The organism is Mucilaginibacter sp. OK098 (genome assembly GCF_900142915.1).
Taxonomy (GTDB): Bacteria; Bacteroidota; Bacteroidia; order Sphingobacteriales; family Sphingobacteriaceae; genus Mucilaginibacter.
In genome coordinates, this window is record NZ_FRCM01000007.1 from 1 (window position 1) to 115343 (window position 115343).

Here is a 115343-nt window from a genome sequence, read left to right on the forward strand (position 1 = left end):
ACATTGACTGCGGTAAGCGGGCCCGGTTATAAGAATTATACAACAGCCGTACCAAATAGCGAAACCAGCCTGCAGATTATTGCCGTAACGCAGAATGCTGGGGCTACTATAAAAGTAAATGGCATCACAACCGCTTCAAATGTGGCCTCACAATCGATACCACTGAATGTTGGCGCAAATGTTATCACCACGGTTGTAACCGCGCAAGATGGCACAACAACCGATAGTTATATTATTACGGCTAACCGTGCGTCGGGAGCATTATCAACCAATGCGCTGTTAACGTCAATAAAAGCAAGTCCGGTTAGCACATTGACTGCGGTAAGCGGGCCCGGTTATAGGAATTATACAACAGCCGTACCAAATAGCGAAAGCAGCCTGCAGATTATTGCCGTAGTGCAGGATGCTACAGCTACTATAAAAGTAAATGGCGTCACAACAGCGTCAAATGTAGCCTCACAATCAATACCGCTGAATGTTGGCGCAAATGTTATCACCACGGTTGTAACCGCGCAGGATGGCACAACAACCGATAGCTACATTATTACGGCTAACCGTGCAGCACCCGGGATGGCGCTTCAATATGTTGAAAACCCTGCCGATAGTTTGAAAGCAGCAGATGACGGTATTGTGGTACATAAAGGACTTTCTCCAAACGGGGATGGCATTAAAGATGTATTCACTATAGATGGATTAACCACTTACCCGGATAATAAAGTAACTATCATGAACCGTAGCGGCATTATTGTGTTTGAAACAAAAGGTTACGACAATAGTTCAAGAGTATTTGACGGGCATTCAAACATAACCGGTAAATTGCAACAGGCGGGCACCTATTTTTATTCACTGGAATATCGTGTCGGCACAGCCAATAAACATAAAACAGGTTTCATCATACTTAAATACTAATCGGACAATAACGTTTGGATGCGGAGAGAATTACAACTCTCTTTTCCTGATCTTTTTAATTACACAGGTATTATTAGATTTAAAGTATGAGGAAGTTTTTGTACTTAATTTTTCTGATAAGCGCAGCATTTATCATTTCCTCATGGATGGGCATAGCTGTAAATAAAAAAATTAAACATAAATTCCTGGTGACAGGATCAATTATGCAAACAGTAAGTTATTGTAGTGGGGCCCGGCCCGCCCAGAAAATTTTGGATAGTTGTAATACGCCGAAAGGAATTTCATTCGGGAAACTTTTTATCAAATCGGGCGTGATGAATATAGAAGGGGCGCCGGTAATTCACGAGATCAAAGCGGACTCCAATGGGAATTTCTCCACCTATCTTCCCGCCGGAAATTATTGCCTGCTGGAAGAATGGAAAACCAAACCTTTTAAGCTCCCATTAAATAATGTAAATCAAACGGTAGATTCAGCTTGCTTCAGAAATTTATATAATGCTGCTGATTTTAATTTAAAGATCACCAATAAAAGTATCCACCATATGAAATTTGTTTTTCATCGGACTTGTCCCTATAATCAACCTTGCGTTTCTTATCGCGGTTCATTACCACAATAGAAACAAATAAGATTTTATTTACATTTTGGTTATCCCGGCAGTTCGATCCTGCTCTCCTCTACTGGCAGAAAGCCTTCGATAGATCGAAGGCTTTCTTGTTAATTAAGCGAATACAAAGTGTGTAGTGACTGACCATAAGCTAACTGCATTTTCAGGCATATCAAAAACCCCGCATTGTAGATATTAGGCCCCTATCCGTCGATAGCTTTTACTACTTAATTAAATCCTATCTTTATCTACTAAACACTAACGCAATGATTAAAAAAAGAGCCTATCTTTTATTGTTGTTCCTTATTTTACAAAGTTGCACTCAAACTTTTAATAAAGCCAAGTTAGACAGTTTTTTTGTCGCGCTGAGCAAGCATGATGAAAACATGGGTAGTATTGCCATCGCTGCCAATGGTGTGGTGGTTTATCAGAACGCAATCGGTTACAGCCAGGCAAATGACCGGGTAAAGACACCGGCAACAATTAAAACTAAATACCGGATAGGCTCTATCAGTAAGATGTTTACCGCAACTATGATATTTCAGTTGATTGATGAAGGTAAACTTGGCTTTGAAACGCCTTTGGCTAGTTATTTCCCACAACTCCCTAATGCCGGAAAGATTACCATAGGAGAAATGCTTGACCACCGTAGCGGTCTGCATAACTTTACGAATGACTCTCTTTATACCACATATAGGGCCGTCCCTATGTCAGAAGCTGAAATGGTCGCCATTTTTGCCAGGCAGAAACCCGATTTTGAACCGGATGCAAAGGCCGAATACAGCAATACCAATTTCGTGCTGCTGGGTTATATCATTGAAAAACTGACCGGTAAAACCTATGCCGAAGAATTGAAAAAACGTGTCACCTCAAAAATAGGCTTGACAGACACTTATTACGGCACAAAAGCCAACCCAGCCAAAAATGAAGCATACTCCTACAATTATCCAGGGCAATGGACGCAAATGCCCGAAACGGATATGAGTATTCCGGGCGGGGCGGGTGCTGTTGTATCCACGCCGACTGACCTGATTAAATTTATAAATGCGCTTTTTGAAGGAAAACTCATTAGCAGGGCTAGTTTAGAGATGATGAAAACGATGAAGGACAATTACGGTATGGCCATGTTCACGATTCCGTTTGATGATAAAAAGGGTTTGGGACATACCGGGGGCATCGATGGATTTTCCAGCGTGCTTATTTACTTTCCGGAGGATAAGCTGGCTGTAGCTTATACTTCCAATGGTGTTAGGTATTCAACTAATGAGGTTATCATGGGTGCATTAAGTATTTATTTTAACCGACCGTTTGCAATCCCTGAGTTTAAAACGATTACACTAACTACGGCCGACCTTGATAAATATGTTGGTACATATACAAGTACCCAAATGCCACTAAAGATTCGTATCACTAAAAATAACACTTTTCTCTTTGTGCAAGCCACTGGTCAGACGGTATTTCCTTTGGAAGCTAAAGGAGGTAACAAATTTTCTTTTGCTGGCGTTACTTTGCAATTTGAGCCGACTAAAAAAACTTTCACTTTAACCCAGGGAGGAGCTACCTATCTATTTACTAAAACCGACTAATAAGATCAAAGTGCAAATTTTCTTCAAATCCTCTAAGAAATAATTCGAGAATTGTCCAGTTGGGGCTAAGACTTGCGACTAAAGACTGTTGACTTAACACTAGTATTATCAAACTGAAATATATCTTTGTATTGGGTTTAATTCAATAATCATAATCAATGCATGAAAACCTTTTAGACTACATCAAACAACGCGCTACCTCGCCACTTACAAATGATGAAGAAGCGTTAATTGTAGCGGCTTTTCATCCAAAAAAACTCCGGAAAAAGCAATACTTTTTGGAAGAAGGCAATGTGTGTAAATACGTTGGTTTTATTGTAAAAGGCGCTATGCGACAATACAGCGTAGATGACAAAGGTGTGGAGCATGTGGTACAATTATACATTGAAAATTATTGGGCAAGCGACCGTGAGAGTGCTGTCATGCTTACACCATCGAAATATTATATTGATGCCTGGGAAGATACCCACCTACTCGTTGCTACAGTAGCAGACATGCTGGATCTGATAGAAAAAGTGCCTTCATTTGGACAAATGACAAGATTAATGGACCAAAGAAGTTTCATCGTTTCTCAACGAAGATTGAATTCTACCATTAGTAATACAGCAGAAAAACGCTATGAAGAATTTGCCGACAACCACCCTCAATTTATTCAACGATTCCCCCAACATCTCATTGCTTCTTTTTTGGGCATAACTAAAGAAACTTTAAGCAGAATTAGAAAACAAGCAATTAAATAACTTCCTATTTTAATTTTTGATTCTACAAAAGCGTTGATAAATATCAACGCTTTTTTTTATCATTTCTCATCGTTCCGGGGCGTGCTGTTGCTGCAATTTTACATCATAAAACAAACAGATGAAAAAGCAAACAATAGTAGTAATAGGAGCAACCGGCTCACAAGGTAAGGGTGTTGTAGATGCCCTTGTAAATGAAGGCTCTTTTAATGTGAAAGCAATAACACGTAATCCGGAAAAATATACAGGTAAGGCAAATGAAGCAGTTTACGCGGATCTAAAAGATTTGCAATCCTTGAAAGATGCTTTTACAAATGCTTATGGTGTATTTGTGGTAACCAACTTTTGGGAAGGTGCAGACGAAATAACCCAGGGCAAAAATGCCATTGAAGCGGCAAAAGCAGCAGGAGTGCAACATTTTATCTGGTCAACACTCCCGGATGTTGAGCTCATTAGTGAAGCAGGATTTGAAGTACCTCATTTTACTGGCAAAGCTAAGGTAGATGAGCTGGTGAAAAGTGCAGGGTTCAAATATGTAACCTTTGTTCAGCCACCATTTTATTATCAAAATCTTGTTGGAATGTTGGGGCCACAACCAAAACAAGATGGCACAACCGGTTGGACATTACCGATTGACCCAACAAAAAAAGCGATTCACATGTCGGACATTAATGACCTGGGAAAAGTAGTCGCTGGTGCATTTTTGCAACCCGAAAAAGTTGGAAACGGCAATTACCTTGCCCTGGCGACAGGGTTGTACAGTTTTAATGATATTATAGAAGCCTATAAAGCCAATGGCAAAGCGTACACCTTTTCACAGGTGCCGGCCGAAATATTTTCAACCTTTTTTGAAGGGGCAAATGAGCTAGCAGAGATGTTTGGGTACTTTGAAAAACACACTTATATGGGGCCTGATTCAACATCACGAATTGAATTGGCAAAAGAAACTGCCACCCACAAATTTGTGCCGTTCCAGGAATGGCTGAGTAAAAACAATTAAGAAAATGAAACCATCATGAGCTACCACTCAAAAAACAAAATGAGTATAGCTCATGATAGCTTCATCTCCATTTAAAAACAAATTATGTTCTGATGAAAAAGAAAACAAGTTTCTCAACAAAAGGTAATAGTGCTGCCGTAGGCCCGCTATCCATCCAGCGAATGTTACCTAATCGGTACGCTAACAAAGTTGGTCCTTTTGTATTTCTGGATTATGTTCTCCCCGTTGTTAAAGAAACCATAACCCAAAATGGTATGGGAGCTCATCCGCACCGGGGCATTGCAACATTAACTTATATTCTTCAGGGCGAAGTAGAGCATTTTGACAGTGCGGGAAATGAGGCGATAATTCGTTCGGGAGGCGCACAATGGATGAAGGCAGGTACGGGAATAATCCACGATGAAAATTTAAATTACGACTCCCAGACGGGGAGCAAATTTATTCAGGGTTTTCAGTTTTGGATAAATTTACCTGCAAAAAATAAAGCCGAAAAGCCTGCTCATATCGCTGTACAAGCCAACGAAATCCCCAAAAAAGAATTGCCGAATGAAAGTGGTTGGTTAAAGGTTATTGCTGGGAACTATGAAGAATTGAGTTCGAAGATCCCAAATTATTCAAGGCAGTTTTTGTATCATATTCAATTGAAAGCAGGCACACAATTTTCAGTAGCAATTGAAAATGAAACGGAAGTTGCGGCCTTTTTGCCCATGCAAAATGTGAGGCTAAACGACACCGAATTTCAAGTGGGTGAATTTATTGAGTTTGACAAAGTGGCCGGAGAAATTGAAATAAAAAACACTTCTTTAACAACAATCGATGTCCTGTTATTTGGCGGTGAAGAATATACAGAAGCTGTGGTAGCCGAAGGCCCGTTTGTAATGAATTCGCAAGCGGAAATAGCAACTGCCTACCGGGATTTTTATGCAGGAAAATATGGGAAAATAAAACTAACAGCACAAAAATAATTAGCCCGGGATGAATATCATCATAAAGTAATAAATGAATCTTATTATTTTACAAGATCTCGTTGACATTGAGCACACTGAATAGGTAGTTAATTATCGGGAAATGTGTATCGATGCCTTTAGCTCAACCATAATTATGTAAATTATTTATTTATCAGCGTTGAGCACTACCATGTTAATAAATATTGTCATAAATTGGTTACGTAAACCAATACCAATTTATGATACTATGGAAAACAATGAATCTCAGCCCCTGGCAGAACTAAATAAGAGTGCTGCCAAATGCCCTTTTTTGGGCGGAGCTCTAAAACAAAGCGCAGGTAGTGGCACCAGGAACCGCGACTGGTGGCCTAATCAGTTAAAATTGAACATCCTTCGTCAGCACTCATCGCTTTCCAATCCGATGAGTGCGTCGTTCAGCTACGCTGAGGAGTTCAGGAGCCTGGATCTGAATGCGGTAAAAAAAGACATCTTTGATTTGATGACGACGTCGCAAGACTGGTGGCCGGCCGATTACGGGCACTATGGGCCGTTCTTCATCCGGATGGCCTGGCACAGTGCAGGAACCTACCGCATCTCTGACGGCCGCGGTGGCGCGGGCTTTGGCACCCAGCGATTTGCACCGCTCAACAGCTGGCCTGACAATGCTAACCTGGACAAAGCACGCTTATTGCTTTGGCCGATAAAAAAGAAATATGGCAAGAAAATTTCGTGGGCAGACCTGATGATCCTTACCGGCAACTGCGCCCTTGAGTCGATGGGCTTCAAGAGTTTCGGTTTCGCTGGTGGGCGTGCGGATGTTTGGGAACCTGCAGAAGATATTTATTGGGGCGCCGAAAAAGAATGGTTGGGAGACAATCGCTATACGGGCAACCGTGACCTGGAAAATCCGCTTGCGGCTGTTCAAATGGGTCTGATTTATGTGAATCCGGAAGGCCCCAACGGAAACCCCGACCCGCTTGCTTCTGCCCTAGACATCCGGGAGACCTTTGGCCGTATGGCAATGAATGACGAAGAAACCGTTGCGCTGATTGCCGGCGGGCATAGCTTCGGCAAAACCCATGGCGCCGCCGATCCGGGCCAATATGTTGGCAGGGAACCCGCAGGTGCGGGCATTGAGGAGCAAAACCTGGGCTGGAAAAACACATTCGGCAGCGGTAATGCAGGCGATACGATTACAAGCGGTCTCGAAGGCGCATGGACCACCACCCCAACAAAGTGGAGTAATAATTACTTTGAGAACCTGTTTGGCTATGAATGGGAGCTAACCAAGAGTCCGGCGGGCGCTCATCAGTGGAAACCGAAGGACGGAGCAGGCGCCGGTACCATTCCCGATGCGCACGATTCATCAAAACGCCATGCACCCTTTATGCTTACAAGTGATATTGCCCTTCGGGTGGATCCAATATACGAACCAATTTCCCGGCATTTTTATGAAAATCCGGATCAGTTCGCAGATGCTTTTGCCCGGGCGTGGTTTAAGCTAACGCACCGTGATATGGGCCCGCGTGCCCGCTACCTGGGTCCTGAAGTACCTGCGGAAGAGTTGATCTGGCAAGACCCTGTCCCTGCAGTTACGCATGAACTGATTAATGATCAGGATATCGCTACGCTAAAGAGCAAAATCCTGGCTTCCGGACTTTCAGTATCCCAACTGGTATCAACCGCCTGGGCGTCGGCATCAACATTCCGGGGATCCGATAAACGTGGCGGCGCAAATGGTGCACGCATCCGTCTTGCCCCGCAGAAGGATTGGGAAGTGAACAATCCGGCTCAGCTGGCTAAGGTTTTAGAGACGCTTGAGGGCATCAGAAAAGAGTTCAACAGCGCTCAGGCTAACGGCAAGCTGGTTTCGCTGGCGGATCTGATCATTTTGGGTGGATCTGCGGGCATAGAGCAGGCTGCAAAGAATGCCGGCCATAATGTTACAGTACCTTTTGCATCGGGACGTGCAGATGCATCGCAAGAGCAAACAGATGTTGAATCATTCGCCGTACTTGAACCGGGTGCAGATGGGTTCCGCAATTACTTAAGTACCCGGCACACTTCGGCAGCAGAAGCAATGCTGGTAGACAAAGCACAACTGCTGACGCTGACCGCACCTGAGCTGACCGTTTTGGTTGGCGGGATGCGCGTGCTAAACACTAACTTCGATCAGTTTCAACACGGCGTCTTCACCAAACGTCCGGGGGCGCTTACCAATGACTTCTTTGTGAACCTGATTGATTTTGGCACGAAATGGGACGCGATTTCGGACGCCCAGGATGTTTTTGAGGGTCGTGACCGTAAGACGGGTGAGCTCAGGTGGACCGGCACCCGTGTCGATCTCATCTTTGGTTCTAACTCTGAGCTTAGGGCCCTCGCTGAAGTATATGCCTGTGAGGATTCGCAAGGGCAGTTTGTACAGGACTTTGTTGCGGCATGGACCAAGGTGATGAACCTGGACCGTTTCGACCTGGCTTGATTTCAGAATTATATTATTTAGTTTTAAAAGGTGGCCTTGAGACGGGCCACCTTTTTTCATTCAGATCGACTTGCTATTTATGTTTTTTATAAATATGACCATTGGGGTTTTTCATATTTTTATCTATTATATTTATATTATACAATCGATCAGCCAGGTTTGAAAGACAGCACCCGGTGAGGTCTAAGGTAGTTCTTAAATAAAAATGCCATACTAATCAACAGGAAACAGATGAACTATTGTATCTACAAACCACCCCAAATTCTGTCGGATCTTGTTTGTCACTATTGGACCCTGGATGGAAATGTGCCAATTGATCAAACGTACATTCACAGAACATTGGCTAACTTTTGCCCAGAGTTAATTTTCCATTACGGAGGAGTATTTTCGGAATTGGTTGCTAACAACCACATTGAAAAGACCTTTACCACAGGCATCCATGGCCAAACCAACCAAATCAGGCGTTTTACTGCAAAGGAAAATTATGGGATCTTTGGCGTATTACTTCAACCTTATGCCATTCCGATCTTGTTTGGGATCCCGTCAACGGAGTTCAGAAATGAACTGGTTGATCTGACATTATTAGGGCAAGACGGGAAAGATCTAACCGATCAAATGATGTCGGCAAAAGACAATACCCAACGATTGCAATTAATCAACCGCTTTTTAGCGCAACGCATAAAGGAATTTGACAGGCCTGAAATAGTATCTGCTACACAAAGAATTTATAATCGGAACGGGCTTGTAAACATTCAAAACCTAGCAGATCAATCTTCCCTCTCACAAAGACAATTTGAACGAAAATTCAAGGAACATATCGGATTTAGTCCGAAGTCGTTTGCAAGGCTAGTACGGTTCAAATCATTAATTAACACCTATAAAAAGAGGGATTCAACACTTACACAAGTTGCATATGACTTTGGTTATTATGACCAGGCCCATTTTATTCAAGACTTCAAACAGTTTTCGGGCTACAATCCTAACGCTTACTTCTCAGGGGAAGCAAAAGAGGTTTTTTATGCGCCTTGAAAGTGTCGTTTTTTTCCAATTTTGGAGCGTAGGCCCCCTTTTATATTTGTAGAAATAAAAACATACAAATATGGAAACAATAAAATTTGACAACGACATCAAGGTGTTCTATGTAACTGCAAAAACATTTCCAGAGGGCATTCCAGATGCTACCAACAAACTCCATAAATTATTCCCTTTTTCGAAAGAAAGAAAAATCTTCGGCCTGTCCCGTCCGGAAAATAATGATAAGATAGTTTATAGAGCCGCCGCAGAGGAATTAGAACCTGGCGAAGCCGAAAAGTTCAATTGCGAAACACTTATAATAAAAAAAGGAAAATATGTTTGCTTGCCTGTTAATGACTTTAGAAAAGACATTATGAGCATTGACAGGGCATTTAAACAATTACTTAGAGAACCTAATTTAGACCCGGAGGGATATTGTGTTGAATGGTACGCTACAGACAAAGAAGCTGTAAAATGCATGATAAGGCTGAACGAATAAACAACTGTCCGTTCTCTCTGAACTAAAAACAAACCTGCCTTTCTTCATCAGAAAGGCAGGTTTGTTTTTAGATAAAATTTATCGGTAATATCATCCCTTCCGCAATACTTCCCTGCCCTCCTCCTTTTTTGACTACAACAAAAGTAGATTCGGCTACATCGCCCGCTTTGCCGCTCTGCAACTTTGTATCATCAAAAAAATAGAAAATGAAAATTACAATAACAGGTTCGTTAGGACATATCAGTAAGCCACTAACAATGGAGTTGGTGCAAAAAGGACATGCGGTTACCGTTATCAGCCGCAAGCCCGAAAAACAAAAAGACATTGAAGCACTCGGCGCAAAAGCAGCCATTGGCACAATGGAAGACCCGGATTTCCTGGCAGCCACTTTCAGAGGTGCGGATGTGGTTTATTTGATGGAAGCGATGGGCGCAGGTAGTTTCTTCGATCAAAATTTTGACATTATGGCTGCACATACCAAAATAGCCAGCAATTATGCCCAGGCTATCCGGCAGTCGGGGGTAAAGCGCGTGGTGCATCTAAGCAGCATTGGCGCCCACACGGACAAAGGCAATGGCATTCTTGCTTTTCATTACAACGTAGAAAATATTTTGAAACAGTTACCAAACGATGTTGCCATTAAATTTATGCGTCCGGTTGGTTTTTACTACAATATGCTTGCGTTTATACAAACCATAAAAGCACAAGGCGCAATTGTGCAAAACTATGGTGGAGATGAAAAAGAACCCTGGGTTTCTCCTTTGGATATTGCAGCGGCTATTGCCGGAGAAATTGAAAAACCTTTTAACGGCAGAGAAGTTCATTACATAGCAAGCGACGAAGCTTCACCCAATGAAGTGGCAAAAATTTTAGGTGAGGCAATCGGAAAACCTGACCTGAAATGGTCGGTAATTCCTGATGGACAATCATTGAATGGAATGATAGCCGCGGGGTTCAACCCGCAGGTTGCCGAAGGCCTGGTGGAAATGAATGCAAGCAGGCGCGGCGGTGTGTTGTACGAAGATTATTACCATAACAAACCAGTGTTGGGAAAGATAAAATTGAAAGACTTCGCAAAAGAATTTGCGGCTGCCTTTAACCAATAATTAGTACATTGTGACATGGCAAACATCCAGCCCTATCGGATTAAAACGATCAGCGAATATCACCGGATCATGGGGCTTCCCAAGCCGGAGCATCCGTTAATCAGTGTGATAAATTTCGACTCCATTAAACAGTTGCCCTACAATGAATCCATAAGTTTGGTATTTAATTTTTATTCCATTTCACTAAAAAGAGATTTCAATGCCAGGATGAAATACGGGCAGCAGGAATATGATTTTGATGAAGGCATCATGTTTTTTATTTCACCCGGCCAGGTTTTTGGAATTGAGATTGGGAAAGATGAAGCATTAAGGCATTCGGGATGGTTGTTACTCATCCATCCCGATTTTTTATGGAATACGCCCTTAGCCAAAACCATAAAACAATATGAATTTTTTGGTTATTCGGTACATGAAGCCCTCTATCTTTCCGAAAAGGAAGAAGCAACGACTATAGGCCTGATGCAAAACATAGAGCAGGAATATCATGCAAACATTGATAAATTTAGCCAGGACATCATTATTGCTCAACTGGAGCTGTTGTTCAATTATGCCGACCGGTTTTATCACCGGCAATTCATAACCCGGAAAATAACCAACCATCATATCCTGAATCGCCTGGAAGACATCCTTACGGAATATTTTAGCAATGATACCCTGGCAAAAAAAGGATTGCCTACCGTTCAATATATTGCCGAAGCACTGAACATGTCGCCCAATTATTTAAGCGGCTTGCTAAAAGTATTGACAGGCCAAAGCACCCAACAGCATATCCATGATAAACTGATGGAAAAAGCAAAGGAAAAATTGTCCACCACCGGTTTATCAGTAAGTGAAATTGCATACGAATTAGGTTTTGAACATCCACAGTCGTTCAGTAAGCTATTCAAAACAAAAACCAACCTTTCGCCTTTGGAATTCAGGCAGTCGTTCAACTGACAAAATTAACTTCAGTAACATCGCTCCCTCTGCTTCACGGGAAAGCCTGCAACCCTAACTTAAAAATCTCATGGCCGCACCGCCCATGCCAGGCCATCGGCTCCACGGATCTCAATGTGCCCGGTTACTGTGAGGGTTTTAAGGTCAACAACAGCTACATAGTTGTCGGCGGTGCAGCCTATGAACGCGCGGGATCCGTCATCGTCTACCAGGATGCCTGCCGCACCACGGCCAGTATTCAGGCGTTTCACTTCCTTGTGCGATACCGCGTCATAAACAAACAGGTCGCCGGTTCTCAGGCTTGTGATCAGCGCCAGCTTGCCATCAGGTGTAAACTTCAGGCGGTTTGCGCCAAAAACTTTTGCATCAAGTGTAGCAGTTACCTTTTTGGATGCAATATCAATGATAGTAATTGTTCCGTCGTCAGCGCCGGCTGTCCATAATTCCTTGCCATCGGGCGACACGTCAAAGCCTTCTGAACCCTTTCCTACCGGGATAACAGTCTGTACCCAGTCCTGATGCGGTGGAGGCGTAAATCCTCCTCCCGGGTTTGGTGCGGGTTTAAGCAGGCTATCCACCAGGATACTCACCGTTCCCGACGAAACGTTTGTGGTATAGATCTTTTTGGCATCGTTGGTTACATAGATCATATGCGTACGGTCCTGTCCTGTTCCCATGCTCCAGTCGAGTTTATTTGTTGCAGGGTCATACCTGCCAACTGCTTTTGCCCCTTCGGCGCTAAACCACACCTTGCCAGCAGCAAACGTGAGGCCATGCGGACCCATCAGCGGGCGGGTATCAATGTTAAATAGAGGTTTTTGAACCACCAGGTCAATTACATTTAATTCATGCAGACTGCCCCCGCCATAGATAGAAACATAGGCCGTCTTTCCATCGGCTGACGCGATGACCTCATGAGGATCAGACCCTACCGGAACACGTGCAATAACCTTCAGCGAAACCGGATCAATGATTGCCAGGATATGATCGCCTTTTGAAAGTGCAAGCAGCGCACGCGGTGGTGTAGCCTGGCCCGCACATTGAGTTACAGCGCCAATTAAGGCTATCCATAAAAAACCAGCCGCAAACAAGCTGCCCAGGCTGGATCTTATAGCTTTAAAAATCGGGGTATAAATGGCTTTTTTCATATCATTCACCTTATTAAGACCGGTAATATTTGTTTGAAAGTATAAGTATCCCTTGTTATTTATCAATCACCAACACCTTGAAAGTGCCGGGGATCAAAGAAGGCCTGAATTCACCCTGCTTTTTGGGGGCAAAATCGCCGGTTGTTGAATAGATCTTATGGGTTAGCTGGTCAACAGCCATCGTCCTGGCTCCCTTTTTTGTCTTCAATGTTTGAATAACCGCGAACTTTTTTGATGACATTTCTTTAATAACCGTCAACGTTCCTTCGCCATTTGAAGAATAAACCAATTTTAAGGTCTTATCAAATCCCACAGCATCAGATTCATCCCCGATGGGCAGGCTTGCCACTATCTTTCCTGTTAGCGCACTCATTACAATCAGGGTTTTATTATCACAGCCAGCAAAAAGAAGCATGTTTTTCCTATCAATAGCTAAGCCGGAAGCCCCTTTTGCCGGGGCATTTGGCCAGGTATGGATCACCTTGTACGTTACGGCATCAACAACATCAACTTCAGCCTTTTCCGCATTGTTAACGTAGATCTTTCCGGCGCCGTCACTTACAGCGGTTTCGGGCCAGCCGGAGAGTTGGATTGTGGCCACAGGCTGATCAGTTACCGGATCAATCACCGTCATGTTTTTACTTTTGCCGTTACAGCTGATCACTTTTTTTGAAAAATCATCGTAAAAAATACCATCGGAAAACTCACCGGCAGGTACATGCGCCAATACCTTAAAAGTTTTCAGATCAAACACCAGCACGCTGTTTGAAGAGCCATTGGAAATATATCCTTTCCCTAATGCGTGCACCAGGGCAATGCCATGCACATCTTTATCAGTAGAAATAACGGCAATAGAATCGCCGGTAATTTTATTAATTACGTTAACTTTTGTACCGTGCGAAACATATAACCTGTCGGAAGCGGTATCAACGGTGAGGTAGTCATAGCCGCCGCCACTATTGATGTGAAAGATCTTCGAAATGTGAAACAGGGGTTTCTGCTGGGCATAGGCGCCGCAGGTTGAAACGATAAAAGACAAAAAAAGTATTGCTTTACTGATTTTCATGATTATTAGGCTGGTTATAGTGAATGATTAACATATTGATTAATGCAATTACCGAAAGTACACAAACAGATCCAAGGAGTTGTTTTGCTGAAACACATAAAATTTGTTTTTGATGTTCTAAGGTAACCACCAATAATGTCAATCTTTTTAAAAACCGACCAAAGAAGAAAACTAATAGACGTTAGGAAGGTTTTACCCGACCGGGGAAAGTGGAGAACGCCTGGCTAACCACGCGCATATTTACTATTCCGTCCCCGCAGGGTCTCCTGAAAGGGACCCTGCGCCGCCTGCCAGGTATGCGATAGAAAATTTATCCCATGCCAAAATATTCTTCAAACCACAACGCAGGGTCCTCTTTGAGAGACCCTGCTGAGACAGAAGCGTTCCATTTTTGCACCCGGAGCACCCGGAACACCGTGAAACACATTGATTATCAATCACTTTCATTTTTACCACCAATTAATGTATTGACTATCAAATAATTAAGTAGTTTTCAGGGAATTCCTTCCACACATTTAGCAGCCAGATAGTGATGCAAGCCCTTAAAGGGAATACCTCCCGGCAGGCTACACGCCGGCAACGCGTCCTATTTTTGCATGCGCGGAACACCCGGAACACTATGAAACATGCTTATTATCAATCATTTATGTCCATGCAGGGTTTCTTGAAAGGCCCCCGCGTCGCCTGCCAGGTATGTGATAGAAAATTTATCCCACACCAAAAATTCTTCAAACCACAACGCAAGGTCCTCTTTGAAAGACCTGCTGAGACAGAAGTCGGCAAATGCAATGACTAAACCACCAAATAAAATAATCCAAATAAAATGTCCGGAAACGTTAGCCCCAAACGTCTTAGTTATGCCGCGTGAAGGATTCACGTGTAATTTCTCAACATAAAAAAAAAATTATGAATGAATTGAAAAACAAAGTGGCAGTGATCTATGGGGCAGGCGGCGAAATCGGCGGCGCTGTCGCAGGTGCTTTCGCATGCGAAGGAGCCAGGCTTTTTCTTACCGGGCACCGCCTGGCGCCTGTGGAAGCAGTTGCCAGGGATATCGTGTCTGCAGGCGGCGTTGCCGAGGCAGCGGAGGTTGATGCCCTTGATGAGCAGGCTATAGATAAGCATCTGCAGTCTGTAGTGGCTAAGGCAGGCCGTATCGATATTTCGTTCAATGCGGTGGGGAACTCGCCAGCTAAGTACCTGGGGGGATCGCTAGTCGATATGGAGCTTAAACAATTCTCAATGCCGATCACGAGCTATACTACATCATACTTTCTGACTGCGCGTTTAGCGGCAAGACACATGCTCCCGAATAAATCCGGGGTGATCATGACCGTTACTGCGCCTCCCGCTAGAATAGGCACGCCAAACGGAGGTTATGGTCCGTCACAGGCTGCCAAGGAGGCGCTTACCCGATACCTGTCGCTTGAACTCGCGCCTCAGGGCATCCGAGTGGTCGGTCTGCAGCCGCACGGCATGCCGGAGACAGGGACAATAAGGGAAATATTTGAATGGAGGGCAAAAACCGCTGGCTTAACCTGGGAACAGTTCGGAGGTTATCTTGCAGGCATGAACCATCCTAAGCGCTTCCTCACACTCGCAGAGATGGCTAATGTAGCGGCTTTTGTAGCTTCCGATAAGGCAAGCGGGATGATGGGAACCACCGTCAATCTGACCATGGGCGCCCTGGACGACTAGTATCTGCTGACAAAAACTTATATAATATAAACATCAACATAAAGAAAACTATTATGACTGAATTTGTATATCTGTATCGGGGTTATGAACTACCTGCATCTCCTGGGGAAATGCAGAAGAAAACTGCCAAATGGATGGCCTGGCTTAAGGATCTCAGTGACAAAGGCCATTTGAAATCACTCGGAGAGCCTTTGCAACCTGGTGGTAAGGTAGTCAAAGGCACAAAAAAGCAGGTTATTGACGGCCCTTATGCCGAAGCTAAAGACGTGGTCGGAGGTTATAGTATCATTGTTGCCAGGGATATCGAACAGGCTGTGGAGTTTTCCCTGGAATGCCCTATTTTCGAGGATGGTGGTTCTGTAGAGATACGACCAATCGGACAGATAGAATTAGGCGATGGATATTGAGGAACATTTTTTCCGGCATGAATTCGGAAGAATTGTTGCCACGCTTACCCAACTTTTCGGAGTCGGTAACTTCGCATTGGCAGAAGATGTCACTCAGGACGCCTTCTGCCGTGCGATGGAGACGTGGAAGTTACGCGGTCTGCCGAAAAATCCTTCCGCATGGCTGATGGCCACTGCCAGGAACCGTGCCCTGGATATCTTGCGCCGGGAGCACACGGCTATAGTGTCCGAGCCAGAACTAACGCGGTTTCTTGAATCGGAATGGACGCTGGTTCCCACGGTAGAGGAGGCATTTAGTGCGCACGCTGTGAAAGATTCCCAGCTACGTATGATGTTTTCCTGCTGTCATCCCCGCCTCTCTGAAGATGCTCAAATTGCACTTATATTGCACATATTATGCGGATTCAATGTAAAGGAGATTGCACAGGCCTTCGTGAGCAGTCATGCCGCTATTGAAAAACGCATCACCCGGGCAAAGAAAATATTGGCGGGATCCACGAAGCTTTTTAATCTCGCCGATGCGGATTTTCCCTCCAGGCTTTCCTCCGTTCTGCAAGCATTATATTTACTTTTCAATGAAGGGTATCATGGATCTTCACCTGACGCAGTGCGCATAGACCTTTGTCAGGAGGCCATGCTGCTAATGAATTTACTCATCGGGCAACCTGCTTTAGTAACCCCCAAATCATATGCGCTTGCTGCGTTGATGTATCTCAACGCGGCCCGTCTGCCAACTCGTTTAGATGGTTCAGATAATCTTGTTTCACTCTTTGAGCAGGATCGGTCTTTATGGGATCATAACCTCATAGCGGAAGGACAAGCGCTGCTTAACCTTTCTGCCTCTGGAACAGAGCTGACAAAATATCATATTGAAGCGGCTATTGCTTCAATGCATACTGATGCCACTAGTAATGAAGATACCGATTGGAAACAGATAGTATCGCTTTATGATATGCTTATGGCTATCCACCCTTCCCCGGTCATTGCACTTAACCGGGCGATTGCCATCGCACAACTGGATGGCCCGGAACGGGGATTGCAGGAGATCCGCGTCATCCATGACCTTTATCGCCTTTCTTCCTACCCGTTTTATCCGGCTACGCTTGGTGAACTTGAACTCCGTCGGGGAAATTACCCGGTTGCGAAAGCGAACTTCTCCACAGCGCTTTCGTTGGCACGCAATCCTATGGAACGTAATTTCTTGCAACGGCGTATAGATACATGCAAAAAAGCAAACGTTCTTAATGTGATAAACAATTATTCAGAGTAAAAATCATGACTAAAATAATTTCCGATAACCCGTCTTCTTTGATATCCGAAAAGAGAACTAATAATAAACGACTGCTGGATTTTCTTCTTTCTCCAGTGGTATTGATCCGCCTCAGCTCGATTTTATTTTTTATTTTAACGATCGGACATACTTTGGCATACCCCTGGACCACGGACCAGGACCTCCGGGAAAAGCAGCTTGTTGCTTCGATGAAATCTGTTGACCTTGTATTTGTGGGAGAGCGCTCAAGCTATTGGAGCCTTTATTTTGGATGGGGACTCTACGTTGCTGTTCTTCTGCTCACATTGACAATTATCCTCTGGTTTTTGTCGAACGTTGCCAGTCTTGCCCCACGCCGTGTGGGCATCATGATTCGAATCATTTCGGCAAGCTGCCTGGCAGGGGCTTATCTCTCTTTTCGTTTTTTCTATATACCACCGTTTCTATTATTGTCGGTTATCTTCATAATTCTGCAGATGGCGGCAGTGCGGTTGATGAGACAGGCTTAATTCTTATCCCTGACCTGATAGAGAAATGGAAGAAATAGTAAAAGATATAGAGCGTTTTTGGTCCGAAGCGATGCAAAACCTTAAAGAGGTTGTAGAAAAAGGTGCCCGTGAAGTGGTGGACCTGCCTGCTCATGAACTTGGCTTGCCACTGCCCAACGTACCATGTTCGCAGGATGAGGAAAACCATTTCCGTCCTCGCAGGGTCTCCTGAAAGATTTAAGTTAACCCACAAAATTGCGAGCTTGGAAAGCGCAATAGGTGGCACCTACGGAGCCTAATATACTGGTTAACAAATTGCTATAAACAGGTGGCCCCGCTGGAGCTATCTCGCGCTTATATTACAATCGGTAATTACCTTTTGCGCAGCCCGGCCTCAGAGAGGCCCCGTGTTTATAGAAATATTAAACATAGGTTTCGACTCTGTAGGAGTCCCCTGCCGCAGTTAGGTGGCCCGCCTTACAGCATAAATTCGTGTTCATGAAGATTTTATGGGTTAACTTAAACCTGAAAGAGGACCCTGCGCCGCCTGCCAGGTATGTGATAGAAAATTTATCCCACGCCAAAAAACTCCGCAAACCACAACGCAGGGTACTCTTTAAGAGACCCCGCTGAGACACAAGGCCACAAGGGAGATCTTGCCTTATGGCAGGCGGGCTACCTAAACACCGGGCACAAGAACGCCATCTCTTTTGTCCAGGGCTGCATTCCCGCCAGGGGGGGACTTTATAAATTGGGCTATCTTAAAATAGTTACCGAGCCCGACAACGTGTGCTTCTCATCTAATTTAATAAGATAATAATAGGCGCCGGTAGCGAGTTCCTTCCCTTTATAAAGGCCGTCCCATTGTTTTGAGTAGCCTGTTGATTGAAATACCCGCTGGCCGTAACGGCTGAATATTTGCACATTACATTTTGGGAAAGCCATGATGTTCTTTATTTCCCATGTATCGTTTATGCCGTCACCGTTGGGGGTAAATGTGTTTGGCGGGACTATTTCAATTACCGTTGTGATATTTACGATGATCGGGCTTGAGGTCACTGTCGGCTGAGTTGTACAAGGCTGGTTATTTGTTAGCATACAAGTAACAACGTCCCCTTCGGCCAGGGAATTGGTAACGTATTGAAGTGAGTTTGATCCGGCGTTCGCACCGTTTACCAGCCATTGAAAAACCGGGGATACACCACCATCAACCGGCATGGCTGTAAATGTTACCGTTCTACCTTTGTAATATACATCTGTGTTTGATTTTATAGCAATAAACGGTGCATATACCTGATTTACCTTTAGCACAACCACATTACTGTTTGCAGTTGTATTTAACTGGCATATTGCAGCATCGCTCATCATTATACAGGTCACCCTGTCGCCGTCATTAAGTTTATCAGAAACGTAAGTAACACCGGTTCCGCTTGCAATATCGTTTACAAACCATTGATAAGTTGGCGTTGTGCCCCCATTTGTTGGCACTGCCGTAAAGCTAACAGCTGTACTTTGACAAATAGTTGTATTATCGGCAGTAATATTTACAGCGCATATTTCTGCAGGACCGGTTAATGTAATCGCATTGCTTGTTGCCGTTGGCAAGGTTAGGCACGGATAGTTACTTGTTATTAAGCACGTAATCACATCGCCTGGTTTTGCACCCGCGTTCGAAAATGTTGCAGACGTACCATTCACGCCTGAATTTAAACCGTTAATTTGCCATTGATAAAGCGGGGATGTACCGCCATTTACCGGAACTGCCGTAAATACAGGAGTAAATTTATCACATATGATTTCGGTATTTGCAGCTATTGTAACCTGTGGTGTTTCAGATGCGATAACTTCAATAGCGTTTGTTGTAACCTGGCATCCTGTTTTTGAAGTAACAACAGCCGAATAATTGCCCGGCGATGTTGCCGTATAAGTACCGTTTAACGGATTAGTAAATTTAAGCACCTTATTGCCCGCAAAATCGGAAACATACAAGCTGTTATTAATAGCTATTGTTATTCCTGAGGCATTTATGTTACGGGCTAATACGGTGCCGGTGATTGCACCGGCATCCCATTCCATAACCCGGTTATTACTAAAATCAGAAATATATTTATTGCCAAACGCATCAACGCAAATATCAACCGGATAATTCAGTTGGTTAGCAGCGTTGCCCGCACCATGACCACCGGCAGCGGTTACCCCGGTTGTTGCGCCGGGAGACCATTCTTGTATCCGGTTATTATTTTCATCACTTACAAACAAATTGCCGGCATTATCAACAAAAAGGCCGGTTGGAATATCAAGCTGTTTGGCTGTCGATCCCTGGCCATGTCCGCCCGCAACAACGATCCCATTAACCGAACCGGGGGCATATTTCTTCACAACATAACCTAATTCTTCCGCAACATATATATAACCGTTATTATCTACAAAAATCCCGGTTGGAGCACTCAGATTAGTAATTAAAGTCTCGCCCGTTACTGCGCCGGGGGCCCATTTTTGCACGCGATTGTTGTGTTGGTCTGCAATATAAATATTCCCGGCAGCATCAGTGAACACCGCTGACGGATGATCGAGCTGATTGGCAGCATTTCCAGGTCCATTACCTCCCGCAACCGTTACGCCCGCAGTTGCCCCGGGTGCCCATTTTTGCACACGGGCATTATAATAATCAGGTATGTAAACATTATCTGCTGCATCAATCCACAAACGGTCGGGGCCATTTAACTGGTTAGCATTTGAACCCGCCCCATGTCCGCCTGCTACAACTACTGGATTACTGAATTTTCCGGCAGTTTGGGTTTCAACTGTTATTCCGTCCTTTTTCCATTCTATTTTTTCGGGCTGCTGGTTGCCGGCAACGGTCAATACACTGCCTGTACATTTTCCGCCGGATATAGTTGCAGTGAATGTACAAGCTGCGTTATTTTTAAGCACCGAAGATGTAACAACGGGGTGGTTTTTCTTTTTGGCTTTGATTGTATCCGGCACCTTATTGCTTATCACAAGCAGGCTATTCCAGCGTGTGGCGGTCTCTTTATTTTTCAATGCGAATCCCGGTGGGATTATAAGGAATAGTATGCCAAAATATATCAGGAAAAATAGTCTGTAGGTCCTCATTGTGCACCCTGTTTCTGTGACATGTTTGTTGCTAAGCCATGACACAGGGCGGCGTAAAGATAATTATTTTATGCCCTTTTAAGTATCGTCAACAACACCTGGATAAAGCTTTTGCATTTGAGGACCGTCAGCACGCTAAATACTGCAAATGCCTCTCCTCCTCCCCCGCCTGCCCAGGCATTTTGCCTGGGCACACAATAATTTAAGCGTCCCGCTTAAATTAAAAACCATCGCTATTTTTAAAAGTAAAAACTCCTATTTATTTCATGTCACGCAATGCCTCAACCGACGAACTTTATTTTTTAACCTTAACCGTAGTACACTGGGTTAGCTATTTTCACCAGGCGGTTATTGATCAGAAGATCGACTACATTCATGAAAATCCGGTAAGGGAGGAATTTGAGGGTGCGGGGCCTACGATAATAGGCTATTTACACCTATTTTTGCATTTTGAATCCTTGTTACGGTGTCGTAATATTTCGTAACGTCATAGTTTATAAAACCTTTTCCGTCCCTCATTTCTGCCAATACTATAACATCATCAGTTATGATTTCAGGCACTATCAAGAAGAAATGAGCAAACCTGTTCCGTTCATCTTGTGCAAATTGAATATCTTTAAAGACTTCACTATGAGGCCATGAATTACTGCCAGTTTTAACAAATCCTTTACTTTCAGCATATCTATTCATCAATGCCAGCAAAGAATCTTTCTTAGATTGAAACGTAAGTCGATCCAAAATTATAAATCTAAAGTCGACTCTTTTATTGTCATTGTTCGGGGTAAAGTAATCCATCAATAAATGTTCGATTGATTTTTCGAGTAGATTAAAGGTATCTATCAATTTGCCACGGTAGTAATAGGCTTGTTCAATATACTGGTGTCGCCAAAGCGAATATTGCATGCCGTTATCATCATTCATAAATTGTCAGAGTTTCGCTAAAAATAGTAAATATATTCCGTCCCCGCAGGGTCCCGCATCGCGGATCCTGCGATGTATCGCGCTGATGGTGTGTAATAACCCACTGTCAAATCACCAGCCAACTCTTCGAAATATAATGTAATAATTCCTATATTTACACATGACCAGAACCCGGCACGACCTAAAGAAAATATAAAAACGCACAAAGCTCTGTTACCAAAAGAATGGCTGTAAAATAAAGTTAAGATGATCAGAGAACCCGCGTTAATCCTTATTGATGAATTTGGTAATACCCATATTGACTTGTCCAAAGACGGCACGTTCTCTCATTTCATTTATGTGGCGCTAATCATCCCGCTTAAGCACAAGACCGAAGCGCTCAGTATCCGTAAGCAGATTAGTAAAAGTAGTTTTTTTGGAAAGGAGTTAAAATCCAGCAAACTTGGGCCAAAAATGTTCGACCGCAGACTGGCGGCCTTAAAAGAACTCGTCGGTGGGCTTGATTTCACAGTAGATATATTGGTGATTGACAAATCCAAACTTGATGAGGCGGACGGGTTGAAATACAAACAAGTATTTTATAAATATTTTCAAAACCTTTTCGTTGCCAAATACAGCCAGCGTTATGAGTCCTTCGAAATTATTGCCGATAAAGTTGGCGAGGCATTCAAGTATGAACTACAACAGTATGTCAGGGAACATGGCATACAGGCTGATCTTTTCAATCCAAACCGGACATTTCACTTAAAGGACGATTATACAGAAGAACCCTTGCTCCAACTGGCCGACTTGGTTTGCGGTTCAGTCGGCAAGATATTCTGCTCCAGCCATGCCGAAGCCCGGGCCAAAGAGCTTTTCCAGGCGGTCCATACTCGAGCATCGGTCGATTATTTTCCCAGTCAGCAGAAAGTATTTCTGCCGGCCGAAAAGAACCAGCAGGTTGATGAGCAGGTAGGATCGGTTACTATCAACCTTGTACTGGATTTCATGGAGAATAATCCGCTAAGAACCCAGCAGGAATACCTTCGCATGATCGATTACCTGCTGCTACATTACAATATTGACCGGGAAAGGGTTGTTCCCACATACGAACTGCTCCACTACCTAGAGCAATTCGCGCCGGGTACTACTGAAGAAAAAGTCAGGTATATGGTTCGCACGTTGCGATACGAAGGCTTGTTCATTGTAAGCCATGCTGGAAAATCGGGGTATAAGCTGGCCGCCAATTATCACGATATCGAACAATATTTTAACCATTTTCTGAAGTATGTCATCCCTATGCTCCAAAAGGTAAAAATATTGAACGAGTCCATTTCGGCCAGCACCTATAATAAAATAAACCCACTGGAAAAGGATGAGACTTTTCAGCAATTAAAAGAATTATTAAGCGCGCTGTAAAAACAATAGCCTGTTTGACTACCCCCTCTGGCGCAAATCTGATATGCCGGGTTAAGGCCCAAAAGCAACCACCCATCACCCAAAATCCGCCCCCAAAGTAACTCCCTTCCACTTCTCCAACTCCGCCCCCATTGCCACCAGCTTTTCCGAAGCCCTGTTATAAGCATCATTCCCAAGAAACAGGTGCATCGGCGGCTCCGGGCTTTCGGCTAATTCCATAAAGATCTCTGCAGCACGCTCCGGATCACCGGCTTGCTGGCCGTTCATGGACAGGTACCGCTCCTGGGTGTTTTTTACGGCTTCGTAACCGGCTATTTTGGAGGTGGTGAAAGCAAGTGAGTCTTGGGTCAAAAAGCCGGTGCGGAAACCCGATGGTTCGGCTACGGTAACTTTAATTCCAAATTCTTTTACATCCAGCGCAATCACTTCCGAAAAAGCAGCCACCGCAGCTTTGGTAGCCGAATAAACCGACCAGCCCGGCGCACCCACAAAACCCGCCACCGAACCAATATTTATAATATAACCAGATTGCTGGCTGCGCATCACCGGCAGCACGCTCCTTACCACATTAATAGTTGCGAATATATTTACATCAAAAATGTCGCGGATCTTCTGCTCCTCAATTTCTTCCACAGTTCCGGCCATTCCGTAGCCGGCATTATTAACCACCACATCAATCTGTCCGAATGCCGCCAGCGTTTGCTGGATAGATTCGTCAATACAATCCAGGTTATTCAAATCAACAGCCAGCGGGAGAAAACGGTCGCTGTCTATCAAACCAACCGCCTGGCTCAATGAGTGTGCATCTCGGGAAGTTGCGGCAACCCGATAGCCGTGGTCAAGCAGTTTTTTTACGAGGGTGAGTCCCAATCCCCGGGAGGCCCCTGTTACATACCATACTTTTGAAGTGTTCATGGTTTAAAGTTTTTAAATGTTTTTAATTCAGTTATCAAATAATTTTTCTTTTTCACCCGCTGCCGCGAAGCAGAGAGGGTCGCCCATCCGCTGGCTAGCGGAGTCGGCGGGGTGAGTCAAACCGCCATGCATTTGCGTCAATGCATTTGCGTCAATATCGCGCGCAAATTTACCCACCCGTCCGCTAGTCAGCGGATTCGCTCGACCTCCCTCCCTTCCGTAAACGGGAAGGAGGGAAAGAAAATAACATTACCCTATAGCTTTTAAATGATCAAAATGTGCCGTAGTTTCTTCTATGACAGACTTCATCAGTTCCCCGGCTTTTGTGTGTTTCAATACCGGCGCTATCTGGCCGCCCCAAAATAAGATCATATCCCATTTTTCCTGTTCTAAAGCTGCTTTCCTTAAATGCGACATAAACTGTGTTTGCAGCGGGAACGGTAAAAAGTCTTTCTCTTTATGCACCAGGTCCTTTGCAATGCGGCTGGTTATCCCCCTGCCAAGCCGCCCGGTAAATGCCCGCGATAAGGAAGTGTACTTAGCCGCATCTGAAAACAGCATTTGCCGGTGCATGGCTGTAGCGTTTGATTCATCAGTCGCCAGGAAAGCGGTGCCGATCTGCACGGCATCGGCGCCAAGCGTTAATGCTGCGGCAACACCCCTTCCGTTAGCAATACCACCTGCGGCAATAACCGGGGTCTTTACTTTTTCTTTGATCAGCTGCAACAATACAAACGTTCCTGTAGTGGATGATTCCGCAGGTGCCAGGAACGATGGCCGATGCCCTCCGGCCTCGAAACCTGATGCGATGATCAGATCCACACCTGCGTTTTCCAAAACAATTGCCTCATCCAGCGTAGTTGCTGCTCCAACGGTAACAATCCCAAGCCTGCGGCATTGTTCAAGGATCACGGCAGATGGGATGCCAAACATAAAGCTGAACACCGGTGGCCGCTGGTGCAGGATCACTTCCACCTGGTTTTCAAACCGGGATTTGAACGGTGCAGGTTTTTCAGGCAAAGCAATTCCCAGCTCATCAAAATAAGGCTTGAATAATTGTTGCGCCTGTTTAAACTGCCCGTCTGAAACTGTACCATCCACGGCATCCGTATCCGAAACCCACAAGTTAATATTATAAGGCTTATTGGTGGCCACCTTGATCTGCTGATCAACTTCAATGATCTCCTGCGGACTTAACGTATAGGCTCCATAACCCCCAAGCCCCCCGGCGTTTGATACGGTTGATACCAGCTGAACAGATGACAGGTTGCCGCCAAACGGCCCCTGCAGGATGGGATACTCAATGCCCAAAATTCCGGATGCTTTTGTTTTGTACCACATGGCTTTAAAATTTATTCGGCCACATCGCTGATCATCTTATTAACGATCAGCCAGCGGTTATCAATTTTATGGAATGACAGGAACTCGTCATAATTGAAATCGTACATTTTAACATGTACTTTGGCAACAGCTATGGAGTTCACCACATCAATAGAAATGATCGTCCCTTTAAATGGTTTGCCCGAATCTTTCGGACTTTGGCGATTAGCAACACCGTCAAGGTATTGCTCAAGCGTTTTGGCATAAGGCTGCCCCTTCACATCCCCGAACAATAAGGTGCCAGGATGAAAAATGTTGCCCAGGGTATTCACATTACCTTCATAGATCCCTTTGAAATAGTAAGTCTCCAATACCTGGGTGATTGCTAATGAATCTTGCTGATTATTTTCCATTTTGTTTGAATTTTGTGCTTTTGATACCAATACTAAACGTCGGGCCCCGTGCGATTCCCTCCTGTCTCCTTTTTTTACCCTCTTTGCGAAGCAGAGAGGGTCGCCCAGCGAAGCGTCGGCGGGGTGAGTCAAACCGCCGTGCATTTGCGCCAATGCATTTGCGTTAATATCGCTCGCATATTTACCCACCCGGTCGACGCTTCGCTGGACCACCCTCCCTTCCGCAAGCGGGAAGGAGGGAAAAAAAGCTTGATTTAATGACATTGTCCCTTCCCCAGGGAATGAATCGCACCACCCGCTGCTTTTTTTTGATTCTTCTAACATATTTGCTTTTGATACCAACAAAGTGCAGGCCAAAAAAGCAGTTAATAAAAGCGTTTTCATATTAACCCAGATTACGGCCGGCTCCTATACCGCCATCTACGTTGATGATAGCGCCGGTAATAAAGTTACTCTTTGCTACTGCATAAACCATTTCTGCAATGTCTTCCACTTCGCCAACACGGTTCAACAGGTGCAATCCGGCGGTTTGATCGGCATTATCACCATGCATCGGGGTGCGGATAGTGCCGGGCCCAATTGTATTCACCCTGATGTTATCCTTTCCAAACTCGGCTGCCAGCTGTATAGTAAGCGCTTGTATTGCGCCTTTTGACGCCATTTGCGCGGTAATGGGTACTCCCGCAAGAGCATGGTTAACCAGCGGCGTGCCAATATTGATCACTACGCCATCATGCTGCTTAAGCATTTGCGGAATAAAAGCCTGCGTGGTAAAGAAAGTACCCTTCAGGTTGGTATTCAAAAACCGGTCGAGGTAAGCTTCATCCACATCAAGGAATGGCCTGGTTTCAAAAATGCCGGCGTTGTTCACCAATACATCTGCCGAGCCAAATTTTGCTATTGCGGTTGCTACAAGTTGTTCACCTGTTTTTTTATCGCTTATGTCGCCGGCAACCATAGCGAGGTTTTCGCCCCCACCCAGTTCCTGGTAAGCCTGCTCCAATTTTTCAGCAGTTGATGAATTGATCACCACGTTGTCGCCATTTGCTAAAAAGTGGCGGGCTATTTCTTTACCTATCCCCGATGATGCACCGGTAACTATTATTGTTTGCGTTTTCATTTTATTTCTTTCTTTCAGCAGTAATACCTTTTTCTCTCAACACAGATACCTGTTCTCCGGCATGGCCCCAGTCGTCCAGGTCATATTCCTGGATCACTACGAAGGTTAGTTGCGGGTCTTTATTCAGCACATCACTCAACAGGTCGGTTACCCCTTTAATCAGTTTCTGCTTTTGCTCTCTTGTAACACCTTCACGGGTTACTTCTATTTTTACGTATGGCATGGCTTTAATTTTTAAGCTAAAACTGCTTTTTAAGCAGCTTTAGCGGTTACACTTACGTTCAGTTCAAAATCATTGTAGATCAGGGTATCGCCTAAATCCTTAAAGAAATTACCTGAGCGGAATTTCATTTCATATTTGGTACGATCAATTACCAGCTTACCTGTTGCGGTTAATACATCGCTGTTTACATTGATCACTACATCAAAACTAACAGGATGTGTAATGCCTTTGATGGTCAGGTTACCTTCAACCTGGTTACCTGTAACCGAGGCGATTTCCAATATTGCTTCCGGATATTTTTGGATAGAGAAGAAATCATCAGAAGCAAGGTGACCGGCGAATTGTGCGTTGGTTGCGGGGTCAGTCACATCCAGTATTTTGATGGAGGCGGTATCAATAATGAATTTACCGGCGGTAAGTTTACCGTCGTTCAAAATAATTTCACCTTCTTTAACAGCTATGGTGCCATTGTGAGCACCTGTTACTTTTTTGCCTACCCAGTCAATATTGCTTTGGGCGCTTACGATTTTAAATTTTTGATTTTCCATTTTGTTTGTGTTTTTAATTACATAACAAAGTACGGCAGGAAAATTCGGGTACCTGTGTGACCTACATCACATTTGAAACAGGTTATAATTTATGTGATCCAGATCACATCTTAAGCATGGTATAGCCGACTAAGGGTCTCTCTCGAAACACCCAGGTATGCAGCTATCAGGTTTTTAGGGACGATATTATAAAGCTCCGGGTATAGTTTCAAAAGCTCCTCATACCGGTATTTTACATTATTATTCATAAAGGATAGCAGTCTTTTTTGAGCGGCAACATATCCTTTATTGGTTCTCCACCTAAAAAAATGCTCCACATTGTGGAGTTCGTTACAGAGCTTTTCTCTATCGCTATTGCTAATGCAAAGCACTTCTGCATCGGTAATACAGTCTACATTGATGGTAGCTTTGGTATGATTATACAATGCATTGAAATCAGAAGTCCACCAGGTAGGCATTGCAAACTGCAGGATAAACATTTTCAGGTCATCATTGATAAAGAAAGACTTTAAACAGCCTGAAAGCACAAAGTATTCACAGTCCACCATATCCCCGGCTGTTATTATAGACTGCCCTTTTTTAAACGACAGCGGTTTAAAATGAGAAAAAACATAGGAAAGCTCATCATCAGTTAACGAAGCTATTTTGGCGATATGCTGTTTTAAGACTTCTTTGGCTTCCATCTGTAAATAAATTAACGGTCTTAATTAAGATTTTTGAAAGTTAAGAATTCTTATAGAAAAAAGTATAAAGATCGGGGTTGCTTTATAGTCCGAAATTTGCCGGCTAAGGGTACATAGAAAATTCCTTTTTGGAACTTTTTCTTATTTAAAATAAATTATTTATACATTCCACACTTTATAACGTACAACATTTAAAATAATAGTATGAAACACGATGAAGTGGTTGCGGCGCTCAAAATAATTGCAGACAAAGGACTGGCAATAAACTTAAGTAAGGATGATTTGCAAAGCTTAATATCCTATAAACTGATTGAGGTTGCAAAAGGTGAAGAAAATGAAAGATCTCCGGCAAGTACATTAACAAAAAAAGGCAAGGTAATGTTAAAAGCAAACTCGAAGGCGTAGATAGTTACTAATACTAAGCAAATTAAGAGTGTTCCGTTCTTCAAATTAAAAGCGCAGGTAGTTTAAGTAATTAAAACAACAGCATATAGGTTACATGCTTTAATAAGCGCCTTAACTTATCCAAAGCAATGCCAACCTGCCGCTCAACCGTTTTGGGCGAAAGGTTTAACTTAACGGCAATCTCTTTGTATTTCATGTGGTCAAACCTGCTCATCATAAATATCTCGCGGCATTTTTCGGGCAGGCTTTCCAGCGCAATATTTATTTGCCTGGTCATCTCTTTTTCTAAGTATGGGCTTTCGGCAGACAATACAACCTCACTTAAAAGCTGCTCTCTTTCGAGGTAATTAACATACAGGTTTTCAATTTTTTGATGCTTTAAATAATTCAGGCATTTGTTTTTGACAGACTTAAAAAGGTAAGAACCAACTGTTCCTGTGAAATTTATCTCGTGTCCGTTTTCCCAAAGTACAACAAACATATCAGATACTATTTCTTCGGCTGCGTCAATATCATTTAAAAACCGATTGGCAAACAACGTAAGTTTTGAATAATAGATTTTAAACAGGCATTCAAAAGCCCTGGCATCACCCTGAGTTAATTTGGTAACAAATAAATCATTCTCCGAAGCCATTAAGTGTAGTATGTGTTATATCAAATAATGAAAGTTATATTTCAAACAAGGTACTTAAAAAATTAAAAATCGCATAATTAACATTCATATAATAGTAAATTAATAAGTAAGAACAAGAAAATTATAAATAATCTCAGGTTTCTAAAAATTATCAGAAACCAGTATAGGGCAGTTATCTTCCGGCTGTTCGGGGTTACAGCAGTCTTTACATTTCTTCACGCCATTAACAAGTTGATTACGCAGCGCGATAAGACCAAGTATTTTTGCATCCAATAATTCTACTTTCGAAGCTATCATATCGCTTACATTATTACAAGTAGCCTCTTTAATTGCTATCATGCCTACCAGGTCTGCAATTTCATTTAGGGTAAACCCAAAGTTTTTTACCCGCTTAATGGTACGAAGCGTTTCCAATACATCTTCCTGATATTCTTTATAATTATTATCGCGCCTGTCCTTTTTCCCTACTTTAATCAAACCTTGTTTTTCATAAAAGCGGATCGTATCCCTGGAAAGACCTGATTTTGAAGATAATTCGCCTATTAACATAACTATTTCAAATTTTTACTTGACAGTGGAGTATACTCCACTGTTTATCTTTATATCAAAGATAAACGATATGAAACTATTTACGATGTCCTGTTTATTCCTGTTGATGGTTTGCCATCCGCCGGCACAGCAAACTAAACTGCCTGAGCCAAAAAAAGACAGTGTGCTGCATATAAGTGCTGCGCAATACGACAAGAATCAAAACACAATTGCCATGCTAAAATCCGATAAAAAAGCATTTACCTGCAAACTTAGTTCGCCAGAATTGCAAAAAAGAAAAAGCACCGTGATTGCTAAGCTTAAGAACATGATTGTGGAAAAGGTTGAATTAAATAATGGCTTCTCTTACAAGTTCAAAAATTCCGATGCGACAATAGATCTGTTGGCAGACTTCATTAAAACCGAAAGGCAGTGCTGCGACTTTTTCAATTTCAGTATGTTTGTTTCCAGGAACCAATATATCCTGATGGATATTTCAGGACAAAAGGGTATCAAAACATTTATCCACGATGAAATAGGCTTATAAAACATGGCATTGCTTAAATCTCTTAGCGTATTTATATTAGCAGGGCTTTGTGAAATTGGCGGAGGTTACCTGGTCTGGCAATGGCTGAAAGCAGATAAGCCGTTATGGTATGGCATTATTGGCGGGATCATCCTTGCTCTTTACGGTGTGGTTGCAACCTGGCAGATAGCTGATTTTGGCAGGGTATACGCTGCTTACGGTGGTATTTTTATTATCATGGCCCTGGTATGGGCATGGAAGGTTGACGGCTTTCATCCCGATAAATGGGATATTATCGGCGCTTTGGTTGCTATTATTGGCGCCTGCATTATTATTTATATGCCAAGAAAATAGGCATATTCGAGCCGATGAAGTTGCTAAAAATGTCACTTATGACCTTATGATGCACCACTTTTTGTAGCTATTGGTGCACCATTATGACCATAGGTAGAAATAATAATAATCGACAGATGGCAATTTATATTGTCATATATTTATTAACGACACATTGTTTCTGATCTTTTCTTCAAATAAGCCGGTTCGAAAGATTTCTTTAACATTTAATTTATGCAGAAAATCTAAAATAATTTTCTCGCTATATTCTAATACGAATCTTTTCGTATATTCGTTTTTAATTCGTATAACATTTACTAATATGAAAAATGCAATTATCTATGTTACACTATTTTTATTTGGATATGTTGCCTGCTGTCAAAGCAAACCTATTGGTATTGATACAACAGAAATAATTAATATTGGCCGTATAAAACAAGTCTTCAGCATAAAAGGTAAGGACGCTACAAAGCCTGTCTTATTGTATTTGCATGGTGCAGGTGGAAGTAATTATTCTTTAATCGCCAATGCTGATAAATTAACATCAAAACTACAGGAGCATTTTATTGTAGTGCTATGGGACCAACGGGAATATGGCAAAACCTCTCAGTTAAATAAATCGCCCGAACCGCTAACCGTCGGGCTTCTGGTAAATGACACGAAAGAGGTTGTTGACTATTTCCTTAAAAAGTTTAACCGAAAAAAACTCTATATCGCAGGGCATTCTATGGGCTCTGTGATGGGGATTTCCATCGCTCAAAAATATCCTGAACTGTTATTTGCGTTAGTTGAAATGAGTCCGCCTGTAAACGGGATAGCAAGTCAAAAAATTGGGCTGAATATGCTGAAAGCACATTTTAAAAAAATAAATAACGAAAGAGCGGTTAAGGAATTGGCTACTATTAAACTGCCAGCCAGGGATTTTGAATCCCTTTTCATTAAATACGTTTGGCAAACTGAATATGACGGAGAACATATCAGCGACACCTTGAGGGCCCAAATAAAACCTATGATGAAACAATGGATGGGAACCTCTGCCGCATCATTATCCAATGAAGTGTTTGAAATGAACTTTTTTAAACAGTTTCCTTCGCTGGAATGCCCTGTTTATTTTTTTGTTGGCAGAAAAGACTATATGACCAACGCGGCAATCAGCGAGAAATATGAGCAAAAACTATGGGCACCTAAGAAGCAATTGTTTTGGTTTGAAAAATCTGCCCACGGAATTCCCGATACTGAACCCGAATTGATGCAGGAAATAATTATCACAAAGATATTACCTGATACACAATACTAATGCAAACATAAGTATTAAGAAGAACAGGGGTATCAACTTACCACAGTGCTTTAAAAGCTACAAAAAGTGGTGCATCATAACCCCCAAAATAACAAAAAGTGTCTTATTGCCAATTTATTTTCTAACACTTTGGGGGTACGGGGTTATTTAATTGTCTGACAGATATCAGGACAATGGATAACGAAGACATTAAATTATTATTGGTAAGATATATTACCAACCAGGCAAGTGCTGCAGAAGTAAAAGAAGTAAAGCACTGGATAAGTTTACATCCTGAAAATGAGCTTTATTTTGTTGAATTGTATGAAGCCTGGCAAAATATGCTGTATATACAAACTGAAACTATTGACGAGGAAAAAGCCTACCAATTGTTTTTGGCCAAAACAGCACCGCAAAAGCAAACTGTAAACCTGTTAAAATGGGCTAAAGTAGCAGCTGTTTTGCTTTTCTTCATCCTATCATCTGTGTTTATAATATACCGTTACCCATCTCACAACAAAACTAAAAACCAGGTTGTCGCCCAAAATGGTTCTGTAAAAAAACTTGTATTAAATGACGGTACTATAGTATGGCTTAATGCCGGTAGTACCCTCAAATATGATGCTGATTTCGGCAAAACCAACAGAACCGTTTACCTTGAAGGAGAAGCCTTTTTTGATATAGGGCATCCTAAAAAAGCTATCCCCTTCCTTGTAAATACAAAAAACTATACCATCAGGGATATAGGTACCAAATTTAATTTAAAGGCCTATCCGAATGATCCGTTTTTTGAAACAACGGTAATAAAGGGCGAAGTTGCTGTTGAAGGCAATTCAGATACCAATCCGCAGGATGTTAATCGTGTTTATATAAAACCTCACCAGGTGCTTAAAATATACTATCGCCCCGAAAAAGCTGACAGTAAGGAGATTGCCCGGCCACGGGATTCGTACAATGAAGTGCGGGTATTGCAGATCGACTCGGCAAAAATGGAAGTTTATGATGGATGGAAAGATGATCTGCTGGTTTTTGACGGCAGCACATTGGGCGAGATTGCCCGGGTGCTTGAGCGCAGATATGATGTAAAAATTGGCATTGATAGCCGCGAGCTGCAAAACATAAGGTACTCCGGCAGCTTTAAGAATGTGCCCGATATTGACAAAGTTTTACATCTTATAAAACAGAATACCCCCATCAGCTATACCATTGATGGACAAAAGATAACTATTACCAAAACTAATTGATCACTTAAAAAAAGAAACGATATGGCAGAAAACTAACCAACCAATATAAAAATCAAACCCGGGATGCGCTAACACCCCGGGAAATGTATTCAATTAATAGCTAATACCCTAAAGCTTGGGGAAGCACAGTATTAACTAATTAACACACAAATTTATGATATTTTTTTATAGAAGACCTTCTATTGCCATGAGGTCGTGGCAAAAACTGCTCATAATTATGAAACTCGTCATCATTTTGCTTTTTACGGGAATTCTGCAAATACATGCGGCAGCCTATTCGCAAAACACTTATAATTTTAATGAGCAACGCATCTCGGTTAAGCAGATGTTCAAAAAGATAGAAAAAGCGGGAAAATACACCATTTTTTATCGCCTGGACCAGGTAAAGCTGGATCAGAAAGTGCAGATCAATATCAAAGACGCTAGTATTGATGACGTAATGAAACAAGTACTGCAAAACCAGGTATTGGCTTTCCAGGTTATGGGCGACATTATTGTGATCAAACCGCTCCAGGATAAGAATGCTGCTGATCAAACAATCACCGGTACAGTTACCGATGCTTCAAATTTGCCAGTACCCGGTGTAACCGTTAAACTAAAAGGCAGTACTATAGCGGCCAGTACTGATGCACAGGGAAAATACAGCATAACCATTCCAAACGCTAATGCCGTACTTGTTTTTACTTTTTTAGGCTTCACTACGCAAGAAGTATCTGTAAACGGGCAAACAGTAATTAATATTAAGCTGGTTGAAGAATCAAAATCACTTAACGAAGTGGTGATTGTGGGTTATGCAACCCAAAAGAAAAAGGATTTAACAGGCGCCGTAACCGTAGTTAATATGGCCGACCTTGTTAAAACCCCAACCTCATCCATTAATAATCAGTTGCAGGGGCAGGCTGCAGGTGTTTCGGTTATCGGATCAGGTCAGCCGGGGCAGGAACCCCAGGTACATATCCGTGGTTTAAATACTTTCGGTAATAATACGCCGCTATACGTAATTGACGGTGTGCCAACTACTGATGTAAGTACGCTTAACCCTAATGATGTGGAAAACATGCAGGTGCTTAAGGATGCCGGCTCAGCATCAATTTACGGATCAAGGGCATCAAATGGCGTTATCATTATCACTACAAAAAGAGGCAAAGGCAAGGTAAAAATACAATACGATGCTTACTACGGATCTCAAGTGCCAAAAGGCGGTAATGTTTGGCATACGCTTAGCTCGCAGGAAATGGCTAATTTAAAAAGGGAAGCTGAAGTAAACTCGGGTGTAACCGATTTTTCGGACCAGCAATATGGTGATGGGCCTACTTATGTTTTGCCTGATTATATTGCACCGGCTGGTGCGCATAACGGCGACGCCTCTGTTAATCCTTCCCTTTACTACGTAAATCCGTTTTATACCGATCCTAATGATTACAATAATTTTTACAGGATTACAAAAGCAAATAAAACAGGCACCGATTGGTTCCACGAGGTCTTTAAAACGGCACCTATAACCAGTCATAACCTTTCATTAAGCGCTGGCACCGACCAGGGAAGCTATCTTTTCTCGTTAAATTATTATAACCAACAGGGCACGCTTATTAATACATATGAAAAACGTTATACCATGCGCTCAAACAGCCAGTATAATGTGAGCAAGCACATTAGAGTTGGTGAAAATCTGGCTTATTCTGTTATAGACAACCCACAGGTTTCTATCAACAACCCGGATGCTGTTATTGCCCATGCTTTCAGAGAACAACCAATCATCCCGGTGTATGATATTAAAGGCAACTATGCAGGCAGTGATGGCCCTGGCCTTGGAGATTCTGCCAATCCGGTAGCTATTCAGCAACGTACCAAAAATGATAAATCATTAAGTTATCGCTTGTTTGGCAATGCCTTTGCTGAGGCCGACCTTGTTAAATCTTTAACCCTGCGCACTTCATTCGGTGGCGAGCTAAATTCAAGTACGGCTCATTCATTCACTTATCCCACCTATGAAAATGCAGAAAACTCATCATTGAATCAATATAGTGTAAGTTCAACCAGTGGTTATGATTACACCTGGACAAATACGTTATCCTATCATGAGGTTTTCGGCAAAAATGATATAAAAGCGCTTGTTGGTACCGAAGCTAACCGAAACGGTGAAAGTGGTTTAAGTGGAAGCCGTCAAAATTATTATTCGTTCGATCCAAATTATGTAAATCTTTCAACAGGTGCCGCCGCCGGGCAAAGTAACTCCAGTTATCATAACCCGGCGAGGTCATTGTTTTCCTATATAGGAAGAATTGACTACGCATTTGACGATAAATATTTATTAAGTGGTGTAATAAGGCGCGATGGGTCTTCTGCATTTGTAAGTCAGTATGGCTGGTTCCCGGCCATAAGTGCAGGCTGGAGGATCTCCCAGGAAAATTTCATGAAAAATATTTCATGGATCTCTGACCTTAAGCTCCGCGGAGGATATGGTATTTTAGGTAACCAGCTAAATATTACATCAGGTAACCAGTTTACCAATTTTTCAAGTGCAATTGGCCAGTCCTATTACGGTATCGACGGCACAAGCATAATCCCGGGGTATTATGAAAGTGATAAGGGAAACCCTGCTGCTAAATGGGAAAAGGATATAAACAGTAACGTAGGTATTGATGCTACTCTTTTTCATGACATGGTATCTGTTACTATAGATTATTACCGGAAAGACATCCGCGATCTGTTATTTAACCCTACCCTGCCTGGTACCTATGGCGATCCAAACCCGCCTTTTGTAAATATTGCAAAAATGAAAAACACCGGTATTGATGCTTCTATTACTGGTAACTTTAAAATCAGGAACGACTTTAAGATCAATGCCACCTTATCATTAACTACCTACAATAACAAGATCCTTAAAGTAGCAACCGAATCTAATTATTTTGATGATGATTTTGGAAGAAGGGTTGGAACCAACTTAGTACGGAACCAGGTCGGCCATTCAATAGGGGAGTTTTATGGATATAAAGTTGTAGGTTTCTGGAACTCACAGGCTGAAATAGATGCGGCAAATGCTAAAGCTCAAAAGGCAACCGGTGACCCATCGGCAGTTTATGAAACCGATATGGGAGTTGGCCGTTTTAAATATGCCGACGTAAATGGCGACGGCCAGGTAACAGATGCCGACCGTACTTTTCTTGGTAATCCAAATCCCAAATTCAGTACCGGGCTTAACCTGGGCGTGAATTATAAACAATGGGATTTCAGCATCTTTTTATATGGAAACTTTGGCAACAAAGTATGGAACAACGTTAAGTACTGGAGAGATTTTTATTCATCATTCGGAACGGCAAAAAGCCATACGGCACTATATGATTCATGGACTCCAACACACATGAATGCCAGCGCGCCTATCCAGGAATTAGGAGGCTATTTCAGTACCAATGGTGCAGCAAACTCTTATTTTATTGAGAACGGAACGTACCTGAGGGCCAAAAACGCCCAAATAGGCTATACATTTTCATCGGCAGTTTTAAAGAAGATCAGCGTTCAAAAACTAAGGGTGTATTTATCTGCCGCCAACTTATTTACCATTACCAAATATTCAGGGGTTGATCCGGAGCTTCCGGGCACAACAACAGATTTTGGGGTTGATGAAGGTACCTACTCAAGCTCGCGTACATTTTTAATTGGCGTTAATCTTTCATTATGATGAATATTTTAAATATAACCAACATGAAAACATCAAGATATATAATCATACTGATGGCCTTCAGTATGATAACATTAAATTATTCGTGCAAAAAATCGTATTTGGAAACACCCCAGATAGGATCATTAAGCCCTGAATTATTACAAACCAAGGCTGGGGTCGACGGGTTATTGATAGGGGCTTACAGTGCACTACGTGCGGTAAAGGCCGATGGGGCAGCTTTTGGAGGCGCAGACTCGTGGCAGGCATCGCCGGATAACTGGGTTTATGGCGGTGTGGCAGGCGGAGACGCACACAAAGGAAGTAACGCGGGCGATCAGGGCCCCATTGAATCAATTGCAGGTTTTTTTCCAAATGCAAGCAATCCTTTTTTTAATACAAAATGGATAGCTGATTACGAAGGCATTACCCGCTGTAACAATGTAATTATTGCAGCCGGTAAAACGCCGGGGTATTCTGCTGCCGACCTGGCAAATATTATAGGGCAGGCCCGTTTTTTAAGAGGGCATTATTACTTTGATCTGAAAAAGATGTTCAATAATGTGCCTTATATTGATGAAACAACACCAGACCCGGTTCAACCTAATACAACAGACATCTGGTCAAAAATTGAAGCTGATTTTCTATATGCTTACAATAATTTAGCGGCAACACAACCTGACGTTGGCCGTGCCAATAAATGGGCGGCAGGTGCTTACCTGGCAAAAACTTATTTGTATGAGCAAAAATATGCCAATGCAAAAGCAATATTTGATCCAGTTATTACCCAGGGCCAAACAGCGGGTGGCTTAGCTTATGCATTGGTGGCTAAGTTTCATGATAATTTTAATGCACAAACAAAAAACAACTCCGAATCGGTTTTTGCTATCCAGGCTATTGCAAATTCCGATCCGGGAGGCATAACACAGTCAAATGATGGAGACAGGCTTAATTATCCTTACGGAACCAGCAGCCCTTTTAATTGCTGTAGTTTTTATCAGCCAACAGTTGATTTGGTAAACCACTTCCGCACCAACTCAACAACAGGGTTACCATACCTTGATGATTTTAATACCCATGCTATACAAAATGATATGGGGATCCTGTCGGCTGCCGACTTCACTCCTGATGCCGGAACAATTGACCCAAGGCTGGACTGGACTGTAGGCCGGCGCGGCATTCCTTACCTTGATTGGGGCTTACACCCGGGTAACGATTGGATCCGCGACCAGGGCTATGCCGGTCCTTATTCTCCTATAAAACATGTTTATACCCAAGCCGGCCAGAATACCGAAGGCGACCAGCATTCATGGGGACCGGGTACAGCTGTTAATTATAATATTATTCGCTTTGCGGATGTATTATTAATGGCTGCCGAGGCCGAAGCGCAATTGGGTAATTTCTCGAAGGCCCAGGATTATGTTAACATGGTACGTAACCGCGCAGCCAATCCTGACGGCTTTGTGTATAAGTATGCAGATAATAGTAACCCCACTGGTGGATACTCCACCACACCGGCTGCTAATTACCTGGTTAAACCGTACCCCGATGGTAATTTTGCCGGTAATGGTTTAGCTTATTCATTAAAGGCCATATATTATGAACGCCAGGTAGAGCTGGCTATGGAAGGCCATCGCTTTTTTGACATTGTAAGATGGGGAATCGGCGACCAGGCGTTAAATGCTTTTTTTCAATATGAAAGCAAAATTACTACCGATATAACACCAGGGCATTTTACAAAAGGTAAAAGCGAGTATTACCCAATCCCGCAAGTACAAATTGACCTGATGGTGAAAGGCGGAAAAAGCGTACTCAAACAAAACCCGGGGTATAATTAATCATATTCTGAATGCTAAAAATAGTCCTGAAGTTTCTCGCATGGGCTATTTACAGAAAGCCATCTCCGGGTGGCTTTCTGTATTTATTGAGATCGCGTATTTTCCTAAAAAATGAAAAGCTACGATTTTACTGAACGCTTATTTATATTTTCCTTACATCTATAAAAAATGTGAGGTAAATAACTCATTTTGTTATAATTGTGACGTAAGAAATTTATATTTACTGTATTATAAACGTAAGCAACCCGCTTACGCTAGTAATAAGGTTTAGGTAAAACCCCCGAGCAGCAAGTGTAAGGGGGTTTTTATTTTAACAGGAGTGCTGGCTCCCCCATTGTTGGATGTGTTTCCGTAGCTGTTTGGAAGATTATAAAAGGCGCCCTTGTTAAACACTATTAGTTTTGACGTTCCAGGTTAGCGATAAAATTAATCTCCCAGGTCTTGCCCCCGTCATCCGAAAACGCCTGTTCAAAACGGTGCGATGTAGGTGTGATATCAGACCAAACCTGTCGAACCAGGACTGTTCTGCCTTTGAATGGCTCCTGATCAAAAAATTCGCCACGCCCGTTCTTGAATTCACCAATCATGGGCGTACCCATGGTGCCATCATTACTGGCGGCTGCGTTAAGACTCCATTGGTGAGACTGAGGGTTGTATAGAAACAAAAGCAGGTCTTCGATATGACCTGAAGGACCGTCAGCCTCAAGCTCCTCTATTTGTGCGCGTCCATCCCAAACTTTCCGGGCATCCAGCGTACCCTTCATTTCGATCCATGTTGTAGAGCCTGTTAATGGATGCAGGAGGCGTTTTATACTCGACTTCCACTTACCAACATGAAAGTCAAAATCATGCTGGCCATCGCGAAACTCAGGGGATTGTTTAAGATTGGCGGTGGCACTGGCATTGACCAACATAGGTTCCTTCGGCGCAGCCGGCTGGGCTTGAATAAATGGGGTATTTAGCGTGATTAGAATTAATACGCCGATAATTCTCGTGATATCCTTAATTTTTTTCATCTGTTCTGTTGTTTTGTAATTGATAATTCTTTTTCAAATCAAAAATACAGGCAAATTGGCCCTACAAAAAGATCCATTATAATAAAGTTAATAGAGCCAATTTACAAAATGGATTGCACCTCAGCTATTATTAACTTTTATCAGTATCAATAAAAAACTGGGTAAAGTAACCCATGATCAATTGTATAAACAATTAAAGAACGGGATATCTGGAGGTATGCTTTCCTTAAGTCACCTTTATTTCATTTTAGAGATCAGCTCTTTTTTATAAACCTTCCCGATAGGGACAAAGCTTTGGTTGGAAAGGATCAGGTTATCATCCTGGATGCGGTTAACGTACGTTTTATTAACTATGTAAGAGCGGTGTGCCTGTGTAAAGATCAGGGGGTCCAGCCTTTCCAGTATGCCTTTTAGCGTATGGTAAATTATATGTGTTTTATCGTTGGTTATAATCTTAACATAGTCCTTACATCCTTCAATATAAATAATCTCCTGCTGTTTAAGGTTCAGTAAGCCCTCTTTATCTTTAATAATAATTGTGCCCGATACCGCTTCTGCCGGCTTGGTGAGGCAGCCGGTTTTAGCCACGGCCTTTATAAACCTGTCATACGAAAAAGGCTTTAGCAAGTAATCCACCGCGTCCAGCTCAAAGCCTTCAAATGCGTATTGTTTATAGGCTGTTGTAAAAATAGTTTTAGGTGGATTTGGCAGCGCCTTTAAAAAAGTGATCCCGTTTACAAGGGGCATTTCAATATCAAGGAACAGTATATCAGTTTTGTGTTTCCCCAGATATTCAAACGCTTCAACGGCATTCCGGTAACCGGCTGCAAGCACCAGGCCTGGCGTTTCGGCAATATAATGTTCCAACACCTGGTGCGCAAATGGCTCATCATCTAAAATCACGCACTTTATCATAGTTTAATACTTAGTTCAACCATATACCGGCTATTTTCTTCGTTAAAAATAAGCTCATTTTTTCCCGGATAATATAATTCCAGCCGTTTTTTAATATTAACCAGCCCAATCCCCCCAACTTTGTTTTTCATTTGGAAGGGTTGCGCCGGCAGCATATCATTCTGAATGCGGAAGATCAACCTATGATTTTCAATAATAAGCTCGGCTGCTACTGCTGCATCATTTTCAAGTTTATGCCGCCCGTGCTTAAAACTATTTTCAACCAGGGGCAAAAAAAGCAGTGGAGGTATTTTTACTGCGGGCAGCTCATCAGGAACTTTCATTATGATGCTTGCCGCCGGAAATTTCTTTTGCTCAAGCTCAAAATAGCATTTTAAAAAATCAATTTCACTGGTCAGTTCTATCTCGTCGCGGTCGCAATCATATAATATGTACTGCATCATTTGCGAGAGCATCAAAATAAACCTTGAAGTATCCTTTGACCCGGTTAAGCTCATCCCGTACAAGCTGTTTAATGTATTGAATAAAAAATGGGGCTGCAATTGATTCTTCAGCATGTTCAGCTGCAAATGCAGGTGGTCTGTTTCTGCCTTATGCCGCTGCTGTTCGCTCTGATAGGAGAACCGTGAAAATGCGATGCATAGGAAAGCTATCAGATTGGTCATAGTCATATTCCAATCCATAAAAAAACCTGCAGATTGGATCACAAAAAAACGGTGTACAGGTAATCCCCCTGTAAATTGTTTAAAAACCCAGGCGACTGCCACATTATTCCAGGTGCCTATAAATATAAAATAGACGATAGTTAGCAAAATAAGCCAGCCATATTTTTTTAAATAAAGCAACTTAGGCACCCCCCATCTGTAATAGGGGATGAGATATAATGTTGAACAAATGCTATATAAACCTATTTGTGGAAAAGGGAAATTTTGCGGGTAAGCAGGACGAATGCCCGACTGATCCACGTAGTACGAATACTTATACAAACCAACATAAAATACCCAGATCAAGAGTTCAAATACGCCGGGGAAGTTTAATGATGATTTCTTTAGCACGGTTCTAAATTCGCACAAATTATTGAGGATCCCATCAGCTTTTTCGACCAAGGTGCCATTTTACACGACTAAAAAAGGTGCGTTTCTCTAATAACCAATGTTTGTAATGAAGTTATGAGTTTAACCAACCCGACAGTTTTGTTTACTGCTTTACTTCCATTTGGAAGTAAATTTTTTAAAAACTTGTCAAATGATTTGCATTTAACAACCATATGGTATATAATTGTACATTATTACAACCCAATGGTATTAATAAAGAGATTTTATTTAACTTTTACTACATCTTAATTATAAAAAATATGAATGCACAAACGCTTCTTTTAACGCTATTGGTACTGCATCTTACCGGGCTGGTTATTATGGCAGGTACCACATTTGTTGACTTTACCATATTTAAAACCTTTTGGAAGCAATTTGAGCTGGACCAGGAAAAATCACAGGGAATCCTGCAGGCAACCTCAAAATCTTCGAGATGGATAGGCATTGGCGCTGCTTTACTGGTGCTTACGGGCGTAGGGATGATGGCTATAACTCACGGCGCTTTTGGCGAACAAACCTGGTTCAGGATAAAGTTTGCACTGGTTATAATTCTAATTCTGAACGGCATCCTGGTAGGCCGGCGATTAGGGACAAAGCTGAGAAAAACAATTACTGATGGTGATGGAAATATTAGCTTTCAAATAAGCAGCATCCGGACCAACCTGAACCTTTTCTTTTTTTTCCAGTTGCTCCTTTTGCTAACGGTTGTTTTTTTAAGTGTGTTTAAGTTCAATTAACACTTTATTGATCCGGCTGTCGAAAAAAGAATCGAAATATTTTAAATAAAAATCAAAATGGAATTAACCACACCAGTTTATAAACTGTTAATTATAGGAGCAAACGGGGGTATTGGCCGCCAATGTGTTGAATTAGCTTTAAAAGCGGGACATCACGTTACCGCATTATTGCGCAATCCCGCCAAACTGGATCTCCAACATCCAAACCTTGAACTTGTAAAGGGCGATATTACACAACCTGAAACGTTTGAAGATCACCTTGAAAACAAGGATGCGGTAATATCCGCAATAGGTGTAAGCGGAGGATTTGGAGCAGATAAGCCCACGATACTATACTCACAAGGCAACGCTACCCTTTTACAGGCAATGAATAAAAAAGGGATAAAGCGTGCTTTTTTTATTTCCGCATCAGCCATTGAAATAAGCCCGGTATTGCCTTTTTATGTAAGATTTGCAGAAAAGTACATTGTGCAAAAATTATTAAAGCATATGTATGCAGACCTCAGAATAATGGAAGAGCTGATAAAAGAAAGCAATGCCGACTGGACAATTATACGACCGCCGCAACTGTCGGATAAACCCGTTACCGGTAAATACCGTATGGCCATAAATACTTTTCTGAAAAATTGCCTCAAAATTTCACGGGCGGATGTCGCTCATTACATCCTCAACAATATAGACACCAAAGCAACTTATAAGGCGGTTATTGAAATTGGGTATTAAAACTATCACAGACCCAAAGCGAGAAAAACGCCCTGTCTCACTATATACAAAAAGCCACCTGTTAAGTGGCTTTTTGTATTCAAATCAATATATTATAAAACTTAATTAAGCGCCTCGTAAATTTCTGCAGTTAATAACCCGCTCCCCCCGCCATAATGCTGTACAATAATTATATCCGGGTTTAAAGCCCTGAATGCAGCGCATAGCTTGTCTTCACTTTCCTTTTCAATGCCGCCGCCAAGCAATACCAGCTTATAGGCTTGGGTGCTGAAAGCCAGTATAGCCTCATCATCCGTACCTGCACCAGTTGCATTCCATTCCGGGTTATTATTTACTAACCGCACAACGGTTTGTAAGATCTCGGCATGCCTGCCTATTGCTAAAATTTGTATTTTCATATTTTTTTAAAGAGAGGTGAAAGGATAAAGGTAAAAGGCGAAAGGTTTCAGCTGGTTAAAAGATTCCTTCCGCCATTCACATTTCATCTTCCACATTCAAATACCTTTTACCTTTCGCCTTTATCCTTTCACCTCTCTTTAATCCTTTCACCTTACTGCAACATTGGTACTTCCATCAACAAAAACTCTGCATCAGTATCAGCGGTAATGGTAAACTTATCGGTGTCCCAAATACCATAGCCATCGCGGGTGTTTAAAAGCTGGTCGTTTACTTTTACATCGCCGCTTAATACAAATACGTAAACGCCGTTCCCTTTACCTTTTATAGCGTACTCAGTACTGATGCCTTTATCAAATTTGCCCAAATGGAACCATGCATTCTGATGGATCCAAACCCCTTCATCATCCGCATTTGGTGAAAGGATCTGTTGTAACTTATTGTGCCTGTCTTCCAGGTTCAAAGTAATTTGGTCATAACGCGGCTCAACATTCTTTTTATCAGGATATACCCAGATCTGCAAAAACTTTACCCGTTGCTCCCTGTCTTTATTATACTCACTGTGATAAATGCCTGTACCGGCGCTCATAGCCTGGATATCGCCATTTTTTATAACGGCAACATTGTTCATGCTGTCTTTATGTTCAAGATCGCCCTCAAGCGGGATAGAGATGATCTCCATATTATCATGCGGATGTTTCCCAAAACCCATGCCAGCATCAACGGTATCATCGTTCAATACCCTTAACGCGCCAAAGCCCATCCTTTCAGGATTATAATAACTTGAAAAACTAAAACTATGATAACTGTTAAGCCAGCCATGGTTTGCATGTCCACGGGTTCCGGCTTTATGTAATACGGTGTGTGCCATTGTAATTGTTCCTTCTTTATTTTATACAACAAAGGTAAGTCCTTCAAAATCCATGGCACTTGATGTAGGTTAAGAAATGATTGGGTTGATAGTTCATAGTTGATGGTTCATAGCCGGAGATGGGCATGAACGGTTATATGTCAGTAGTCGTTATCTTTTTTTAGACACAGCGCCTTATCAATAGTGAACTTTTTTGCAGCTACTATGAACTATGAACCATCAACTATGAACTCCCAATCAACTCTTTCTCAACAACCCACTCCTCATCCTGCTAAAAAATTCCGGTGTTACGCCTATGTATGATGCTATTTGTTTTTGTGGCAGGTGATCGATAAGCGTGGGATAGCGTTTGCAAAAAATGCTGTACCGTTCTTCGGCAGTGAGGCTCATGTTATCAACTATGCGCTGCTGGTTGGCTACCAGCGAGTTTTCTGTAAGGATGCGGAAAAAGCGCTCGAACTTCGGTACTTCGTGATAGAGCTTTTCCTGGTTTATTTTGGATAGGATGATGGCTTCCGTATCCTCAAGGGCTTCGATGTTAAGGATGCCGGGCTTTTGTGAGATCAGGCTGTACATATCTGCCATCCACCAGCCTGGCGGGGCAAAACTTAACACATGCTCAACGCCGTTTTTATCAACTGTAAATCCACGCAGGCAACCATCTGTTACAAAAATTGAATTTTTACAGATCTCGCCTTCATTAAGGGTAAGCTGTTTCCGTTTGATCTGCTTAGGTTGCAGATGCGAAATAAAGATCTCCCTCTCAGTATCATCAAGGTGAATATATTTTGAAACGTTATTTAGCAGCAAGTCAAATGGCATAGTATGTTTAAAAAGTAAGTTTATGGTATTTAAATGGAATCTTTATTTTACTGAACCAACCCAAACAGAAATTTAATATTAAGCAGCTGCAATTTAACTATATGATAACACAATATTTAACAACCTACAATATTGACAGGGTAAATTTGCAATATAAATTTTAGCAATAATACCCAAAAATGCGTTCAGCAATTTTAAGCGTAAAGTTACTAAAAACAGGATTTTTTGTTTTACTTCTTCTTAGCCCCTTAATTGTCCGCTCCCAGTTAGTTCCCCTACCAAATGCGTTTGCACATAATGATTATTTCCATAAACGCCCACTGTTTGATGCCCTTGAAAATGGATATACCAATATTGAGGCCGACATTTTTTTAGAAGAGGATAATTTAATTGTTGCGCATATTAACCCTTTCTTCAGAAGCGACAAAACCCTAGAAGCGCTTTATTTAAAACCCCTGGCCGAACACATAGCCAAAAACAACGGACAGGTATATAAAGGGTACAATGAGCCGGTTATTTTGATGATAGATATAAAAACCGGGGCCGATAATACCTATGCTAAACTTAAAACATTGCTTAAAAAGTATAGCTCCATATTGTCAAGCTATGATCACGGTGTTGTTTTAAAGGGAGCTGTTACTATTGTGCTATCGGGTCATAAACCTTATAAAATGATAAAAGCCGAAGAAAACCGCCTGGCATTTATTGATGAAGACCTTATAAAAACAAGCCAGGATACCACCTCGACTAACGTTTATAAATTATCAAGCTGCAAATACTCCAAAATTTTGAAATGGGAAGGGCGGGGAGACCTGCCGGATAACGAACGAAGGCGATTATGCACTTATGTGGTTATGGCCCACAGGTTCGGTAAAAAGGTAAGGCTTTGGGCCTCTCCCGAAAACAGTATTGTTTGGGAAGAGCTATTAAAGTGCGGGGTTGATCTGATCACCACTGATAAACTTGTTTCCCTTAAAAACTTTTTACTATCACGTTCTGTAAGTTATGAAAATTCAAGTATCATGATAACCAGCAACGCAAAATAAAAAATCAGGTTTTCAAGGTTTTTTGCTCATTTTGCAGCATAATTAAGGCCTTTTCGGCCCTAACCTTCCGCGTATCTTCCTGTTTTGCCGAGCCTACCCAATCGCAGTAGCCTTGCTTGTATGACCTGGACAGGTTATCAAAAAATGTTTTTGCTTTTGCATCCGTAGCCAATACCGCTTCCAGTTCAGCAGGGGTGCCTTCAATATGTTCGCCTTTTTTGAGCATGGTGTTTTTTAGATTTGAGATAAATATAAAAAGATATCCTGATTATAATTTACACATCCGCTCATACATTAATCCTCGTATCCGCACATTCGCACATCTGCACATCCGATCCTCACAACGTCAACGCCTTCATTTGAGGTTGAGCCCATGGCCCCCAATTTTTCATCAGCTGCTTAAGCGTTGTAACCAGCTCTTTATTGGTAACTACCTTTCCTTTTTTTGGTATTATCATAGCTTTTGGCTCAACAGGCGCATCTGTTACTTTAGTGGCAAACCAGCTTATGTTTTCGTGCGGCAGGGCTAAGCCCAGGATCATGCCGGGTAAGCCCGAAAATGACTCCGGGCCACCGGATACAGGGATCTTATCGGTATAAAAAGCTACTACGTAAACAGAATCCATTACCAGTGCATTTGCTCTGCGGCAAGTATAGCCGGCTATTTCTCGTGTTTCATCGGTAATTTTCCAGGTTATCTTGCGTACGCTATCCTTCACCATAAAAACCTCTTCATACACCTTTTTTTGTGTAACACTGGTTTTGGTATCCAGGTCGGTATAAATAACATTTGGCTGGCCCGACATGGCCAGGTCGCTAAAAATGGTGTTGGCGCTCTCCGACTCAATTGGTGCGTACATTGTTTTATTATCATTAAAAGTTAAAGTGCTTTTAACCTTTGTAAACTGCGATTGTGTTTTTTTGTACGACTCCAGGATAGGCGTAAAAAAGGCCTCGTTATCAGGTGTTATTAATTTCTTTATCAGCGCAAACATGTTTGCACTCTTTTCAAATTCAATAGTGCCGCGGGTTGTAAAGTGTTCATTTTGGGCAAATAGCATGTTGCCACTCAGTAGCAACATGCCTATAATTGTGATGATTTTGGTTTTCATATTTATTATTTTTTTACTGCCGGTCCGCCCATGCTGTTAAAATCCCAGGTTACGGAAAACATAAAATATCTTCTTATTGTTGTGTAGGTGTTTTGGGTGATATAGTTGTTGTTCACGGATCTGTCAAAGCCCTTGTTTTGATCCAACAAATCGTTCCCTGCCAATGTAAACTTTAAATTATCCTCTTTTAAAAATGTTTTGCTTAATGACGCATTTACTAATGTGCGGTGGAAGTCGCTGTTAAAGGTCTGCGTTTTTGCCTTGTACAGGTAATCGGCATCAGATGCGAGCTGAAACTTGCCGGGGAGATATATGGTGAATGATCCGCGCGCACTAAATCCCCGCCCGTTGCTATTAATGTTCGGTTGCAGCGACGATCCGCTAACGGTATAATTAGGTCCGAAAAAAACGTTAAAATCAAATTTCTTTTGGATGTATTCGTAAGCCTGTATACCGCCAGTGTAGGTATTTGATTTAGTAAAGTTAAGCGCGGAGTTTGATAAATTGTAAGAATTATTGCCCGATACATTACCGTTAAGACCGATGTTAAGATCAGTATGCCCTATTTTTCTTCCAACACTGGCATCCAGGTAAAAGCTTGACGGCTGTTTGGTATCCAGGTTTATATACTGGATGGTGCTTTTACCTGCCGAATTGGTTACCTGGTTACTTACAATCGGGTTTGATGTATATGAATAATTACCATATACATAAAAAGACATCCCGCTTAAAACTTTATAGGAGTTGTAATTAAGATTAAAGCTATTTTGAAATGATGGCTTAAGCGCCTGGTTGCCAATAACAATCAGCAAAGGGTCGTTATTTACCGCCACCGGCTGGATCTGATCAATTGTTGGTTGCGTAGGACTGCCGCGATAGCTAAGACCAAAGTACTTTTGCTGTGAAGGCCTGTATTGAAACCTAACCTGCGGGTTCCAGTTCACAAAATTTCTTTTAAACTCATAGTTTGTGGCTTCATCAACCTGGTTAAAGTTAACGGCTGTTACCTTAGTGCCAAAGTTCACCGTGATCTTCTTCTTTTTAAAATTATAAAACGCACCCACCTGGTTTGATAGCTGGTTAAGCTTAAAATTATTACTCAGTGAATCAACCAGCACATTATAATTTCCAGGAGATGACGGGTTAAATGATTTTCGGTCGGATGTACCGTTATCAACCCCAATGCTGTAATTAAAAATCAATGACGATGCTTTTGAAAGTGGTTCGGTATAGGTAATATTACTGGTTATTATATTACTTTTTGTTTTGTTTGTTTTGTACTGATCAATATGCTGCGTGCTGTCTAATTTCCCCTTGTCGTCATAAAAATTTGCATCTGATTTTAAAAAGCCTTTTGAATCCCCCTCGTTATATGATTCGCTTATCAATACAGAAATTGTACGTCCTTTCTTTTTAAACTTTTTAGTGTAAAAAGCGCTGGCATTAAATATCTGGTTGTTACTGTTATTGGTTGTATTGCTGTTGTTATCGTTTAATGCCGATCCATCCCCCCTGGTGCTTTTGGTAACATTACTATTATTGGTTTTACTGTTCTTTAAAGTGCCATCAGTCATTATTTTCAGGTTGGATGTTGTATCAAGCTTTACTTGGTAAGTAGCATCCAGCTTTTGCCTGAAAATATAATTATCATATTTTTGATTCGCATCTGTATTGATGGTGCCTGTTGGTAAATTATTTTGAGATAAGGTATTGTTTGTACCGTTAACCTCTAACGATCCAATCTTATAATTGGCGTTAATTGATTCTTTATCTTTATTAAATTTACTATCGTAATGTACGCCGCCGGTACGGGCAAGCGGGATCCCCTGGCCGCCATACTGACCGCTCCACCCTTCAATAGCATCTTCACCACCACTGCCTGTAAACATAAGCCCGCCGTCATCAGTAACCTCTAAGTTGCTGCCGCCATATTTTTGGCTGTCCTGCCAGCCTAGGCCCGTTTTACCAGTGTTGGCCACTATGGCGTAGGCAGAGAATTTCTCTTTGGCCTTAAATTTATTGTATAAGGCCTGCCCTGAATAATAACCGTCGGTACCAACGCCACCATCCAGCTTACCAAAATAACCATTCTTCTTATCGGCCTTTAGCTGTATGTTGAGCGTTTTGGCTTTTTTACCATCATCAATGCCTGTAAATGCCGCCTGGTCGCTGGCTTTATCATAAAGCTGTACTTTATCAACCATATCAGCCCGCAGGTTTTTAGTTACAAGGGTGGGGTCATCGCCAAAAAACTCCTCGCCGTCAACCAGTACCTTGGTAACGGTTTGGCCCTGGGCTGTAATTTTACCATCCTTATCCACCTGGATCCCCGGAAATTGTTTTAACAGGTCCTCAACCTTGGCATTCGGCTGCACTTTAAATGCTTTGGCGTCAAACTCAGTAGTATCGCCCTTCATTTTCATGGCAGCGCGGCTGCTTTTAACAATAACATCAGCCAATAGCTTTGCTTTAAGTATCATACTTAATCGCCCGAAATCACGCGTACTTTTGGCAGAATCTAACGTAAAGCGTTCAACATAATCGGCATAACCCGGGTAAGTAACCAGTAATATCAGCTTACCCTTTTTTAAGTTAGGGAGTGTAAAAGCACCGGTAGTATTGGCACGTGTAAAACTAACCAGGGTTGAATCTTTGGCATTTAAAACACTTATGGATGTGTTTGACAGCTTTGAACCCGAAGCCGTATCAGCAACCGAACCCTTAACCGAATATAGATTTTGCGCAAATGCCGAAAATGTTAACAGGAAGCAGGAAAGTAAAAGTAAAATTGTGAATTTCATATGTTAGGCTTATTGAAACTAAAGTATTAACTAAATTCTTAGTAATCAAAAACATTAACATTAATTAACAATTCTTATTGTATAGCTAATGCAATTTAATTGCAATTAACTTAATTACAGGTGTTTAATTTATTTAACAAGTAACTTTCTGAATGCCAGGCTATCGCCATTAAACACATTAAAATCAGTTACATGATTAATCCCGCTTACTTTCGCCTTGTCGCTGTGCTGCCAAAAGCTCCATTTTGTAGTACTTTCAATAGCTAGCTGTGGTTGATAGTAGTGTGCTATCCATAAATTATAACCGTCAAAATAACCGTCCAGGTTATCCTGGTAAAATTTTAGTCCTGAATAGATCATCGGTTTAATTTTGGTTTTTGCTTCTACATATTTCAAAAAGGCTTTTAGTTCTTCGCGCATTTTGGCTGGTGCAACCCCATTTAATTCTTCCACATCAACCACCATTGGCAGATCGCCCTTTTCTGTTTTTACGTTTTGCAGAAAGAATATTGCCTGCCATTTACCACTCGTTTTCGGTCTGAAATAATGATAGGCACCACAGATGATCCCGGCTTTGGGACCCTCGCGCCAGTTGCGTTGAAAATACGGATCAACAATAACCACACCTTCTGTAGCCTTTATAAAAGCAAAGCTGATGTGCACCTCGTCTTCGCTCATATTTTTTACCTTATGCCAGTCAATCCTGCCCTGGTAATAGGAAACATCAATGCCATGAATGGTATATTTATCAGGGATGCGGATGTTAAAACTTTTGTAGGTACGGTAATGCGGATCGGTGCCAACATCCCTGATCCAGCGCCAGGTAGATGTAAAGCATTTTATAACATAGCCATAATAAAACGGGGAAAGCAATATCAATAAAAAACCGGCCAAAGCTACTTTCCACTTTACCGGAAAATTGCCGGGCTTTTTCTTTTTAGCTGAAGCTCTCTTTTTTTGGGGAAAGGTTTTACTTACAGGTACTTTTTTTAAAGGGATAGTTTTTTTAACCGGAGTGCTCACGCCTACAAAAGTACAAAAGAGGAAATGAGTTTAATGATTATAAATTGAATGTTGCCGATGCTTTTAACTTAAACTACTTTTATTTTAATTTTCTGTCAGATTAGCTGGCAGTTGCAACGAAGCCCTTAAAATAAACAACTGGCTAACGGGTAACACACCTGGTAATGCAGACATTTCGGGCAAATAGGCTTTTCTTTAACTATTTGAGGATGTTTAAAGTTATTTCCTTATCCAGAAATTTCCTGGTTAAACGGTAACATATATACGTAATTCCCGGGGAAGCTAAAATATCAATAGAATAATGAATATGCTGCACTACTAATAAGCAGGCAACAATGATAGTAGCTATAAAGCCTATTATTTTGTCATTTCTTTTCTCAAGGCATAAAAACATTAAAGTAAGCGTAGCTATATGTCCCGAGAAAAAAAGGTCTTTGGTTATAAGCGCCTGCCCATAAAAAACTCCGGTTAAAGGGTCTGCCAGTGGGATCAACCCAACCGGTGGCGCAAGCGGTACAATGCTAATGGTAATAAAGCGGGTTATGGTTATAGGTATAAGGGCCCAGCAATAAATTATATATATAGAGGGCTTATACAGTGCCCTGTAGAAGGTAAGCAATACCATTCCCCAAATAATGGAAAAAATCAATACAGACACATTATGAGGCGTAATGGCTGCTAAAACGGGGTCGTTTATCAGTGTCCCCTCTCTTTTTTCAATATGACCGAAAAAAAGCGGCATCGTAAACACCACCGACAGCATAATTACGGTGCCTATGATAATTAACCGGCGTTTATAGGCTAATCTCCAGGTTTCTCTCCAAATGTTTCTTATTGACATTGTTGCCATACAGGTGCAGCATAAAACTTTAGCGCCCGCAAAAGTAAGAATAGAAAATTTATTAGGAAACCTTTAAATAATATTAAATTAACATGACTTAAATTATATTATTTAAATGCAATTGTGTTGCATTTATTATTACCTTTGCAAAATGAATCATCCAAAGCACTCTTCAAAGCTCGATAATGTAGGCATGACAGCGTCTATATTATGCGCAGTTCATTGTGCAATTGTACCCTTATTAATCACCAGCCTTCCATTGCTGGGTTTGGGGTTTTTAGCTAATCCATGGGTGGAATGGAGCATGATAACTTTTGCAGTATTTATAGGGTTTTATGCTATCGGGCTTTCTTATGTCCGTTCGCACCACCGGATATTGCCCCTGGTTTTACTTTTTGGCGGATTTTTAGTTATCATAATTGGCCATATATATGTTACCAGCTGGCGAGAGGCTATTATTGTGCCTTTTGGTGGTTTGTTGATTGCTACAGCTCATTTTTTTAATTATAAATACACTTCCATTTGCAGTGCGGATAATACCTTATTCCATTTAAAGCATAGCCATCCGCATAAGCATTAAACATTCTTTGCATTTTGCTCATTATCAAACAGGTTAATACTTTTTGCTGATGTGTGTTTTATTCTTTTTAACTTTGCAATTGTAAATTATTTAATATTTTAATGGTTCACACGCATAATAATAATTTTGAAAGCCTGCTTGAAAAGCATCATTTAAAGAAAACAGGGCCACGCCTTAAGGTGCTCTCCATGTTATCGGCAAAGAATGTGGCAACTTCGCAGCCCGATCTTGAAGGTGTGATGAATGATATTGACCGCGTTACCTTATACCGCATACTAAGCGCATTTGAAGAAAAGGGCATTATTCACAAAGTATTTGATTTAAATGGCACTGCAAACTATGCCATGTGCTCTCCGGCTTGCGATGAAGATCATCACCATGACGAACACCTGCACTTTAATTGCACCAACTGTAAAAATGTATATTGTTTGGACGAGCTTCATTTACCTGAAATAAAACTTCCAAAAGGATTTAAACCCGATGGTTTTACTTTATATGCTAGTGGCCTTTGCCCCAAATGCAGCAAACCAGTGTAAAAATTGATTGAAACAATTTAGTTATTACACGCTTATCTACCTAATGATCAAGGACACTAAACAATTAAAAGTACTCATACTTCTTAGCCTGTTTTTATTTTTTATATTAACATCGTTTACCAACGATGATGATCCGCCTAAATCATCTTTTAAATTTAAAACCGTAGTTATTGATGCCGGACATGGCGGTAAGGACCCCGGTGCCCATGGCTCATACTCATTCGAAAAAAATGTAACATTAGCTATAGCTAAAAAAGTGGAACGCCTGCTTAAAAAAGACATGCAGGATGTAAATGTGGTTATGACCCGCACTACTGATAAATTTGTTGAATTAAATAAACGCGCCGAAATTGCTAACCAGATCAACGCCAACCTGTTTATTTCTATTCACTGTAATTCATCGCCTGAGGGAACCGCTAAAATTGCCCATAAAGAAAAGGGGGTAATGCTGCTGGTTTACGGCTTTCACCGTAAAGAGGAGCAAATAGAAGCCCTGCGTGAAAATTCCGCCATCTACATAGAAAAAGACTATAAAAAGAACTATGCGGGGTACGATGAAAAGGACCCTGCTTCAATGATTATTTTAAATACTTTTATGCAAAAATACCGCAAGCAGAGTGTCCTGTTTGGCGATCTTTTGAATGATCAGTTCAAGAACAACGATGACCGTAAAAGTCGCGGGGTTAAGGAACAGGGGCTTTTGGTTTTGGCTCATAGCGCCATGCCTGCGGTATTGATTGAAACGGGATACATAAATAATGCAAGCGAGGAAAAATACCTGAATTCCGAAGACGGACAAAATGCAATTGCCGCTTCAATTGTGAGGGCTATTAAAATTTACCGCAAAGAGATTAACGCCCGTTGATTTTTATAAAAAATCCTTTTAAATAATGGCAGGCTTTATGTAATTTGTGCAAGGAAAAGCACAACTACTCCCCCATGAAAAAATTAATACTTTCCGCCTTTATCGCCCTGGCTTTTGCCGGAACAGCATCGGCTCAAAAAGCTTTCTCATCGGCAGATTTCACAAAAAACCTTGGCAAAACCGGGACCTTGTGCGATACTGTTTATTCGCTGCACGTAGTGAGCGATACCCTGGCATTATTGAACCTGGGCGGCGTTTACCCCAATCAGAAATATACAGTAGCCGTAAAGGGCAATAAAGTAAACCTGGATTATACCAAGCTAAAAGGCAAGCCACTTTGTGTTACCGGTGTATTTATAATGTTTAAGAATCGCCCCGAAATTGAGGTTACAGAGCCGGAGCAGATCAATAAGAATTAGGAAAGGTAAAGCGGCTTTCCTTTTTATCTTGCATCTTAACTTCTTGATTCTTGTCTCTTTCTTTAGCTCCAATTAAAATCAACCTCTCTCTCGTTCAATTTCCATTTAGTCGGGAATGGGTTTGTCATCCAATCCAGTGGCTCGCCAATGGGCTGTGTTTTGGCTGCTTTGGCAAAGCATTCTTTAATAAAGCCTTTTTGCTCAGCGCCTAATGCTTCGGGCTGTGCCGAGATAAATAAAGGAGCGCTGCTTTCGGCAAGTAACTGCATCCATTGCTTGTTCTTTTCCCAGGAAATGTCTGTGGTTAAGCCAACGCAGTCGCCGTCAACAGCATAAAAAGCATTATGTTGTGGTAACCTGAAGCCCATAGTATTTATACCCATTTTACGGGTGCGAGCCCATTCTTTACCGCTGGTATCGTCCCCAATCCGGTTAAGCTCAAATTGTCCGGCAGACAAATGGCTCATGGTGTTGCAGCCTATTACATAAATATGTTCGCCGGTGGCTTCGCGGATTGATGTATAAAGATGATTAATTACCTCGGCTGTGGTTTTGCTTTTATCATAAAAGCTCCAGCCTGGCGCAGTAAAGCTATCTTTCATCTCAAATCCCCACCTGCCACTTATGTCATTAGTAGTATAATCATGCTTTACCATTTCAAAACCCCACTGTTTATATACATCAAAATAGCCTTTAATGCGTTCAATGTTTTCGGGGATTGTTGGATCTAGCAACGGGCTTTTAGGATCATTCCTGCCGGGGATCTTTGGCAACAGCAGGCTCGCTTTTTCGTCATGCCTGGCACATAACGGGCGAATCCACAAACCAGGGCGCATGCCCAGTTTTTTGATCTCGTCACCCAGTAGGTGCATATCTTTAAACTTATCGTTAGGCTTTGCATAAGTTTCATTCCAACCTCCATCACCAGGCAATAAGGGCGAATACTCAGCCCATCCCGCATCAACTACTGAAAACGGGCGATTGTTGGTATCCGTCACCAGTTCGGCCATTAACGCGGTGGTTTCCTTTATCAGTTTTGCCGAATTGTTGCCGTAAGCATAATACCAGTCGTTTATACCATAAATAGGCTGCTTAGGCAGTCGGGGGTTATCGCACATTATTTTACAAAATCTGCGGGCTGTGGCAAATGCATTTTCTATTACTGTGCTTTCTGTTGTTACAATATCGGCAGCATGCAGTTTGCGTGCGCCAAGTTGAACGCCTGATCCGCCTGAGTGTGTATCAAGGGTTAGTTCAATGCTATCGGGGTTAACTCCCCACCAGCAAATGGTATTCGCCCCGGTTTTAACACCAAAGCAGGCCGTGTGCCTATCATCATTCAATAATACGTACCATGGGTTTTTAACATTGCTATCGGGAGATTTCCATGCCATATCGCCATAGGTACGTTCCCAATGATCACCCAATACTTTTGCTGAAGTATTTGTTTGATGTTTCCATTTAAGGCGAATTCCTGTTAAAGCAGATGTTGGTGATTGAATATATACCCCGCTAGCGTTCCCGTTTGTTTTTATGCTTACTTCAACATCTTTATAAATAAAGCCGCTGCCTGAAGCTTTTAGCTGAAACCAATCGGCGCCTGCCTGGCCCCAAACTTCGTCAGGGGCATTCATTAAAGCGGTATTACCGCTTGCATAAGTGATCCGGCTAAATAATACAGCAGCCATAGTAGTGGCCGAAAGCTTCACAAAATTGCGTCTGAGCATAAAATTTACAACAAAAGAGTATCAGGCTAATTGATTTAACTGTTAGACAAACAGTTGTTACGGGTAAAAGTAGGCTTTTATTGCCTTATTTTCAATTAAATATTGACATGCCAAAACAAGCTGAAATTAATTATGTACGCCTTCAAACTTAACCCCAAACCCATTTGTTACCAAGGCATTTGTAACACTTATATTTTTTTATAGGAAGCCAAAATAGAAATGTTTTTACGAAGCGCCCCCGGCGAATCCGTTGTAAATCTGACCAGTTCGCTTTTTTACATGGGCATAGCGATTCTTTACCAGGTATTTCTGTGGAGGACTTTGTTAGCATAGGGAAATGACTTAAAGTAAAACAAAAAATACTTATCTATCAAGAATTATTTATACTCTTTAGTTAATCAAAGATGCGAATTGTTTACTATACTGGTGCATTTTTTTGAGTTTTATCTTTCAACAACAGTAAAATACAACTGAAGGTTAAACTATTTACCAATGGGGAAGGCAGGTATTATATTATGGCATTGAATTTTATGATATAAAGGCTTTTTTTAACAAAATCAAAGCAGGTTCTACTTATAAACCGAATTGTGCTTTTCACAATTATACATTGTTGTAGTTTTAAATAAATTAATTATTTTACCTATAAAAGCCACCTTTTTACTATATTGATAAAAACGATAAAAAAATAGGTTAATTATAGATATAAACTATAGATTATAAATTCTTTATATAAATTCACTTCCCTAAAACTGCTATATTTGCAATGAAATTTTAAAATCATTATAAATATGCTAACTATAGGTCAAAAATTCCCACAGTTTTCTAAAACAGCTGTTGTAAGTATTGAAAAAGGAAAAGAGTTTGAAACTATCACTTCAGATTTTTTGGTAAATGAAGATAACGTTTGGACAGTAATGTTCTGGTGGCCAAAGGATTTTACTTTTGTATGCCCTACCGAAATTGCTGAATTCAATAAAAGCTACGGTGAGTTCCGCGACCGCGACACCCGCCTGATCGGTGCTTCAACTGATACTGAATTTGTTCATGCTGCATGGAGAAGAGATCACGCTGATCTGCGCGACCTTAAATTTCCAATGCTTGCCGATACTTCAAAATCATTGGCAGAAGAACTTGGCATATTAGAGCCAAATGAAAAAATTGCTTACCGTGCTACTTTCATTATCGATCCAACCGGTATCATCCGTTGGGTATCAGTAAATGATTTAAGCGTAGGCCGTAACGTTAAAGAAGTTTTACGCGTGCTTGATGGTTTACAAACAGATGAGCTTTGCCCTTGCAACTGGGTTAAAGGCGAAGAAACTCTTACTGTTTAATTATTTTAATATTATAGTCCCCGCATTTAACGGATGCGGGGATTTTTTATACAGGAAATTTTAAAAAGATGAACGAATCCACCGAGATAATAAACGAACTGCTGCAAAGCCTGGGCATTGATACCGCATACCGTACCAATAGCCTTACCCTGCTTGAAAACGGCGAGTCGCGCTACCTGCGCGACTTGAAGCTAAACTTTACAAGCACCCTTACCTCCGAACATTTGAGCGCAAAAGAATGTGCCTTGCTTGGCCTTTCAACCGCTATTAATAATAACAACACCTTATTAGCAAACTTCTTCACCAAATACGCTGAAGAACAGGAAGCTACCGCTGCCGAAATTGGCGAAGCTGTGGGTTGTGCATCATTATTGGCATCAAACAATGTATTTTACCGCTTCCGTCATTTTACGCAAAAGGAAAAATATACGCAGATCCCAGCCCGCATCCGTATGCAGCTAATGATGAAGCCTGTAACAGGTAAAGAATTTTTTGAGCTGATGAGCCTTGCCATTTCCGCCGTTAACGGCTGCGAAATGTGTGTAAATGCACATGAAGATTCTCTTATCAAATTAGGTACTACCGAAGAACGGGTCTTTGATGCGGTTAGGATTGCATCATTGGTAACAGCTACCGGGAAAGTTGTTTTTTAATTACCTCCCCCCTACAGGCCTGCGACCTGTGCTGGCGTATCGCGCCCTTTCAGGGCTTTGAATTAGTAAATTAATAATACAGCCCTGAAAGGGCGAAATCCATCAGCGTAGGTCGCAGGCCTACACTATTTTACGATGGTGCTGGCGTATGCCACCCTTTAAGAGCTTTGAATTAATACAATAACCACAGCCCTGAAAGGGCGAAATTTATCAGCGTAGGTCGCAGGCCTACGCTATTTTGCGACCTACACTATTCGGGATATTTTTACATAAATGATAAAGAATTGCCCGGCTTTACCCGCGTAGCCTTAACCGAAGGCACATTTTTCTGAACCCATTTCAGCATAAACTCTGAGCCTTCATCTTCACTGGCTATATGGCCCAGCACTACTAACGAAATTTTATCGCCCTTTGCCCTGGCATCCCGCACATATTCGGCAGTTTCCCATTCCGCAATCTCACCACAGATCAATACGTCAGGTTTTACCCTGCTTATTCCCTGGATCTGGCGCTGACCTCCTGCAGCGCCCGGCATAAATAACACGCGGGCGCATGATTGATCCGGATCGCCAATGTATCTTACCTTTTCAATACCCAGCCTTTCTTTTATATAGCCAACCAGATTTGTTAATGAAGTTGCAGGCATGGTTAGGATATTTGGAATTTTTTGATCGGCATACTTTTGCCATTGCAACTGATCAAGCACACCCATTGTAACACCATCAGGAACCAGGCGGTGAATATAATCGTGGTTGCGCCAAACAGCGATATTATGCTGCCTCAGCAAATCGGCCTTGTACTTGTAAACATCATCATTTTGCAGCCATGCGGTATCATCCGTATGGTTATAAAAAGTTGGCTCATGGGCAATAATAAAATTAGCGTCCAGGCTGATGGCTTTCCTGATCACTTCGATTGTTGCAAACATAGCCGTAACTATCCCGGTTACTTTAATGTCCCTGTCTCCTGATTTTAAAGTATCAACCGTTGTGGTTAAAGCCCCGCCAGGCACCTGTTTTATAAACAGATCCATTATTTGCCCTACGGTATAAGTTTCATCCATTTTAATAAAAACTGAAGCTTTATTTACAAGTGGTGCGAGCAGTAAAACGCCGGTAGTTTTTACAGCATTAACAAAAAACTTTCTCCGGTTAATAGCCGGATAGTTCAGCAGGTTAGGGTTGTGGCTCATTGCTTATTATTTTAGTTTAAATGTAAAACATTATTCAATAATTAATTTGATTGATGCTTTTTTTTTGACAGATAAGCAGCTTCCCCACTGATGTTTTTGCATTGGTAGTAGTAAAGTAGTGTGCAATTAATAGTATTGAATATTGCGGCGGATTAGATTTGTGGACGATTGCATTAAAGATCTTTCTCTTCCCTCTTTCCGCCGCAGGCGAAGAGAGGGTGGTCGAGCGAAGCAATGACCGGGTGAGTAGATTCTGCACGCGATAGTAACGCCAGTGCACAGCGGAAAAGCTTGGCGCAGAGTTGACTCACCCGACGAGGCTACGCCCGTCGACCTCTCTTCGCCTGCGGCGGAAAGAGGTAAAAAAAGAAAAGAAAGGATTTTCTCTATTTCTGCGATAGATAAAAGCTTTGTAACAATTGCCTGATATAAATAATGATATAAAATTCAGGCTATATATTTAACCAATAAACCAAACCTGCAGATTAACCGTCTGAACCAATAAAAATGAAAAAGAATACTTTAATAGCCCTTGCTGTTTTATTTATACAAGCTGTTTGTTTTGGTAAGCCACTTACAGATGGCAAAGATAATGGTGGCAAGTCCATTTATCAGGCCCGGCTGGATGATGCAGATGCTGTTTACTTTACTCCCGAAAACTTCAATATTAAAGCGGATGGAAAAACAGATGTATCGGCGGCCTTACAACAGGCAATTGCTGAAGTGAAAACAAAATACAATTTCGGCATCCTTTTTATTCCCGAAGGGAAATACCTGATCTCAAAAACCATATTTATTCCAACAGCCGTACGGCTGATTGGCTATGGCAAAAACCGCCCGCAAATTATCCTGGCAAAAAAATCTCCCGGTTTTCAAACGGCAGATTCAACCGATAAAGGTAAAGCAAAATACATGTTCTGGTTCGTAAGTAATCTTTCAAAACCGGGGGAGCCGCTACACGATGCAGGCGCGTCAACTTTTTACAGTGCTATAAATAATATCAACCTTAAAATTGAAGATGGCAATCCTGTAGCAGTAGCCATGCGTGCCCATTTTGCACAGCATAGCTTTGTGGCTAATGTTGATGTAAACATAGGCAACGGAAAGGCCGGGATGTTTGATGTTGGTAATGCGATGAATAATGTTCGTTTTTTTGGCGGACAATACGGCATTTATACCACCAAGCCTTCGCCCGGTTGGCAGTTTATGATCGTTGATACCTATTTTGAAGGGCAGCGCGAAGCCGCGATAAAAACGCAGGAAGGCGGGTTGACCATCGTTAGAATGAATGTTAAAAATGTGCCTACAGTTATCAGCATCAACCCCAATTATCATGAAAAGCTTTTTATGGAGAATTGCCGCTTTGATAGGATAAGCGGCCCGGCTATAATTATCAGTAACGAGGAGAACGCGTTTAACCAAATCAGCCTGAAAAATATTGATTGCCGCAATGTGCCCATATTTGCCAGCTATCGCCGTAGCGGCAAACAAACGCCCGGCAAAGAAACCATGTACAAGGTAAAGCGATTTATTGACGGCTTGCAGATGGACAGCCTTACTGCCGACCCAGTTTATAAAACCATTAACGATGTTGTGCCTTTATCTGTTTTCCCGGAGCCTGTTAAAAAAGATATTCCCGAGCTGCCTGCCATAAATACCTGGGTAAATTTAAAAACGCTTGGCGCCAAAGGCGATGGAGAAACGGATGATACAAAAATCATCCAGGATGCAATTGATAAATATCCAACCATATATGTACCGCAGGGCTGGTATCGCGTTAGCGAAACTATAAAGTTAAAATCTAATACTGCATTGATTGGCTTTAACCCTATTGCAACCCAGTTTTTAATAGCCGATAATACTCCGGCGTTTGGAGGCTTTGGCGGACCGAAAGCTTTGTTGGAAAGCGCAAAAGGCGGGGCAAACATATTAACGGGGATTGGCCTTTCAACCAATGAGGATAATCCGAGAGCAGTAGCCTGTAAATGGATGTCGGGCGAGAATTCTTATTTAAATGATGTAAAATTTATTGGCGGTCATGGTGGTTTAGAACGGCCAGCTAAACAAAACGAACCAAAAAAAGAACGGACGGGGATCTATAGCAAAGGATATAATGGTGCTGATCCATCATGGGATATGCAATACTGGAGCCTGTGGGTAACCGATGGAGGCGGCGGTACTTTTATGAATATCTGGACAGCGAACACTTATGCTACTAACGGCGCTTATTTCTCCAATACATCAACACCCAGCCATGTTTATGCACTTTCGGTTGAGCATCATGTACGCAACGAGGTAAGGTTTAATAATGTAAGCAACTTTAATGTGTACGCTCTTCAACTGGAAGAAGAAAGCCGGGAAAGTACCGAATGCCAGCCGCTGGAAGTGGAGAATTGCAGCAACATGGTTTTTGCAAACCTGTATACTTTCCGGGTTATCCGTGTAAATAAACCTGCGCCTTACGCCATACGGGAATGGGGCGGCAAAAACATTGAGTTTTTGAACGTGCACAATTACAGCCAGATAAAATATACTACTACGAATCCATTGTATGATATTAACAGCGATACAGAGGTAAGGCCATGGGAGTTTGCACGGTTATTAATTGATGACAATAACCCCAAGATATCAGCTAATAAAATAACCAGGCTGGCAACGGGATTTGAATTTGCAAACGGGGTTTGTGCCGATAGCAAAGGCAATATTTATTTCAGCGAGCAGCGGATGAAAAGGATCTATAAATGGTCGGCAGATACACGCACAATAAGCCTTTTGGCTGATTATCCCTGGGAGCCACTATCATTGGCTTGTGATAAGAATGACAACCTGCTGGTAGTTTTTAAATACGTACCAAAATCAGGCTACCTGGTAAACGGCAAGCCCGAAGAGTTTAAAAATCCACCCGATGCATCGGGTACATCATTCAGTGGCTGGGGAAATTCGGGTTTTGGCACTTTGGTTTATACTATCGATCCAAACGATCCGGACGAAACCATCCAAATGTTAAAAAAAGCACCGATGGGGAGTGTGAACCCGGTTTATAAAGCACTTTACCCGGCACACAGGTGGAGGGATTACCATGATTTTAATACCATATCGGTAGCTAAAGCCACTGAATGTTTTGTGGCGCCTGACGGAGTGACCATTATCCCCGTAGTGTATGACCTTGCCCGTTCAACTGCTTTAGCGGCAGCCATACCCGGCAAACCGCTTTATACTACTGACGAATATGATAAAAGGACCGTAAGCTTAAATGTAAGTGCAGATGGCTTTGTGTCCGATCTGAAATACTTTGCCGAACGCGGTGAGTTTGACACGGCAACAGACGACCAGGGAAATGTATACATAGCCGACGGACAGATCTACGTTTATAATCCTGCCGGCAAACAAATAAAAGTAATAAAAGTGCCGGAAAGGCCTACATCACTAACATTTGGCGCTAATAAAATGCTTTATGTTACCAGCCATAATTCAGTGTTTGAGGTGAAGGTGGATTAGTTAATTGATTAACTAATTAAAAAGAACAAAAGAGGGTGTCATGCTGAGCCCCGTCGAAGCGTGCGGGCAAATGCCTCTGCGCATGCTTAGCACACGGACAGGCCTTTGCGCTCATCCTTCGAGTGCCTCATGATGATACCCTGCGTGCGTTCGATTTATTTATATTGACATGAATTTCTAATTATTAGATATCAAAATATGAAACAATTAAAATTAGTAACAGCTTTATCGTTATGCTTAACCATAAGCCTCTCCGCTATCGCCCAACCCAAGAGACACGTTATCATCGGCTATGTAGGCGGCTACCGGGGATTAATTGATACCAGTATGGTAAACGCCAAAAAGCTTACTCATCTTAATTATGCGTTTGTGAACGTGAAAGATAACCGCGCCTGGCTCACCAATATTAAAACGGATACCACCAACTTTAAAAACCTGCTGAAGCTAAAAAAAGTCAATCCCGATCTTAAAATTTTGATCTCGATAGGCGGATGGGCATGGAGCAAGAATTTTTCGGATGCCGTGCTTACAGATACCTCACGCAGTGCTTTTGCAGCAAGCGCGGTTGAGATTACCCGAAAATACAATTTAGATGGTGTTGATATTGATTGGGAATACCCGGACAATATTGGCGATGGCAATGTTTTCAGGCCTGCTGACAAGCAGAATTTCACACTAATGTTTAAAGCGCTAAGAAAAGAGCTTGATAAACTGGAGAAAGAAACACATAAAAAGCTATTCCTAACCGCAGCAGTAGGCGGCTTTAAACGCTTTACCGAGCATACCGAAATGGATAAAGTAGCCAAATACCTGAACTATGTAAACCTGATGACCTATGATTATTTCCAGGATAGTTTGGGCATAGCAGTACACCACACCAACCTGTATGCCTCAAAAAAATACAATCCGAATTTTGACAGCGGCGATAAAGCCGTAAATGATTTTATTGCCGCCGGTGTTCCCGCTAAAAAACTGGTGTTGGGCGTTGCCTTTTACGGACATTCCTCGCGGGTTACAGATACCACCGCAAACGGCCTTGGCATAAAAACCGATGGTAAAATGCGAGCTGGCGGTTTTACCTTTATAAAGGATAGCCTGGTTAATGACGCAACTAAGGGCTTTAAATACTACCGGGATAATGACGCTGCCGCCCCATACCTGTTTAACTCGGTAACCAGGCAATTTATTACTTACGACGATGAATGGTCGATTAAGAATAAATGTGATTATGTGAGCAAAAAAGGGATGGCAGGGGTTATGTTTTGGGAATACAGCAGTGATAGAAAAGAATATTTGCTGAATGAGATAAATGCGGATTTGAAGTGAAGTCCGAAAGTCGGGAAAGTCCGGAAGACCGAAAAAAGAAAAATATAAAACTTTGTCATTGCGAGCGATAGCGCGGCAATCTCATAGCTATACAGGGCGAATAACTAAGTGTAAAACTTGCTTAGCGGATATACATTGCGACGAGGTTGCTTCGTCGTACCTCCTCGCAATGACATGTTTTTTATTTTGAGGGAAACTTACTAAGTTTTAAAAACTTCGTAAGTTTTTGGAAATCTGTTCTGATATTTTACCAGTTAAAATTCCTCTCCTTAGCATACTCCGCAATCCTGGCGCCTGCATCTGCATCCAGCAGGATCTCGCAGTTGGGGTGCAATTGTACTACCGATGCCGGGATATCTGTACTTATCGGGCCGAGAATAGCCTGCTCAATAATATCAGCTTTGTGAGCTCCTTTTGCAATCAGGATCAATTTGCGGGTATGCATAATGTTTTTTACACCGCGGGTTAGTCCGCCTAGCACGATCTCGGGTGGCACCTGCGTTTCGCGGCGTACACGGGCTTCAAAGTCAGGGTCCATTGGCGATACCCATGTTTCGCTTTCAAATGGCGTACCGGGCTGGTTAATCCCTATGTGGCCATTGCTGCCTATTCCCAGCATCTGCAGGTCGGCGCCGCCACGTTCGGCAAGGCGCTTTTCAAATAAAATACTTTCTGCCTCAAAATCATCCGAAAGGGTTGGCGGCATTATGAAATTCTCATCCGGAATACCCAGCGGACCGGCAATTTGGTTCAGGATCATAGTATAGCAACTGCCGGCATATTCTCTCTGCAGGTTGGTTAGCTCATCCACATTAAACAATGTTATATCAGAAACATCAAACGGGTATTGTTTAAAAATTTCAGACACAACACGGTGCATGCCAATAGTAGTTTGCCCGGTTGAAAGGCCGATCACCGAGTTTCGTTTCTCCAGCATCTGCGCAATAATTCTCCAGGCTGCGGTTATATCAAATTCCTGTTCGGTTTTTGTAATGGTAATTTTCATTTATAAGTCTTTTAACTGTTCTGTGAAAAATTGGTTAATGGCTGCTGCTGCTATAGCCTCGTCCTCGCCGTCAATAATAACGGTAATGGTTTCACCGCCTTTTATGGTTAAAGAGAGGATGTTAAGCATGCTGTTCAGTTTTACGGTTTTCCCAGCCTTTTGAAGACTGGTAATTGATTTAAAACCTTTGGCAAGTCTTATCAGCGTAGTTGCCGGCCGGGCATGTAAACCCTGCGGGGCTAGAATTATATAGTCTTTTGTTATCATTTGTTGTTTCGTCTTCGCAGGGTCTCCTGAAAGGGACCCTGCGCCGTGTGCTAAGTATTAACCATGCATTTTCCTCCCATCAAACATCATCCAGCGCAGGCTCCTCTGCGAGAGACCCTGCGGGGACGTGTGTTTTGTCGAAGGGCGACGTGCGCAGTGGCCTGTCCGCGTGCCAAGCATGGTGCTGAGGCCTTTGCCCGCGTCGTGGTTCGACAAGCTCACCATGACATTCCATCCTTGTCATCCCCTCTTTCGTTCTCGCAGGGTCTCCTGAAAGGGACCCTGCGCCGCGTGCTAAGTATTCAACCTTGCATTTTCCTCCCATCAAACATCATCCAGCGCAGGCTCCTCTGCGAGAGACCCTGCGGGGACGGGGCAGGGATTTTATTTTGTTATTCCTTCCAAATAAGCTATAATATCTTCCGAACTCTCCATCTCCATTACATTTTTGTACACCTGCCTGGCTTTTAGTTCGTTGTTATTTATAATGATGCTTTTTATGGCAGGGATCGAAGCCGCGCTCATAGAAAACTCCTTTAACCCCATGCCCAGCAGTAATAAAGTTGCCAATGGATCAGATGCCATTTCGCCGCACATGCCAACGTGAATGTTGTGCTTTTGGCCTTGTTCAATCACATTGCTGATCAGCCTCAAAACACCCGGATTAAAAGGATCATACAGGTGGCTTATCTTTTCGTTCATCCTGTCAACCGCCAGTGTATACTGGCAAAGATCGTTTGTGCCGATGCTGAAAAAATCCACTTCTTTGGCCAACAAGTCAGCGGTTATTGCCGCAGATGGCACCTCTATCATGACCCCTGTTTTGATAGCCACATTAAAGGCAATATTATCCCGCAATAATTCCGCTTTTGCTTCTTTCAAAATACTTTGCGCCGACCTGATCTCCCGGATATTGGAGATCATCGGAAACATGATTTTTAAATCGCCAAATACTGATGCCCTTAAAATTGCTTTAAGCTGAGTAATGAAAAGATCCTTACAATCTAAACAGATCCTTATTGCGCGGTAACCCAAAAAAGGGTTAAGCTCGGCAGGCAGGTTAAAATAGGCAAGGTTTTTATCACCCCCAATATCAATGGTACGTACAATTACCGGTTTGCCTTTGGCTTGCAGCGCAGCCTGTTTATAAAATTCAAATTGCTCATCTTCCGTTGGGAAGGTATCGCGATTCATGAACAACAGTTCGGTACGTAACAGCCCCACCCCTTCGCCGCCATTATCAAAAACATCGGCTAGGTCTTCGGCTCCTGAAATATTGCCCGATAACATTACCTGTAAACCATCAGTTGTAATGGCTGGCAGATCTCTTAACGTTTTCAGGCCATCAGCATGCTGACGGTAAGCATCTTTTTTTATTTTATACTCTTTAATCAATTCCTGGTCAGGGTTTATATGCACCTCACCTTTTAGTCCATCTAAAATAATAACATCATTATTTTTTATGCTGACCAGTTCCTCACTACAACCAACAACTGCCGGGATGCCTTTTGCTTTCGCAATAATAGCAGCGTGTGATGTTTTACTGCCCATCTGCGTGGCAAAACCAATAACGCGGCTCACATCCATGGTAATGGTATCAGAAGGGGAAAGATCTTCGGCTATGATGATCGTATCCGGCTCAAATTCGTAATTTCCTGAACCCTGGCCATTAAGGTTTTTTGAAATTCGGGCACCTATATCCTGTATATCAGCAGCGCGGGCACGCATGTATTCATCCTCCATGCTTTCAAATACCTGCACAAAATCGGCAATAACTTCTAACAGGGCATCATTTGGGTTTTTATGTTCGGTCTCAATCTTTTCAACTACACCGTCCCTTATCTCCGGATCGCTTAACAACTCAATTTGGGTCTCAAGGATGGCTATGTCATTATCAGAAATTGACGGATTATTTTTGATTATTTCAACTTCAATAATGGCATTGCTTATGGCCAGATCAAACCGTTCAACCGCTGCTTGTATTTCTGCCGAATCATTTAAAAGGATTCCGGTTAACACAGCCTCCTTCTTTTGAATTAGGAAGGCTTTGCCTATTGCTATACCCGGTGAAACGCCAATTCCTTTCATCTTCTCATCAAATTAAGCAAACAAATGGATCATGCTGCCAATAAAGCCCAGCGCCAGCAAACCGAGTAACAAATGAGTCGTTTTAGCGCCGTTCTTTACAAAATAGTAAACCAAAAAAGTTAACCCTAAGGGTATAATTGCAGGCACTACCTGGTCTAAAACGCTTTGGATCGTGATCTCTGATTTATCTGAACCTATGCTAATGGGTGTTCTGATTGACATTAGAGTAGCCGGCATCGCCCCAACTACCATTAAACCCAATATAGATGCGCCCTTGGTTAACCGGTCCATCACGTTGTTTTTGGCCAGGTTTTGCAGAAATTTAGTACCTGCCCTATAGCCAATAAAAGTGAGGTTATACCTGAGCACAAGGTGCGGCACATTAAATATCAGCAGAAAAAGAACAGGCCCCATTATGTTGCCCTTTATGGCCAGCGATGTACCAACCCCGGCAGCAATAACCTTAAAAGTGCCCCAAAATAACGAGTCGAATACACCTGCCAGCGGCCCCATTAAACCCAACTTTACCGTACTGATCGATTCTGCATCAAAATCAGGATCGTTGCTGTTCTGTTCTTCCATAGCAGCTGTTATCCCTAAAATAAGGGTTGAACCATAAGGACTGGTATTAAATAACTGTAAATGCCTTTTCAGTGCGGCCGCCATTGCTTCTTTGGTGGTATAAAGTCGTTTTAAAACCGGGATAATTGAAAAAGCGTAGCCCGTATTTTGCCAGGTTTCAAAATTGAAATTGGCTTCTAAAGCCATGGAACGTAAAAACACATTCCGGATGTCTTTATTATTTAGTTTTTTTACTGGCTTAGCTTCTTCCTTGATTTCATTAAAATCATCATCGTCTTCACCATCTGTTTTTGGCGTAACCTGGGTTACTATCAGGGCTATTATAATTCCCAGTCCGCCAATAGCAATTACCGGCAATTTTAAATAAGCCGCCAGCATGAAGCCCAGGAAAAAATATGGAGCAACTGTTTTGTTGAACATCAGGTTCATTAAAAGTGCGAAACCTAAGGCCGGCAGCATATTCCCGGCAACCTGCAAACCTGTTTGTACCCAGGCAGGGATCAGGTCCAGGAAGTCCTTCATTACTGTAGCACCCAATTGCAGGGCCAGCAGGATGATGATGCCCATTAATATAGGCCTGAGGATCCCCGAGAGGATATGCAGCTGCTGAATGCCGTTAAAGTCTCCCTCATCAGCATATTGATTAAACTTTTTATTGATCACCGCCCTGAATACAAAAAGACTGCTGATCAGCATTTCGGCCAGGATTGATACTGGCACGGCTATAGCCAGTGCAATGGCTGGTCCCTTACCGGAGATAATGGCGAAGGCCGTACCCAATACGCCTCCGGTTATAACATCAGGTGGGATAGCCGCCCCTACCTTTATATTACCCATAAATATCAGCTCCAAAGTAGCGCCAATAATTATGCCCTGGTTCAAGTCCCCAAGCACAAGGCCTACCAGCGGACCTAAAACCAATGGACGGCTCAGCAACGTGGTACCCAAAAAGTCTTCGGAGTGACCGAACATGGCTATGAGCGCAATAAGCAGGTATGAAATTGACATATGTTTTAATTAATGTATGTAGAGAGAATCAAGAAGTCAAGAGTCTGGAAACAAGATAAGAAAGAAATATTCTTGACTCTTACTCTCTTGATTCTTGCATCTTATATTAAGCTTCCCACCATTTGCTTTGTATCAGTAGGCACCTGTCTTAATTCCAGCTCTATTCCTTTATCCAGTAGTTCTCTTACAAGGGTTATATCATCATCATCAATAGCCACGGCTTTTGAAATAAGCTTGGCACCATCTTTTAACCTGATGCCACCAAAATTTACCGACTTTATTTCCGACACCTCGTTAACCAATGCATAGGCGTCTTTAACGCTGTTTATGATCAGTAATATCTTCAGGTTCCTGCTTTTTTCATCGTTTAAAAACACTGCGGCGTCTTTTAATGATTTAATTAAAAGCTTGGTTCCCGCTGGTTTGGCAAGGCCCAGGGCCATCTTTAAAAATTCGTCTTTAGCAACTTTATCATTTGCTATTAAAAGGCAATTAACACCCAACGCGGGTGTCCAGGTAAATGCAACCTGACCATGCACTAATCTGTCATCAATCCGGGTCAGTTTAATCATCCTGGTCTTCTTTTTGCTGGGTTAAAAGTCTGTTTACGTATGTCATTTGCTCTTTAGCATTATCAATTGCCGAAGTAATTACTTCTTCAACAGGTGTTTCGGCATCCGCCATTAAAATCTCCATCAGCAAGGGTAAATTAAACCCCGATACTACATAGACGTTTGATCTTAATGCATGTTGCAGCACCTGGTTAGTAATACTCCCACCCATTATATCGCAAAATACTATCAGCTCATCGTTATCGCTAACCTGGTCCATCACCTCTTTTATTTGTGTTTCAACCGAAACAGCATCATCTATATAGGCCTGGATTAAAAACACATGCTCAACAGCGCCAATAATTATATCTAACGATGATTTTACTCCAGCGGCAAACGTGCCGTGGGTAGCTATCAGGAATTTCCTTGTTCTATCACTTTTCTCCATCCGGTATTATAGGTGTTTGTTTAATAAATCAGCAATACAATATATGCATTTTTATGTTCTGCAATAATCAACCAAACTTTAGTTAAATACTATTTTTAAGGCCCTACAATACCACTACTGTGGTTTTTATAGGGTTTTATGCATTAATCCGTTAGAATTAAACACGATTATCCATAGCGATGGGTTTGAAATCTTCCGGGTTCGAAACGTATCCTAATGATCAATTATTTCCCCGAATCCCTCCTGTTTAACGCAGGCCTTCGACCTGCGCTGACATGTTAGACCCTTTCAGGGCCAGAAAAATAAAAACACTAAAGCCCTGTAAGGGCGACATCCATCAGCGCAGGTCGAAGGCCTGCGTAATTGATAATGTTTTCAAATTTTATCAAACCGTAGTGCTAATGTAGGGGTATGAAAATCCCTGCGTGAAATGTAATATATTAGCTTTGGACTTCCGGGATGCTTACCAACATCCATTAATAATATAAACCTTAATATAAATAACACAATGGTTTTATCACACATGAAAAGATCTATAATATATGTACTGCTGCTTACTCCTTTTTTACTGCGTGCGCAGTCGGTAAAAATAGTTACCAATCATGTTGGGTATGAAGACAACCGCGCCAAGCACGCCATTATAGTTGCAGACAGCAAGCTGAACATAAATACATTTAACCTGGTTGATGCCGGTACAGGTGTAAGCGTATTTACAGGTAAACCTGTATTTAGCGGCCCGGTTAACAAATGGAAGAACTTTCAATTTTGGACGATTGACTTTAGCACAATTACAACTCCCGGTACTTATAAGCTGCAGATCCAGTCTGCAAAAGGCCCTGTATCTTCCTATCCGTTTATCATCGGGAAAAACGTACTGGAAAAAGCTACTGTATCTGATGTGGTATATTATTTCAAAGGCCAGCGCAGTTCTGGCTTGCTGGATAAGGCCGATCATCATACCTTATTATCAGGTAAAACAACTGATACCATTGATGCGCATGGTGGCTGGTACGATGCTACGGGCGATTATGGCAAGCACCTTTCACATCTTTCATTCTCCAATTATTTCAATCCGCAGCAAATTTCACTAACAGCGTGGAGCTTGTTTAAAACCTACGAGCTTTTAAATGCAAGGCCGGGAACAGATTTCAGGCAGTTTAACCGCAGAATTTTGGACGAGGCTATGTATGGCGCTGATTATTTGGTGCGGATGCAGGCCAAAGGCGGATCATTTTACCGTTCAGTTGGTGCTCCCGGTCCCGGGAAATTGCCAAAGGACAGGATGATCCCTGCCGAAGAAGGCAGCTACCGGATAAAGAAAACCAAAGACCAGGCGTTTAATAAAGCCTCCACTGAAAAAAGCTGGCGGCTTTACCAGTCCAGCTACCGCTCAGGTGCGGGGATGGCCATAGCCGCGCTGGCAATGGCGTCAGCTTATCCGGTAAGCGGGGAATTTAGCAATGCAGATTATTTAAAAGCCGCCGAAAACGCCTTTGCTTTTTTAGAGAAAGATAACGAGCAAATGGATTATGATCACAAAGAAAATATGCTGGATGATTATTGTGCTCTGAATGCGGCTACAGAGCTTTATAAAGTAACAAAAAAGGACGTTTACAAAGCCGCGGCTGCAAAAAGGGCCGCTAATATTATGGGCCGCCTGGTTACCTGGAAAAATTATAAAAATTATTTCAGGGCCGATGACAAGGATCGTCCGTTCTTTCATCCATCTGATGCCGGGCTACCGGTAGTAAGCTTGTTATACTATTACCCATATGCTACTGCAGACGAACAGGCACGGATCAAAAAAACCACAAAAGAATCAATGGAGTTTGAGTTGGCTATTACACACGAGGTAAACAACCCGTTTGATTACAGCCGCCAACTGGTGCAGGATACTTTGGGAAACAGGCGAAGTTCTTTCTTCTTCCCGCATGGCAGCGACGCTTCCCCATGGTGGCAGGGCGAAAATGCAAGGCTTGGCTCGGTTGCCGCAGCAGCAAGAATGGTAGCCGCGTTGTTTAAAGATGATAAACCGTTTCACGATCAGCTGGACGGCTTTGCGCTTGACCAATTAAACTGGATTCTCGGGTTAAACCCGTTTGATAGCTGCATGCTGCAGGGGACAGGGCACAACAACCCTGCCTATGGTTTTTTCGGAACGTTTGAATACACCAATGCCCCGGGTGGTATCGTGAATGGTATAACCTCGGGTTTTGATAACGAGGACGATATAGATTATAATATCCCCTATGCCGTATCGGGCAAAGATTCAGACTGGCGCTGGGCCGAGCAATGGCTGCCACATACGGCGTGGTATTTACTGGCGGTTTCCTTAAATGATTAAGTTTAAAAAAAATGAAAAAATATATAACAAGTTTAGTTTTCCTTTTAACGCTTTGCAGCTTTGCATTTGCTAATGTTGATCATAAAACCCTGGCAATAGGTGAAAGTGCACCTGATTTCAGTCTGCCCGGTATTGACGGTAAAACCTATACGCTGCAATCGTTTAAAAATGCAAAGGTGCTGGTTATTGTTTTTATGTGTAACCATTGCCCAACCTCGCAGGCCTATGAAGACAGGATGGTTAAGCTTACCAGTGACTATGCCGCTAAGGGTGTAAGCTTGGTAGCCATTAACCCAAATAACCCGGCGGGACTTCGTTTGGATGAATTAGGTTACAGCGACCTTGGCGATTCATTCGAAGAGATGAAGATCCGCGCCAAAAACATGAAGTTTAACTTCCCGTACCTGTATGATGGCGAGACCGAAGTAACCGCAAACAAATATGGTCCTGTTGCAACACCTCATATTTTTATTTTTGATAAAGACAGGAAACTGCGCTACAATGGCCGCATTGATGATATGGAAAATCCGGCAAAAACGCCGCACTCCCTTGATGCACGAAATGCTATTGATGCCATATTAGCAGGTAAGGAAATAGCCGTGCCGGTTACTAAAACCTTTGGCTGCTCTATAAAGTGGGCCGAGAAAAGTGTTTGGATTGACAAGGCGCAAATTCAATGGGCCAAAGAGCCTGTGAAGTTAGATACCCTGAGTGCGGATGGCATAAAAGAAGTACTGAAAAATCATACCGATAAATTGCGATTGGTTAATTTATGGGCTACTTGGTGCGGCCCCTGCGTTGCTGAATTTAGCGACCTGGTTACCTTAAACCATACCTACCGCGACCGCGGCCTTGAGTTTGTAAGCATCAGCGCCGATGATCCTGCCAAGAAGGATAAGGCCCTGGGGTTTTTGCAGCGTAAACAGGCATCGGGGTTAAACTATATCTACACAGGAGATGATAAATATAAAATGATTGAGGCGGTAGACCCAAAATGGGATGGCGCTTTACCTTATACGCTTTTAGTTGAGCCCGACGGTAAAATTGTTTACGCCCACCAAGGAGCCATTGATGCCGAAGAGCTAAGAAAAATAATTTTTGATGACCCGATGATGGGCAGGATTTATAAAGAACCGGTTGCGAAACCGTAAGAAAAGTAATCGTAAGTAGAGTAATAAAAAGAATGTCATGCTGAATTTATTTCAGCACCCCACATGCCAGGTGTACTCTATGTATTTAAATGCATGATGGTATAGCATTGTGGCTAACTGTCCTGTGAGGTGCCGAAATAAATTCGGCATGACGGCGGGTTTTGCAGAATGCGAATAAAACATAACAAGTCAATATAAATGGACATGAAAAAAATATTATCAAGCAAGACTACTCTAATCACCTTGGTCCTGCTTTGTTTTTGCGGATTTCGAATCAATGCCCAATCCGCCAAATTCAAAGTGCTCGTAGTTGCATCCCAGGCAAAAGACCACTGGAAAAGTATCTCAGCAGGGAAAGAATTCTTTGAAAAGTTAGGTGCCGAAAATCACTTTAGCGTTGATTTTACAGATGATACCAGCAAGATCAATGATGCCAACATGGCCAAATACCAGGTGTTTGTAATGTTTCATTTGGCGCCTTTTGATATGTCGGCAAGCCAGCAGGCGGCTTTGCAAAAGTTTGCGGAGCAGGGTAAAGGCTGGGTAGGCGTGCATGCTGCCGGACTAACCGGCAAGCAATTTTTAGGACCAAATTCAACTGCAAAATATTGGGATTGGTTTGAAACTTTTATGGGTGGCGTAACTTATTCGCCCCACCCGGCTTTCCAGGATGGGATGGTTGTGGTGGAAGATCATAAACACCCGGTCACCAAAAACCTGCCGGCAAAATTCTGGCTTGCGGACGAGTGGTATGAATGGGATAAAAGTCCAAGGGGTAATGTGCGGGTTTTGGCTACGGTTGACGAATCAACCTATAAACAAAACAAGCCAATGGGCGATCATCCTATGGTTTGGACAAATGAAAACTTTCACCGGATGATCTATATCTGTATCGGCCATTCGCCAACATCATTAGTAAATCCAAACTATATACTATTAATGCGCAATGCCATTTTGTGGGCTGCGTCAAAATAAAAATATCAACCTAAAAATAACATGAAAAAAATAGCATCAATAATTGGGTTTTGTGTTCTGGGAATCTGCAGCGCCTGGGGACAAAAAGCGCCAAGGTTTAAAGTGATAGCCCTTTACGAGAATGGCGGTCATCATATTGAATATTCACGTGCCGCAAAAGTATGGCTGGATAAACTGGCGGCCGACAGCAATTTTACTATTGATTATATCCAGAATACAGATAAAATTGATGATGCATTTTTAGCCAATTACCAGCTGTTTATCCAATTGGATTACGCACCTTACGGCTGGAAAGAAAAGGCGGTAACCGCTTTTCAAAATTATATTGAGCAGGGCAAAGGCGGCTGGATCGGCTTTCATCATGCTACTTTGCTGGGCGAGTTTGACGGTTACCCGATGTGGCAATGGTTCAGCAAATTTATGGGTGATACCCGCTACAAAAATTACATAGCAACTTTTGTGAAAGCTAAGGTAAATGTTGAAGATAAAGCGCACCCGGTTATGAAAGGCGTGTCCCCTGCATTTATTGTTGAAAAGGAAGAGTTTTACACTTACGAAAAAAGCATGCGCCCTAATGTGCATGTATTGGCTTCGGTAGATGAGAGCACCTATGTGCCCAACTCTGATATTAAAATGGGCGACCACCCGGTAATATGGACAAATCCTAATTATAAAGCACGCAACATTTACATATTTATGGGGCATTCGCCTGTCCTTTTTGAGAGCAGGGATTACACAACCCTGTTTAGCAATGCCATTTTTTGGGCAGCGGGAAGGTGAGTGAATTCAGAAGTCGAAATGTCGATTGCGGAAGTTTTTAAAGTCGGGAAAGTTTGAAGGTTTTAGATAAGAAACAATGATAAAAAAAATAATTATAGCCCTAAGCCTGCTGCCGTGTATGTGTATCGCGCAAAGCGATACGCACCCGGTGGCAATGCAGATGCAAAATGGGAAGATCTATTTTGATAACGCTTACTCACTTAATGCAGGTCTTAAAAAAGATGAGCTTTTTAACCGTGCCGCTAATTGGTTAAAGGGTGCTTTTCAATACCCGGATAAAAGCATTGATGTTGCCGATCCAAAAAAGGGTGAAGTTGCCGGAACAGGCGTATTCAAAATTACAACAAGTGAATCAGGTCATTATTACTGGCTAAAGTTTACCGCGAATATTGTGGTGCACAACGCCACTTATGAGCTTAAACTGCATGATTTTTATGAAAAGCCGATTGAGCCCGGTATCTCCAATGAGTATTCAAAAATTGAGTATCGCTGGTGGGATTACCGGCAGGGCAAGCCCTGGGGACCGGAGGATAAACCGCTGTTTGAAGGGATGAATAAGGATTTGAACGAGATGATGACTTCCCTGGAAACAACAATGAGCAAATAATAATCTCATTCGCCTCACCCTGCCCTCTCCAAAGGAGAGGGTTCAAAAAAAAGAATATAAAAGAGCGAAGCTGAAGTCCTCTCCTTTGGAGAGGATTTAGGTGAGGCGAGTAAAAGCATGTTAAATAAACACCTATTTAATATAGAACTATGAAAAGAAACTTACTAAAAACGGCACTTAGCCTGTTCATATTACTGATTGGGCAAACCACAACCTTTGCCCAATCGCCAAAGTTCAGGGTGCTGGCGTTATACTCAACCAATGTGGAAAGTGATCATGTTGATTTTGCTATGCAGGCGATGAAATTTTACAGCAGGTTTGCTGCAGAAAAAGGTTTTGCTTTTGATACCACTTCCCGCTGGGAGGACCTGAACAACGAAAAGTTAAAAAATTACCAGGTGGTAGTTTGGCTTAACGAATTTCCGCACAACCAGGCGCAGCGCAGCGCTTTTGAAAAGTTTATGGCGAATGGCGGCGCATGGTTGGGTTTTCATGTATCGGGGTACAATGATAAATATACCAAATGGCCGTGGTTTGTAAGCTTTTTGGGCGCTACTTTTTATAACAACAACTGGCCGCCATTACCTGCTAAAATGATAGTGGATGATAACACCCACCCGGCAACAAAGCGCCTGCCTAAAACCTACACAGCGCCGATATGTGAGTGGTATGGATGGAAGCCAAATCCGCGGGATAATAAGGATATCAGGGTATTGATGACTTTATCTCCTGAAAACTACCCGCTGGGTAAAAAAGATATTATAACTGGGGGCGATATCCCTGTTGTATGGACAAATACCAAATACAAAATGATTTATATGAACATGGGGCATGGTGATAAGAACTTTGACTCAGATGTTCAGAATATGATGTTTGAAGATGCCATAATTTGGCTAGGAGATAAGAAATAAAACAAGCCGGGTGTCATGCTGAACCCCGTCGAAGCATGTGGGCATAGGCCTCTACGCGCGTCGCCCTTCGACAAGCTCAGGATGACACCCATTTCAATGTTCCCGCAGGGTCTCTCATAGAGGACCCTGCGATGTATAATGCTTGCGAGAAGCATTTTATTACCCACAAACATAACGCAGGGTCCTCTACGAGAGACCCTGCGAAGACGAACTGTTTTTAATGCAATGTTTAAGAGCCGGTTATCCTAAAGTTTGAGAAGAAACTGTTAAGAATCACTCTTTAAACAAAATAGCAATGGCAAAAACATGTTTACTTTACACTTTTTTAGTGCTGATGTTGTGCGCAGGGCAATCCTGCAAACAAAAAATGGATGACGATAGCCCCACTTACCCGCTTGACCCGTTAACAGCAACCGAGATGAAAAAAGTTGTCCAGATTTTAAAGGACAGCAAAACAACAACGGGTAAGGACATCTTTAATATCATCAACCTGAAGGAGCCGCCTAAAGCTGAAGTATTGGCTTATAAACCGGGCACACCTTTCAGGCGCGAGGCCTTTACCAGCTTTTATGACTATGCTAAAAATGGCGTTACCGAAGCGGTTGTAGATCTAAATGCAGGCAAAGTGATCTCCGTTAAAAGCATCCCCAACGTAATTGGCATGGGCCTGGAAGCCGACTCGGTAGCCAATGCTATTGTAAAAAAGGATGCCGGCTGGGTAGCGGCTTTAAAAAAGCGCGGGATCTCCATCGACTCTGTAACCCACCGAAGTATTTTTACAGGCGACATAGGTATTGCACCCATTGGACACCGTGAGCAACTGGTAATTGCACGGCGCAAAAAGAACAATGTTGATATTGAAGGCCTGATGGCCTACACCGATTTCACCACTGGGAAGATCCTAAAGATAGTTGATGAGGGTAATAGCTTTAGCGCCGCGGTTGATCTGAATTATTTTAATAAAGATTCAATCAAGGAGCTTAATAAAAGCATTATGCCGCTCATTATTACTCAGCCTGAAGGCCACACCTTTGATATTAAAGGGCATGAAATTACCTGGCAAAACTGGAAGCTGCGTTATGGCGTAGATAACCGCGAAGGCCTGGTTATTTACGATGTAAAATATATAAATAAAGGAAAAGAGCGTTCCATTATGTACCGTGGGTCGATGCCTGAAATGGTGGTGCCTTATGGCTCGCCTGATCTGTTCCAGGCATCGTACAACTTTTTTGATGCGGGAGAATACCGGTTGGGGCAGGGTATTGCACAATCAATGAGCCCGGGGGCTGACGCACCAGAGAATGCTGAATACATGCCAGCAGTTTTGCACCGGGAGAACGGCACTCCGTTCCAGATTGACAGGGCTGTTGCCATATTTGAAGAATATGGCGGAACACTGTGGCGCCACAGCACGGTATCGCGCAGGGCAACTAACCTGGCCATAAAGTATTATACCATGATTGAAAATTACGACTATGCCTTTACCTGGCGATTTAAGGAAGACGGCACTATTGATGTGGACGTGGAACTAACCGGGATAGTTGAAGTAAAAGGCGTGCACCGGGTTAATGAAATGGATAAGCCTGATAAGGACGACCTGTCATACAACGGGCATTCGTTCGGCACATTGGTTCATAAGCATGTGGAAGCGATAAACCACCAGCACTTTTTTGTTTTCAGGATGGATTTGGATATTGATGGCGCTAAAAATAACAGCGTAATGGAAATGAACTCCAAATTAGTGCCGCCGGGTAAGGATAACCCGTTTGGCAATGCATTTTATGTAGATGGTATGATGTTTAATACCGAGCTGCAGGCACAACGCGATGTTGATTATTTAAGCGCGCGTAACTGGCATATCTACAATAATAAAGAAATGAGTGATTACGGACAGCATGTAGGCTATATGCTGATGCCCGGCGCACAGGCCAAAACATTTGTACCTGAAGGCTCCTTATTGCGCAAGAAGGCCGGGTTTTTAAATCACCAGTTTTGGGTTACGCAATATAACGAGGGCGAGGAATATCCTGCAGGCAGATATCCTGCAAGTAATAAAGTATACGACGGGCTGCCCGAATGGACAACAAAAAACCGCGCCATTAATAATAATGACCTGGTGGTATGGTATGTAGCCGGCATAACTCACATTGTAAGGCCCGAAGAATGGCCTATAATGTCGGTACATCATATGGGTTTTTCATTGATGCCTTTTGGATTCTTTTCAAGTAATCCAACCACAAATAACAGCAATCCTGATTTTATAAAGCAGAAGTTTAAGGATGTGCCTGTTAAACAGGAAGGTTCTGATATCGAACATCAGTAAAACACATTTGCTCCGGCAGGATTAAGTTAAAAGAACGCAGGTGATAACAAACCACATAGCAATGTCCAGTAGCCCCACCTAAACGGCATAGCCCTCATGAACGCCTATTAAAAATAAACAACTGTGAATAATCCTCCCCGGTTGGGAGGACTTGAAAAAAACAAACACTGGCGAAGCTAAAGTCTCTCCGCTAACCAGCGGAGGAGATTTAGAGGGGGCTACCAGGCTTTTGGGGAGAATCACGTTTCTGTTATCCCTTAACTTAATGATATTGACAGAGTTGCCCCGGCAGGATTTCCCGTAAAGATCCTGCCGGGGCATTAAGGCTTACAGCTATTTTTCTTAACCTACATCAAGCGTTTTCCTTCCATTTGTCAGGTATCTTTGTATATAAATTTAAGGAGACCAAATGGAAAAATTAATTGAAAAAATATATAGCCGCCCAGCCCGTCCGGGTATGGTAGGCGATGGCTTTAGGGTATTTAACTACTTCCCTAATGCTGAGCTAACCCAAAAACGGGTAAGCCCCTTTTTGATGCTTGATTTTAATGCCGAATATGATTTTGGCCCGTCTGACCATATCCGGGGAGTTGATGTGCACCCGCATAAAGGTTTTGAAACCGTTACTATTGCATACAAAGGCAGTGTAGCCCACCATGACAGCACCGGTAACAGCGGTGTAATAAATCCGGGAGATGTACAATGGATGACAGCCGGTGCAGGGATCTTACATAAAGAATATCATGAAGAAAGCTTTTCAAAAAAAGGAGGGCCGTTCGAGATGGTACAGCTTTGGGTAAACCTTCCGGCAAAAGATAAATTAACCACACCAAAATATCAGCCTTTAACTGCTGACCAGATGGCCAAGGTTACATTGCCTGGTAATGGAGGAGTGGTAAACATAATAGCCGGTAACCTGAACGAAAATAAAGGCCCTGCAACAACTTTTACACCCGTTAACCTGTTTGATATCCGTTTAAATAAAGGCGGAAAACTAAGCACTAATATCCCGGTAACCCATAACTCAATATTATTGGTGATTGAAGGAAAAGTAACTGTTAACGGTGAACAGGTTGATCAGCATGATTTTGTGCTGTTTAAAAATGAAGGCGAAGCAATAAATATCATTGCGGATGAAGACAGTGTAGCCTTATTGCTAAGCGGCGAACCCATTAATGAACCGATAGCGCAATACGGCCCATTTGTAATGAATACCCAGCAGGAATTGCAGGTTGCTTTCCAGGAATTTCAAGCAGGAAAATTCGGGGTGCTTGAATAAATAACACTGATAATTTATTTTAAACAGAAAAAGCGGCTAATGGCCGCTTTTTCTGTTTAATGCTTTTGTAACTTATTAGTTTGATGCAGAGCTCCAACCGTCGCTCCAGCCACCGTTCAGGCTTGAGTTTTTCGACTCTTTTACCAACTTATCATACTTAACAACCTGGGCAGGAGTTAATACGCCTTTAATTTTTTTAATAGTTGCTACGCGTAAAGGAGCAACATCTGCTAACATTTTATTGGTGTTGCCATGCTCCTTAACTTTAATTTTATCAAATTTTTCTACAGATTCTTTATAGATGGCACTAACTTTTTCGGTTTGCTTATCAGAAAGATTTAGCTGTTTTTGTAGTCCTTTAGCCTTTTCTACAGGGTCAGCTCCAACTTTAGTAGCTTGTGCACGGCTTGCAGTTGTTATTCCAATAAACAAACAGCATATCAACAGAATTTTTTTCATCGTTTAAAATTTAATGCTTTATATAATATTATAAATATAGTATTCTTTTACAAAATAAAAGAGGTTCGGTTTTCATTATCATCTTTCCTTATAATAAGAATATTATCGTTCTAATATTTTTTAAGTATAATAAGTCCGCACCTAATTTAATTTGCTAACCATAGGCATGCACACAGGCGTTTTAAGCAATTTTTTAAATGTCAACTTTTTTAAATGAATCACTTCAGCGGTGTTATTATATTCCGTTAAATGCAGAAACTGGTTTGGGGCAATATTTTTAAATCGCTGAATGGTATGGCTGCCTGCCCAATCTATCTCAATCTCATCAATTGATTTTGCCTGCCCTATTCCAATTTCCTGTTGTAAAGGAGATGATCCAAAGCTTCCGCCTGAATTAACATCTTTATAAACACTTCTTTTAACACCATTTTCGGTAAAGCTGATCTTGATATGGCTGCCTATCGCCGCTTTATTTGCCTTTACGCCTTCCAGCCTTAAGTTTATCCAGTTATTATTGTTCTGACCCGGATTAACATATAATGAGCTTGTATATGAATCGCCTTTGTATGCCCCCCCAATTTCTGCATAAATATCCTGGATCCCTGTGTTCCTGATATCTGCAAAGGCAACTCCGTGCCCCTTTTGAAGGTTGCCCGTACGGGATGAAACTGTAACATCTGCAAATCTTTTCCCGCCCATATTTTTAAACATTTTATTTGGTATCAATGATTTAAAATCAGGATTGCCGGTACCAAAATACATGTCCAGGTAGCCGTCATTATCTATATCACCAAAATTAGCGCCCATGCTATACACAACTTTATCAAGCCCGGTCTCTTTAGTTACGTTGGTAAAAGTACCATCATGGTTATTGCGGTACAGATAGATATTCCCTACATGTGGTATGGGTTTACCCAAAGCTTCAGCAGCCGAATAATAACCCAGGCTTTTGCCCCTGGCGCCATAATCGCCAATCAATATGTCGCTCCACCCATCATTATTATAATCATAAAACCAGGTGGTAAAGGTGCTTGCAGTATTTTCACTTATTCCTGATTTTGCAGTAACATCTTCAAAGTCGACCCCGCCGCCCTTTATGCCTTTATTTCTTAATAAATACTTTTGACCATCCATGGTGGATATAAATACATCCGCCCAGCCATCATGATTAAAATCGGCAGAGGTTACGCCTTTTACATACGACATTACATCGCAGTGTGCTTTTTCGGCTATATCTGTAAAAGTGCCGTCGTGGTTATTAATGTAAAGCATGCATTTATGTGTTCCGCCCTGGTCAAACTCAAAAGGGTTCTCGGCGCCTATAAAAACGTCAAGCCATCCATCGTTATTAAAATCAGCCCATACCGCAGCCTGGGTAGGGTGTAAAAAGAACAAGCCGCTTTGAACAGTAACATCCGTAAATGTTCCGTCGCCATTATTACGCAGTAATGAGCTGGGCTGATTGCCAAAGCCCTGGGTATTCCAGGCGCCCCTCAAAACAAAAATATCTTTATAGCCATCGTTGTTATAATCTGTTTGCTGAATGTTTAATCCACCGGTTATTCCCTTTAAACCACTTTGTTCCGTAATATCGCTGAAGGTGCCATTTTTATTATTTTGAAAATAATGCATCGGGTCATCCAGGTCCCATCCTGATGTTATTATATCAAGGTAGCCGTCATTATTGAAATCATCAACTATAACGCCACCCGCGCGGCTGTTTACATTCAGCCCCAGGTCTGCGGCCATATCGGTAAATGGTTTTACTTTAAAAGCCGTATCAGCATCTAAACCGGGGATCAAAAATTCTTTGGGTACATCTTTAGGGTAACCACCCAACGTCATAAAGGCAATATTTAGCAGCCATTTTGATTCCAGGTCATCAGGCGTGCTTCTCAATATCGTTTCATATACTTTAATAGCATTTGTTGATCCGGTTTTAATTGTATGAACGCCACCATCCTTTATAGGGAAAATGCACGACGAGCCATTATGATTAAGCATGCAATTAGTTCTTTCCCCCAGCCGCATGTAAGCAATGCCAATATCAGGCATCAGGGGGCCCATATTCATGAAATCCATTTTATTGATCAGGTCCTCGTATGTTTGTACAGCCTGGGTTTCTTTACCCACTTTAACACTAAGCGAGGCTTTCAATGCCAGCAGGTTAGGATTGTTTTCGTTGTTTGGTTTACTAAGCAGTGAATCTACGTGGGCCAATTTCACCTCCGGACTGAAAGGATTGGCAAAGGTGTAATTTCTATTCCTTAGCTCTCTGAGCAGCCCTACCATTTTCCCCGCTGACGATGAGCGGTGATAGGCAGCGGCGGTGACTATGATGATCAAAAGCAGTAAAATAACTGCCCCGCCAATTTTTCTTTTAGTTGTCATATACAGACGTAATAAGTTTTTTCAATTTTTCAATAATATTTTTATAACCAGGTTGGCTATTAGGTTGAAAGTACTTCGGCAACACCCTTGTATGCTGCTTAAACCTACATGGGAATGGCACCAGGTGCATAACCGAAATCTCATTATCAATTGCGAAAAAGAAAGACAGCCGGTAACATTTATCTGTAATGTTCTGTTATTGAATTGTAACTGTATAGTAAAACACAATTAAATAACATGATTACAGGCATTGATTGCCTTAATTCAGTTGATTAATAAATGAGGGCTAACAGATAGATTTAGGCGGTTGTTCGGGGATATCAAGGCTATGACAGATTATTTGCGATACGGGTTGTACCAGCCTTTTTACAGAACTTTTAAAGGGAGAATTAAATTCAAACTTTATGAAAGTAAAGCTCAAATTATAGGTTAAGGTAGTTTTTCCGTAAGGAACATGCTCTTTTTTAGGGATTTTGAGGTCAATATTTTCAGCATGAATTACGTTTTGGTCTGATAGACGCGTAGTTTCATAATTAGGCAGGCATTTTAAATATATAGCGGTCCTGGTAACCCGAATCGCCACATAGTTATACGCTTCATTCGCAAACTGAATGCTGCCGCTAACTTTTTCATAAGCAGTCCAGTCGTTTACGCCTGGCATATTTGCAGGGATCTTTACTTCGGTAAGGTCTTTAACATTATAAAGTCCATCTTTTATTTGCGCATTAAAAAAAGCCTCGGTCCGGTAGCTTAAATATTGATGCACCATCAATTGTCCGCAGATACTTACCAGGTAAACACTTAAAAATAATATGGCAATCAGTTTTTTCAGAGGTCTTTTGGTTTAGTTTGAGTCCTTAAATATCATATTTATAAACAAACATTCAAAATTTATTTTCTTAAATGTTAATATCTATTAGTAATAGATATTATTTCATCCCATATCAGAAATCATCAAAAAGCTATTTATGATATATTTCATATTAAGTGCTGTAATGGATTTTTGGCTGATAATAAGTTTTAAGAAGGCAAGCATCTTATAAACAAACTCCATAACTTTAAGTTATCGGGTATTCTGTTTTATGATATAAATACATTTTAACAAGTATAGACATTTGCATAACTAAATAATATATAGTTATGCAAACCCCGCACCATATAACAAACAGCACATCATTAATTAATATTGATGACAATACAAAAAAGATCATATTCATTATCTGCGTCGCCTTTTGTCTTACACCTTTTGCAAGCCCGGCAATTGCCTTATTGTTAGGTTTAGTTGTTGCGCAAATAATCGGCCATCCTTATTTGCATTTAAATCATAAAGCCACTCATTTATTGCTGCAGGTATCGGTAGTAGGGCTTGGCTTTGGCATGAATGTGCATAGCGCCCTGCAGGCAGGTAAAGAAGGTGTTTTATTTACCATTGCATCCATAACCGGTACTTTGGTGTTCGGTTATTTTATGGGCAAATGGTTAAACATTGAAAAGAAAACTTCGTTCCTTATTTCATCAGGAACAGCTATTTGCGGCGGTAGCGCTATTGCGGCAATATCCCCCGTTATAAAGGCGGAAGAAAAGCAGATCTCTGTTGCGTTAGCCTGTGTATTTGTATTGAATTCTATCGCCCTGTTTATCTTTCCTGCAATCGGGCATTATCTTAATTTATCACAAACTCAATTTGGCTTATGGTGCGCCATTGCCATACATGATACCAGCTCGGTTGTAGGGGCGGCAAGTAAATATGGCGCTCATGCTTTGGAAGTTGCCACAACTGTAAAGCTGGCCCGGGCCCTGTGGATAATCCCGGTTACTTTTATGGCTACCTTCCTGTTCAAAAATCAATCGAAAAAAGTGAGCATCCCTTATTTTATCGGTTTGTTTATTTTAGCAATGATAGCCAATACTTATGTCCCGGTAGTATCAATTGTTAGCCCTTATTTAATAATTATTGCTAAGGCAGGTTTAACGCTCACCTTATTTTTGATAGGCGCAGGCCTGTCACGCAAAGTACTGGCATCTGTAGGTTTTAAGCCACTGTTGCAGGGTGTTGCGCTGTGGATAGCAATATCAGCAACGGCTCTGTATGCGGTTATGCATTTGGCGTGATAACCGGAAATCATTCTATTTAGGTTTTAATAAAGAATCCTGCATTTCAGAGCGTCTTGAGTAAAGATAAAAAAACAGCCCCCGCAATATTTGCAAAGGGCTGTTTCAGGATTATAGTTGGTTATTTATTTTGCGAACCGGGGCAGCATGTCAGTAGCTGCATTCATCATTTTTAATTTATACCTGTAGCCACCGCCAAAGGCATCTTCTTCTTTTAAAAATTCATGATCTTTTTTGCTGATCCAAAAGGTTTGCGAAAAATGGCCGCCACTATAATCGCCTTCAGTAACCAGTTTCCAGCAGTCCACTTTTTCGTTGCTTAAGGTGGGGATTACTTCGCTGCCGGTTACCTTATATAATATATATTTTGGCGGATCTAATCCGGCATCGTAAAAATTAATAGCAAAGGTTTTACCCGATGCCAGCGGCAACATTTCAAAGGTTTCTATATCCAGGTTCCAGTTAAAGTTTGGAGCAGTAAAAGCCAGCGAAAAATCTTTTTTTGAATTATCGGCTACACTATCGGCACCTGTAATTTTATCATTGTTCCAGTTATAAGCGCTAGTTTTATTTTGTACGGTTTCTGAATGGTAAACCGGTGCAAAATCAACAGCCTTGTTTATAGAATACACTTTGCGGTAGCTATTAGTATCACTGCCATACCAGTGTTGTGCTATTGTAAATACTTTTTCCCCGTTCCTGTTTTCAGTTTTAATATCCCTTAGCCAATACCAAAACCGCAACGTTTTTTGAGCTTTAGCCGTTTGAAAATATACCAGGTATTGCTTAAGTCCGGGTTTAAGCATTGAGGTGAGCAGGCGTTTATCTTTTAGGCGAATGGTGTCTGCCTGTCCATAGGCTAAGCTCAGCGAAAAGAACACAGAAATAATAAGGATGTAATTGAACTTTTTCATTGATGTATTAAAAAACATTTAGTGTGACGCTTTAGGAATGTTAACCGGGATCACCAATATATTTCCCTGGCTGTTGAAAATACTTTGATTTTCGGCTTCCAGCCCATCATAATTCAATGGTTTAGCCTTTATATTTCGTTTGTAAAAGCCTTGGATCCGGCTTGAGGAATAATACAGCATCTTACCATCGCGGGACACATACGGAGATGAATTAGAATCGCCGTTATTTACCTGTGGCCCTAATTTTTGCGCAGTGCTCCATGCATTTCCATTTTTAGGGCAGTAATAAATATCGTTACCGCTTAAAAACACCACGTAGCTTTCGTCAGGTGCAGTAAATGGGTCCTGTACATCTTCTTTGCCAAGCAAGATCAGCTGCTGGGGTTTATCATAATGATCGCCCAGCCATTTTGCTGAATAGCCAGCCATCCCGGCATTCCCTTCCCTGCCGCGCGAGCAAAAGAAAAGAGTGCCCGAACCGCTTACCGATGGCGCATAGTTACTGCTGCCATCCAAATTTATCGGGGCGTCTATGTGTTTTGGCGCCGACCATTCATCGCCCGAAATATGATCAACATACCAGATGTGGTAGCTTTTTTGCGGTTTTTCCTGGTTGGCCTCAAAAGGGCGGTTTGATATAAAGAACATTCTTTTACCATCAGGGCTCACAAAGGGATCGGTATCGTTATACTTTCCCGAAAAAGCCGCCACTGCCGGCCGGCCCCATTTACCGTTAACCAATTTTGAATAACAAATTGTCCAGTAAATAGCGCCGCGCGAAAAGTAGACCGTGTTACCATCTGGTGCAAAAGAAGTGGCCCATTCAGTATAAGGAGATGACACTGCGCCTTCGGCAAATACTTTTGGCCTTGAAGCGGTATCAACAATGTTTGGTTGTGAATTTTGGCTGAATACTGAGTAAATTGAGCACAAAGTAATGATTATGCCAATTGCAACTTCACGTGATAGCCAATATAAAAACTGCATAGTAAGATCCTTAAATTATAGTTTTAAATTTTATTTGCAAAGCGGATCAGAGTTTGAGACCGGTTTAATCACCCTAAGAGATCGTATGCTATAAACACTAACCTCCGGTCTCTAGCCTCTAATCACTAATTGATATCCTTCCCATCCTGCAATTTTTTTGCAAGCCTGTCCATAGCATCTTTGTTTGGTTTATTTGGCGCCTGTACCTGTGCTTTTTGAATATAGGTTAATGCCTTTTTGTAATCACCAAGGCCTGAATATCCCCTGCCCATACCTACATTGGTAATAAATTCATCAGGATGCTTATCGTAATTCATTTTAAAAATGGCGAACGCTTCTTTGGCTTTTTTAGCGGATGTTAAAGTCCTTCCATAGCCATATATTTCATAATCACTGCCAAATGGCAATCCTTTCTTCATTGTCTCCGCTGCTTCAGTACCCCGGCCAAGGCTGTCCAATACCGCAGCCTTTGTGCTCCAGGCCTGGAAGCTTTGACTGCCACCAAAAATTCTGCTTGTTGCGGTATCAGCCCACATTAAGGCTTCATCTAAATTGGTTTTATTTTGTGCGCAGTACAGTGCCGCCTGGCTCCAGCTTTCCCAGTTAAAACTCTTTTCGCCGCGCAGTTCCTGCTTGAAAAATGCAACCTGGTTTTTCACTGCATCGGCTTCTATCTTAAAGGGAATAACCAGTTTTTCCCATTGCAGCTGTATGATGGCGCTATTTGGCGTTTGGTCTGTAAACTCATACTTCAGCCTTTCAACACTTTTATCGGCAGGTATGGGCTTTACCTTTACCCGTAACACATCTTCATCCGGCTTATAATAGAATGAGCCCCACGAAGTTGAATTTTTTGAAAAGATGAGCGTACACTCGTCAGCACTATAAGCTATAAAGAAACCGTATTTACCGGCGGCTAAGGGTTGGCCTTCAACTTTTATATCGGTTGAAAATTCAATAGTGGTATTCTCGTTAGCCCCGGCCCGCCATGGTGCTGATTTTGAAGGACCAAAGCCCTGGTCAACGTAACCCGGCGGAACGAGTTCGCCCCAAATATGGCCGTCGCGTTTTTTAACGCCAGGCCGGCTGTAATGAATACTTACATCGGTAAGGCCAATTTGTTCGCTAACTGAAGCTCTTTTATTATCCCCGTCTGGCAGGGATGTAAGTTGTGCCTTAACAACATGGGCTAAGCCAAATTGAAGACATGCCATAATAATACAGGCGTTAAAAAGTTTTTTCATATTAAGGTTTATTAAGATCTGAAACGTAATATTTATTAAAGCTGGTTTTTATTACATATCCGGGCAAATCATTTAAACCTTATACCATTTATTTTAAATGATTTACCTGATAATATCAACAGCTGGTATTTACTGTAGGGCAGCATTTATTGAATAAAAAAGGCTAATTATTGAAAACCGGCGGTGGGAATGAAAAAGCTTTGTAAATTTAAAAATGAAATTTATCGGCAGTCAGGCAACTCTTAAACAGCTTCAATGGCTGATTTGGGTTGCGGTTTTTTTAATTATATTTTTTTCATACCTGCCCGAAGATGGCTTTTACCAGGCCGGAACATTCTCGCTATTAAATGTTTCTTTTTATGCTGTTGTTATATACGGGAACATTAAATTTCTTTTTCCTAAGTTTTATGAAACCGGTAAAAAAGTTCAGTATGCAATTTTCGCATTTATATTTGTTGTATCAGCCGGCCTGTCAAGAGGATATCTGCTCACTTATATTTATAATAAATACTTTGCGCTCAAGCCCGAGCTTATAACAAAAAGCAGCATTCTTAATTTTATGATAGCGGGCTTTTTAACATACCTGCTCAGCTTTATTTTTCGCATCGCCATTGCATATTTCACATTAAAGCAGCAGTCGGAAAAAATACTGGCACAAAAAAGCCAGGCTGAACTTAACCTGCTAAAATCGCAGGTGCAGCCGCATTTTTTATTTAATACCTTGAATAACATTTATTACGAAGCCTACCGCGAGGCCCCCCGAACAGCAAAGCTAATTGAGCGGTTGTCAGATATTATGCGCTATTTTGTTGATGAAAGCCCAAAGGAAGAGGTCTCACTGGCAACAGAGGTGCAGTTTTTGGAGAACTATATAGCGCTGGAGAAGATCCGGATCCGGCATGAAATAGAGTTAAATTTCATTAAAGATTGTAATGCCGAATTGCGAATTGCGCCAATGCTGCTGATGACCTTTGTTGAGAATATTTTCAAACACGGCATTGATAAGTCGAGTGATAAAAATAAGATCGATATTTCACTGGTTCAACAAGATGGCTACCTGTTGTTTGAAACCCGGAACATGGTTCATGATAAACCCGGGACAAACGGGCCCAGCGGATTTGGCATTGAGAACCTGCGAAAGCGCCTTACCTTGTTATATGGCTTAAATTTTGAGCTAAGTATTAATAATCCGGGCAATTATTTTACCGCATTTTTAAAAGTACCGATAGCATGAATTTAAGCTGCATAATTATTGACGATGAACCCAATGCAGTAAACCTGCTGGAGATCTTGATAGGCCAGAATACCAAATGGCAGCTTTTAGCCAAATGTTATGACGCTTTGGAAGCCATTGCATTTTTAAAGGAGAACAAACCCGATTTTATTTTTTTAGACATAAACATGCCCCAGCTAAGCGGGATGGAGTTGGCGGGTCTTCTATCAAAGGATACCAAAATTGTTTTTACCACCGCTTACTCTGAGTATGCTGCGGAAAGCTATGCCTTTCAAACCATTGATTACCTGTTAAAGCCTATTACCCTTAAACGTTTTTTGGAAGCAATGCAAAAGATTGAAACCTATTTCACTTTCCATGTTGCCAATCATAACACATTGCCGCCAGCTGGGAATGAGTACTTTTTTGTAAAGTCGGGCAAGGTGCTCAGGAAAATACTGATGGAGGAGATCCAATATTTTGAGGGTGAAAAAGAATATGTGCGCCTGGTAACTCCTGCCGAGCAGCTACTTATTTACAGGCGCTTAAAAGATATTGAAGAGCAATTAAATCCGCCATTTGTAAGGGTGCATAACTCCTACATTGTTAACACAAAGCAAATAGTTAAGATCCAGGACAATCATATTTACATTGCCAGCAAACAAATCCCCATCAGCGAAAAATTCAAGGATGGCTTCATGGCGGTGATCAATCAGCGGATCTTCTGATGGTTTTGAATCAATAAATCAAGTTTCAAACAAAAAATCCGAAATCGAAAATCCGAAATCCGAAATAAATTATAATTTACCCATCTTTGCTTCCCTATGGCCAATATCTGTTTAGTTGAAGACGAACAAAAAGTTGCTGCATTTATCAGCAAAGGGCTTGAGGAGCAGGGCTATAAGATCCACATTGCCAATGACGGCATTACAGCAAAGGCGCTGTTGCAGAATAATGATTTTGATTTGCTGATACTGGATGTAATGCTGCCTGACATTAATGGCATTGAACTTTGCCGGCAAATCCGTTTTACCAATACAAAAACCCCCATTTTAATGCTTACTGCGCTGGATCAGATCCAGAACAAGGTATCGGGTTTAAAGGCCGGGGCAGATGATTACCTGGTAAAGCCATTTCATTTTATTGAGCTATTGGCCCGCATCGAGGCCTTATTGCGCCGTCAAAAAGTTGTTGAAGTTGCTGATCATATCCTGGCATTTGATGACCTTAAACTGGATACCTGGAGCAATGTTGCAGAAAGGGCCGGGCAGCAGATAGCATTAACAGCCAAAGAATATACACTGCTCGAGCTATTTATGAGCCATCCAAACAAGGTATTATCACGGGAGTATATTGCAGAGCAGGTATGGAAAATTGACTTTGATACCGGAACCAATTTTATTGACGTATATGTAAACTATCTGCGTAAAAAAATTGAAAAAGGATTTAAAAACAAACTGATCCATACCGTAATTGGTATGGGATATATTTTAAAAAGCGATAAATAAACCGCTGGCATCTCCATGTATTCTTGGCGTCTTGGCGGTTATTTTACCGCGAAGGTCACAAAGAAACCCGCAAAGCAACACAGAGATTTAAGTGCAAATAACCAATGAAAATAAAGAACCGTCTTTCGCTTTATTTTACTGCAATTAGCGCAATTGTGCTGCTGATTGTGCAGGTTGTTATTTGCATTGCTTTTAACTCGCTTATCCGGTCAAACTTTTACGATCAATTAATGGACAGGGCCAATGTTGCCGCTAAATTATATTTAGAGGCTGATGAAATTTCGCCCGACTCCCTAAGCCATGTAAAAGAACATTATCTCCACAGCTTGCGCAACGAGGTAATTCGCCTTTATGATGAAAAAAATGCCGCCTCGTTTATAAAAGATAAAAACCAGTTTTGGGCAAGCCCGATAATTAACGAGGTACGTAAAAGAAAACAACTGGAATTTACCGAGGGGCAAAGACAAACGGTAGGCATTTACTATAACGACAACCAGGGAAACTTTGTAATATTGGTTTCGGCTATTGATATGCAGGGCACCAAAAGGATGCAGGATCTGATCAAATCAATGGCGATACTGCTGGTATGTGTTACTGCCGGGCTTTTTTTAATAAGCAGGTGGTTTGCCCAAAAAACGCTGGAACCCATAGATAAAGTAATTAAGCAAATGCGCCTGGTACGTGCCGGCGACCTGAGCTTAAGGGTTGATGAAGGGAACGGAAAAGACGAGATCAGCGCGCTGGCCTATAATTTCAACCGGCTTTTGGCACATTTACAAAACACGTTTGAACTGCAACAAACATTTGTTGTAAATGCATCGCATGAATTACGTACGCCTATAACAACTATAATAGGCGAAATTGAAATTGCCCTGAATAAGCTGCGTACCCAATCTGAATATGAAGAGGTGTTAAAATCTGTATTAAACGATGCTGAGCGGCTTAATGAAACTATTACCAGCCTGCTCGAACTGGCAAATGCTGATATGGACTACACGCATCCTGCCTATAAATACGTGGCCATTGACGAGCTTATATGGGAGCTTAATGATTATTGGACTGAGAAAACAGGCAAAGGAATGTTTGTTGTAAATATTTTGCAACTGCCTGATGAACAGGAAAAATTACAACTATTTGCAAATAAATCCTTATTAACAATAGCATTCAATAACATTATAAGTAACGCCTATAAATTCTCACAAAACAAACGTGTACAATGTGATCTGTATGCCGACGAAGAAAACATTATTGTAAAGATAATTGACCAGGGTATTGGCATATTGCCCGGTGAACTGGATAAAGTTTTTGAATCATTTTATCGCGGTACTAATGTAAAAAGCTTCCAGGGCAGCGGGATTGGCCTTTATGTAACAGGTAAAATCATCCACCTTTTTAATGGAACCATTTCAATTGATTCCATCCCCGGCGAAACCACCACCTTTACCATTAAATTCAGCAGGTAAATTCTAATGCAATTCTAATCTCGCTTTAATTTAACTCTAATATGCGAAGTATAATTTTGTGGCATCAAAATATACTATGCTCAAAAGATTTGTTCTTGTTATTTTATTACTGCAAACTGCGTTAACAATTCTTGTATCAAAAGTACACGCGCAAGGCCGGGTAAGCGATACGCTTAAGTTAACCATTAAACAGGCGGAAGACTTGTTTTTGAAAAACAACCTGCAGCTCATTATCCAGCGTTATAATATTGATAATGCCAATGCCCAGGTAATTACCGCACGTTTATTCCCTAACCCCGATTTCAATTTTTCAAACGGTATTCACACTAACGATGCTTCCCAGGGGCCTGCCTATAAAGATCATTCAGCCGGCATTTCACAGCTTTTTACAACGGCAGGCAAACGGAATAAAAGCATCCAGCTGGCAAAGCTAAGTGTCGACCAGGCAAAATACCAGTTCTTTGATTTGCTCCGTACATTAAAGTTCACGCTGAGAAATGATTTTTACACCATCTATTTCCAGGAACAATCTGCCAAAGTTTATAACCAGGAGATCAATTCTTTAGCTAAAGCGCTAACTGTTTTTAAGGCACAATATGCAAAGGGCAACATTGCCGAAAAGGAAGTGTTGCGCATACAATCACAGCTATACACCTTACAAGCAGAATATAATAACCTGCAAACAGGGATTGATACTGTACAAAGCGAATTTAAATTATTAACCAAAACACCTGCAAATACCGTTATTCAACCCCTGTCTGATTACACATTTGACGGAAAAGCTATTGTAGCCGGTGTGCCATATCAAACATTACTTGATTCTGCCAGTGTAAACCGTTATGATCTAAAGTTGGCTAAATCAACTGTTGATTATAATAACCTCAACCTGCAGCTGCAAAAAGCAACTGCTGTGCCTGATGTTTCACTCTCGCTTAATTATGATAAACTGGGCGGTTACGGCACTAACTTTTTAGGTGCGGGTATTGGGTTTAGCTTGCCTTTTTTTAACAGGAACCAGGGGGGCATTAAACAAGCCAGGATAGCTATTGATCAAAGCAAGGTGCAGTTGCAAAGTCAGCAGGATCAAATTGAAAGCGATGTGGCAACCAATTATAAAACCGCCTTAAGGCTTGAGAACCTGTATAACAGTTTTGACCCTGCTTTTAAAAATGATTTTAATCACCTGATCCAGGAGGTTTTTAAGAATTACGAAAAAAGGAATATCAGTCTGCTGGAGTTCCTTGATTTTTACGACTCCTATAAAACCAATACTCTGCAATTGAATGCACTGCAGCTTAACAGGGTAACCTCAATGGAGCAACTTAACTATGTTACCGGAACACCATTTTTCAATCAATGATCACAACTACAAACATGTATACCAAATATAAAATACTTACTACTGCTATCGCTCTTGCTGTTTCGGGCATGGCTTTGCAAAGCTGCCACCATGCTGATGAGAGCCAGGAAAAAGATACCCGTTTCCAGGTTACTGATAGCCTGATCAACAGCCTGCTTATTGACACGGTTAAAGAAGCCAGCGCCCTGTCGCAAATTACTTTAACCGGCAGCATTGCGCCTGATGAAAATAAAATGGTAAAGGTGTTCCCATTGGTCAGCGGGGTAGCCCAGGATGTACACGTTCAGCTTGGCGATGTGGTACATAAGGGCCAAACACTGGCAATTATGAAAAGCGCCGAAATGGCTGGTTTTACCCGCGATTATGTATCATCAGAGGCCGATGTAAGAAATACTAAAAGGGTATTTGAATCAACCCAGGACTTGTATAAAAGCGGACTTGCATCGCAAAAAGAGCTGGAGCAGGCACAGTCTGATTATCAGAAAGCCCAGGCCGAAGGTAAACGCGCCGGCGCTGTGATCTCTATCAATAAAAGCAATGCCAATGGTTATGAAGTTAAAACGCCATTATCAGGTTATGTGGTTGAAAAAAACTTGACCAATAATACCCAGGTAAGGGCAGATAACAGCCAAAACCTGTTCACCATAGCCGACCTTTCAACCGTTTACGTGCTTGTAAATGTTTATGAGTCTGATATCTCAAAGATCCAAACCGGCGATGCGGTAAAGATCACTACGTTATCATATCCCGATAAAGTATTTACCGGAAAAATAGACCGGATTGATAATATGCTTGACCCGGATAACAAGGTAATGCACGCCCGGATCAAGATAGAAAATCCTGGCAATTTGCTAAAGCCGGGAATGTTTGCCAATGTGCTGATAAAAGCAAAATCAGGTGAAACCCTGCCTGAAGTTAGCGCTCATGCTTTGGTTTTTGATAACGATAAAAACTATGTGATAGTAGTTGATGGTAAAGCGAAGGTACACATTCAGCCTGTTGACGTTGCCAAAACGGTTGAAGACAGGGCATATATCAACAAAGGGTTAAAACCAGGCGACAGGGTGATCACTTCAAGGCAAGTGTATCTGTATGAATCGTTGAAAGACTGAGTTTGAGAAATTTCAGAATTCGGATGTTCGATTTCGGAATCAGAATTCAGAAAAAATAAAAGATCAAAGCAAAAAATAAAGAATCGAACATTCGACATTCAAAATAAACAAATCCGAAATCGAACATTCGAAATCCGAAATACTAACACATGAATAAGTTCATAAAAAATATTCTTTCTTTCGCCCTCAAGAACAGGTTCTTCATATTTTTTGTGACAGCACTGCTTGCAGTTGCCGGCTATATCAGCTTTAAAACAATAAGTATTGATGCTTTTCCTGATGTTACCAATACGTCTGTTACCATAATTACCCAATGGCCCGGCAGAAGCGCCGAAGAAGTAGAAAAATTTGTTACCCGCCCAATTGAGATCGCCATGAATCCGGCGGAGAAAAAGACCAGTATCCGGTCGTCTTCGTTATTCGGTCTTTCCGTAGTAAAAATTACTTTTGATGATGAGGTTGATTATAATTCTGCGCGTTTACAGATTAACAACCACATAAGCGATGCAAGTTTGCCGGATAATGTGAATCCTTCCATTGAGCCTCCTTATGGCCCTACCGGAGAGATCTACCGCTTTACCTTAACCAGTAACCGCAGATCGGTAAGGGAGTTAAAAACTATTGAAGACTGGGTAGTTGACCGCGAGATCCGTGCCGTACCTGGCGTGGCTGATGTTAACAGCTTTGGCGGAGAAGTAAAAACTTACCAGATAACTATCAATCCGGCAAAAGCTGTTCAGTATAATGTTACACCATTACAGCTGTATGAGGCAGTGTCTAAAAGCAATGTAAACGTGGGTGGTGATGTTATTGATCAAAACGGTCAGGCATATGTAGTGCGCGGCATTGGTTTGCTTAATAACATTGACGAAATAAAAAATATAGTTATAAACAATATTAAAGGCACCCCAATATATGTAAAAACTATATCTGAAGTTACCGAGTCGGCCTTGCCGCGTTTGGGGCAGGTTGGCCGTGATAAAGATCCGGATGTTGTTGAAGGCATTGTCGTAATGCGCAAAGGCGAAAATCCAAGCGAGGTTATCAAAAACCTAAAACTAAAGATCAATGAGCTTAACAATAAGATCTTACCTGACGATGTTAAGCTAAAAACATTCTATGACCGTGAAACCCTGGTAAACTTTGCCACCGACACCGTTTTACATAACATGGCCGAAGGGATAATATTTGTTACAGTTATCGTATTCCTGTTTATGGCCGATTGGCGTACTACCTTAATTGTCTCGCTTATTATTCCGCTTGCCTTGCTTTTCGCCTTTATTTGTTTAAAGCTGAAGGGTATGTCGGCCAACCTTTTGTCGATGGGGGCGATAGACTTCGGGATCATCATTGACGGGGCCGTGGTGATGGTTGAGGGGATTTTTGTTGTACTGGATCATAAAGCCAAAGAAGTTGGCATGGACAATTATAACAAAATGAGCAAGCTTGGTTTGATTAAAAAGGCTTGCCAGGTTAACGGTAAAGGGATCTTTTTTGCCAAGCTTATCATCATAACCGGCTTGTTGCCAATCTTTAGCTTTCAAAAAGTTGAAGGTAAAATGTTCTCACCATTAGCCTGGACCTTAAGTTTTGCTCTTTTAGGCGCTGTTATACTAACCTTTACATTTGTACCCGCCTTAGCCAGCGTATTACTGCGTAAGGATGTTAAGGAAAAACATAATGTGTTTGTAGAAGCCTTGACCAAAGGCGCCATGCGCTTTTATTCGGTATGCTTTAAAAGCAGGAGGCTAGTATTTCCAATTGCCATAATTGCCCTGGTAATTAGTTTAGGCTGCTTTAAATTTTTAGGAACTGAGTTTTTGCCTGAATTAAATGAGGGCGCCATATATGTGCGTGCAACCGGCCCGCTTAGCATTTCTTTAAAGGAATCAGTTAAAATGGCTAACGAGATGCGTAACATCTTCCTGAGCTTTGACGAGGTAAAACAGGTGATGTCACAAACCGGCAGGCCAAATGACGGCACCGATGCCACCGGCTTTTATAATATTGAGTTCCATGTTGACATTTATCCTGAGGATCAGTGGAAGAGAAAGGAAACTAAAGAAGAGCTGATCCAACGGATGCAGGAAAAGTTAAAATTCTTCCCCGGTGTGGATATCAATTTCTCCCAGCCCATTTCTGATAACGTTGAGGAAGCGGTATCAGGAGTTAAAGGATCCATTGTAGTAAAAATGTTTGGAGATGATTATCCTTATATTGAAAAACAGGAAGTTGGGATCTATAATATATTAAAAAGGGTAAATGGCATTACTGACCTTGGGATACTTCATAATGTTGGTCAGCCCGAGTTACAGATAGACCTTAACCAGGAAGAAATGGCCCAATACGGTGTTACCGCCGCCGATGCCAATGCTGTAATTGAAACCGCTATAGGTGGCAAAGCGGCGACACAAATTTATGAAGGTGAGCGCAAGTTCGATCTCCGGATCCGTTATCCTGAGGACTTCAGGGGCAACGAACTGTCTATCGGTGACCTCCGCGTACCAACGCTTAATAACAATACCGTACCGCTGCGTGAAATAGCGAGTATCAGAAAAACTACCGGCGTTAGTATGATCTATCGTGATGATCATCATCGTTACGGGGCCATCAAATTTTCCATCCGTGGCCGCGATATGGGTAGCACCATTGAGGAAGCGCAGGATAAGGTAAATTCACAAATTAAACTACCTAAAGGATATAACCTGGAATGGGCCGGCGATTTTGAGAATCAGCAGCGCGCAACCAAAAGGTTAAGCCAGGCCGTGCCTATCAGCTTATTGATCATCTTTTTTATCCTGTTCATCCTGTTTGGAAATTTCAGAGATTCCCTGTTAGTGTTAAACAACGTACCATTTGCAATAATGGGTGGCATATTGGCACTGCTGATAACCGGGGTTAACTTTAACATATCTGCAGGAATTGGGTTTATTGCCTTATTTGGGATCTGTGTGCAAAATGGGGTAATACTCATCACCAAGTTTAAAAGCAACATTACCGAGCTAAAACATCATACCACCTGGACATCATTTGCAATAGCCCTAAAAGCAGGCGTTACAGATCGTTTACGCCCGGTGGTAATGACGGCCATGATGGCAGCCATAGGCTTGTTACCGGCGGCTATGTCGCACGGAATAGGTTCTGAAGCATCCAAGCCATTGGCTATTGTGGTTATTGGCGGTTTGATAACCAATACCATATTTAACCTGTTCGTCTTTCCTATTGTGTTCTTCTGGTCGTACCGCAAAAGAGTTGAAAGCGGCGTAGTGATCAGGAATAAAAATTGACATTAATACCCCTAGTTTATATTGATGTGTCTAAGGTGGTGCAGCGAAAGCTGCACTATCCGGAGACAGATTTTTGGAAAAGTCCGAAAGTCGGGAAAGTCAGTAAGAAGCTGCAGTAGAATTCACCATTTTACCAATGACTAATGGCACAATGACCAATGACTACTCTACACTAACCGTTAATCCTTCCTGCTGAAGGATCTTGCGGTAAACTTCCACTTCGGTAAATGAGCCCTCAAGTATGGCGCATTTTCCTTCGTTATGCACCTTCCATGCAATCTTTTCAGCTTGCGATTCAGAATAATCCAGGTACTTCATCATGCAAAAAATAACATGGTCAAAGGTATTATGGTCGTCATTCCATAAAATAAGGCGGTGCATTTCTTTAAGTCCCGCTAATATCTCCTCAAGGGTGAGGGTTTCTTCCTGTATTTCAGTTGGCATACGTAACCACAAAATTACTCAAAAACTATAATAAACTAGCTAAAATAATGTTCTATTGGCGTTTAAAGCAGTAATTTTATTTTCATGAAAGCATACCTCCCCTACTTTGCCTTTGTTGCAATTATTCAATTAAGCGCCATAAATTCAAGCTGCGCCCAATCAATACCTACCGGGACATTGCAGGCCCCTCCCTCTAATATTGTTATTGATGGCTCCATTAAGGAATGGGGCGACAGCCTGCGGTATTATAATACCGAAAAGCGGATTAATTATGCCCTTGCCAATGATAAAGATAACCTGTACATGGCCATCCGCGTTAATGACAGATCAGAACAGGCCCGGATCTTAAGAGCGGGTATTACATTAAGCATCAACACAAAAGGTAAAAAAAAGGAAAGCTACAGCATTACCTTTCCGCTTAACACCAGCGGAAACAGCACCCCGCTTAACCTGCAAAAAGACGACAACGGCGACATATCCAAGCAGGACCATGATGCGTTAATGCAAGCCGTGCTTACAGTATTAAGAGGCATAAAAGTTGAAGGTTTTAAAGATATTGAAGGCGATATGATAACTACCAGCAACACTTACGGCATTAAAACAGCCATTGATTATGATGATAAGGATTATCTTATTTGCGAGGCTGTCATCCCTTTAAAACTTTTCCATGCCGATGATGCTTCAAAAACCGAGTGGGCATTCAACTTTAAAATTAATGGCATAACCAGGCCGGCAACACCCGAGGGTGAAGGTCAGGAAGGCGGTCGCGGTGGAAGAGGTGGCGGGGGTGGTGGTCGCGGAGGCCGTGGCGGTGGTGGTGGCAGAGGCGGCCGGGGTGGCGCTGGTGGTGCCGGAGCAAGTTCAACAGATCGCAGCGCACTATTTAAATCGGAAGATTTTTGGGAGAAGTTTTATTTGGCAAAGTAACCTTCAATCCTGCTAAAGAAGAGAGAAATTAAACATCCATTACATTTAATGTAAACCTGACTTTGTTTTTTGAAACAGCGTTGTTTTTATGATAAAAACGAATGGCGCTTTCATTAAAAATAGGTGTTTGCCATTGTATATTTATGCCTTTTTTAGCGATAGCAACTTCACGTAATTTTTCAATAATAACGGTTCCGATACCATTTCCCCTGGTTTCGTTTTTAAGATAAAGGCAATCCATATACATAAAATCGGCAGCGTCCCATGTTGAAAAGTCAAACGTAAAGGATACAAAACCGTTTAAACAGCCGTCCTGTTCAACCACCCAGCAGTTTAATTTTACGGGTTCGTTAAACAAAGCTTTTTCAAGTTTTTCTTTCTTATTTGATGGATCAAAAGCTGCTTGCTCATAATCGGCATGTTCCTGCATCAGGATCAATAAGCTATCAAGGTCGCCCTTATTAACAGGCCTTATTATATAATTTGCTTTCACTTTAAAAGCTCCTCTTTCAAGTTATTAATAAATTCAATGATGTATTTTTTTCCGGTATCTTCATGGCGGATAGCGGCATAATGCGTACGGATAAGCCCCTTTTGCCCGATAGGCAATAAAGTTAGTTCAGCCGAAGCCGTAAAAGGCTTAAGCGCCCATTTAGGCATAGCCATGATCCCCATACCTGCCTTAACCATTTCAAGCGCTACCTCTGTAAGCGGTATTGCCATTATATTTCCAGGCTCTTTTTGGTGGAGCTTTAAAAAGTGCTGGTAAACGGTAACCGTATCTAATGGGTAGGAATGGATGATAAGTGTTTGACCTGCTATATCTTCTGCACTTAAATATTTTTTATTTGCCAAAGGGTGGCCCGTTGGCAATACAGCCAATACTTCGTCTTTAAACAGTTCAATATATTTAATGCTTTTATCAGGCCATGGGTCTGAAGTGATGCCCAGGTCCAATTCATTATCGAGCAGTTTTTGCAAAGGTTTATGGGTAGCCTCCATTACGATTTTTATATCCAGCCGGGGATACAGCAATTTCATTTTTACCATAAAAGCCGGCAGCCAATGATAGCTGGTATAACATTCCGTACTGATCCGAATAGCACCTGCGTGGCCGATCCTGAGGTCGCTGATCTTTTCATTAGCCAGGTCAATCTCCGCCAGCACTTTGGTAGCTGTCTCATACAGTATTTTGCCTTCCTCCGTAAGGATCCATTGGTTTTTCGTGCGGTAAAATAGCTTGACACCTAACCGCTCTTCAATATCACGAAGCTGGTGACTAACCGCCGATTGGGTAAGAAACAACTTGTCTAACGATCTTGTGATCCCTTTCTCATCAGCAATGGTTTTAATCATCCGTAAGTGTCTTATCTCCATCAGGTAAAAATAGCTTGTTACTTTTAATTAAAACAATGTGTTTTATTCATGTGCAAATGCAATACATCTCATATAAAATTAAGCTTAACCGACCCTACTTTTGGAGAGAATAAAAAATATTAAATCATGAAAACAGCAATTGAACATTACCAAAACAAATTATCTTTTGAAATGGACCCGTCTGATCTGTTTAGCTCACTTGAAGCCGGCGAACAGGTAGTTGTTATTGATACCCGCAAATCTTTCGGCTTTGAACGCGAACATATACCCGGAGCCATAAACCTCCCTCACCGCGAAATGAACGGGCAAACTACAGCGGGTTTCGATAAAAATCTCATTTATGTAACTTATTGCGATGGCATTGGCTGTAATGCCTCTACCCGCGGGGCACTTAATATGGCCAAACTCGGCTTTAATGTGCGTGAGCTGATTGGAGGCATTGAGTGGTGGAAGTTTGACGGTTATGCAACCGAGGGGCAAGAACAAAAAGCAGGGCTTCAAATTCAATGCGCCTGCTAATTATAAAAACAACTTTAATTTTTAACCCGGATCAGTTCTTTAAACTATAAGAGGCGGTAATTACAGATATATTTCTACCGTAATTACCGCCTCCCAAAAGTTGAATGTAAGAGTGACCAATAAGAATTTTATAATTCCACCAACCTGTTAATCAATTCATCCGCACATCAAAAATCCGCACATCATTCCACAACCCTAACCTTCAAAAAACTTGGATTAGCTTTTGAGGTATAAACACGATGTGTAGCAGTTTTAAAAGCGGTGCTGTCGCATTTCATAATATCAACAAAGGTTTGCGGGTTCCGGTCAATAAGCGGGAACCAGGTACTTTGTACCTGCACCATTATCTTGTGGCCCTTTTTAAAGGTATGCAATACATCCTGCAGCTCCCAGTTTACCGGGGTAACTTTGCCAGGCGTAAAAGGCTCAGGCTTTTCAATTGAGTTTCGGTATTTGCCGCGCATGGGCTCGCTACGTACCATTTGCTGATAACCGGCCATTTTTATATCCTTACCGGTAAATTTATTATTTGTAGCTGTATCAGGGTAAACGTCTAAAACCTTCACTACAAAATCAGCATCGGTACCCGTGGTTGACACTTTCAGGTTTGCCCAGATGTTACCAGCTATGGTTACATCGCTGGCAAGCACATCTGTAGTATAGCTTAAAACATCCTTACGATCAGCTAAAAACCGCTGATCGGCTGTCATGTATTCGCGGTCCATGTCCATGCTTTTATGGTCAAGGAATGGCACCGGGCTGTTTGGATCAGATACATATTCGTCATAGCTATCTTTTCCGGTAGCCGGCGCGCTGAACGACAACTTACCACCGGGTAATAAGTACAATTGTTTTTCCAGTGTTTCTTTTGGCGGCCAGGTTTTGTATGTTTTCCATTTATTTCCCCCCGTTTCAAATGTATTAATCGGGGCAATGCTCAAATCTGTACCTTTCAGGTAATGACTGAAAAATTTAAATTCAATATCATTCCTGTAATATGGGCCTGTAGGTCCGCCAAAGTCAACATCGCCTAAATGGTCGCCATCTCCGCGAGCCCAGCCACCATGTACCCAAGGGCCCATTGTAAAATATATTGGCGTTTTAGGGTTTTGTTTTACCAGTGTTTTATAAGTATTTATAGCGCCATAAAGATCTTCGGCATCATACCATCCACCGGTAACTAATACAGCTGTTTTTATATCGTGCAGGTGATACAACACATTCCGGTCTTTCCAGTGCTGATCATAATCCGGGTGATCCATCATTTCATTCCACAGGCGGATCGTATCTTTATAATATTTGTCGTTCGTGTTTTTCATCGGCCCCATCTTCATAAAAAAGTCGTAGCCGTCTTCAGTGCCTGGGTTAAACCTACCGCCCCTGCGCTGGGTTGGTTTATCGTCCTGCCTGTTGGTAAAACCAGGATAAAAACCAAAGTTAGCCACTAAAAAGAATGCGCCATTATGCCAGCCATCATCACGCCATAAGTCGGCAATAGGAGCCTGCGGCGATGCAGCCACCAATGCCGGATGGCGGCTCAACAATGCGGTTGTGGTATAAAAGCCAGGATACGAAATACCCCAAACACCCACTTTGCCGTTATTATTCTTTACGTTTTTTAGCAGCCAGTCTATAGTATCGTAGGTATCGGTGCCTTCATCAACAACATTCTTATCAGAGTGATCTTCCTTTTCAGGCGTCATCTCTTCATAAATACCCTCGCTCATCCAACGACCGCGAACATCCTGGTACACAAAAATATAGCCGTCGTGCAAAAACGCTGGCGACGGACCAAGGCTGCCTTTATACTTATCTGCACCGTATGGAGCAACGCTGTAACAGGTACGGTCCATCATAAACGGATATTTCTTTGTTGAGTCCTTTGGCACATAAACCGAGGTAAAAAGTTTCTTACCATCCCGCATCGGGATCTCGTACTCAAACTTGGTATAGTTTTCTTTTACATAAGCAGCATCGGGATTATTACCACCCGGTTGTGCTACAGAGATTAAAGCTAAAAGCGTAAAGCATAAAGCGGAGAGTATAAATTTCTTCATTAGTCAGTTATTACCCTCTAAAAGTACATAATAAAATAAAAAAGATAATTAAAATGAGTTGTCTTTATAAAATCGTTACTGAAGTTGGGTGGGCGGGTAGTTCTGAACCGGGATTTATGGGATTAAAAGATGAGAGGATTTCACCTGGATCCATCCTCAAATCCCAAAATCAAGCGAATCATGGTTCAAAAAAAATTAAAAAAAAATCCCCGGCCAAACAGCCAGGGATCTCTTAAATATCAATTAGACGAAATAATTATTTTTGCTGAATACCTTCGGCTAAAATAACAACCTTATTGTTTGATGCTTCAACAACACCGCCTTTTATAAACAATGTTTCTTCTTTGCCTGCGTTGCCGCCACGGATAGTTACCTTGCCATCTTCTAAAGTAGAGATGATAGGCGCGTGATGGTTCAGGATCTCAAAAAATCCCAAAGTACCAGGAAGGGTTACCGAGGTAGCCTCGCCTTCGTAAACTGTTTTATCGGGAGTAAGAATTTCTAATGTCATTTTGTTGATGTGCAAATGTGCGTATATGCAAATGTGCGAATTATGTTAATGATTGAATTTGCAAACGTGCAGATCGCTTTTTATTCGCACATCTGCACATCCCCGCATCCGCACATTAATTATTCGCTTCTTCCATTAATTTTTTACCTTTTTCGATAGCTTCTTCAATGCTGCCTACAAGGTTGAATGCTGCTTCAGGATACTCATCCACTTCACCATCCATAATCATGTTAAAGCCTTTTATGGTTTCTTTAATATCAACCAAAACACCTTTTAAGCCTGTAAACTGCTCGGCAACGTGGAACGGCTGTGATAAGAAACGCTGAACACGGCGTGCGCGTGATACAACTAATTTATCTTCTTCACTCAACTCGTCCATACCAAGGATGGCGATGATATCCTGAAGCTCTTTGTAACGCTGTAAAGTTTCTTTAACGCGCTGAGCGGTATTGTAATGCTCATCACCTAAAATAGCAGCGCTAAGGATACGTGAAGTTGAATCCAAAGGATCCACCGCAGGATAAATCCCAAGCTCGGCAATCTTACGTGAAAGTACGGTTGTAGCATCTAAGTGGGCAAATGTTGTTGCCGGTGCAGGGTCAGTTAAATCATCCGCAGGTACGTAAACGGCCTGTACAGATGTAATTGAACCACGTTTTGTTGAAGTGATACGTTCCTGCATGTTACCCATTTCTGTTGCCAAAGTTGGCTGGTAACCTACCGCTGATGGCATACGGCCAAGCAACGCCGATACTTCAGATCCTGCCTGTGTAAAGCGGAAAATGTTATCGATAAAGAATAAGATATCACGACCTTTACCATCGGCATCACCATCGCGGAAATATTCAGCAATAGTTAATCCTGAAAGGGCCACACGTGCACGTGCACCAGGAGGCTCGTTCATTTGTCCGAAAACGAAGGTTGCTTTTGAGTCTTTTAATGCTTCAGGGTCTACTTTAGATAAATCCCATCCGCCTTCTTCCATGGAATGCATAAACGCATCGCCATATTTTATAATGCCTGATTCAAGCATTTCGCGCAGTAAGTCGTTACCTTCACGGGTACGTTCACCTACACCTGCAAATACTGATAAACCAGAGTATGCTTTTGCAATGTTGTTGATCAGTTCCTGGATCAATACGGTTTTACCTACACCCGCACCGCCGAACAAACCAATTTTACCACCTTTTACATAAGGCTCTAATAAATCGATAACCTTAATACCGGTAAATAATACTTCAGTTTCGGTTGACAGATCCTCAAAACGCGGAGGCGCATTGTGAATAGGGCGACCATTAGTGTTATCAAGGTTAGGAATACCATCAATAGCATCACCAACCACGTTAAATACACGGCCTTTAATATCTTCGCCAACCGGCATTTTTATAGCTGATTCCAAATCCACAACCTTCATTCCGCGTAGCAGACCGTCTGTTGAATCCATGGCGATAGCGCGAACGCGATCTTCACCTAAATGCTGTTGAACCTCTAAAATAACCTTCTGACCATTTTCCTTTGTGATCTCTAATGCATCATAAATTTTAGGAAGATGAGCGTCATCTGCGAAGCTTACGTCAACTACCGGACCGATGATCCGTGATATTTTTCCAATGTTTGGCATATATTACCTGGTAATTTAAAGTATTTATTATGAAATATTGGGCATAAAAAAAATACCTTCTATTTCGGTGCGCAAAGTTATGATTTATAAACAAATATTAAAATAGCAGAATAAAGATTTTTTAGATGAATATTTAGTTGGCAGTTTTCGGTTGGCAGTTGGCGGTGTATTTGTTTAAAAACGAGCCTTTTTTACTGCAAACTGCCCGCTGGCAACTGCAAACTGCACTACTGCCAACTGATAACTATTTTCCCAACATGCTCACTGCTTTCCATCAGCTTATGTGCTTTGGCGGCTTCATCTGCCGGGAAAACTTTATTAATAACCGGCCTTATTTTGCCTGATACAATTAATGGCCATATTATTTTTTCGAGGTTACGTGCGATAGCTGCCTTAAAAGCTATTTCTCTCGACCTGAGCATAGAGCCCGTTATGGTTAAACGCTTACGCATTACCACAGAAAGATCAACCTGTGCATCCTTGCCGTTCATGGTGTTTATCAGTACAAGCCTGCCTTCTTCAGCTAATGATTGGAGGTTGCCTGCAGTATAATTACCGCCTATCATATCTAAAATAACATCAACACCTTTACCTTCTGTTAACTCTTTAATGATCTCGGCAAAGTTTTCTTTTTTATAGTCGATAGCCTTTGCAGCGCCCAACTCTTCGCAAAACCTGCATTTATCGTCAGATCCGGCTGTTACATAAACCTTGTGCCCTAAAGCATGGGCCATTTGAATAGCCGCAACACCGATCCCGCTCGATCCGCCATGAACCAGCAGCGTTTCATTGTTTTTTAGTAATCCCCTGTCAAATACATTGCTCCAAACCGTAAAAAAAGTTTCGGGCAAGGATGCCGCTTCTATAAAAGTGAGATTATCCGGAACAGGTAAACATTGACCTTCGGGCGCATTGCAGAATTCGGCATAGCCACCACCCATTACCAGGGCGCAAACTTTATCGCCAACCTTCCAGCGGGTAACTTCTGAGCCAACTTCAGCAATAATGCCTGCAATTTCAAGTCCGGGAATATCCTGCGGTGCTCCCTGTGGCGGGGGGTAGTTACCCTTGCGCTGGTAAACATCGGGCCGGTTAACTCCGGCAGCATGCACCTTTACCAATACTTCGTTAGATTGATAAAACGGAGTTGGCCGTTCTTCAATTTGTAAAACTTCAGGACCACCTGGCTGGGTTATGATGATGGCTTTCATTGGGTAAAGATAGGAGTAAAGTCAGTAGTCTTGAGTCTAAAGTCAATAGTCTTTTGACTTCAGACTCAAGACTTAGAACTTCAGACTCCTCATCATTCGCTCCTCAAACTCTCAATCGGGTTAACCAGTGCAGCCTTAATTGATTGAAAGCTTACCGTACAAAAAGCTATTAAAATTGCACCAAACCCTGTAACTGCTAAAACCCACCATTCAATATTTTGATGGTAGGCAAAGCCCTGCAGCCATTTTTGCATTATCAGCCAGGCAAGCGGCGCGGCTATTATTATGGCTACCAATACCAGCTTTAAAAAGTCTTTAGAAAGTAAGGCTACTAAACTGAATACTTCGGCACCCAATACCTTACGAATGCTTATTTCGCGATTGCGCTGCTCAGCAGCATAGGCAGCCAGGCCGAATAAGCCTAAACAGGCAATGATGATGGCTAATGTGGTAAAAATGATAAAGATTTTGCCCATGCGCTGTTCATTATTGTATAATGCGTTAAAATCATCATCCATAAATGAATAGTCAATATGCAGACTTGGTTGTAATGCCTTCCAATTATTTTCTACCTTTTGCATCAGCGCGGGTAAATTATTGGTATTTACCCTGATGCTTAATGATGCCAGCCAGTCATGATTCATTACCAGCATTACAGGCGTAATGTTATCGCGTAATGAACTAAAATTAAAGTCCTTTACTACACCTATAATCTTGTAATCCTTATTCATGTCAGTTATTTTCTCTGAACCCTCTCCTTTATAGCTTATCATTTTTGCCATGGTCTCGTTAATTATTACCGATGATGAATCGGATAAAAATTGTTCGTTAAAATTTCGGCCCTGTACCAGCTTCATCCCCATAGTGCCAATGTAGTCGGCATCAACCGGCCAAAACTGTGTTTCAATATTTTTGCTTGATCCAGAGCTAACATAATTGAGGGCGCTTAAATTAGAGGTTGGCAGGTAGTGGGTTAAGGTGGCGTTTATTACACCTGGTATCTGTTTAAGCTGTTGTTTTAATACTTTCGGATCAACAGCATTTGCGTTTTTTATGATAAGTACCTGGCTCCGGTTAAAACCGAGGTCCTTATTCCGGATAAAGGTGAGCTGATTATAAATAACCAGTGTGCCAATGATCAAAAATATGGAGATAGAAAACTGGAACACCACCAAAAAGCTGCGGAGAAAGCTACCTTTAAAGCCGGTTGCCAGTTTCCCTTTCAAAACCTGGATGGGCTTAAAGGCAGAAAGAAAGAATGCAGGGTATGAGCCGGCCAGCACGCCAACTACAAGTATAATAATAAGCATAGCGGGTAACAACCAGGTAAATGTATGGGCAGTTATGACTAACGACTTTCCAGCGGTTTGATTAAACAATGGCAATATCGCCCACGCCGTAAATACAGCTATAACGGTAGCTGCAAGTGTAACCATTATAGATTCGGACAGGAATTGGGCTATTAAGCTTTTGCGAGACGAGCCAAGTACTTTACGAACACCAACCTCACGCGCACGGTTTGCCGAACGCGCTGTCGATAGGTTCATGAAATTAATACAGGCCAGGATCAATATAAATATGGCTATAGCCGAAAATATGTAGATGTATTGCACATTTCCATTTATCCCAAGTTCTCTTTGCTTATTAGAGTGAAGGTGAATATCCTTCAACGGAGTTAAATTTAGCTTGATATAATTGCCTTTTGCTTCAAATTTTTTATAATCAAAAGCCGGAGTGGTTTCATTTCTGCGGATAAGGGCTGCAAACTTCGATTCCAATTTTTTACGATCAGCACCTTGTTTAAGCAGGATATAGGTATTGGTATTAAAGTGCGCCCAGCTGTTATCATGATTAGGCCCCATAGTTATAAAAAGATCAGCCTTAAAATGTGATTGTGCAGGCATATCTTCAATAACTCCGGTTACTTTATACATGGTACTGTCTGTAACCAAAAACAGGGTTTTGCCAACGGCACTGGTGGTATTAAAATATTTCAGGGCAATGGTTTGGGTAATAACCACTGTATGAGGTTCGGCGAGCGCAGTTTTTGGATCGCCCCGCAGTATGGGCAAGGTAAATATGCCGAATATATCGCCGGAGCAATAAAAAGCATTTTTTTCATCTATAACTTCGTTGCCTTTTTTAAAGCGGATGTTTACACCCTGCCCTATTCGCATTGATCTTTCAACTTCAGGAAATTCTTTTACCAGCGCATCAGCAACCGGGGGAGCGGTTATAGCAAATGATGTTTCATTAATGCCTGCTTTAAGATCAGTATTTACCCTGTAAATCCTTTCGTATTTGGTATTAAACCTGTCGTAACTCAACTCATCGATCACGTAAAAAACGATGAGCAGGCAGGTTGCCAACCCAAGGGCAAGGCCCAAAACATTTATAAATGTAAAACCTTTGTTTTTTAAAAGGCTGCGGAATGCGGTTTTGATGTAGTTTCTGATCATGGCAATAGGGATTAATTATTACCCTAAAGCTATAACTAAGTATTTAGTTATGCAACTATGATTTATCAGACCCTATTATATGTCATCTGATTTATACTCTTGAAGTCGCAAATTGCGACCTCAAGTTGGTGATTAGTTTAATTATTAACAAGCTTATTAAAGTAAAAAAAGAATTGATCGGGTTATTACAGATTAACTAAATTGACTTTTTAATTATAGAACCGATAACAAACATTCATTTTATTATTATTTCTTTGCATAAAAAATCAGCTATGCCGTTACAACCAGGTTCACCCGCTCCGCAATTCACTTTATTTTCATCAGCATTAAAAGAAGTCTCATTGGCTGATTTTAAAGGCAAAAAAGTAGTGCTGCACTTTTTTCCAATGGCTTTTACAGGCACTTGTACTACCCAATTGTGCACTATGCGCGACAATTTTGGCTATTATGACGGCTTAAATGCAACTATACTGGGCATCTCTGTCGACTCGCCTTTTACACTTGCTAAATTCAAGGAAGAAAACAACTACCAGTTTGATCTATTGTCTGACTTTAACAAGGAGGTTTCAACTGCTTACGGCGCTATATATGAGCAGTTTGTATTTGGATTGAAAGGTGTTTCAAAACGCGCTGCATTTGTTATAGATGAAGATCAAAATATCATCTATGCAGAAGTGCTTGAAGTGGCTACAGACTTACCGGATTTTGCCGCAATTGCAGCAGCTGTAAAGTAAATTTGAAAAAATATTATAACGGAATGAAATTTTTCCTATTTTTGCAGTCCGTTTAAAAAAGCACTTTATACCGCACTTGTAGCTCAATTGGATAGAGCACCTGACTACGGATCAGGAGGTTAGGGGTTCGACTCCCTTCAAGTGCACTTAATATTTAAGCCTTTCTGTGTTGTACCGAAAGGCTTTTAATTTGATAGAAGCATGCTAAACCTGGTATTGTTTGGTCCTCCCGGGGCAGGGAAAGGGACACAATCACAAAAACTTATTGAAAAACACGGATTGATCCATTTATCAACCGGTGATCTTTTACGGAGCGAAATTTCCCAGGGAACAGAACTTGGATTAGAAGCTAAGAAGCTGATGGATCACGGCACCCTGGTTCCTGATGCCGTGGTTATAGGCATGATCAGTCATAAGCTTGATGCAAATAAAGACGCAAAGGGTTTTATTTTTGACGGATTTCCGCGCACAGTGGCTCAGGCAGAAGCACTTGATCAGTTACTAGCCAGCAAAAATGCTCCTATTTCGGGCATGATAGCGCTCGAAGTTAATGATGATGAACTTGAGCAGCGTTTGTTATTGCGTGGTAAAGAGTCAGGCAGGCCCGATGATGCTAACCCGGAAGTTATCCGTAAGCGGATTAAAGAATATAATGATAAAACCGCACCTGTTGCCGGTTTCTATAAAGCTCAGAATAAATTTAAAAGCATAAACGGCATCGGGTCAATTAATGAAATATTTGATGCGATTGCTAACGTAATAGCTTCATATTAAGAAGTCCGAAAGTCGGAGAAAATATAGTTCGAAAGTGAAGGAGGTCGGTAAAGTCCGGAAGATTAGGCAGTTTGCTTAGCATCTTTCGGACTTTACTGACTTTCGGACTTTCCGACTCAAAACAAATAAAAATGTCTCAAGGTTCAAATTTTGTTGATTATGTAAAGATCTGTTGCCGCTCAGGCCACGGAGGGGCTGGCTCTGCGCATTTGCACCGCGATATACTAACTTCAAAAGGCGGCCCCGATGGTGGTGATGGCGGTCGCGGCGGGCATGTTATTGTAAAAGGTAACGCCCAGTTATGGACTATGCTTCACCTTAAATACCGCAAACATGTAATTGCAGGCGATGGAGATTCAGGTGGCAGCTCGCTACGAAGCGGTAAAACTGGCAGGGACGAGATCCTGGAAGTTCCATTGGGTACTACAGTAAAAAATGCTGAGACCGGCGAAATTATATTTGAGATTACGCAGGACGGTGAAACAAAAATATTAACCCCGGGAGGCAGAGGCGGACAGGGAAACTGGCATTTTAAAACATCAACACAACAAACCCCACGCTATTCGCAACCGGGTGAGGACGGCCAGGAAGACTGGAATATTTTGGAGTTGAAGGTTTTAGCCGATGTAGGCTTGGTGGGCTTTCCTAATGCTGGTAAATCAACCCTGCTTTCAGTAGTATCAGCTGCCAAACCTGAGATTGCCGACTATGCTTTTACTACTATTGTTCCAAACCTGGGAATAGTGGCTTACAGAGGCGGAAAATCATTTGTTATGGCTGATATCCCTGGGATCATAGAAGGTGCATCAAAGGGAAAAGGACTTGGATTTAGGTTTCTGCGCCATATTGAACGCAACTCTGTGTTGTTATTCATGGTACCTGCTGATACTAACCGTACTATAAAAGAAGAATACCTGATCCTGTTGCACGAGTTAAAGGAATATAACCCGGAAATGCTTCACAAGCCAAGAATACTGGCTGTTACAAAATCCGACCTGCTGGATGATGAATTAATGGAAGAAATGAAAAAGGAACTTCCGGCGGAAATCCCTTCAATTTTTATTTCATCAGTAGCACAAAAAAATATCGATGGCCTGAAGGATCTTTTGTGGAAAGAAATTAATCAGTAATTTCCCTATTATTAATTAAACTGAACATAGTTAGATCACCATATTAAGTAGCATATTTATGTTTAATTGCTAAGCGATCCTAAATACATTATGGTGATAAATGGAGATGAATGAATTAAGCCCAAGAATAAAACTACTGGACGGATTCAGAGCCATTGCCATAATATCAGTAATGCTGTTTCATTACTTTAACAGGTGGGCTCCCCCGGTAAATTCAATTTCCCTTTATCCATATAACAATAAGTATAATTTTTTTGGATATGGTTCCCTTGGGGTTCAGCTTTTTTTTATGATCAGTGGCTTTGTCATTTTTTTCACGCTCGAAAAAACTGATGGCTTTGTCACTTTCTGGAAAAAGAGGGCTATCAGGCTACTGCCCTCCATGCTTGTTGCTTCTTTACTAACCTTTATCGCATTCGTGCTTTTTGACGACAAGTTAATATTTCCTGAAAGCCATATGGCTATTAATTTTTTACAGGGTATAACTTTTGTAAACCCTGATTTGATCAATTATATTTTTCGCCCAAAATACAATCTTAATTATCTAAGCGGTTCGTATTGGAGCTTATGGCCCGAAATACAATTTTACTTTTTTGCAAGTGTGTTGTTTTATATCAGCAGGAAGCAATTTGTAAGAAATTTCAGCTTCATTTCAATTTCCATTGTTTGCTTTAACTATCTGATGCAAAACAGTGCCATTAAGGTTCACCTGCCTCAAGGCTTATTAAATTACTATTCTCTCTTTTTTCAATTCTTCAATTTAATTTACTTTCTGCCATTTTTTTGTACCGGGGTGCTTTTCTATTTATTGTATAAAAATAATGGTGTAACTACATATAAGATGAAGCTCTGCCTCGGCTTTTTTATTGTATATATAATTCATATTGGCTTTAGGACAGAAGTACGGTTAATTTATATGGCCTTTTTAGCGCTGTTTACCTGCTTTATTTATTATCCTAAAAAACTTTCCTTGTTAAATAATCGATTGATCTCAAGGATCGGGATCTCATCATATTTCTTATATCTTATACACGAACATATTGGGGTGCTATTGATAAATAAACTTGGCAAATACTTTTTACCTTTAGGAATGGCTTTCCCCCTTTTACTCATCTGTTTTTTAATGTTTTTCAGCATTCTATACAGTGAAAAGGTTGAAAAAAGAATAAGCTTTTACCTTAAGAAAAGATAAAAGCTTATCAATATTTTAAAGGATTAGAGATTGATCATGATCAAATCCCTCTTTCTAACTCAATCAGCGCCGCTTTATATCAGCTGAATATAACACATATTTATCACTCAGCATTGACAGATTAAAACCTGCGTAACCAGTGAATGATTTCATAATCATTTTCTCTTTAGGCCCGTTATAGCTTTCGGGCAAGATGATATAAAGCGGGCCTGCAAAACCCTCGTACCGGTAATCATCCATATCGATTTTCAAATCATCAGCTATTGGTGATAGGTTGATAACCCTGTTATGCAAAACCTCCTGGCCAATATCATTGGCGATAAATACGAAAACTGCATTCTTGTTTTCCCTATCAAGTTTCATAACCGCGTTTAGTGCCTGCTGATCAATATTGATCTGTGAAATGCCCGAAACCCCTTTTGCACTTATATTTTTATTTATACTGTATCCCTTTATCACATAGCTAAAGCTAAAAAAGGCGATGCACAGACAACCGGCTGCGAAAAGCAATTGGCATAAACGCTTTGACCCGATTACCAATGAAATCATCCCTGGAGTTATCAACAGGCCAATGATCCTAAAGTGGCGTGCTTCATATGATATGTTAAGCTGTTTAAGATAGGCAATCCCAAAAAACAGCAACGCGCCAAAGTAAAAAACAATTATAAACAGCTTGTAATTATTATTTGGCGCATTCCGGATCAGGCTAAAAACCAATAGCAAACTCAATATCGCCAAAACAATTACAATTGTTACAGATACGCCATAACCAAACATAGGCCTGCCAAAATTATACAACAGGCCATGAAAAAAATCATCCAGAGAAAAACCTGAAAGGATAGGTGTGGCGAGTGGAAAGCTAAAGGTCTCGGCAGTTAGTTTAAATCCCTTTGAAACAGAAGCCGGGCTTTGCCCTTTTGAAAGGAACAATACATAAATAGTTACCAGCGATAATGCTGCAGGAATACCGATCCACAATCCTTTTTTTATCCATTCAATAATACCTGTCATGCCTGAAGATAAGCGAATCCACAAACAGCAAAGCCCGGCAACATAGATCCAGATAAAGGATGATTTACAAAAGAAACCTATCCACCCCGATAAAAGAACAAACAGCAATAGCTTCCAATCCGTTTTTTGCAAGGCAATACAGCCGTATAAAAACCATCCCAAAAAGGCAAAAAGCAAAACCTCGCCGCCATTATAAAAAACGTATGGCACAAAAAAGGCCAGCTGGCAAACAATAAATACAAGGCTAAGGGCGGCAATAAAGGGAGTAAAGCCTATTTTTTTAAAGAAACTGTAAAACCCGGCTAAACCGCAAAGCTGGCATAATGCTACTGTTATGGCCATCGCCTGTCCAGTATTTAAATGCGCTACCAGCTTAAAAAAATAAGGCACAAGATATTGGCCGGGCGTCCACCATGTAAGAAACTCATTATAATTTTGCGCGATATCACTTTGATCCGGGGCTGTTAAAACGTTAAAATGG

General features: G+C 41.7%; 104 protein-coding genes and 1 tRNA gene (1 of these 105 running past the window's edge). 58 read left to right on the plus strand and 47 right to left on the minus strand.

All coding sequences use genetic code 11. The features are described 5' to 3' along the window. From BUE31_RS22540 to BUE31_RS22590, 11 genes are all read left to right on the plus strand, one after another. Nucleotides 1–909 (plus strand): cadherin-like beta sandwich domain-containing protein (locus BUE31_RS22540; RefSeq protein WP_143167219.1); only part of this gene is annotated, 909 nt, incomplete at its 5' end. 86 nt (nucleotides 910–995) lie between these two features. Then, nucleotides 996–1526, plus strand: a complete 531-nt coding sequence (locus BUE31_RS22545) for a hypothetical protein (RefSeq protein WP_073406122.1) — start codon at nucleotides 996–998, stop codon at nucleotides 1524–1526. A gap of 254 nt (nucleotides 1527–1780) precedes the next feature. Beyond that, nucleotides 1781–3100 carry a serine hydrolase domain-containing protein gene (locus BUE31_RS22550; RefSeq protein ID WP_073406123.1) on the plus strand — a complete coding sequence of 440 codons (1320 nt, stop codon included), beginning with the start codon at nucleotides 1781–1783 and terminating at the stop codon, nucleotides 3098–3100. A 158-nt stretch (nucleotides 3101–3258) separates the two neighbouring features. Continuing rightward, a complete protein-coding gene (locus tag BUE31_RS22555) occupies nucleotides 3259–3840 on the plus strand; it encodes a Crp/Fnr family transcriptional regulator (protein WP_073406124.1) in 582 nt (193 codons plus the stop codon). Between the two features lie 118 nt (nucleotides 3841–3958). Further along, entirely contained in the window at nucleotides 3959–4837 is an 879-nt protein-coding gene (locus tag BUE31_RS22560) for an NmrA/HSCARG family protein (RefSeq protein WP_073406125.1), read from the plus strand. 92 nt (nucleotides 4838–4929) lie between these two features. Beyond that, entirely contained in the window at nucleotides 4930–5802 is an 873-nt protein-coding gene (locus tag BUE31_RS22565; RefSeq protein ID WP_073406126.1) for a pirin family protein, read from the plus strand. A 229-nt stretch (nucleotides 5803–6031) separates the two neighbouring features. Further along, a complete protein-coding gene (gene katG / locus BUE31_RS22570) occupies nucleotides 6032–8266 on the plus strand; it encodes a catalase/peroxidase HPI (RefSeq protein WP_073406483.1) in 2235 nt (744 codons plus the stop codon). 231 nt (nucleotides 8267–8497) lie between these two features. Next, complete coding sequence (locus BUE31_RS22575; protein WP_073406127.1) at nucleotides 8498–9295, plus strand: helix-turn-helix domain-containing protein; 798 nt, start codon at nucleotides 8498–8500, stop codon at nucleotides 9293–9295. A 70-nt stretch (nucleotides 9296–9365) separates the two neighbouring features. Then, nucleotides 9366–9779: a transcriptional regulator gene (locus BUE31_RS22580; protein ID WP_073406128.1), complete on the plus strand. Its 414-nt coding sequence runs from the start codon at nucleotides 9366–9368 to the stop codon at nucleotides 9777–9779. Nucleotides 9780–9985: 206 nt separating this feature from the next. Then, nucleotides 9986–10885, plus strand: a complete 900-nt coding sequence (locus tag BUE31_RS22585; protein ID WP_073406129.1) for an SDR family oxidoreductase — start codon at nucleotides 9986–9988, stop codon at nucleotides 10883–10885. 15 nt (nucleotides 10886–10900) lie between these two features. Further along, nucleotides 10901–11821, plus strand: a complete 921-nt coding sequence (locus tag BUE31_RS22590; protein ID WP_073406130.1) for a helix-turn-helix domain-containing protein — start codon at nucleotides 10901–10903, stop codon at nucleotides 11819–11821. Between the two features lie 68 nt (nucleotides 11822–11889). Here the strand turns inward: BUE31_RS22590 and BUE31_RS22595 are convergent, their stop codons facing one another. Continuing rightward, complete coding sequence (locus tag BUE31_RS22595; protein WP_200801970.1) at nucleotides 11890–12969, minus strand: YncE family protein; 1080 nt, start codon at nucleotides 12967–12969, stop codon at nucleotides 11890–11892. Nucleotides 12970–13024: 55 nt separating this feature from the next. After that, nucleotides 13025–14035, minus strand: coding sequence for a YncE family protein (locus tag BUE31_RS22600; RefSeq protein WP_073406131.1), 1011 nt, complete (start codon nucleotides 14033–14035; stop codon nucleotides 13025–13027). Between the two features lie 906 nt (nucleotides 14036–14941). Here BUE31_RS22600 and BUE31_RS22605 point away from each other — a divergent pair. Genes BUE31_RS22605 through BUE31_RS22625 form a run of 5 tightly spaced genes read left to right on the plus strand, consistent with a single transcriptional unit; the run spans nucleotide 14942 to nucleotide 18130 of the window. Further along, a complete protein-coding gene (locus BUE31_RS22605; RefSeq protein ID WP_083620239.1) occupies nucleotides 14942–15733 on the plus strand; it encodes an SDR family NAD(P)-dependent oxidoreductase in 792 nt (263 codons plus the stop codon). Nucleotides 15734–15786: 53 nt separating this feature from the next. Next, entirely contained in the window at nucleotides 15787–16140 is a 354-nt protein-coding gene (locus tag BUE31_RS22610) for a YciI family protein (RefSeq protein ID WP_073406132.1), read from the plus strand. Further along, on the plus strand, nucleotides 16130–17410 hold the full coding sequence (locus BUE31_RS22615; protein WP_073406133.1) for an RNA polymerase sigma factor: 1281 nt from the start codon (nucleotides 16130–16132) through the stop codon (nucleotides 17408–17410). Before BUE31_RS22610 ends, BUE31_RS22615 begins: the two co-directional genes overlap by 11 nt. A 5-nt stretch (nucleotides 17411–17415) precedes the next feature. Continuing rightward, nucleotides 17416–17919 carry an LIC_13387 family protein gene (locus BUE31_RS22620; RefSeq protein WP_073406134.1) on the plus strand — a complete coding sequence of 168 codons (504 nt, stop codon included), beginning with the start codon at nucleotides 17416–17418 and terminating at the stop codon, nucleotides 17917–17919. A gap of 25 nt (nucleotides 17920–17944) precedes the next feature. Next, nucleotides 17945–18130, plus strand: coding sequence for a hypothetical protein (locus tag BUE31_RS22625; RefSeq protein ID WP_073406135.1), 186 nt, complete (start codon nucleotides 17945–17947; stop codon nucleotides 18128–18130). Between the two features lie 524 nt (nucleotides 18131–18654). Here BUE31_RS22625 and BUE31_RS22630 read toward each other — a convergent pair. Further along, nucleotides 18655–20943, minus strand: coding sequence for a T9SS type B sorting domain-containing protein (locus tag BUE31_RS22630; RefSeq protein ID WP_073406136.1), 2289 nt, complete (start codon nucleotides 20941–20943; stop codon nucleotides 18655–18657). A 486-nt stretch (nucleotides 20944–21429) separates the two neighbouring features. Beyond that, the gene (locus BUE31_RS22635) at nucleotides 21430–21936 is read right to left on the minus strand and encodes a hypothetical protein (RefSeq protein WP_073406137.1); all 507 of its coding nucleotides are present in this window, start codon (nucleotides 21934–21936) and stop codon (nucleotides 21430–21432) included. Between the two features lie 246 nt (nucleotides 21937–22182). Here BUE31_RS22635 and BUE31_RS22640 point away from each other — a divergent pair, with 246 nt between their 5' ends. After that, nucleotides 22183–23334, plus strand: a complete 1152-nt coding sequence (locus BUE31_RS22640) for a DUF3800 domain-containing protein (protein ID WP_073406138.1) — start codon at nucleotides 22183–22185, stop codon at nucleotides 23332–23334. A gap of 75 nt (nucleotides 23335–23409) precedes the next feature. Here the strand turns inward: BUE31_RS22640 and BUE31_RS22645 are convergent, their stop codons facing one another. The 7 genes from BUE31_RS22645 to BUE31_RS22675 form a co-directional block, all read right to left on the minus strand. Then, nucleotides 23410–24249, minus strand: a complete 840-nt coding sequence (locus BUE31_RS22645) for an SDR family NAD(P)-dependent oxidoreductase (RefSeq protein ID WP_073406139.1) — start codon at nucleotides 24247–24249, stop codon at nucleotides 23410–23412. 249 nt (nucleotides 24250–24498) lie between these two features. Beyond that, on the minus strand, nucleotides 24499–25590 hold the full coding sequence (locus BUE31_RS22650) for an NAD(P)H-dependent flavin oxidoreductase (protein ID WP_073406140.1): 1092 nt from the start codon (nucleotides 25588–25590) through the stop codon (nucleotides 24499–24501). An 11-nt stretch (nucleotides 25591–25601) separates the two neighbouring features. After that, complete coding sequence (locus tag BUE31_RS22655; protein WP_200801971.1) at nucleotides 25602–26366, minus strand: nuclear transport factor 2 family protein; 765 nt, start codon at nucleotides 26364–26366, stop codon at nucleotides 25602–25604. A gap of 1 nt (nucleotide 26367) precedes the next feature. After that, entirely contained in the window at nucleotides 26368–27102 is a 735-nt protein-coding gene (locus tag BUE31_RS22660) for an SDR family NAD(P)-dependent oxidoreductase (RefSeq protein ID WP_073406141.1), read from the minus strand. 1 nt (nucleotide 27103) lies between these two features. Further along, the gene (locus tag BUE31_RS22665) at nucleotides 27104–27325 is read right to left on the minus strand and encodes a tautomerase family protein (protein ID WP_073406142.1); all 222 of its coding nucleotides are present in this window, start codon (nucleotides 27323–27325) and stop codon (nucleotides 27104–27106) included. Nucleotides 27326–27354: 29 nt separating this feature from the next. Further along, a complete protein-coding gene (locus tag BUE31_RS22670; RefSeq protein ID WP_073406143.1) occupies nucleotides 27355–27873 on the minus strand; it encodes a YceI family protein in 519 nt (172 codons plus the stop codon). Between the two features lie 110 nt (nucleotides 27874–27983). Beyond that, nucleotides 27984–28556, minus strand: a complete 573-nt coding sequence (locus tag BUE31_RS22675) for a Crp/Fnr family transcriptional regulator (protein WP_073406144.1) — start codon at nucleotides 28554–28556, stop codon at nucleotides 27984–27986. A gap of 204 nt (nucleotides 28557–28760) precedes the next feature. Between BUE31_RS22675 and BUE31_RS22680 the strand changes: the two genes are divergently transcribed. Beyond that, nucleotides 28761–28961: a hypothetical protein gene (locus BUE31_RS22680; RefSeq protein WP_073406145.1), complete on the plus strand. Its 201-nt coding sequence runs from the start codon at nucleotides 28761–28763 to the stop codon at nucleotides 28959–28961. A 70-nt stretch (nucleotides 28962–29031) separates the two neighbouring features. Here BUE31_RS22680 and BUE31_RS22685 read toward each other — a convergent pair whose 3' ends face one another. Continuing rightward, a complete protein-coding gene (locus tag BUE31_RS22685) occupies nucleotides 29032–29595 on the minus strand; it encodes an RNA polymerase sigma-70 factor (RefSeq protein WP_073406146.1) in 564 nt (187 codons plus the stop codon). A 141-nt stretch (nucleotides 29596–29736) separates the two neighbouring features. Further along, on the minus strand, nucleotides 29737–30144 hold the full coding sequence (locus BUE31_RS22690; RefSeq protein ID WP_073406147.1) for a MerR family transcriptional regulator: 408 nt from the start codon (nucleotides 30142–30144) through the stop codon (nucleotides 29737–29739). A 70-nt stretch (nucleotides 30145–30214) separates the two neighbouring features. Between BUE31_RS22690 and BUE31_RS22695 the strand changes: the two genes are divergently transcribed. The 6 genes from BUE31_RS22695 to BUE31_RS22720 all read left to right on the plus strand — a co-directional run bounded on the left by BUE31_RS22695 (nucleotide 30215) and on the right by BUE31_RS22720 (nucleotide 38998). After that, the gene (locus tag BUE31_RS22695) at nucleotides 30215–30670 is read left to right on the plus strand and encodes a hypothetical protein (protein WP_143167220.1); all 456 of its coding nucleotides are present in this window, start codon (nucleotides 30215–30217) and stop codon (nucleotides 30668–30670) included. A gap of 3 nt (nucleotides 30671–30673) precedes the next feature. After that, nucleotides 30674–31003, plus strand: coding sequence for a YnfA family protein (locus tag BUE31_RS22700; protein ID WP_073406149.1), 330 nt, complete (start codon nucleotides 30674–30676; stop codon nucleotides 31001–31003). A gap of 301 nt (nucleotides 31004–31304) precedes the next feature. Then, nucleotides 31305–32279, plus strand: coding sequence for an alpha/beta fold hydrolase (locus BUE31_RS22705; protein ID WP_073406150.1), 975 nt, complete (start codon nucleotides 31305–31307; stop codon nucleotides 32277–32279). Nucleotides 32280–32452: 173 nt separating this feature from the next. Next, nucleotides 32453–33502 carry a FecR family protein gene (locus tag BUE31_RS22710; protein WP_073406151.1) on the plus strand — a complete coding sequence of 350 codons (1050 nt, stop codon included), beginning with the start codon at nucleotides 32453–32455 and terminating at the stop codon, nucleotides 33500–33502. Nucleotides 33503–33719: 217 nt separating this feature from the next. Beyond that, nucleotides 33720–37181, plus strand: coding sequence for a TonB-dependent receptor (locus tag BUE31_RS22715; RefSeq protein ID WP_200801972.1), 3462 nt, complete (start codon nucleotides 33720–33722; stop codon nucleotides 37179–37181). A gap of 23 nt (nucleotides 37182–37204) precedes the next feature. Further along, nucleotides 37205–38998, plus strand: a complete 1794-nt coding sequence (locus BUE31_RS22720) for a RagB/SusD family nutrient uptake outer membrane protein (RefSeq protein ID WP_073406487.1) — start codon at nucleotides 37205–37207, stop codon at nucleotides 38996–38998. Between the two features lie 395 nt (nucleotides 38999–39393). On the opposite strand, the gene BUE31_RS22725 is transcribed toward BUE31_RS22720, so the two are convergent. The 3 genes from BUE31_RS22725 to BUE31_RS22735 all read right to left on the minus strand — a co-directional run bounded on the left by BUE31_RS22725 (nucleotide 39394) and on the right by BUE31_RS22735 (nucleotide 41984). Further along, nucleotides 39394–40014 (minus strand): hypothetical protein, encoded by a 621-nt coding sequence (locus tag BUE31_RS22725; protein WP_200801973.1) that lies wholly within the window; start codon nucleotides 40012–40014, stop codon nucleotides 39394–39396. A 237-nt stretch (nucleotides 40015–40251) separates the two neighbouring features. Continuing rightward, entirely contained in the window at nucleotides 40252–40929 is a 678-nt protein-coding gene (locus BUE31_RS22730; RefSeq protein ID WP_073406153.1) for a LytR/AlgR family response regulator transcription factor, read from the minus strand. After that, the gene (locus BUE31_RS22735; RefSeq protein ID WP_143167222.1) at nucleotides 40926–41984 is read right to left on the minus strand and encodes a sensor histidine kinase; all 1059 of its coding nucleotides are present in this window, start codon (nucleotides 41982–41984) and stop codon (nucleotides 40926–40928) included. Before BUE31_RS22735 ends, BUE31_RS22730 begins: the two co-directional genes overlap by 4 nt. Before the next feature lie 299 nt (nucleotides 41985–42283). Between BUE31_RS22735 and BUE31_RS22740 the strand changes: the two genes are divergently transcribed. Continuing rightward, nucleotides 42284–42760: a hypothetical protein gene (locus tag BUE31_RS22740; RefSeq protein ID WP_143167223.1), complete on the plus strand. Its 477-nt coding sequence runs from the start codon at nucleotides 42284–42286 to the stop codon at nucleotides 42758–42760. Nucleotides 42761–42817: 57 nt separating this feature from the next. Beyond that, a complete protein-coding gene (locus BUE31_RS22745) occupies nucleotides 42818–43483 on the plus strand; it encodes an NAD(P)-dependent oxidoreductase (RefSeq protein ID WP_073406156.1) in 666 nt (221 codons plus the stop codon). A gap of 101 nt (nucleotides 43484–43584) precedes the next feature. On the opposite strand, the gene BUE31_RS22750 is transcribed toward BUE31_RS22745, so the two are convergent. The 3 genes from BUE31_RS22750 to BUE31_RS22760 form a co-directional block, all read right to left on the minus strand. Further along, the gene (locus tag BUE31_RS22750) at nucleotides 43585–43881 is read right to left on the minus strand and encodes a hypothetical protein (RefSeq protein WP_073406157.1); all 297 of its coding nucleotides are present in this window, start codon (nucleotides 43879–43881) and stop codon (nucleotides 43585–43587) included. A gap of 152 nt (nucleotides 43882–44033) precedes the next feature. Next, nucleotides 44034–44750: a pirin family protein gene (locus tag BUE31_RS22755; protein ID WP_073406158.1), complete on the minus strand. Its 717-nt coding sequence runs from the start codon at nucleotides 44748–44750 to the stop codon at nucleotides 44034–44036. Nucleotides 44751–44987: 237 nt separating this feature from the next. Continuing rightward, on the minus strand, nucleotides 44988–45572 hold the full coding sequence (locus BUE31_RS22760) for a Crp/Fnr family transcriptional regulator (RefSeq protein ID WP_073406159.1): 585 nt from the start codon (nucleotides 45570–45572) through the stop codon (nucleotides 44988–44990). 179 nt (nucleotides 45573–45751) lie between these two features. Between BUE31_RS22760 and BUE31_RS22765 the strand changes: the two genes are divergently transcribed. Beyond that, nucleotides 45752–46618: a phosphatidylinositol-specific phospholipase C/glycerophosphodiester phosphodiesterase family protein gene (locus tag BUE31_RS22765; protein WP_073406160.1), complete on the plus strand. Its 867-nt coding sequence runs from the start codon at nucleotides 45752–45754 to the stop codon at nucleotides 46616–46618. 4 nt (nucleotides 46619–46622) lie between these two features. Here the strand turns inward: BUE31_RS22765 and BUE31_RS22770 are convergent, their stop codons facing one another. From BUE31_RS22770 to BUE31_RS22790, 5 genes are all read right to left on the minus strand, one after another. Further along, a complete protein-coding gene (locus BUE31_RS22770) occupies nucleotides 46623–46844 on the minus strand; it encodes a YdeI/OmpD-associated family protein (protein ID WP_073406161.1) in 222 nt (73 codons plus the stop codon). Between the two features lie 112 nt (nucleotides 46845–46956). Next, the gene (locus BUE31_RS22775; RefSeq protein WP_073406162.1) at nucleotides 46957–47730 is read right to left on the minus strand and encodes a GLPGLI family protein; all 774 of its coding nucleotides are present in this window, start codon (nucleotides 47728–47730) and stop codon (nucleotides 46957–46959) included. A 5-nt stretch (nucleotides 47731–47735) separates the two neighbouring features. Continuing rightward, nucleotides 47736–50531, minus strand: a complete 2796-nt coding sequence (locus tag BUE31_RS22780; RefSeq protein WP_073406163.1) for an outer membrane beta-barrel family protein — start codon at nucleotides 50529–50531, stop codon at nucleotides 47736–47738. Between the two features lie 129 nt (nucleotides 50532–50660). Beyond that, nucleotides 50661–51554 (minus strand): glycoside hydrolase family 25 protein, encoded by an 894-nt coding sequence (locus BUE31_RS22785; RefSeq protein WP_143167224.1) that lies wholly within the window; start codon nucleotides 51552–51554, stop codon nucleotides 50661–50663. Between the two features lie 199 nt (nucleotides 51555–51753). Further along, entirely contained in the window at nucleotides 51754–52404 is a 651-nt protein-coding gene (locus tag BUE31_RS22790; protein ID WP_073406164.1) for a phosphatase PAP2-related protein, read from the minus strand. Nucleotides 52405–52546: 142 nt separating this feature from the next. Between BUE31_RS22790 and BUE31_RS22795 the strand changes: the two genes are divergently transcribed. From BUE31_RS22795 to BUE31_RS22810, 4 genes are all read left to right on the plus strand, one after another. Next, on the plus strand, nucleotides 52547–52975 hold the full coding sequence (locus BUE31_RS22795) for a MerC domain-containing protein (protein ID WP_073406165.1): 429 nt from the start codon (nucleotides 52547–52549) through the stop codon (nucleotides 52973–52975). Between the two features lie 101 nt (nucleotides 52976–53076). Next, nucleotides 53077–53511, plus strand: a complete 435-nt coding sequence (locus BUE31_RS22800; protein ID WP_073406166.1) for a Fur family transcriptional regulator — start codon at nucleotides 53077–53079, stop codon at nucleotides 53509–53511. A 43-nt stretch (nucleotides 53512–53554) separates the two neighbouring features. Continuing rightward, nucleotides 53555–54376, plus strand: coding sequence for an N-acetylmuramoyl-L-alanine amidase family protein (locus BUE31_RS22805; protein ID WP_073406167.1), 822 nt, complete (start codon nucleotides 53555–53557; stop codon nucleotides 54374–54376). 74 nt (nucleotides 54377–54450) lie between these two features. Further along, on the plus strand, nucleotides 54451–54795 hold the full coding sequence (locus tag BUE31_RS22810; protein ID WP_073406168.1) for a hypothetical protein: 345 nt from the start codon (nucleotides 54451–54453) through the stop codon (nucleotides 54793–54795). A gap of 62 nt (nucleotides 54796–54857) precedes the next feature. Here the strand turns inward: BUE31_RS22810 and BUE31_RS22815 are convergent, their stop codons facing one another. Beyond that, on the minus strand, nucleotides 54858–56522 hold the full coding sequence (locus tag BUE31_RS22815; protein ID WP_143167225.1) for an alpha-amylase family protein: 1665 nt from the start codon (nucleotides 56520–56522) through the stop codon (nucleotides 54858–54860). 788 nt (nucleotides 56523–57310) lie between these two features. On the opposite strand from BUE31_RS22815, the gene BUE31_RS22820 reads away from it, so the two are divergent. Together BUE31_RS22820 and BUE31_RS22825 are read left to right on the plus strand one after the other, a co-directional pair. Further along, nucleotides 57311–57856: a peroxiredoxin gene (locus BUE31_RS22820; RefSeq protein WP_073406169.1), complete on the plus strand. Its 546-nt coding sequence runs from the start codon at nucleotides 57311–57313 to the stop codon at nucleotides 57854–57856. Between the two features lie 68 nt (nucleotides 57857–57924). Beyond that, nucleotides 57925–58509 carry a carboxymuconolactone decarboxylase family protein gene (locus tag BUE31_RS22825; RefSeq protein WP_073406170.1) on the plus strand — a complete coding sequence of 195 codons (585 nt, stop codon included), beginning with the start codon at nucleotides 57925–57927 and terminating at the stop codon, nucleotides 58507–58509. A 265-nt stretch (nucleotides 58510–58774) separates the two neighbouring features. On the opposite strand, the gene BUE31_RS22830 is transcribed toward BUE31_RS22825, so the two are convergent. Continuing rightward, a complete protein-coding gene (locus tag BUE31_RS22830; RefSeq protein WP_073406171.1) occupies nucleotides 58775–59701 on the minus strand; it encodes a Nif3-like dinuclear metal center hexameric protein in 927 nt (308 codons plus the stop codon). 507 nt (nucleotides 59702–60208) lie between these two features. Between BUE31_RS22830 and BUE31_RS22835 the strand changes: the two genes are divergently transcribed. Together BUE31_RS22835 and BUE31_RS22840 are read left to right on the plus strand one after the other, a co-directional pair. Beyond that, nucleotides 60209–63199, plus strand: a complete 2991-nt coding sequence (locus BUE31_RS22835; RefSeq protein WP_073406172.1) for a glycosyl hydrolase family 28-related protein — start codon at nucleotides 60209–60211, stop codon at nucleotides 63197–63199. Nucleotides 63200–63397: 198 nt separating this feature from the next. After that, the gene (locus BUE31_RS22840) at nucleotides 63398–64525 is read left to right on the plus strand and encodes a glycoside hydrolase family 18 protein (protein ID WP_073406173.1); all 1128 of its coding nucleotides are present in this window, start codon (nucleotides 63398–63400) and stop codon (nucleotides 64523–64525) included. 247 nt (nucleotides 64526–64772) lie between these two features. On the opposite strand, the gene BUE31_RS22845 is transcribed toward BUE31_RS22840, so the two are convergent. The 6 genes from BUE31_RS22845 to BUE31_RS22880 form a co-directional block, all read right to left on the minus strand. Next, entirely contained in the window at nucleotides 64773–65531 is a 759-nt protein-coding gene (locus BUE31_RS22845) for a 6-phosphogluconolactonase (protein WP_073406174.1), read from the minus strand. Next, a complete protein-coding gene (locus BUE31_RS22850) occupies nucleotides 65532–65798 on the minus strand; it encodes an HPr family phosphocarrier protein (protein ID WP_073406175.1) in 267 nt (88 codons plus the stop codon). 384 nt (nucleotides 65799–66182) lie between these two features. Next, on the minus strand, nucleotides 66183–67886 hold the full coding sequence (gene ptsP / locus BUE31_RS22860; RefSeq protein WP_073406177.1) for a phosphoenolpyruvate--protein phosphotransferase: 1704 nt from the start codon (nucleotides 67884–67886) through the stop codon (nucleotides 66183–66185). 12 nt (nucleotides 67887–67898) lie between these two features. Next, the gene (locus BUE31_RS31345) at nucleotides 67899–69476 is read right to left on the minus strand and encodes a PTS system mannose/fructose/sorbose family transporter subunit IID (protein WP_200801974.1); all 1578 of its coding nucleotides are present in this window, start codon (nucleotides 69474–69476) and stop codon (nucleotides 67899–67901) included. A gap of 101 nt (nucleotides 69477–69577) precedes the next feature. Next, nucleotides 69578–70048: a PTS sugar transporter subunit IIB gene (locus BUE31_RS22875; RefSeq protein WP_073406178.1), complete on the minus strand. Its 471-nt coding sequence runs from the start codon at nucleotides 70046–70048 to the stop codon at nucleotides 69578–69580. Further along, nucleotides 70041–70475 (minus strand): PTS sugar transporter subunit IIA, encoded by a 435-nt coding sequence (locus BUE31_RS22880; RefSeq protein WP_073406179.1) that lies wholly within the window; start codon nucleotides 70473–70475, stop codon nucleotides 70041–70043. The genes BUE31_RS22875 and BUE31_RS22880 overlap by 8 nt, the downstream gene beginning before the upstream one ends. 523 nt (nucleotides 70476–70998) lie before the next feature. On the opposite strand from BUE31_RS22880, the gene BUE31_RS22885 reads away from it, so the two are divergent. The 8 genes from BUE31_RS22885 to BUE31_RS22920 all read left to right on the plus strand — a co-directional run bounded on the left by BUE31_RS22885 (nucleotide 70999) and on the right by BUE31_RS22920 (nucleotide 80845). Then, nucleotides 70999–72819, plus strand: a complete 1821-nt coding sequence (locus BUE31_RS22885) for a glycoside hydrolase family 9 protein (RefSeq protein ID WP_073406180.1) — start codon at nucleotides 70999–71001, stop codon at nucleotides 72817–72819. Between the two features lie 11 nt (nucleotides 72820–72830). Beyond that, nucleotides 72831–73970: a redoxin domain-containing protein gene (locus BUE31_RS22890; protein WP_073406181.1), complete on the plus strand. Its 1140-nt coding sequence runs from the start codon at nucleotides 72831–72833 to the stop codon at nucleotides 73968–73970. A gap of 204 nt (nucleotides 73971–74174) precedes the next feature. Beyond that, nucleotides 74175–74945, plus strand: a complete 771-nt coding sequence (locus BUE31_RS22895) for a ThuA domain-containing protein (RefSeq protein WP_234997891.1) — start codon at nucleotides 74175–74177, stop codon at nucleotides 74943–74945. A 21-nt stretch (nucleotides 74946–74966) separates the two neighbouring features. Beyond that, nucleotides 74967–75725 carry a ThuA domain-containing protein gene (locus tag BUE31_RS22900; RefSeq protein ID WP_073406183.1) on the plus strand — a complete coding sequence of 253 codons (759 nt, stop codon included), beginning with the start codon at nucleotides 74967–74969 and terminating at the stop codon, nucleotides 75723–75725. A 76-nt stretch (nucleotides 75726–75801) separates the two neighbouring features. Then, the gene (locus BUE31_RS22905) at nucleotides 75802–76332 is read left to right on the plus strand and encodes a DUF4468 domain-containing protein (protein ID WP_073406184.1); all 531 of its coding nucleotides are present in this window, start codon (nucleotides 75802–75804) and stop codon (nucleotides 76330–76332) included. A gap of 149 nt (nucleotides 76333–76481) precedes the next feature. After that, nucleotides 76482–77243: a ThuA domain-containing protein gene (locus BUE31_RS22910; RefSeq protein WP_073406185.1), complete on the plus strand. Its 762-nt coding sequence runs from the start codon at nucleotides 76482–76484 to the stop codon at nucleotides 77241–77243. Between the two features lie 295 nt (nucleotides 77244–77538). Next, nucleotides 77539–79566 carry a copper amine oxidase gene (locus tag BUE31_RS22915; RefSeq protein WP_073406186.1) on the plus strand — a complete coding sequence of 676 codons (2028 nt, stop codon included), beginning with the start codon at nucleotides 77539–77541 and terminating at the stop codon, nucleotides 79564–79566. 409 nt (nucleotides 79567–79975) lie between these two features. Beyond that, nucleotides 79976–80845, plus strand: a complete 870-nt coding sequence (locus tag BUE31_RS22920) for a pirin family protein (RefSeq protein ID WP_073406187.1) — start codon at nucleotides 79976–79978, stop codon at nucleotides 80843–80845. 75 nt (nucleotides 80846–80920) lie between these two features. On the opposite strand, the gene BUE31_RS22925 is transcribed toward BUE31_RS22920, so the two are convergent. From BUE31_RS22925 to BUE31_RS22935, 3 genes are all read right to left on the minus strand, one after another. Continuing rightward, a complete protein-coding gene (locus BUE31_RS22925) occupies nucleotides 80921–81304 on the minus strand; it encodes a hypothetical protein (RefSeq protein ID WP_073406188.1) in 384 nt (127 codons plus the stop codon). A 141-nt stretch (nucleotides 81305–81445) separates the two neighbouring features. Next, entirely contained in the window at nucleotides 81446–83695 is a 2250-nt protein-coding gene (locus BUE31_RS22930) for a CRTAC1 family protein (RefSeq protein WP_073406189.1), read from the minus strand. 286 nt (nucleotides 83696–83981) lie between these two features. Next, nucleotides 83982–84464 carry a hypothetical protein gene (locus BUE31_RS22935; protein ID WP_073406190.1) on the minus strand — a complete coding sequence of 161 codons (483 nt, stop codon included), beginning with the start codon at nucleotides 84462–84464 and terminating at the stop codon, nucleotides 83982–83984. Nucleotides 84465–84835: 371 nt separating this feature from the next. On the opposite strand from BUE31_RS22935, the gene BUE31_RS22940 reads away from it, so the two are divergent. Beyond that, nucleotides 84836–85807, plus strand: a complete 972-nt coding sequence (locus BUE31_RS22940) for a YeiH family protein (RefSeq protein WP_073406191.1) — start codon at nucleotides 84836–84838, stop codon at nucleotides 85805–85807. A 125-nt stretch (nucleotides 85808–85932) separates the two neighbouring features. Here the strand turns inward: BUE31_RS22940 and BUE31_RS22945 are convergent, their stop codons facing one another. From BUE31_RS22945 to BUE31_RS22955, 3 genes are all read right to left on the minus strand, one after another. After that, a complete protein-coding gene (locus BUE31_RS22945) occupies nucleotides 85933–86721 on the minus strand; it encodes a DUF3108 domain-containing protein (RefSeq protein WP_143167227.1) in 789 nt (262 codons plus the stop codon). Nucleotides 86722–86739: 18 nt separating this feature from the next. Beyond that, a complete protein-coding gene (locus tag BUE31_RS22950; protein ID WP_073406193.1) occupies nucleotides 86740–87708 on the minus strand; it encodes a TolB-like translocation protein in 969 nt (322 codons plus the stop codon). 125 nt (nucleotides 87709–87833) lie between these two features. After that, on the minus strand, nucleotides 87834–88952 hold the full coding sequence (locus tag BUE31_RS22955; protein WP_073406194.1) for a DUF2911 domain-containing protein: 1119 nt from the start codon (nucleotides 88950–88952) through the stop codon (nucleotides 87834–87836). Nucleotides 88953–89166: 214 nt separating this feature from the next. On the opposite strand from BUE31_RS22955, the gene BUE31_RS22960 reads away from it, so the two are divergent. From BUE31_RS22960 to BUE31_RS22990, 7 genes are all read left to right on the plus strand, one after another. Further along, nucleotides 89167–90186 (plus strand): sensor histidine kinase, encoded by a 1020-nt coding sequence (locus tag BUE31_RS22960; RefSeq protein ID WP_073406195.1) that lies wholly within the window; start codon nucleotides 89167–89169, stop codon nucleotides 90184–90186. Next, nucleotides 90183–90893 (plus strand): LytR/AlgR family response regulator transcription factor, encoded by a 711-nt coding sequence (locus BUE31_RS22965; protein ID WP_073406196.1) that lies wholly within the window; start codon nucleotides 90183–90185, stop codon nucleotides 90891–90893. The genes BUE31_RS22960 and BUE31_RS22965 overlap by 4 nt, the downstream gene beginning before the upstream one ends. A gap of 96 nt (nucleotides 90894–90989) precedes the next feature. Continuing rightward, nucleotides 90990–91673, plus strand: a complete 684-nt coding sequence (locus tag BUE31_RS22970; protein ID WP_073406197.1) for a response regulator transcription factor — start codon at nucleotides 90990–90992, stop codon at nucleotides 91671–91673. Nucleotides 91674–91777: 104 nt separating this feature from the next. Next, a complete protein-coding gene (locus tag BUE31_RS22975) occupies nucleotides 91778–93136 on the plus strand; it encodes a HAMP domain-containing sensor histidine kinase (protein WP_073406198.1) in 1359 nt (452 codons plus the stop codon). A 76-nt stretch (nucleotides 93137–93212) separates the two neighbouring features. Then, a complete protein-coding gene (locus tag BUE31_RS22980; RefSeq protein ID WP_073406199.1) occupies nucleotides 93213–94496 on the plus strand; it encodes a TolC family protein in 1284 nt (427 codons plus the stop codon). Further along, a complete protein-coding gene (locus tag BUE31_RS22985) occupies nucleotides 94493–95608 on the plus strand; it encodes an efflux RND transporter periplasmic adaptor subunit (RefSeq protein ID WP_234997892.1) in 1116 nt (371 codons plus the stop codon). The genes BUE31_RS22980 and BUE31_RS22985 overlap by 4 nt, the downstream gene beginning before the upstream one ends. A gap of 149 nt (nucleotides 95609–95757) precedes the next feature. Continuing rightward, a complete protein-coding gene (locus tag BUE31_RS22990) occupies nucleotides 95758–98895 on the plus strand; it encodes an efflux RND transporter permease subunit (RefSeq protein ID WP_073406200.1) in 3138 nt (1045 codons plus the stop codon). Nucleotides 98896–99057: 162 nt separating this feature from the next. On the opposite strand, the gene BUE31_RS22995 is transcribed toward BUE31_RS22990, so the two are convergent. Beyond that, entirely contained in the window at nucleotides 99058–99339 is a 282-nt protein-coding gene (locus tag BUE31_RS22995; RefSeq protein ID WP_073406201.1) for an ATP-dependent Clp protease adaptor ClpS, read from the minus strand. Nucleotides 99340–99423: 84 nt separating this feature from the next. Here BUE31_RS22995 and BUE31_RS31350 point away from each other — a divergent pair, with 84 nt between their 5' ends. Then, entirely contained in the window at nucleotides 99424–100266 is an 843-nt protein-coding gene (locus tag BUE31_RS31350; protein ID WP_073406202.1) for a hypothetical protein, read from the plus strand. Between the two features lie 28 nt (nucleotides 100267–100294). Here the strand turns inward: BUE31_RS31350 and BUE31_RS23005 are convergent, their stop codons facing one another. Together BUE31_RS23005 and BUE31_RS23010 are read right to left on the minus strand one after the other, a co-directional pair. Then, nucleotides 100295–100759 (minus strand): GNAT family N-acetyltransferase, encoded by a 465-nt coding sequence (locus BUE31_RS23005; protein ID WP_200801975.1) that lies wholly within the window; start codon nucleotides 100757–100759, stop codon nucleotides 100295–100297. Then, nucleotides 100756–101643 (minus strand): LysR family transcriptional regulator, encoded by an 888-nt coding sequence (locus BUE31_RS23010; RefSeq protein ID WP_073406203.1) that lies wholly within the window; start codon nucleotides 101641–101643, stop codon nucleotides 100756–100758. The genes BUE31_RS23005 and BUE31_RS23010 overlap by 4 nt, the downstream gene beginning before the upstream one ends. A 126-nt stretch (nucleotides 101644–101769) precedes the next feature. Here BUE31_RS23010 and BUE31_RS23015 point away from each other — a divergent pair, with 126 nt between their 5' ends. Then, on the plus strand, nucleotides 101770–102162 hold the full coding sequence (locus BUE31_RS23015; RefSeq protein ID WP_073406204.1) for a rhodanese-like domain-containing protein: 393 nt from the start codon (nucleotides 101770–101772) through the stop codon (nucleotides 102160–102162). A gap of 182 nt (nucleotides 102163–102344) precedes the next feature. Here BUE31_RS23015 and BUE31_RS23020 read toward each other — a convergent pair whose 3' ends face one another. From BUE31_RS23020 to BUE31_RS23045, 5 genes are all read right to left on the minus strand, one after another. Next, nucleotides 102345–104219 carry a CocE/NonD family hydrolase gene (locus tag BUE31_RS23020; RefSeq protein ID WP_073406205.1) on the minus strand — a complete coding sequence of 625 codons (1875 nt, stop codon included), beginning with the start codon at nucleotides 104217–104219 and terminating at the stop codon, nucleotides 102345–102347. A gap of 256 nt (nucleotides 104220–104475) precedes the next feature. Beyond that, nucleotides 104476–104730: an ATP synthase F1 subunit epsilon gene (atpC, locus tag BUE31_RS23030; protein ID WP_073406207.1), complete on the minus strand. Its 255-nt coding sequence runs from the start codon at nucleotides 104728–104730 to the stop codon at nucleotides 104476–104478. A gap of 115 nt (nucleotides 104731–104845) precedes the next feature. Next, complete coding sequence (gene atpD / locus BUE31_RS23035; protein WP_073406208.1) at nucleotides 104846–106351, minus strand: F0F1 ATP synthase subunit beta; 1506 nt, start codon at nucleotides 106349–106351, stop codon at nucleotides 104846–104848. 227 nt (nucleotides 106352–106578) lie between these two features. Then, nucleotides 106579–107562, minus strand: a complete 984-nt coding sequence (locus tag BUE31_RS23040; protein WP_073406209.1) for an NAD(P)H-quinone oxidoreductase — start codon at nucleotides 107560–107562, stop codon at nucleotides 106579–106581. A gap of 92 nt (nucleotides 107563–107654) precedes the next feature. After that, entirely contained in the window at nucleotides 107655–110021 is a 2367-nt protein-coding gene (locus BUE31_RS23045) for an ABC transporter permease (RefSeq protein ID WP_073406210.1), read from the minus strand. Between the two features lie 272 nt (nucleotides 110022–110293). Here BUE31_RS23045 and BUE31_RS23050 point away from each other — a divergent pair, with 272 nt between their 5' ends. The 5 genes from BUE31_RS23050 (at nucleotide 110294) to BUE31_RS23070 (ending at nucleotide 113851) form a co-directional block, all read left to right on the plus strand. After that, complete coding sequence (locus BUE31_RS23050; protein WP_073406211.1) at nucleotides 110294–110755, plus strand: redoxin domain-containing protein; 462 nt, start codon at nucleotides 110294–110296, stop codon at nucleotides 110753–110755. Nucleotides 110756–110827: 72 nt separating this feature from the next. After that, a tRNA-Arg gene (locus BUE31_RS23055) sits at nucleotides 110828–110901 on the plus strand. Nucleotides 110902–110956: 55 nt separating this feature from the next. Next, nucleotides 110957–111529, plus strand: coding sequence for an adenylate kinase (locus BUE31_RS23060; protein WP_073406212.1), 573 nt, complete (start codon nucleotides 110957–110959; stop codon nucleotides 111527–111529). 131 nt (nucleotides 111530–111660) lie between these two features. Continuing rightward, on the plus strand, nucleotides 111661–112659 hold the full coding sequence (gene obgE / locus BUE31_RS23065) for a GTPase ObgE (protein ID WP_073406213.1): 999 nt from the start codon (nucleotides 111661–111663) through the stop codon (nucleotides 112657–112659). A 106-nt stretch (nucleotides 112660–112765) separates the two neighbouring features. Next, nucleotides 112766–113851: an acyltransferase family protein gene (locus BUE31_RS23070; RefSeq protein WP_159440733.1), complete on the plus strand. Its 1086-nt coding sequence runs from the start codon at nucleotides 112766–112768 to the stop codon at nucleotides 113849–113851. A gap of 63 nt (nucleotides 113852–113914) precedes the next feature. Here BUE31_RS23070 and BUE31_RS23075 read toward each other — a convergent pair whose 3' ends face one another. Continuing rightward, nucleotides 113915–115343: the 3' portion of a hypothetical protein gene (locus BUE31_RS23075; protein WP_073406215.1), read on the minus strand. It continues 155 nt past the right edge of the window; 1429 of the gene's 1584 nt are visible here — the last part of the coding sequence; its start codon lies beyond the right edge, outside the window — the gene reads right to left on this strand; the stop codon is at nucleotides 113915–113917.

Bases quoted from the DNA above. Each gene is read 5' to 3' on its own strand.
- BUE31_RS22615 (WP_073406133.1), top strand. From the start codon at position 16,130: ATGGATATTGAGGAACATTTTTTCCGGCATGAATTCGGAAGAATTGTT.
- BUE31_RS22670 (WP_073406143.1), bottom strand. From the start codon at position 27,873: ATGGAAAATCAAAAATTTAAAATCGTAAGCGCCCAAAGCAATATTGAC.
- BUE31_RS22930 (WP_073406189.1), bottom strand. From the start codon at position 83,695: ATGACAACTAAAAGAAAAATTGGCGGGGCAGTTATTTTACTGCTTTTG.
- BUE31_RS22990 (WP_073406200.1), top strand. From the start codon at position 95,758: ATGAATAAGTTCATAAAAAATATTCTTTCTTTCGCCCTCAAGAACAGG.
- BUE31_RS22820 (WP_073406169.1), top strand. From the start codon at position 57,311: ATGCTAACTATAGGTCAAAAATTCCCACAGTTTTCTAAAACAGCTGTT.
- BUE31_RS22815 (WP_143167225.1), bottom strand. From the start codon at position 56,522: ATGCTCAGACGCAATTTTGTGAAGCTTTCGGCCACTACTATGGCTGCT.
- BUE31_RS22655 (WP_200801971.1), bottom strand. From the start codon at position 26,366: ATGAAAACGCTTTTATTAACTGCTTTTTTGGCCTGCACTTTGTTGGTA.
- BUE31_RS22995 (WP_073406201.1), bottom strand. From the start codon at position 99,339: ATGCCAACTGAAATACAGGAAGAAACCCTCACCCTTGAGGAGATATTA.
- BUE31_RS22595 (WP_200801970.1), bottom strand. From the start codon at position 12,969: ATGAAAAAAGCCATTTATACCCCGATTTTTAAAGCTATAAGATCCAGC.
- BUE31_RS22600 (WP_073406131.1), bottom strand. From the start codon at position 14,035: ATGAAAATCAGTAAAGCAATACTTTTTTTGTCTTTTATCGTTTCAACC.
- BUE31_RS22610 (WP_073406132.1), top strand. From the start codon at position 15,787: ATGACTGAATTTGTATATCTGTATCGGGGTTATGAACTACCTGCATCT.
- BUE31_RS22800 (WP_073406166.1), top strand. From the start codon at position 53,077: ATGGTTCACACGCATAATAATAATTTTGAAAGCCTGCTTGAAAAGCAT.
- BUE31_RS22780 (WP_073406163.1), bottom strand. From the start codon at position 50,531: ATGAAATTCACAATTTTACTTTTACTTTCCTGCTTCCTGTTAACATTT.
- BUE31_RS22720 (WP_073406487.1), top strand. From the start codon at position 37,205: ATGAAAACATCAAGATATATAATCATACTGATGGCCTTCAGTATGATA.
- BUE31_RS22725 (WP_200801973.1), bottom strand. From the start codon at position 40,014: ATGAAAAAAATTAAGGATATCACGAGAATTATCGGCGTATTAATTCTA.
- ptsP (WP_073406177.1), bottom strand. From the start codon at position 67,886: ATGAAAGGAATTGGCGTTTCACCGGGTATAGCAATAGGCAAAGCCTTC.
- BUE31_RS22875 (WP_073406178.1), bottom strand. From the start codon at position 70,048: ATGATTAAACTGACCCGGATTGATGACAGATTAGTGCATGGTCAGGTT.
- BUE31_RS23045 (WP_073406210.1), bottom strand. From the start codon at position 110,021: ATGATCAGAAACTACATCAAAACCGCATTCCGCAGCCTTTTAAAAAAC.
- BUE31_RS22645 (WP_073406139.1), bottom strand. From the start codon at position 24,249: ATGAACACTTCAAAAGTATGGTATGTAACAGGGGCCTCCCGGGGATTG.
- BUE31_RS22555 (WP_073406124.1), top strand. From the start codon at position 3,259: ATGCATGAAAACCTTTTAGACTACATCAAACAACGCGCTACCTCGCCA.
- BUE31_RS23010 (WP_073406203.1), bottom strand. From the start codon at position 101,643: ATGGAGATAAGACACTTACGGATGATTAAAACCATTGCTGATGAGAAA.
- katG (WP_073406483.1), top strand. From the start codon at position 6,032: ATGGAAAACAATGAATCTCAGCCCCTGGCAGAACTAAATAAGAGTGCT.
- BUE31_RS22565 (WP_073406126.1), top strand. From the start codon at position 4,930: ATGAAAAAGAAAACAAGTTTCTCAACAAAAGGTAATAGTGCTGCCGTA.
- BUE31_RS22825 (WP_073406170.1), top strand. From the start codon at position 57,925: ATGAACGAATCCACCGAGATAATAAACGAACTGCTGCAAAGCCTGGGC.
- BUE31_RS22625 (WP_073406135.1), top strand. From the start codon at position 17,945: ATGGAAGAAATAGTAAAAGATATAGAGCGTTTTTGGTCCGAAGCGATG.
- BUE31_RS22560 (WP_073406125.1), top strand. From the start codon at position 3,959: ATGAAAAAGCAAACAATAGTAGTAATAGGAGCAACCGGCTCACAAGGT.
- BUE31_RS22695 (WP_143167220.1), top strand. From the start codon at position 30,215: ATGAAACTATTTACGATGTCCTGTTTATTCCTGTTGATGGTTTGCCAT.
- BUE31_RS22945 (WP_143167227.1), bottom strand. From the start codon at position 86,721: ATGAAAAAGTTCAATTACATCCTTATTATTTCTGTGTTCTTTTCGCTG.
- BUE31_RS22880 (WP_073406179.1), bottom strand. From the start codon at position 70,475: ATGGAGAAAAGTGATAGAACAAGGAAATTCCTGATAGCTACCCACGGC.
- BUE31_RS22730 (WP_073406153.1), bottom strand. From the start codon at position 40,929: ATGATAAAGTGCGTGATTTTAGATGATGAGCCATTTGCGCACCAGGTG.
- BUE31_RS22705 (WP_073406150.1), top strand. From the start codon at position 31,305: ATGAAAAATGCAATTATCTATGTTACACTATTTTTATTTGGATATGTT.
- atpD (WP_073406208.1), bottom strand. From the start codon at position 106,351: ATGCCAAACATTGGAAAAATATCACGGATCATCGGTCCGGTAGTTGAC.
- BUE31_RS22550 (WP_073406123.1), top strand. From the start codon at position 1,781: ATGATTAAAAAAAGAGCCTATCTTTTATTGTTGTTCCTTATTTTACAA.
- BUE31_RS22545 (WP_073406122.1), top strand. From the start codon at position 996: ATGAGGAAGTTTTTGTACTTAATTTTTCTGATAAGCGCAGCATTTATC.
- BUE31_RS22700 (WP_073406149.1), top strand. From the start codon at position 30,674: ATGGCATTGCTTAAATCTCTTAGCGTATTTATATTAGCAGGGCTTTGT.
- BUE31_RS22745 (WP_073406156.1), top strand. From the start codon at position 42,818: ATGGAATTAACCACACCAGTTTATAAACTGTTAATTATAGGAGCAAAC.
- BUE31_RS22770 (WP_073406161.1), bottom strand. From the start codon at position 46,844: ATGCTCAAAAAAGGCGAACATATTGAAGGCACCCCTGCTGAACTGGAA.
- BUE31_RS22840 (WP_073406173.1), top strand. From the start codon at position 63,398: ATGAAACAATTAAAATTAGTAACAGCTTTATCGTTATGCTTAACCATA.
- BUE31_RS22685 (WP_073406146.1), bottom strand. From the start codon at position 29,595: ATGGCTTCGGAGAATGATTTATTTGTTACCAAATTAACTCAGGGTGAT.
- BUE31_RS22680 (WP_073406145.1), top strand. From the start codon at position 28,761: ATGAAACACGATGAAGTGGTTGCGGCGCTCAAAATAATTGCAGACAAA.
- BUE31_RS22775 (WP_073406162.1), bottom strand. From the start codon at position 47,730: ATGAAAACCAAAATCATCACAATTATAGGCATGTTGCTACTGAGTGGC.
- BUE31_RS22810 (WP_073406168.1), top strand. From the start codon at position 54,451: ATGAAAAAATTAATACTTTCCGCCTTTATCGCCCTGGCTTTTGCCGGA.
- BUE31_RS22970 (WP_073406197.1), top strand. From the start codon at position 90,990: ATGGCCAATATCTGTTTAGTTGAAGACGAACAAAAAGTTGCTGCATTT.
- BUE31_RS22895 (WP_234997891.1), top strand. From the start codon at position 74,175: ATGAAAAAAATATTATCAAGCAAGACTACTCTAATCACCTTGGTCCTG.
- BUE31_RS22925 (WP_073406188.1), bottom strand. From the start codon at position 81,304: ATGAAAAAAATTCTGTTGATATGCTGTTTGTTTATTGGAATAACAACT.
- BUE31_RS22890 (WP_073406181.1), top strand. From the start codon at position 72,831: ATGAAAAAATATATAACAAGTTTAGTTTTCCTTTTAACGCTTTGCAGC.
- BUE31_RS22690 (WP_073406147.1), bottom strand. From the start codon at position 30,144: ATGTTAATAGGCGAATTATCTTCAAAATCAGGTCTTTCCAGGGATACG.
- BUE31_RS22790 (WP_073406164.1), bottom strand. From the start codon at position 52,404: ATGGCAACAATGTCAATAAGAAACATTTGGAGAGAAACCTGGAGATTA.
- BUE31_RS22710 (WP_073406151.1), top strand. From the start codon at position 32,453: ATGGATAACGAAGACATTAAATTATTATTGGTAAGATATATTACCAAC.
- BUE31_RS22585 (WP_073406129.1), top strand. From the start codon at position 9,986: ATGAAAATTACAATAACAGGTTCGTTAGGACATATCAGTAAGCCACTA.
- BUE31_RS22805 (WP_073406167.1), top strand. From the start codon at position 53,555: ATGATCAAGGACACTAAACAATTAAAAGTACTCATACTTCTTAGCCTG.
- BUE31_RS22960 (WP_073406195.1), top strand. From the start codon at position 89,167: ATGAAATTTATCGGCAGTCAGGCAACTCTTAAACAGCTTCAATGGCTG.
- BUE31_RS22760 (WP_073406159.1), bottom strand. From the start codon at position 45,572: ATGCCATTTGACTTGCTGCTAAATAACGTTTCAAAATATATTCACCTT.
- BUE31_RS31350 (WP_073406202.1), top strand. From the start codon at position 99,424: ATGAAAGCATACCTCCCCTACTTTGCCTTTGTTGCAATTATTCAATTA.
- BUE31_RS22660 (WP_073406141.1), bottom strand. From the start codon at position 27,102: ATGAAAACGCAAACAATAATAGTTACCGGTGCATCATCGGGGATAGGT.
- BUE31_RS22955 (WP_073406194.1), bottom strand. From the start codon at position 88,952: ATGAAAAAACTTTTTAACGCCTGTATTATTATGGCATGTCTTCAATTT.
- BUE31_RS22950 (WP_073406193.1), bottom strand. From the start codon at position 87,708: ATGCAGTTTTTATATTGGCTATCACGTGAAGTTGCAATTGGCATAATC.
- obgE (WP_073406213.1), top strand. From the start codon at position 111,661: ATGTCTCAAGGTTCAAATTTTGTTGATTATGTAAAGATCTGTTGCCGC.
- BUE31_RS22900 (WP_073406183.1), top strand. From the start codon at position 74,967: ATGAAAAAAATAGCATCAATAATTGGGTTTTGTGTTCTGGGAATCTGC.
- BUE31_RS22750 (WP_073406157.1), bottom strand. From the start codon at position 43,881: ATGAAAATACAAATTTTAGCAATAGGCAGGCATGCCGAGATCTTACAA.
- BUE31_RS23015 (WP_073406204.1), top strand. From the start codon at position 101,770: ATGAAAACAGCAATTGAACATTACCAAAACAAATTATCTTTTGAAATG.
- BUE31_RS22665 (WP_073406142.1), bottom strand. From the start codon at position 27,325: ATGCCATACGTAAAAATAGAAGTAACCCGTGAAGGTGTTACAAGAGAG.
- BUE31_RS22915 (WP_073406186.1), top strand. From the start codon at position 77,539: ATGGCAAAAACATGTTTACTTTACACTTTTTTAGTGCTGATGTTGTGC.
- BUE31_RS22885 (WP_073406180.1), top strand. From the start codon at position 70,999: ATGAAAAGATCTATAATATATGTACTGCTGCTTACTCCTTTTTTACTG.
- BUE31_RS22650 (WP_073406140.1), bottom strand. From the start codon at position 25,590: ATGTGGTACAAAACAAAAGCATCCGGAATTTTGGGCATTGAGTATCCC.
- BUE31_RS22580 (WP_073406128.1), top strand. From the start codon at position 9,366: ATGGAAACAATAAAATTTGACAACGACATCAAGGTGTTCTATGTAACT.
- BUE31_RS31345 (WP_200801974.1), bottom strand. From the start codon at position 69,476: ATGTCAATTTCATACCTGCTTATTGCGCTCATAGCCATGTTCGGTCAC.
- BUE31_RS22920 (WP_073406187.1), top strand. From the start codon at position 79,976: ATGGAAAAATTAATTGAAAAAATATATAGCCGCCCAGCCCGTCCGGGT.
- BUE31_RS22965 (WP_073406196.1), top strand. From the start codon at position 90,183: ATGAATTTAAGCTGCATAATTATTGACGATGAACCCAATGCAGTAAAC.
- BUE31_RS22755 (WP_073406158.1), bottom strand. From the start codon at position 44,750: ATGGCACACACCGTATTACATAAAGCCGGAACCCGTGGACATGCAAAC.
- BUE31_RS23060 (WP_073406212.1), top strand. From the start codon at position 110,957: ATGCTAAACCTGGTATTGTTTGGTCCTCCCGGGGCAGGGAAAGGGACA.
- BUE31_RS22740 (WP_143167223.1), top strand. From the start codon at position 42,284: ATGAATGCACAAACGCTTCTTTTAACGCTATTGGTACTGCATCTTACC.
- BUE31_RS22985 (WP_234997892.1), top strand. From the start codon at position 94,493: ATGATCACAACTACAAACATGTATACCAAATATAAAATACTTACTACT.
- BUE31_RS22940 (WP_073406191.1), top strand. From the start codon at position 84,836: ATGCAAACCCCGCACCATATAACAAACAGCACATCATTAATTAATATT.
- BUE31_RS22835 (WP_073406172.1), top strand. From the start codon at position 60,209: ATGAAAAAGAATACTTTAATAGCCCTTGCTGTTTTATTTATACAAGCT.
- atpC (WP_073406207.1), bottom strand. From the start codon at position 104,730: ATGACATTAGAAATTCTTACTCCCGATAAAACAGTTTACGAAGGCGAG.
- BUE31_RS22605 (WP_083620239.1), top strand. From the start codon at position 14,942: ATGAATGAATTGAAAAACAAAGTGGCAGTGATCTATGGGGCAGGCGGC.
- BUE31_RS22620 (WP_073406134.1), top strand. From the start codon at position 17,416: ATGACTAAAATAATTTCCGATAACCCGTCTTCTTTGATATCCGAAAAG.
- BUE31_RS22590 (WP_073406130.1), top strand. From the start codon at position 10,901: ATGGCAAACATCCAGCCCTATCGGATTAAAACGATCAGCGAATATCAC.
- BUE31_RS23040 (WP_073406209.1), bottom strand. From the start codon at position 107,562: ATGAAAGCCATCATCATAACCCAGCCAGGTGGTCCTGAAGTTTTACAA.
- BUE31_RS22715 (WP_200801972.1), top strand. From the start codon at position 33,720: ATGAAACTCGTCATCATTTTGCTTTTTACGGGAATTCTGCAAATACAT.
- BUE31_RS22845 (WP_073406174.1), bottom strand. From the start codon at position 65,531: ATGAAAATTACCATTACAAAAACCGAACAGGAATTTGATATAACCGCA.
- BUE31_RS23020 (WP_073406205.1), bottom strand. From the start codon at position 104,219: ATGAAGAAATTTATACTCTCCGCTTTATGCTTTACGCTTTTAGCTTTA.
- BUE31_RS22575 (WP_073406127.1), top strand. From the start codon at position 8,498: ATGAACTATTGTATCTACAAACCACCCCAAATTCTGTCGGATCTTGTT.
- BUE31_RS22635 (WP_073406137.1), bottom strand. From the start codon at position 21,936: ATGAATGATGATAACGGCATGCAATATTCGCTTTGGCGACACCAGTAT.
- BUE31_RS22640 (WP_073406138.1), top strand. From the start codon at position 22,183: ATGATCAGAGAACCCGCGTTAATCCTTATTGATGAATTTGGTAATACC.
- BUE31_RS22975 (WP_073406198.1), top strand. From the start codon at position 91,778: ATGAAAATAAAGAACCGTCTTTCGCTTTATTTTACTGCAATTAGCGCA.
- BUE31_RS23050 (WP_073406211.1), top strand. From the start codon at position 110,294: ATGCCGTTACAACCAGGTTCACCCGCTCCGCAATTCACTTTATTTTCA.
- BUE31_RS22980 (WP_073406199.1), top strand. From the start codon at position 93,213: ATGCTCAAAAGATTTGTTCTTGTTATTTTATTACTGCAAACTGCGTTA.
- BUE31_RS22850 (WP_073406175.1), bottom strand. From the start codon at position 65,798: ATGATAACAAAAGACTATATAATTCTAGCCCCGCAGGGTTTACATGCC.
- BUE31_RS22765 (WP_073406160.1), top strand. From the start codon at position 45,752: ATGCGTTCAGCAATTTTAAGCGTAAAGTTACTAAAAACAGGATTTTTT.
- BUE31_RS22905 (WP_073406184.1), top strand. From the start codon at position 75,802: ATGATAAAAAAAATAATTATAGCCCTAAGCCTGCTGCCGTGTATGTGT.
- BUE31_RS22675 (WP_073406144.1), bottom strand. From the start codon at position 28,556: ATGGAAGCCAAAGAAGTCTTAAAACAGCATATCGCCAAAATAGCTTCG.
- BUE31_RS22935 (WP_073406190.1), bottom strand. From the start codon at position 84,464: ATGGTGCATCAATATTTAAGCTACCGGACCGAGGCTTTTTTTAATGCG.
- BUE31_RS22910 (WP_073406185.1), top strand. From the start codon at position 76,482: ATGAAAAGAAACTTACTAAAAACGGCACTTAGCCTGTTCATATTACTG.
- BUE31_RS23070 (WP_159440733.1), top strand. From the start codon at position 112,766: ATGAATGAATTAAGCCCAAGAATAAAACTACTGGACGGATTCAGAGCC.
- BUE31_RS22830 (WP_073406171.1), bottom strand. From the start codon at position 59,701: ATGAGCCACAACCCTAACCTGCTGAACTATCCGGCTATTAACCGGAGA.
- BUE31_RS22795 (WP_073406165.1), top strand. From the start codon at position 52,547: ATGAATCATCCAAAGCACTCTTCAAAGCTCGATAATGTAGGCATGACA.